This window comes from Pseudomonas sp. PLB05 (assembly GCF_021106615.1).
GTDB classification, from domain to species: domain Bacteria; phylum Pseudomonadota; class Gammaproteobacteria; order Pseudomonadales; family Pseudomonadaceae; genus Chryseomonas; species Chryseomonas benzopyrenica.
Genome location: NZ_JAJOHO010000001.1, coordinates 281,534 through 393,257, shown reverse-complemented (window position 1 = coordinate 393,257; position 111,724 = coordinate 281,534). Strand labels below are relative to the sequence as shown.

The following is a 111,724-nucleotide window of genomic DNA, read 5'->3' as shown; positions in this document are numbered from 1 at the left end:
GACCATATGCTTGCCCCAGCCGGTTTCAAGCGCCGCCTGGGCGACCAGGTACTTGGGGTCGACGCCCAGGCGCTTCGCCGCGGCTTCGGCCATGGGCATCATGGTGTCGACGAATTCCTGACGGGTACGAAAACGGGTCTTGCCGGTGGCAGCGGCGCCGTCCACGCTGGCGACGGCCTCGGTCGCGGCGGCCGGCTTGCTGCCGGATTGCGTGGCCTGTTGGCGCCAGGCGCTCTGGGCGGCGGCCACTTCCTGGAAGCTCTGCTTGAGCGCGGCGCCCTGCTCGGCCGCGCCGGAAATGTTGGCCGCGGTACGCTCGGACAGGCGCCCGGGCAGGGCCAGCCGGCGGGAGTTGAGCACGCTGGAATCGTCACGCCCGGAGACCGCGGCACCTGCCGGTTTGAGGCTGTTACTACCTGCCTCGTTGAGTTTGGCATTGCGGCCGGCAGCCAGCTGACCCTCGGTGGGCGCAGCCTGGCCGACCTGGGCAAAGGGATTTGGCCGTGCCGCCGGCTGGGCGGTCTTGCTCAGCTGACGCTCCAGGACATTGGCCAAGCCGATACCGCCGCCATCCCGGGACAGGGAGACGGCCAGCTGCTGGTCGTACATGTCCTGGTACTGCTTGGTGGTCTCGCTGGAAAAGGGGCTGTCCTTGTCCGCCAGCGCCTGGTTGGCGCTGCGCATGGACTTGAGCATCTGGTTCAGGAACAGCGACTCGAACTCGCCGGCGACCTTCTTGACGTTTTCCGCGCTGTCGCGATCCTTACCCTTCATCTGGGCCAACCGATTCAGGTCGGTGAAGGCCCCCGAATCCTTGACGTTGCCGTAGTTGCCACCCAGACGAGATTCCATCGCCCGCTCTCCTTAGATTACGATCAGATCGGCCTGCAAGGCGCCGGCCTGTTTCAACGCTTCGAGAATGGCCACCAAGTCGCTAGGCGCCGCGCCCACCTGATTCACCGCTCTCACGATTTCGTCCAACGTGGTGCCCGGACCGAACTTGAACATCGGCTTGGCCTCCTGCTTGGCCTTGACGGTCGACTGCGGGGTCACCACCGTCTGCCCACCCGACAAGGGATTGGGCTGACTCACCTGCGGATCTTCGCTGATGGTCACGGTGAGGCTGCCCTGGGTCACCGCCGCCGGCGAGACCTTGACGTTCTGGCCGATGACGATGGTCCCGGTGCGGGAGTTGACGATGACCTTGGCCACCGCCTGCCCCGGATCCACCTCCATGTTCTCCAGGATCGAGATGTAGTCGACGCGCTGGCTGGGATCCACCGGCGCCGTGACGCGAATCGATCCGGCATCGACAGCTGATGCAACACCCGCGCCAAGTGTCTCGTTGATCTTGTCGACGATGCGTTTGGCGGTGGTGAAGTCGCTGCGATTCAGGTCCAGCGTGATGCTGTTGCCCTGGTCGAAGCCACTCGGCACCGGTCGCTCGACGGTGGCGCCATTGGGAATGCGCCCGGACGACGGAACGTTGACGGTGATCTTCGAACCGTCGCGGCCTTCGGCGTCAAAACCCCCGACCACAAGGTTGCCCTGGGCGATGGCGTAGATCTGGCCGTCGATACCCTTGAGCGGCGAGAGCAGCAGGCTGCCGCCTCTCAGGCTCTTGGAGTTGCCGATGGAAGACACCGTGATATCGATGGTCTGGCCGGGCTTGGCGAAGGCCGGCAGATCGGCATGGATGGATACCGCCGCGACGTTCTTCAGCTGGGCCGTGGTGCCTGGCGGCACCTTGATACCGAACTGCGCCAGCATGTTGTTGAAGGTCTGCACGGTGAAGGGCGTCTGGGTGGTCTGGTCGCCGGTACCGGGCAGACCCACCACCAGGCCGTAGCCGATCAGCTGGTTGGTCCGCACGCCCTGGATGCTGGCGATGTCCTTCAGACGATCCGCCTGGGCCAGGGGCATGACCAGGGCCAGGGCGGCAGCGACGATGAGGCTCTTGAACATGGCGCTCATCCTCAGAAGGGCATCAAGGGGCTGCCGAAGAGCTGGCTCAGCCAGCCCGGCTGACTGGCATCGGCGAAGGCGCCAGTGCCCGAATAGGTGATACGTGCATCGGCTACGCGGGTGGAGGACACGGTGTTGTCGGTGGCGATGTCGTCGGCGCGGACCATGCCCTGGATGCGCATGAGTTCATTGCCGGTGTTGAGCGTCAGCCACTTCTCGCCACGCACTACCAGGATGCCATTGGGCAGCACTTCGGCGATGGTCACGGTCAGCGAGCCGGACAGGCTGTTGCCCTGGGCCGCCGTGGACTTGCCGGTGTTGGAGCGGTTACCGGAGAAACCGGTGTCCAGACTCAAGTCGCCATCGGCCAGCGGATTGGGAATCGAGGGCTTGGCGCCGAACAGCGAGGTCAGCCCCAGAGTCGCCTTGGTGTTCTTGGCGATGTCGGAACTGGCGTTCTTGCTGGCCTGGGTCCGCTCCTGCAGGGTGATGGTGATGATGTCGCCGATGCGGAAAGCCTTGCGGTCGGTATAGAGATTCTGCTCGAACCCCGACTGGAAGATGGCGCCGTTGTTCTGTGCGGCTGGCACCGGGGTACGCGGCAGCACCGGGGCGTAGTAGGGATCGTCCGGCTTGGCGGCCGGGGCTACGCATCCTGCGAGTACGAGCGCTCCCAGGAGCGGGGCGACGGCGAATAGAGGTTTCATGGAGCGCGTCCTCACAGGGGATTAGAGCTGCTGGGTAACGAAGCCGAGCATCTGATCGGCGGTGGAAATGACCTTGGAGTTCATCTCGTAGGCGCGCTGGGTGGTGATCATGTTCACCAGTTCCTCGACCGTGCTCACGTTAGAGTTTTCCAGGGTGCTCTGCAGCACGGTGCCGAGGCCGTTCAAGCCCGGGATACCGACCTGAGGCGCGCCGCTGGACGCGGTCTCGCTGAACAGGTTCTGGCCCACGGCCTGGAGACCGCCCGGGTTGACGAACTGGGCGATCTGCAGATTGCCGACGATCTGCGGCGCGGCCTGACCGGCGGTGGTGACGGAGACAGTGCCGTCTTCGCCGACGGTAAAGGTCTTGGTGTCGGCAGGCAGCACGATGGCAGGCTGCAGTGCGAAGCCATTGGCGGTGACCAGCTGGCCATCGGCATTGAGGTGAAAGGTACCGTCACGGGTGTAGTTGACGGTTCCGTCAGGCATGGCCACCTGGAAAAAGCCGTCACCGTTGATGGCCATGTCCAGCGGCTGGTCGGTGGTCTGCAGCGAACCCTCGGTGAAGTTCTTCTGGGTGCCGACGATGCGCACACCGGTACCCAGCTGCAGGCCGGAGGGGAGCTGATTGTCCTGGGTGGACTGGGCACCCGGCTGGCGGCGGATCTGGTACAGCAGGTCCTGGAATTCGGCGCGGTCGCGCTTGAAGCCCGTGGTGGACACGTTGGCCAGGTTGTTGGAGATGGTGGTGAGGTTCATGTCCTGGGCGGACAGACCGGTCTTGGCGACCCACAGTGACGACATCATGATGGTATTCCTCGAAGTGCCGGTTTTACGTCGGCGCTAGCCTTGATCAGGAGAATTGCAAAACCTTTGCCAGCGCCGCGTCGTTGTCTTCGGCGCTGCGCATCATCTTCACCTGCAGTTCGAACTGGCGGGACAGCGACAGGATCGAGGTCATCTCTTCCGCCGCATTGACGTTGCTCGACTCGACGAAGCCGGACACCAGGGACACGTTGGCGTCCATGGGCGGTGCTGCCTGGCCCTGCTTCATGTGCAGCAGGCCGTCGAGCCCCTTTTCCATCTGCTTGGTGTCGGGATTGACCAGCTTGATGCGGTCGACCTGAGCCAGGGCATTGGTCGCCTGGCCGGAGCCGCGCACGGTGATGCTGCCGTCCTGACCGATTTCTACCTTGGAGGCAGGCGGCACGGCGATGGGCCCGCCATTGCCGAGCACCGGCAAACCGCTGCCGGTCCGCAGCATGCCAAGGGGGTCGATCTGCAGACTGGAGGTGCGCACATAGGCCTCCTTGCCGGAGGGATCCTGGACCGCGACGAAGCCCGGCCCCTGGATGGCCACGTCCAGGTCACGGCCCGTCTCCTGCAGCGCGCCAGGGGTGAAGTCGGTCGCCGGCCGTTCGCTCATGGAGTAGACGCGCGACGGCATGGTCTCGCCGAACACCTGCATCGAGCGGGCCTGTTCGAGATCCTTGCGGAATCCCGAGGTCGAGACGTTGGCCAGGTTGTTGGCATGGGCGCGCTGGGCCATCTCGTTCTGGCTGGCGCCGGTCATGGCGACGTACAGCAGCTTGTCCATCTGATCCTCCGACGGCGGCAGACTGCCGCCAAGCTTGCGTTCGGAGGTTCTTTAGCAAGCGCCGTTCCAGAAAATGAAAACCCTTTAAAATCAGTAGCCTGAAAATAGAAAAGCCTCCCAAGGGAGGCTTTTCCTGACGCCGAAGCGGCAAGCCGCCAGAGAAACGACGTCAACGCAGGTTGATGATGGTCTGGGTGATGGCGTTCTCGGTCTCGATGGTCTTGGCGTTCGCCTGGTAGTTGCGCTGCGCCACGATCATGTCGACCAGCTCGGTGGAGATGTCCACGTTGGACGCCTCCAGCGCCCCGGACTGCAGGGCTCCCAGGGTACCGGAGCGCGGTGTGCCGACTACTGGCTGACCCGATTCCGACGACTCGGTCCAGGAGGTCTTGCCCATGGGGGTCAGGCCCTGGACGTTGGCGAAGTTCGCCAGCACGACCTGGCCCTGCACCTTGGACTGACCGTTGGTGTAGCGCGCGAAGATCTGGCCGGTATCGTCGATCTCCAGGCCGGACAACTGGCCGGTGGTGTAGCCGTCCTGGTTGACGCTGGTCACGGCAAAGGCGCTGCTGTACTGGGTCGAGCCACGCATGTCCAGGGTGATGCCAGCCGGGTTGGCCACGGCGCCGTTGGAGGCCCAGGTCGCCGGGGTACCGCCGTTGGAAATGGCCGGGACCCAGTTGTCCAGCTTGAGCACACCCTCGAAGGCATTGGTGGTGGCGTTATTGACCTGCTTGAGATCGGTCGAGGCCACATTGGCACCGTCGAGCGCACCGCTGCTGGTAAATGGCAGGGTCACGCTGTAGGGCGTGGCGACCTTGGTGGTCGGATCTTCCGCAGTCGGATCGCCGGGGTTACGCCCATCGATCAGCACGTTCATGGTCCAGGAATTGTTCGCGCCCTTGACGAAATACTGCGACAGGACGTGGGCGTTGCCCTGGCTGTCATAGATGTTCACCGAGGTCGAGGAATTGTAGCTGGTCGGATCGGACGGATTGAACGGGGTGGTGGTCGGCGTCGTCTGGGTCGAGTTCAGGTTGACCGTCTGCTTGATCGAGCTGGAAGCCTTGGGCGCCTGGCTGGCGCTCTCGATGCGCAGGTCGCTGCGCACGCCCGGCTGCAGCAGACCCTGGTCGTTGGTGGTATAGCCCTGCAGCTTGTAGCCATTGTTATCGACGATGAAGCCTTCCTTGTCCGTGCCGAAATAGCCGGCTCGGGTGTACTGGATGGCGCCGTTGTTGCTGGTGACAAAGAAGCCGTTGCCATTGATGCCCATGTCCAGGGCATTCTGGGTAGAGTCGATGGTGCCCTGGTTGAACAGCTGACCGACGTTGCCCAGCAGCACACCGCTGCCCTGGGCATTCTTGCCGGTGCCCAGTACCGAGGCGGCATAGAGGTCCTGGAACTCCGCCCGCGACTGCTTGAAGCCGACGGTACTGGCGTTGGCGATGTTGTTGCCGGTGATGTTGAGGTCACTGGATGCGGCCTTGATGCCGCTCAAACCGATATTGAAAGACATGCTGGATTCCTCTCGTGTGCCGCGCCTTACTGGCCGACCGCCTGGACTTTGGAGATGCCGATACTGCCGACGCCGGCAAGGTTGAGTGTCATTTCGCCGCCGTTCTGCCCGAGCGTCACACTGTCGACGTTGGCTGGCAGACTGGTCTTCATGGCCATGGTGGTGTCGTTCACATTTGCCTGGGCCTCGAAGCGGTAACTGCCGGGATCCAGCTTCTTGCCACTGGCATCGGTGCCGTCCCAGGTGAAGTTCACCAGGCCACTCGACTGCTGCCCCAGGTTCAGACGGTTCACCTGACTGCCCGCGTCGTTGTAGACGTTGACCCAGACGTTCGGACTGGACGCGGTCAGGTTGAGCGCGCCCTTGAAGTCCGCACTGGTATCCACCTTGACCTTGTCGGTATCGACGATCACCTTGCGGCCCACCAGGGTGGACGCCTGCAGCGCCTGGGAAGACTGACTGCCGGAGAGGATGGAGCTGACGCTGGTGTTGAGGTTGGTGATGCCCTCGACGGTACTGAACTGCGCCAGCTGGGCGATGAATTCGCCGTTGCCCTGGGGCTCGAGCGGATTCTGGTTGTTCATCTGGGCGACCATCAGTTTAAGGAACTCGTCCTTGCCGAGCTTGCCACCCGTCTTGCCATCGCTGGCGGCGGTCTCGGCGGCCGTGCCGGTCTTGTTGACGGAGTACTTGTCGAGTACCGCTTGAGCGGTGGAGTTGGTCGTGCTTATGGCCATGGCGCCGATTCCTTACTGACCGAGGGTCAGTACCTTCTGCATCATCTGTTTGGCGGTATTCATCATTTCCGCATTGGTCTGGAAGGCGCGACTGGCCGAAATCATGTCGGCCATCTCCTCCACCACGTTCACGTTGGGGTAATAGACGTAGCCTTCCTGGTCCGCCATGGGATGGTTGGGCTCGTAGCGCTTCTGCACCTTGCTCGGATCCTCGACGATGCCCTTCACCTCCACCCCGACACCGGCCTGGCCCTGGTCGTCGAACAGCGAAGCACCGCCCTGGGCGGCGTTGAATTGGGCAGCGAACACCGGATGCCGCGCCTTGTAGGTCTGGTCGACGCTGGAGGAGACGGAGTCGGCGTTGGCCATGTTGCTAGCCACGGTGTTGAGGCGCACGTTCTGGGCGCTCATGCCGCTACCGGCGATGTTGAACAGCGAACTCAGGGACATGGCTATTCTCCGCGCAGGGCCGACATCAGCCCCTTGAACTTGCTATTGAGCAGGGTGAAGCTGGCCTGAAAATTCATCGCGTTCTCGGCGTAGTTGGCCTGCTCGACCTGGGCATCCACGGTGTTCTGGTCCACCGACGGCTGGGTGGGGATGCGATATTTCAGCGCCGCATCGCCCATTCCCATGTCGAAGCCCTCGGCGGCGATATGGCGGCTGTTGGTGGTTTCCAACTGATAGTGTCCGGAAGCCCCGGACGCGCCCTTGGCCGCCTGCTCCGCCAGCACGGCGCTGAAGTCCAGATCCCGCGCCTTGTAGCCAGGGGTATCGGCATTGGCGATGTTGTTGCCCAATACCTCGGCGCGCTGGGAACGGAAGTTCAGCGCCTGCTCGTGCAACCCAAGTGCCTTTTCAAAACTGATGCTCATGTCGAGAGACCTTTGACGTGGCTTGCAGGCAATTTAGCAAGGCCCGTGCCAGTCTCCAGAATCCATAAAAATCAAAGGGTTAGAGTAGGGCGGCAGTCAGAATGACGGCGAGCGGCAAGGTTTTTCCGCCGCCCTTGCCGGCCCCCAGGACCAGGCGCGGCAGAACTTTGGCGCAAAAGAAAAGGGCAGACCTGAGTCTGCCCTTGGGGGTGTCCATCGACCGGCCTATTTGGCCTTGTAGATGATGCCCGGATTGCACTGCACCATCTGATAGAGATCCGGCAAGCCGTTGAGGGCTTCGGACGCACCCAGGAACAGATAGCCGCCCGGCTTGAGGGTGGCATGGATGCGGGTGAGGATGTCCTTCTTCACGTCAGCGGAGAAGTAGATGAGCACGTTGCGGCAGAACACCATGTCGAACTTGCCGAGGCTGGCGTAGCTGTCCAATAGATTCAGGGCGCGGAATTCGATCCGACTGCGAATGGCCGGCTTGACCGCCCAGCGATTTGGCTGCAACACGTCGAAGTAGCGCTGCAGGCGTTCCTGGGACAGACCGCGACCGATGGCCAGCGAATCGTATTCACCGGATTTCGCCGCCGTGAGAATGGCACCGGACAGATCGGTCGCCACGATCTGCATGCCGCCACGCCCCTGCCCTGCCGCACTGCGTTCGAATTCGTCCATGGTCATGGACAGCGAATAAGGCTCCTGCCCCGACGAGCAGGCCGCCGACCAGACCCGCAGGCGCTGGCCGAACGTGTTCTTGGTCAATTCCGGCAAAAGGCGGTTCTTGAGCACCTCAAAGGGATAGGTGTCGCGAAACCAGAGGGTTTCGTTGGTCGTCATCGCATCGATGACCTTTTCCCGCAAACCGCCGCGAGGCTGCATCTGGATGCGCTGCACCAACTCCGACAACGTCTTGATCCCCTCGGTCTCCATCAGCTTGTTGAGCCGACTGGAGACGAGGTACTGCTTGTTGTCACCGAGCAGGATCCCGCTGGATTTCTCGAGGAAATCACGAAAAAGCACAAAATCCGCGTTGACTGCTGACACTGCCGCTCCGCCTTCTGGATACCGGGATAGAGACGCCTTCACCTAGTGACCGTCGACCGCATTGATGCGCTCGGCTACCCGGGAGGCAAGATCATCGGGACGGAACTTGGCCAGGAAGTCGTCCGCACCGACCTTCTTGACCATCGCCTGGTTGAAGACGCCGGACAAGGAGGTATGCAGCAGTATATGCACTTTCTGCATCCGCGAATCATGACGGATTTCCGCCGTCAGGGTGTAACCATCCATTTCCGGCATCTCGATGTCGGAAATGATCATCAGCAATTCCTCTTCCGGACGCTTGCCTTCAGCCACCATCGCCTGGAGGAAATTCAAGGCCTGGCGACCGTCGTTGAGGGAGATGACCTCTACCCCGACGGTTTCTAGGCAACGAGTCACCTGCTTGCGCGCCACCGAGGAGTCGTCGACGATCAGCACGCGCTTGGTGACGGCCTTGGCCTGTACCACCTCGCTGATCACGCCGGCCGATACGGTCTCGACGGACGGTGCGACTTCGGACAGGATCTTCTCCACGTCGATGATCTCGACGAGCTGGTTGTCGACGCGGGTGACGGCGGTGAGGTAGTGATCACGCCCGGTGCCCTTGGGCGGCGGGTTGATGCCTTCCCAGTTCATGTTGACGATGCGCTCCACCGAACGCACCAGAAAGCCCTGAACCTTGGTGTTGTACTCGGTAATGATCACGAAGCAATTGTTGATGTCCGGCAACCCGCGGCGACCGGTGGCCATGGCCAGGTCGATGATGGGAAAGGTGCCGCCACGAATGCTGGCCACGCCCCGTACCACCGGACTCGATTTCGGCATCACGGTGAGCTTGGGGCACTGCAGCACCTCCTTCACCTTGAAGACGTTGATGCCGTAGAGCTGCGAGCCGTCCAGGCGGAACAGCAGCAGTTCCAGACGGTTCTGGCCCACCAGTTGGGTACGTTGGTTGACTGCGTCCAATACACCAGCCATTTGGCGACTCCTCTCGTTGCCACAGACCGGTTGAAAAACTCGGCACAGGGCTTGCTTAGATGTGACTCATGAAGATCGAAGCGACGTGTTTCCGACCTATGAAAACCTCTTGCCGCTGGGCTGCGAATCTTGTGTTGATCCTGACATGCCTGGGCGGAAAGGCCTATGCAGAAGGCGACTACACCTCATCTGACGAACTTATCGGCGCTGTCGAAAGTTTTCTTGAGGAGCGCGTGCAGGAATATTTGCTGGAGACCAGTTCCAACGCACGCCACGAAAATCAGATTAACTCGTTGGATCCCCGGTTACGCCTGGCGGCCTGCGACAAACCCCTGACGCTTTCACAGCAAGGCAACCCCACGCCGGTGGGCCGGATCAACATCAAGGTCCGCTGCGAAGGCAGCAGTCCCTGGACGGTGTTCGTGCCGGTCCAGGTCAAGCTGTATCAGCCCGTGGTGGTTACCCTGCAGCCCCTGCTGCGCGGTGCGGTGCTGGATGACCAGAACGTGGCCCTGGTGGAGCGGGACGTCGGCACCCTGACCCAGGGTTATCTGACCAGCCTGGAACAGGTGCTGGGAACCCAGCTGAAACGCCAGGTGGTCAGCGGGCAGGTCATGGCGCCTTCCTTTATCGAGCAAGCAGAACTTATTCGCAAGGGTGAACAGGTGGTCATCAATGCCCGTAGCGCCTCCTTCAGTATTCGCATGCAGGGCGAAGCCCTGAGCGCGGGCGCCAAGGACGAGGAAATCCGCGTACGCAACCTGAGTTCGAACCGGGTGGTCCGCGGTCGGGTGGTCGATCAGGGGCAGGTGGAGGTAGCGCTTTAGCGAAAGCGGCAAAAGGAGTACCTTGAACGTCCGCATCCTGAACCTCAGCGTGCCATCCTGTCGAAGGATGTGACACGGCGCACAGGTACACGGCTAAAGTTTCGGCACAGCACGCCGATAAGCCGGACATGCGAACGAGACGACACGAGGATCTCCACTCATGGCTCTAGATATCAATCGCCTGAATTCGTCCTCTACTGCAGGCATAGGCAACACCAAGGCCGCCTCTACCAAGGACGTATCCACGGCTCAGACCAGCGACGTCAAGGCCACCCAAGGCACCGCCTCTGGCGAGTCGGTGAGCTTGAGCGCTGAAGCCAAGCAACTGAGTTCCCTGACCGCAGGGCTCAAGGATCTGCCGGTGGTCGACAGCGACAAGGTCAGCCGCCTGAAACAGGCCATCGCCGATGGCTCCTACCAGGTCGACAGCCAGAAGGTAGCCGACAAACTGCTGGCGTTCGAGTCCTGACGCCCGGTTCGGCATGGCCCTTCTGACGATCACCGCTAACGTTCGAACGGAAACCGCGCCATGCCCAGTGCTACCTTGCTCGACATCACTCGCCACGACATCGACCTGAGCGAGCAACTGCTGGTCCTGATCGAGCAGGAGTTCCAAGCCTTGAGTGAGCGCCAGCTCGATCAGCTGGAAGCGCTGCTGGGCCCCAAGCAGATCCTGCTCAAGCAGCTCGACCAGCATGCCCAGCAGCGCACCGTCCTGCTCCAGGCTCAGGGTTTGCGGGCGGATCTGCCAGGCTTGCAGGCCTATGCCGCCCAACAGCCCGATGGCGAGGAACTGCTGGCTCTCTCCAGTCAGCTCGCGCAGCTCATGGAGCAATGCAAGGCCCACAACGTCCGCAATGGCCAGATCATCCAGGCCAATCGTTTCGTGGTGGGCAAGTTGCTGAATGTGCTGCAGGGTACCTCGGCGCCCACGCTGTACAACCGTCGCGGTAACCAGACCGGCGGTGGCTATCAGCGCCCGCTGAGCTCGGCGTGAGCAGTGGATTTTTCTCACAGCGCGTTTTTCGCTGTACTGCTGGCCGTTAGCCATTATCCTTGCTGACCGCCGTTTACAGGAGTTTCCAGGTGCAAGGCTCTTCCGCTAGCGACAATGCCCCCCAACCCCCCCAGGTCTATCGCTCCAAGGGCGAGATCCTGGCGTGCCTGCGGCCGGCGAAACAGCAGCACATCCCGCTGCGGATCACCTTCAATCGCCAAGGGCAGCAATTCCAAAGCTTCGTCGTCGAGATCGACGAAGCCAAGGGCCTGATCGCGCTGGACGAATTCATTCCCCGTGAGGCCGAACGCCTGCTTGAGCAGGGTCAGTCCTTTCGGGTAGACAGCTTTCACGAAGGTATCAAGGTCACCTGGCAGATCGACCGTCCGGTCGAGTTCAGCGAACTGGACGGCACGCGCTGCTACTGGATCGGCCTGCCCGCGGAGCTCACCTATCACCAGCGGCGCAATGCCTATCGGGTCAAGTTGCTGTTGACCCAGCCCGCCACCGCAGAACTGAGTCAGGGCAGCAGCCAGATCCAGTTGCGCGGCCAGTTGATCGACCTGTCAGCCACGGGCTGCAAGCTGCGTTTCCCTGGTAACGTCACTCATCTGCTGCAACCGGAGCAGCAGGTACAGGGCTTTAGCGCCGAGTTGCCCATCGGGACCATCAATACCCCGGTGACCATTCGCCACGTGGCCTGCACGGAGCGTATGGAATTCAGCGACGTCGGTGTCTGCTTCAACAGCCTGACGGGGGCTGCGCAGCGTCAGATCGAGCGTTTCATCTATCAGTTGCAGCGAGAAAATCGCCGTTTCGAGTGACCGACCGGACGCCCACGACTACTGGGCGCCCTCCTCCACCTCTCAAGTCGCCTTGGGCTCAGCTGGGTTCTGCGGGAACTCGATCTCCTCCTGCAGAGGTGCCCCCTCATCGGCAGGTTCTTCCTCCACCACCGGCTCGCTGTGCATCTGCTCCTGCACCACCTGGCTGTCGACGCGGGGATCCAGGGCCGCCGCCAGCGGTGAACTGGTCGATCCTTCGGGCATCTGCACATGGCTCAGCGGCGCTTCGTCGACCAGGTGCTTGCCAGTGACCGCATCCGGACGGATGCGCCAGATCAGGATGGCACCGCAGAGCACGACGAAGGCATAGAGCATGTTGGGCCCGACCAGATTCATCAGAGCCCCCACCACCAGCGGACCGATACAGGCACCGATGCCAAAGGTCACCAGCAGCATGGCACTCAGGGATACCCGCCGCTCCCCCTCGATATGGTCGTTGGACAGCGCCACCGCCAGCGGATAGAGCACGAACTGCAGCAGGCTGGCGATAAGACCGAGGGGTAGCAGTACCACCGGCGGCACATGGGGCAGCACGGCCAGCGGCAGCGCAGCCAGGGTCAGAGCGATGGCCACCACCCGGATCAGCCAGCTGCGATCATGGCGGTCCGAGAGCCAGCCGATCGGCCACTGGGCGATCAGGCCGGCAAAGATGCAACAGGCCATGAACAGACCGATGCGCTCGGTGGGCAGGCCCTGGGCGCTGGCATAGAGCGGCGCCAGACCATAGAAGGAGCCGATCACCAGTCCCGCTACCAGGGTGGTGGTCAGCGACTGCGGAATCCGCTGGATGAAAAACGTGGGTTCCAGCGGCGCAGGCTTGAGCGGCGCCGGGTGGATCTTGCCGGTGACCGCTACCGGCACCAGGCACAGGGCGTAGCAGATGGCGACCAGCATCAGCTTGTCGACGCCCAGATCGGGCGAGACCACCAAGACCACCTGCCCCAACGCCAAGCCAAGGTAGGAGGCGGTCATGTAGCCGGAAAAGACCTTACCACGCTCGCCAGGACCGGCCTGCTCGTTGAGCCAGCTCTCCAGCACCATGTACTGGCACATCATGCCCATGCCGATCAGCACCCTGAGCGCCAGCCACACCGGCAGCCAAGGCAGCAGGCCGATGCCCAGCACCGCGGCGCCGACGACGCCGGCACAAGTCACATAGGCACGGATGTGGCCAACCTTGGCGATCAATCGATGCCCGAGCTTGCCGCCTATCACCAGTCCCGCGTAATAGGCGGCGGTCAGGGCACCTACCCAGAGGCCCTGCACCTGATCGGCGGCCAGTCGCAGCCCCAGATAGGTACTCAGCAGACCGGTCCCGATCAACATCAACAGCGTCGCGAAATAGAGTCCGCGAAACGCCGACAGCACACGCACCATTGCCTACTCCATCGTCTCTTGCACACCCGGCAAGCGCGACGGAATCAGCTTCGTCGTTGCGCCGCCAGCTGAGCGTCCTCGCCCAGGCGTGGGTTGTAGTGGCCTGCACAGGCCTTCATCAGTACCTGCAGCACCGACAGATTACCTCTGACGCTGCTGATCTTGGTGGGTACCTCGCCCTTCGGATAGCGCCGCACGGTGGGGAGTTCCACGCAGCGATAGCCCAATTTCGGTACCCGATAGGAAAGATAGGCCAACAACTCGTAGGTGGTGAACTCGTCGCGGAACGGCGCCACCCGCGAATCCAGCAGCATGGCCCGGCTGTAGGCGCGGAAACCCTGGGTGGTGTCGGTCCAGTGGAAACCCGAGGCCAGGCTCAGCATGGGCGCATGGATGAAGCGAATAGCGAAGTCGCGGGACTTGGGCGTGTTCTCCGCCACACCGCCGGCCAGAAAGCGCGAGGCCTGGACGAAATCGTAGCCCTGCTCGATGGCGTCGATGAAGCGCGGGATGGCGTCCGGATCGTCCTTGTCGTTGCCATCGATGGTCACGATGCCGGTATAACCCTCGTCGAGCACGAAGGCATAGGCGCAGCGCAACTGGGAGCTGAGCTTGCCCGGTGCGGTCTTGACCAGCAGCCCACGGACGCCCAGTTCCTGCAGCCGCTGCGGCTCCAGCGAGCCATCGGTGCTGCCACCGTCGACGATGATCACATCGGCGATGTCGGCGATCTTGACCGCCGCCATGCGCCGCAGGAGGTTGAGGATACGCTCGCCCTCGTTGATGACCGGAATCACCACGCAGTGCGGACGGCTGCGACCGTTCCAGAAGGTCGTCGAATAGCTGGGCACCTGCCAGAGGGCGCGCTCGGTGGCGGGAATTGCAGTAGTCATAGGTCCTCCAGGTTCAACCGACACGGGCCGTGATGAGGGCGACGCCGGCGATGATCAGGACGATGCCTGCCGCCGTGGTCCAGGGAAAGGCTTCGCGAAAGATCACCACCGACAACAGGGCGACGCTGGCGATGGCGCCGGCCGTCAGCACCGGATGCGCCACGTTCAGCGGCAGCTTGGCGAGGGCGGCGGCGTACAGCAGGAAGGCCAGGCCATACATGAACAGTCCCAGCCAGAACGGCCAATTGGCCAGGGCGCCCATGGGATCGCTCAGACTCGGGAAGCGCCGCGGCGGTAGCATGGCCAGCTTCACCAGTACGCTCGCCGAGGCGTTGGAGGCGATGCCCAGGATCAGGATCAGCCACTTCATGCCGCGGCCTCCGGCAGCTCACGATAGGCCTTGATCGCGACCTGGACGCCACGCTCCAGCGCGGCCAGGTTGGAGCCCTGCTTGGCCGGCAGCATCTCGATGCTGACCACCTGCTCCGGCAGCCGCCGGGTCAGGGCGAAGGCGATGCCCTCGTGGTTGGTACCACCCTCCCCCAGGGTCACCAGATCCGGCTCGCTGGCATGGACATGGCCGATCAGCTCGGCATGTTCTTCGAGCACCCGTGCGGCATCTTCCTCGTTGATGGTCAGGGCACCGGTGTCGAGTTGCATGCGGATCGCCGGATGCCCCACGGCGCGCACCACAGCGGCGGTGGAATCGCTGTCGATCATGAAGTTGGCGCCATAGCGAGGCGGATTCGGCTCCAGGCAAATCTGCACCTGGTGCGCCGCGGCCAAATCCCCCAGGCGGCGGAAGAAGTCGCGTGCCTGCACCAGGGCTTCTTCGTCGCTCAGCCCGGAGCGATCGCGATTGCGCGGCGAGCCAAACACTAGGCGCGTCGCCCCCAGGCCCTCGGCCACCCGGCAGACGCCTTCCAGCTGCGCCAGCAGCGCGCGCTGGATGTCGTCGGCGCCGAAGACATTGAGTCCCGTGGTACCGAACAGCAGCGCCTGCATGCCGGTGATCTCGATACCCCGGGCCTGCCACTGCTGCCGCACTGCCTGGATCTCCTGGGCGGTGGCCGTCTTGGGATCGGCGAAATACTTGCCGGGGGCGATGTCGATGGCATCCACTCGATGCTGTTGCAGGATCTCGGCGACCATGGCGTCGTCGGCCACGTCCCAGGCGATATTGGAAATGGCGATGCGCATCACTGACCCTCCGCCTTGATGACCGGGGGTTCCGACTGGGCATAGGCGCGGACCGCGAGCAGGGTGTCGCGCGCGCTGTACTGGTAGCCGTCACGGCCGCCAAAGACCTCGGCATGCACGCTGCGGAAATCGTAGCGCGCAGGCGTACCGTCCAGGGTGTTGCCGAATTCGCGTCCAAAGCCCTGACGGGCGATGTCCGCCACGCTGATTGGCGCGGCAGTCAGGTGCACCAGCTCCAGCCCGGCCGCCTGGGCGGTCTGGATGTCATAGCCCAGGTTGACCATCGGATAGAACTGGAAGACGCCGCGGCTTTCCACCGCGTGCAGGTTGTTGTCGTTGAGCAGGTCGTAGATCACGTTCTTGCGCAGCCCCGGCCCGACCAGGCCCGGCAGGCGAACGATCAGCGCCTTGGCGAAATGCTCACGGACGAACTGTTCCAGTCGATAGCGATTGGCGCCATAGGCGTGCAGCCCCTCTTCGTCCACCGCGGTGGTTTCATCCACGCCGAGTGGCTGCTTGAAGACATCCACGGTGCTGATCAGCACGAAGGAATCGCACTGGATCCGCGACAGATGACCGATCAGGCCATCGATCTTCTGGCGATCGGCCTCAGGATCGCGGTTGGCGATCCATTTCTGCGCGGGGGCACCGGCGCAGATGACCTGGCCATAGGGCTGGTCGCCGATCTGGTCGATATTGGTGGAGCGAAACAGCGCGCCGAAGGCCTTCTGCTTGAGCAGCGTCGACCCTACGAAGCCGCTGTACCCTATCAATGCGTCGGTCTTCATGTTGCTCACCCCTTGGTCTTGAATCTCAGGCAATAGTCCGCTTGGCACTCCTCGACGGGATATCGCGCGTCCAGGTAGGCCTTGAGTCGTGGAAACTTGTCGTGCATGGAAATGTTGTTCAGGTTGAACGACCAGAAGGTCGTCGAATACACCACCGCCGGCGGATCGGCGTGCTGCAGATCGCTGAGCAGGTCCGCCTCGTAGGGCGGCGTGGCATAGACTGGATAGATGTACTTGGTGCAGGCCGGCAGATCGGTCACCCCGTTGATGACCCCGTTGTTGGCCAGGTCGAACACGCACTGGGCGCCACTTTCCTGCAGACGGCGCGAGGCCCATTGCACCCCGGGTGTGGCCAGCGCCGCGTCATCCGGCAAGGCGGTCAGCGCTGGCACCCAGGCGAGCCCCTGGGCCCACACCCGCTCCACCGGCGACTTGTACAGATTGAAGGCAGCGAGCAGCACCAGCAGCGCCGCCAATGCCGGCACCAGCAGCCGCCGGCTGAAGGCCAGCAGGGCACCCGCCAGCAACACCGCGAAGAACGGTGAGGGATTAAGCCCGACCAGCCCGAGCAGCACGGCAGCCACAATTGCGACTGCTGCCGCCCGTGGATGGGCCGAGAGATCCCAGCCACCATTGCGCGCGAGGCGCTGCCGGCGGGCGGCATAGAACAGGCTCAGCAAGGGCACCCAGAAACCCATCTGGATATGCTGGAAGTCCGCGCGGTTGACCCCAATCTTGAAGAAGATCGCGAGCAGCACCGCCAGGGCGCCAATCAGCGGCAGGTCCTCGCTCCAACGCCACGGCCAGGGCAGGCAGCGGATCAGGGCGAAACCCGCCAGGGCCGTGGGTACTACCAGGAGCAAGCTCAGCGCCAGAGGACGGGCGCTCAGGCCATAGCCCCACTGGGAAGAGGTTTCCAACAGGAAGGTCAGGTTCTTGACGTAGTCGGTCAGCGCGAAGAAATCGGTACCAAAGCCAAGCCAGGCAATGGTCGCCGCGAAACTCAGGATCGATAGCAGATGCCGCCGTTGCAGCAACAAGGCGAGTACTACCGCCGAGCCGATGGCCAGCACCCCGGCGATGCCGCGGTCATAGGACCAGAATAGATTGAAGCCCGCCGCCAGCCCCAGCAACACCTCGCACACCAGGCGTCGCGGCGTGGTCTCCACCTTGCGATGCAGGCAGAACAGGAACAGCGACAACAGCAGGAAGAGATCGCGATAGCCCACCACCTGGGTCGCCAGGGCACCCACGGCGACCAGTAGGATCAGGCGCGCGCGGCCCTTGGGCACGGGGCACAGCAATACCGCCGTGCCCCACAGCAACAAGGCCGCGCCGGTGTTGCACAGGCCATAGAGGATCTGGGTCACCAAGAAGGTGTGCTGGGCGCCGAACCAGGTCTGCGCCAGCCATACCGGGATGAAATCCAGCCCGCCGTGGATGGTGAAGGCATGGGCGCCCGGCTGACTGTGCAGCAGCGTCGGCAGCGTGGCGAAGTATTCCCCCTGGTGGAAGGGGTCGAGAATGACGCCCTGGCCGAATAGAAAGAAGTTGATGATGGAAAAGGCCAGAACGCTGATGAAACCGGCGATGCCGGACACCCCCCTGGGTGTCGCTTCAGTGGAAGGGTTCGGCATCGAGGCGCTCCAAGGCATCGAAAATGTTGTCGATCTTGCCGCCCAGCATCGAATAGCAGCCGGGTAACTGGGGGTGTTGTTCGAAAAGGATGGGACGGCCGTCGTCCCCTTCGTTCTTCATCAGGATGGTTTTCACCTCGAACAGCGAATCCCGGTATTCCACCCGCGCCGCCGCCGACATGTAGCGGGCCACGTCCCGCACCATCCAGTCCGCCCGCGAGGCGCGATCATAGTCATCCAGCAGCGTATAGGGATCGGTGCCATTGGCGTCTTCCCAGTTGAGGTGCGGGGTGTAGCGCACATGGGACAGGGTGTGCAGACCGCGCGCCGGGAAGGGCATCATGGAAAAGAACGGACCATCCATGACCGTCACGCCGAGGTTGCGCAGCTCCGGAGGCATCTCCACCAGGGCCATCTCGGTGATCTCGTGACGCAGACGCGTGGTGGTACCGGGGAAATCACCGCCGTACTGGTTGAGACCGCTGTAGGTGCAGTTGAAGAGATAGCGGCAGTGCATCTCCTCCTGCCCGCCCGCTTCGTCCACCACCTCGACGCCCAGACCACCGGTTTCACCACGGATCGCCGTTACCCGACTCTTGAAGCGCAACTCCACGCCGACGGCATCGAGTTCACGACCGACTTCAGCGGCGAGCACCGCGGAATTGAAGGCATATTCCTCGGTGAGATACACCGACTCGATCAATCGGTCGTCGAACAGTCGACTTAATTCCTCGGGTGCGGGCTGCAAGGAAGCCTCGATACCCTGGCAGAAACGCTCGAACTGTTTGGCCGTCACCTTGGAGTTGTTGCGGGCGATGGCATACAACTTGGTGAAGTCCCGCACCACCACATCGGGATAGTCGCGCAGGAAGCGCGGCAAGTTGACCCGACTGCGAAAGGCCGTGACGAAACTGCGGGGATAGTGATAGCCGTTATGAACCCGTGCCTGATTATGATAAGAGGCGCGCTTCAACAGCCCCTCTTCCCTTTCGATCAGCGTGACTTTCGCAAAGCCTCTCACTCGCATGAGATACAGGGCCGTCATGGCCCCGTAGAATCCGCCACCTATGACGATCGCATCTCTCATGATCGTCAGGCCATGCCGGATTGAGTAGCCGGCCTTGCGGCATTACCGCCCTGCACCACTTCGACATTGAGCTTGTCGCGCCGCGTCATGACCGCACTGGTGAACTCCTGGGCGACATGATAGAGCGGCCCTTCGTTGACTCTGTGGGTCAACTGCAGGACATATTCCCCAAGCACCAGCAGAACCAGCGAAATGAGAAAGAACATGCCGGACTGCTGTAATGAAATCGTCACCCAACCGGGTGCCACGTCATCCTTGAACACACCGATGGCGATGACGTAGATGGAATAGAGCAGATTGGACAGGGCCCCCACGATGGACAGGAGACTGACCATGCGCATGGGCTTGCGGGTGGAGGACACCAGCAGTCGAGCACCCCGATCGAAACTGCCGGACAGCCGCTTGGGCTTGGTGCTGCGCGGCGGCATGCTGTATTCGAGGTTGATGCGCGAGAACCCTGCGGTGGCGGGTAGATGCCGGTAGGTCAGCGCCGGCGCGGGATGGCGCAGGATGTAGTTGATGACCTTCTTGCTGAGCATTCGGAACTGGGGCGCGTCCTTGGCCAGATCCACCCCGTTGAATCTCTTGTAGAGACTGTTGAAGCCATTGGAGCAAAGGCTGTAAGACAGAGTCTGCCGAACTTTCTGCTGATTGTTGGCAAAGACCACGTCTACCCCACCGGCTGCCTGTTGCAACATATCGGGCAGGAAGGCGATGTCATCGGTTTCCGGATCTATGACGACTGCGAAGTCGCCCAAGGCGTTTTCCAATCCCACCCAGGCGGCAGTATCCGAATCCACTTCTTTGGTCAGGGCATATACCTGCAGATTGGGCAGGCCATTGATACTGGTGAGTTGCTTTAATCGAGCTACGCTGTCATCAGAGGAGGCGTTGTCGACGATGATAAGTTCGTAGTCACTTACCAAGGGACCGATGACAGTTGCGGCGCGCTCAAGCACGTTTTGCAACTCGGTTGCCTGATTACGAACGACGAAGACGACTGAAAGTAGGACGGGATAAAAGGCCATGACGCGAACCTCCAGAGGCGCTCCAGATTCATGCAATGCAGACGGTTAGCCAATGGAGAGTACAGATAAATTCGGCAGGTTTTCGTCCGCTGCTCTATGCTGTGATCACAACCACAAATCGCTGCTGGAAGAGCCTGGAAGTCGGACAAAGTCGCTGTTTTTGCCCTATCCTCCAAACTGCTGTAACGGTTCGGCAAGGGCACTTGAAGGCGTCGGACTGCAAGGAGAGGTACTGGAAAGGAATCTGGTGTCCCAGAGTGGGGTCGAACCACCAACCTTCCCCTTAGGAGGGGGATGCTCTATCCAATTGAGCTACTGGGACAGGAAGGGCACTCATGGTAACGAGCAGCGGAAGGTTTGTCATGTTTCGGTTCGGCAGCGCCGCAGTACGCGAGGACTGCCAAAGACAGGAAGTTCTTCGGCAGCTTTGCAATTTGCTGCGTACGTCGGTAAATTGACGTCAATAAAAAAGATACCTAGGGACAGGTGGTTACAGAGTCCAAGGTGCCATGAGTGCTAGCGGAACGAGACGAGGGCTTACGCCTTCACTGATTTTTGACTCCAGATGAAGTACCTCAATGACCCAGGCCATTAGATCCTACTCAAGCCGTACTGCTGACAAATTCGTCGTGCGTCTGCCCGAGGGCATGCGAGAGCGCATCGCGGATGTGGCCCGCAACCACCATCGCAGCATGAACTCGGAAATCATCGCGCGTCTCGAGCAGAGCTTGCAGCAAGAGGGCGCCCTAGGCGACGAACCCGGGCTTCGCCTGGACAGTCCGGAGATCACCGCTAGCGAGCGGGAGCTGCTGCAGCGCTTTCGACAACTGTCGGGTCGCCAGCAGAATGCCCTGATCTCGCTGATCGCCCACGACATCGACGCCGCATCCTGACAGCGCCCGGGCTGCCCTAACCCTGGGTAGCCCGTTGCACCCTACCCTGCCTACATCAGGAACAGGGTGGCGAGCCCCAAGAAGATGAAGAAGCCGCCGCTGTCGGTCACCGCGGTAATCAGCACGCTCGACCCCATGGCCGGGTCACGACCGAAGCGCTGCAGGGTCATGGGAATCAGCACCCCCATGAAGGCCGCCAGCAGCAGATTGAGGGTCATGGCGCCCATCATCACCAGGCCCAGTGACCAGCTGCTGTACAGATAGAAGGCAACCAGCCCTATCACCCCACCCCAGATGACGCCGTTGCACAGGGCGACGCCCATTTCCTTGCGCAGCAGCCGCGTGGTGCTGGTGACGCTGATCTGCCCTAGCGCCATGGCGCGGACGATCATGGTGATGGCCTGGTTGCCCGAGTTGCCGCCGATACCGGCCACGATGGGCATGAGCGCGGCAAGGGCTACCAGCTTCTCGATCGACCCCTCGAAGAGCCCGATGACGCGCGAAGCGATAAAGGCGGTGATGAGGTTGGTGGCCAGCCAGGTCCAGCGATTGCCCACAGACTTCCACACCGAGGCGAAGACGTCTTCGTCTTCGCGCAGACCGGCCATGTTGAGGACTTCGCTTTCGCTTTCCTCGCGGATCAGGTCGACCATCTCGTCGATGGTGAGACGACCGATCAGCTTGCCGTTCTTGTCCACTACCGGGGCCGAGACCAGGTCATAACGTTCGAAGGCCTGGGCCGCGTCATAGGCGTCGCCATCCGGATGGAAGGCCACCGCCTCCTTGGCCATGACCTCGACCACCAGCTTGTCCGGATCGTTGACCAGCAATCGCTTGATCGGCAGCACACCCTTGAGGATGCTGTCGTTATCGACGACGAACAGCTTGTCGGTGTGGTCGGGCAGCTCCTTGAGGCGGCGCAGGTAGCGCAGCACTACTTCCAGAGCGACGTCGTCGCGGATGGTGACCATCTCGAAGTCCATCAGGGCACCGACCTGATCCTCTTCGTAGGACAGCGCGGAGCGCACCCGCTCGCGCTGCTGGGCGTCCAGGGCGTCCATGAGCTCATGGACGACATCGCGCGGCAGGTCCGCGGCCAGATCGGCGAGTTCGTCGGCGTCGAGCTGGCCGGCCACCGCGAGGATTTCCTGATCGTCCATGTCGGCGATCAACGTCTCGCGGACGGCGTCCGAGACTTCCAGTAGGATCTCGCCATCACGCTCGGTCTTGACCAGCCCCCAGACGGTCAGACGATCTTCTTGCGGCAGGGCTTCGAGAATGAAGGCGACGTCGGCCGGGTGCAGCTCGTCCAGGCGGGCACGCAGCTCTTCGAGGCCTTCTTCGGGAATATCGGCGGGGGCTACGGGGGCGCGATCCTGGTCTTCACGCGCCTCGACAGCGAGGTCGTAGCGCTCCAGCAACTCGACGACCTGGGCGAGCCGCTCTTGCAGCGTCTCGTGGGGCTTTCTGATGTCTGCTTCTTTCACTACGGTCATAGCGCACTCCGGCCCGCCGGCGGAGCGCACCGACGAACCCTATCTCAACAACGGGACGAAAAAGGCGATTGAGTGTTGACTGGGTAAGTCCATAAGGGGGGATGACCACTGCCCCGGCGGGGCTGACGGCGGGGATGATACACCGGACCGGTTGCCGGTGCGAAGGCAAAAGGGTTTCAAAACAGCTATTTGCAAGGGCTTTGACAGGGTATCGAGACGGCGATTTTGGTTCTCGTGCAGCGACCTTTACTTCGCTAAGCTGGAGGCCTACGTCAAGGAGGACGTCCCATGAAGAAGCTGCTCGTGCTCGGCCTGTTACTGGGCTGCGACCCGGCCCACTCGGCCACGGTCTATCGCTGCGAAGATGCCAGCGGCCACCTCACCTTTTCCGCCAGCGGCTGCGCTTCGGACAGCGACAGCAGCCTGCAACGTGCGGACAACCCCCGTCCCGGTGGCGCCAGGCCCACCCTGATGGCGAAACCCAAGGCCGCACCCCGCAAGGAGGTCTCGCGTGCGCCAACGGTGGTAGCCGCCAAGACGGATGGGTGCGGTGACCGGCTCAGCGCCAGCGAGAGGCGGCAGGCGATCATCCGCGGACAGGTCAGGGTCGGCATGAGCCGAGCGGACGTGGAGAACGCCCTGGGACAACCGCGACGGATTTCCCAGCTGGATACCCTGACCCGCTATCACTACGACGGGCGCCAGCGCAAGGAGCGCTCGCGCCTGGTGACCTTTGACGAGCACGGTTGCGTGCGCCGACGCTGACGCACGTAGATCCTAATTAGAGCCTGTTCAAAGTCTCGCGAGCTAGAGACAAACAAGGCCTAGGCGGCCCCGCGAAAATAGCTGAGGAAGCGCAGTTTACACGTAGTAAATGAGCATTCCGACCGGGCTGGCGCTCCAGGCCATTTTCAACGCCGTCTGGCCGACGCGCAGCAGACTTTGGACAGGTTCTCAGAGCACGGCGCGGGGATAGGAGCCGAGTACCTTGAGCGCCACGGCGCCGGTGGACAGGCGTTCCAGCACGTCGCGGATCAGCGGATCGGCCTGGTGGCCGAGGAAATCGATGAAGAAGACGTAGGTCCACTTGCCGCTGCGCGATGGCCGCGTCTCGATCCGGCTGAGGTCGATATTGTTGGTATGGAACGGCAGCAACAGCTCGTGCAGGGCACCCGGCTTGTTCTGCATGGAGACGATGATGGAGGTTTTGTCATCGCCACTGGGCGGCACGTCCTGGTTGCCGATGATGAGGAAGCGCGTGGAGTTGTCCGGGCGATCCTCGATCTTCTGCTGCACCGGGGTCAGGCCATAGAGCGAGGCCGCCATGTCGCCGGCGATGGCCGCGCTGTTCCACTCCCCCTTCACCCGCCGCGCCGCCTCGGCGTTGCTGGCCACCGCCACCCGCTCGACGCTCGGGTAGTAGGAGTCCAGCCACTTGCGGCACTGGGCCAGCGACTGGGCATGGGAATAGATGCGGGTGATGCTGTCGGCCTTGGTGTTCTCACCGATCAACAGGTGGTGGTGGATGCGCAGCTCCACCTCGCCGCAGATCGACAGGTTGTGCTCGAGGAAGCTGTCCAGGGTGTGATTGACCGCCCCTTCGGTGGAGTTCTCCACGGGCACCACGCCGAAGTTGGAGGCGCCGGCAGCGACCTCGCGAAAGACCTCGTCGATGGCCGCCATGGGCCGGGTCACCACGGCCTTGCCGAAGTGCTTGAGCGCCGCGGCCTGGGAGAAGGTGCCTTCCGGGCCGAGGTAGGCCACGTGCAGCGGCTCTTCCAGGGCCAGGCAGCAGGACATGATCTCGCGGAACAGCCGCGCCATGTCTTCGTCGCGGACCGGACCGCCGTTGCGCTCCATCACCCGCTTGAGCACCTGGGCCTCGCGCTCGGGTCGGTAGAACACGGGCTTTTCGCCCTCCGCCAGCGTCCCCATCTTGACCCGTGCCACGTCCTGGGCGCAGCGGGCACGTTCGCTGATCAGCTCCTGGATGCGTTCGTCCAGACTGTCGATCCGCAGGCGCAGGGCCTTGAGCTCGTGTTCCGACATGATCAGCCGTGCTCCTTCTCGAATTCGGCCAGATAGGTCACCAGCGCCTGGACGGCTTCCAGGGTGACGGCGTTGTAGATGGAGGCGCGCATGCCACCCACCGAGCGGTGCCCCTGCAGATACAGCAGGCCACGTTCCTCGGCGCCTGCCAGGAAGGCCTTATCCAGGCGCTCGTCGGCCAGGCGGAAGGGCACGTTCATCCAGGAACGGTCATTCTTGGCGATGGGGTTGCTGTAGAAGTCGCTGGCGTCGATGAAGCCGTACAGCAGCTCCTTCTTCTGGCGATTCAGGCGCTCCATGGCGGGCAGGCCGCCCTGCTCCTTGAGCCACTTGAACACCAGCCCCGACAGGTACCAGGAGAAGGTGGCCGGGGTGTTGTACATGGAACCGTTGTCGGCCTCGACCTTGTAGTCCAGCAGCGTCGGGCAGCCGGCGCGGGCGCGACCCAGCAGGTCTTCGCGGACGATCACCACCACCAAACCACTCGGCCCAATGTTCTTCTGGGCGCCGGCGTAGATCAGCCCGAAGCGTGAGACGTCCAGCGGCCGCGAGAGGATGTCGGAAGAGGCATCCGCCACCAGGGGCACGTCGCCCACGTCCGGAATCCAGTCGAATTCCAGGCCGCCGATGGTTTCGTTGGGGGTGTAGTGGACGTAGGCGGCGTCCTTGGACAGCTGCCATTCGCTCTGCGCCGGAATGGCGAAGTAGTCGTAGCCCTTGGCGCTGGCAGCGACGTTGACGGTGCCATAGTGCTGCGCCTGCTCGATGGCCTTGCGCGACCAGATGCCGGTGTCGATGTAGTCGGCGGTGCCGCCCTCGGGCAGCAGGTTCATCGCCAGCTGGGCGAACTGCAGGCTGGCGCCACCCTGCAGGAACAGCACCCTGTAGTTGCTGGGAATGGCCAGCAACTCGCGCAGATCGGCCTCGGCCTGGCTCGAAATGGCGGTGAAGTCTTCACCGCGGTGGCTCATCTCCATTACCGACAGGCCACGGCCCTGCCAATCCAGCAGATCGGCCTGGGCCTGGCGCAGCACAGCTTCGGGCAGGGCCGCCGGGCCGGCGCAGAAGTTGTAGGCACGCTTGCTCATCGCTCGTCATCCTCGTTCGGAAGGTCGTCGCTCGGCACGTCGCTGGCACCGGGCAGCACATCGTCCTGATCCGGCTCGTGGCTGTCGACCGGCAACTCCTTGTCGAGCAGTTCGTCGTCCAGTTCGGCTTCGTGGTCCAGCAGCTCTTCGTCCACCGAAGGCTCCTGCACCCGCTCCAGGCCCACCAGTTTCTCGCCCTTGCCGAGCTTGATCAGGGTCACGCCCTGGGTGTTACGGCCGGTACGGGAGATGCCCTCGACCGGGGTACGCACCAGGGTGCCCTGGTCGGAGATCAGCATGATCTCTTCGCCGTCCAGTACCTGGATGGCGCCGATCAGGGGACCGTTGCGTTCGTTGATGACCATGGCGATCACGCCCTGGCCACCGCGACCACGCTGCGGGTATTCGGCCATGGCGGTGCGCTTGCCGAAGCCATTGAGGCTGGCGGTCAGGATCTCGGCGCCCGGCTCGGGGATCAGCATGGAAATCAACCGCTGGTTCTCGGCCAGACGCATGCCGCGCACGCCGCGGGCGGTACGGCCCATGGTGCGCACATGGCGCTCCTTGAAGCGGATGACCTTGCCACCGTCGGAGAACAGCATGACTTCGCGGGCACCGTCGGTGATGGCGGCGGCGATCAGGCTGTCGCCCTCCTCCAGCTTCAGGGCAATCAGACCATTGCTGCGCGGACGGCTGAACTGCACCAGCGGGGTCTTCTTCACGGTGCCGTTGCGAGTGGCCATGAAGATGTAGGCACCGGTGGGCTCGTCCTGCTCGGCGTCGAGGACTTCGCCCTCTTCGCCTTCGACCTCGACGTCGTCTTCCACCAGCACGGCGTCTTCGATGTCCAGGTTGTCGTCCTGCTCGCCCAGATCCTCTTCACCGATGGGCGCCTGCTGGCGCACGGCTTCCAGATCGACCGGCAGCATGGCAGTGATGCGCTCGCCTTCGGCCAGCGGCAGCAGGTTGACCAGCGGCCGGCCACGGGCGGCGCGGGAGGCCTCGGGGATCTCGTAGGTACGCTTCCAGTAGACCTTGCCCAGGCTGGAGAACAGCAGCAGGGTGGTGTGGCTGTTGGCGACCAGCAGGTGCTCGATGTAGTCCTCTTCCTTGACCGCCGAGGCCGAGCGGCCGCGACCGCCCCGGCGCTGGGCCTGGTAGGCGTGCAGCGGCTGGGACTTGGCATAGCCGCCGTGGGAGATGGTGACGACGCGGTCTTCCTCGGTGATGAGGTCGGCGATGGTCAGGTCCACCTGGGAGGCGATGATCTCGGTGCGACGCTTGTCGCCGAACTCGGCCTTGACCTTTTCCAGCTCCTCGCGGATGACTTCCATCAGCCGCTCGGGGTTGGTCAGGATGCGGATCAGTTCGCCGATCTGCAGCAGGATCTCCTGGTACTCGGCGATGAGCTTCTCGTGCTCCAGGCCGGTCAGGCGGTGCAGACGCAGATCCAGAATGGCCTGGGCCTGTTCCGGCGAAAGGTGGTACTTGCCCTCGTGCAGACCATACTGCTCGGGCAGTTCGTCCGGACGGCAGGAATCGGCGCCGGCGCGCTCGACCATCTCGCGTACCGCGCTGGATTCCCAGGGCGTAGCGATCAGGCGTTCCTTGGCTTCGGCCGGGGTCGGCGAGCTCTTGATCAGCTCGATGACCGGATCGATGTTGGACAGGGCGACCGCCTGGCCTTCGAGGATGTGGCCACGCTCGCGCGCCTTGCGCAGTTCGTAGACGGTCCGCCGGGTGACGACTTCGCGACGGTGGCGAATGAAGGCTTCCAGCAGTTCCTTGAGGTTCAGGGTGCGCGGCTGGCCGTCGAGCAGGGCCACCACGTTGATGCCGAACACCGTCTGCAGCTGGGTCTGGGCGTAGAGGTTGTTGAGCACCACCTCGGGGGTTTCGCCACGGCGCAGCTCGATGACCACGCGCATGCCATCCTTGTCGGACTCGTCGCGCAGCTCGGTGATGCCTTCGATCTTCTTCTCTTTCACCAGCTCGGCGATCTTCTCGATCAGCCGTGCCTTGTTGAGCTGGTAGGGCAGCTCGGTGATGACGATCTGCTGGCGATTGGCGCTCTTGTCGATGTCCTCGACTTCGGCGCGAGCCCGTACGTAGATGCGGCCACGGCCGGTGCGATAGGCCTCGATGATGCCGGCGCGACCGTTGATGATGCCCGCGGTCGGGAAGTCCGGACCGGGGATGTACTGCATCAGGTCGTCGACGGTCAGCTCGCTGTTTTCGATCAGCGCCAGGCAGCCATCGATCACTTCGCCGAGGTTGTGCGGCGGAATGTTGGTGGCCATGCCGACCGCGATGCCGCTGGAACCGTTGACCAGCAGGTTGGGGATGCGCGTGGGCATCACCGCCGGGATCTGCTCGGTGCCGTCGTAGTTGGGCACCCAGTCGACGGTTTCCTTGTCCAGGTCGGCCAAGAGTTCGTGGGCGAGCTTGGACATCCGCACTTCGGTGTAACGCATGGCCGCGGCGTTGTCGCCGTCCACCGAACCGAAGTTGCCCTGGCCGTCCACCAGCATGTAGCGCAGCGAGAAGGGCTGGGCCATCCGCACGATGGTGTCGTAGACGGCGGTGTCGCCGTGGGGGTGGTACTTACCGATGACGTCACCCACCACACGGGCGGATTTCTTGTACGGCTTGTTCCAGTCGTTGCCCAGCTCGCTCATGGCGTAGAGCACGCGCCGGTGCACCGGCTTGAGGCCGTCACGCACATCCGGCAAGGCCCGGCCGACGATGACGCTCATCGCGTAGTCGAGATACGACTGCCGCAACTCGTCTTCGATATTGACCGGGAGGATTTCTTTGGCCAGTTCACCCATGAGAAGCCTGGTTCCTTCTGATCTGAAAAGCGCTAGGGCTCGTCCGCACGTCGGCCGAGCCTGATATAGGAGAGGCGAAAGCCCGTCTGGCGGCGCCCGTCACCGGCGGCGCAAAAGGCGCTCCGACCGGTTTTCAGCACTGCATCACCGCCTGCCGAGGGCTTTCGAACAAAGCCTGTGCAAAGAGCGAAATTCTAACACATTCAGGGAGGTATCCGCCCCTGGCGATCACCTCAATGCAGGCGTCGGCGATTCATCAACTCGGCCATCTTCTTGGCGTCCGGACGCTCCACCACGCCGCGCTCGGTGACGATGGCGTCGATGAGATCGGCCGGGGTGACGTCGAACACCGGATTGAACGCGTCCACATCCGCGGCGATGCGCTGGCCACCGGCCTCGAGCAATTCGTGACCGGCGCGTTCCTCGATGGGGATGTCGTCACCGGACGCCAGATTCATGTCGATGGTCGAACTGGGCGCCACCACCATGAAGCGCACCCCGTGGTGCATGGCGATGACCGCCAGGTTGTAGGTGCCGATCTTGTTGGCCACGTCGCCATTGGCGGTGATGCGATCGGCGCCGACGATCACCCAGGCGACGTTGCGCGTCTTCATCAGGTGCGCCGCCGCGGCATCGGCGTTGAGGCTGACCGGAATGCCCTCCCCGGCCAGCTCCCAGGCGGTCAGGCGCGAGCCCTGCAGCCAGGGGCGGGTCTCGTCGGCGTGGACGCATTCCACCAGGCCGTCCAGGTGCGCCGCGCGCAACACGCCCAGGGCGGTGCCGAAGCCGCCGGTGGCCAGGGCGCCGGTATTGCAGTGGGTGAGGAAGGTCTGCTTGCTGGCGTCGTGCTTGCGGATCAGTTCGACGCCCAGCTGGGCCATGGTCAGGTTGGCTTCGCGATCGCTCAGGTGGATGGCCACCGCCTCGGCTTCCAGCGCTGCCAAGGCGCCTTCCCCGGCCGCGCGCGTCAGGCGCTCGCGCATCCGGTTGAGCGCCCAGAACAGGTTGACCGCGGTGGGCCGCGACGCCGCCAGCAGCTCGATGTCGGCGCTGACGGTCTCCTCCCAGTTCTCACCCGCCGCGGCGCGCTGACGGGCGCCCAGCACCACGCCGTAGGCGGCGCTGATGCCGATGGCGGGCGCGCCACGCACCAGCATGTCGCGGATGGCCTGGGCCACCTCGGCGGCGCTGTGACAGGCGACCCAGTGTTCGCGCAGCGGCAACAGGCGCTGGTCGAGCAGGTGCAGGGCACCGTCCCGCCAGTCGATCGCCTTGATCTTTTCCGCCGCCAGCAGACGCTCTCGCATGATCTCTCCTCGACCTGAATCTGTAGCCCGCCAGTATACCGGCATCGGCGCGCGGATTTAGCGGTAGCGCCACAAGGACCGCTATACTGCCGGCTCGCCCCTCTTGGAATCGTCGCCGATGCCCACCCCCGCGCCCCTGGACCTCTTGTTGCTCCCCAGCTGGATCGTGCCGGTGGAGCCGGCCGGGGTGGTCCTGCGCGATTACGCCCTGGGGGTACGCGATGGCTGCATCGCCCTGCTCGCCCCGCGCGCCGAGGCTCTGCGCCAGCCGACGAAGGAGACCCTGGAGCTGCCGGGCAAGGTGCTGATCCCCGGGCTGATCAATGCCCACGGCCACGCCGCCATGACGCTGTTTCGCGGCATGGCCGACGACCTGCCGCTGCAGACCTGGCTGCAGGATCACATCTGGCCGGCCGAAGGCCGCTGGGTCGACGAGGATTTCGTCCGCGACGGCACCACCCTGGCCATCGCCGAGCAGATCCGGGGCGGCATCACCTGCTTCTCGGACATGTACTTCTATCCCCAGGTGGCCTGCGAGGCGATCCATCGCACCGGCGTGCGCGCCCAGGTCTGCCTGCCGATCCTCGACTTCCCGATTCCCGGCGCCCGCACGGCGGACGACATGATCCGTCGTGGCCTGGAGCTGTTCGACGACATGAAGCTGCACGAGCGCATCAGCGTCGCCTTCGGCCCCCATGCGCCCTATACCGTGGCCGACGCCAAGCTCGAAGAGATCCTGGTGCTGGCCGAGCAGTTGCAGGCACCGATCCAGATGCACGTGCACGAGACCGCCTTCGAGGTGGAGCAGGCGCTGGAGCAGACCGGCGAGCGGCCGCTCAGCCGGCTGCGGCGCCTGGGTCTGCTCGGTCCGCGTTTCCAGGCCGTGCACATGACCCAGGTGGACGACGAGGACCTGGAAAACCTGGTCGAAACCAACAGCCACGTCATCCACAGCCCCGAGTCCAACCTCAAGCTGGCCAGCGGCTTCTGCCCGGTGGAGCGCCTGTGGCAGGCCGGCGTCAACGTGGCCATCGGCACCGATGGCGCGGCCAGCAACAACGATCTCGACCTGCTCGGCGAAACCCGCACCGCCGCCCTGCTGGCCAAGGCCGTCGCCGGCTCGGCCACTGCCCTGGATGCCCATCGCGCGCTGCGCATGGCGACCCTGAACGGTGCCCGCGCCCTGGGCCTGGAGCGCTGCCTGGGTTCGCTGGAAATGGGCAAGGCCGCCGACCTGACCGCCGTCGACCTCGGGGGTCTCGCCCAGCAGCCGCTCTACGACCCCGTTTCGCAACTCATCTATGCCACCGGCCGGGACCGCGTCAGCGACGTCTGGGTCGGCGGCGTGCCGCTGCTACGCCAGAGCGAACTCGTGCGCCTGGACGAGGCCGAACTCATAGCCAATGCGCAGCAGTGGGCCACCCGTATCCAGCAGGGCGCCTGACGCGCCCCGCTCCCTTGCCTCTGGAGAACCCCATGTCCAACGTCGATAACGCCGAGATCGCCAAGTTCGAGGCCCTCGCCTACCGCTGGTGGGATCGCGAGAGCGAATTCAAGCCGCTGCACGACATCAATCCGCTGCGCGTCAACTGGATCGACCAGCACGCCGGCCTGGCCGGCAAGAAGGTGCTGGACGTCGGCTGCGGTGGCGGCATCCTCAGTGAGGCCATGGCCCAACGTGGTGCCCAGGTGACCGGCATCGACATGGCCGAGGCGCCCCTGGCCGTCGCCCGCTTGCACCAGCTGGAGTCCGGCGTGCCGGTGGAATACATCCAGGAGACCACCGAGGACCACGCGCGCAAGCATGCGGGCACCTATGACATCGTGACCTGCCTGGAGATGCTCGAACACGTGCCGGATCCCTCCTCGGTGATCAAGGCCTGCCACGACCTGGTCAAGCCGGGCGGCCAGGTGTTCTTCTCCACCATCAACCGCAATCCCAAGGCCTATCTGTTCGCCATCGTCGGCGCGGAATACGTGCTGCGCCTGCTGCCCCGCGGCACCCACGATTTCCGCAAGTTCATCCGCCCTTCGGAACTGGGTGCCTGGGCCCGTGCCGCCGGCCTCAACCTGCGCGACGTCATCGGCCTCACCTACAACCCGCTGACCAAGAGATACAAGCTGGAAGGCGACGTGACGGTGAACTACATGGTGCGCACCCAGCGCGAGGACTAGGCCATGCGTCTGCAAGCGGTCCTCTTCGACATGGATGGCACCCTGCTGGACACGGCGCCGGACTTCATCGCCATCATCCAGGGCATGCGCCAGGACAGGGGCCTTGCGCTCGCCGATGAAGCCCGCCTGCGCGGCGTCATCTCCGGTGGCGCCAAGGCCATGATCCTGGCCGGCTTCGAGGTCGACCCGCTGGGCACCGAACTCGAGCCCCTGCGCCTGGAGTTTCTCGAACGCTACCAGACGCACTGCGCGGTCCATACCCGGCTGTTCGAGGGCATGGACGAGATCCTGCGCGATCTCGACGCCGCCCGGCTGCGCTGGGGCGTGGTGACCAACAAGCCGGTGCGCTTCGCCGAGCCGATCATGCAGCGCCTGGGCCTGGCCGAACGCTCGGCCTGCCTGGTCTGTCCGGATCACGTCACGCACAGCAAGCCAGACCCGGAGATGGTGGTGCTGGCCTGTCGGCAACTGGATGTCGATCCCCAGACCGCCCTGTTCATCGGCGACGACCTGCGCGACATCGAGTCGGGCCGCGCCGCTGGCAGCAAGACGGTGGCGGCACGCTACGGCTACATCCATCCGGACGACCACCCCGAGCACTGGGGTGCCGACGCCATCATCGACCACCCGCTGGAATTGCGCGCCCTGCTCGACCGCGCGCTGTGCGGCTGCTAGAGGTTCAGATGTTCGACTACCAGGCTCCCGCCGAGCTATTGAAAGACCGCGTCATCCTCGTCACCGGCGCCAACCGCGGCATCGGCGCCGCCCTGGCCAAGGGCTGTGCGGCCTTGGGTGCCAAGGTCATCCTCCAGGGTCGCGATGCCGCGGCGCTGGATGCGGTGTGCCAGGATATCCAGGCCGGCGGTGGCCAGGTCGAGGCCTTGGTACTGGATCTGGAACAGGCTGACGCGGCGGCCTATGCCGCCGTAGCGGAGCGCCTGCAGCGAAGTCATGGCCGCCTGGACTGCCTGGTTCACAACGCCGGCCTGCTGGGACCGCGGGTGCCGTTGGAAGAAACCTCCGCCGCGGCCCTGGCGCAGGTGCTGCAGGTGAACGTCCAGGCGGGCTTCGCCCTGACCCAGGCGTTGTTGCCGCTGCTCAGGGCCGCCGACATGGCCTCGGTGATCTTCACCTCCAGCAGCGTCGGTCGCAAGGGACGGGCCGGCTGGGGCGCCTATTCGGTGTCTAAGTTCGCCACCGAAGGCCTGATGCAGGTGTGGGCCGAGGAGCTTGGAGAAGCCGGCATCCGGGTCAACAGCGTCAACCCGGGCGGCACCCGCACCGCCATGCGTGCGGCGGCCTATCCCGAGGAAGATCCTGCCCGGGTGCCCGCGCCGGAGGCCATCCTGCCGGTCTATCTCTACTTGCTCGGCCCCGACAGTCGAGGCACCACCGGGCAGGCGCTCAACGCCCAGTAGCGGGTTCGCTCAGACGTGGAAGCGCTGCACCAGTCGCGAGAGCTCGTCGCCCAGCTCGGCCAGCTCCCGACTGGCTGACGCCGTCGCCGCCATCGCCTGGCTGGACTGATCGGCGCCGTCGCGAATCCGGGTGACATTGACCGCCACCTCTTCGGCCACGCCCCGCTGCTGCACGGCCGCCGCGGCGATCTGCTGATTCTTCTGCTGGATGCTGGCCACCGCCGTGGCGATACCGGCGAAGGCCCGCCGGGTATCGCCGGCACTGCCCAGGGTCCCGGCCAGCAGGGTTTCGCTCTGCTGCATCCGCGCGACCGCTTCGCCACTGCCCTTCTGCAACGCCACGATGAGCTGCTCGATCTCGACACTCGACTGCTGGGTACGGCGCGCCAGGGCGCGGACTTCGTCGGCGACCACAGCAAACCCTCGCCCCTGCTCACCGGCGCGGGCCGCTTCGATGGCCGCGTTGAGCGCCAGCAGGTTGGTCTGCTCGGCCACTGCCTTGATCACGTCCAGCACACTGCTGATCGCCTGGCTGTCGTGGGACACGCCTTCGAGTCGCTCGGCAGCTGCCCGGACGTCTACCCCCAGGGTCTCGATACCGGCCAGACTGCGGCCGATCACCGCCTGGCCGTCGCTGACCTGGCGCTCGGCTTGGTCGCCGGCACCGGCGGCGGCCTCGGCGTCCGCGGCGACGCCCTGGGCGGTGGCGGCCAATTCAGCCATGGCCGCCGCCACCTGATCGGTTTCCTCGCGCTGGCGGGTCACGCCCAGTTGCGCCTCCCGGGCCTGCTCGGCCAGGGCCGCGGCGGACTGGCCGAGCCGGCCGATGCCATTCTGCAGTTGCAGAACCATGCCACGCAGCGCCGCCACCATGCTGGCGCTAGAACGTTGCAGCTGGCCGATCTCGTCACCGCGATCCACGGTCAACTCGACATCCAGCTGGCCCTGGGCGATGCGTTCGGCGGCAGCGATCACCTTGCGCAGCGGGCGGACAATGGCCAGGGTGATGATCAGCGCGGCCAGGGCACCGACGATCAGCGCCAGCAGGGCGACGCCGCCGATGGTCAGCAGGCGCTTGGTCATCATCGCCTGCAACTCGGCTTCCTGTTGCCCATAAAGGGCATCGACCCGCTCCACGGCGGCCTCGGCCAGGCTGGTCATCCGCGCACCGGCGGTCTGCTCCTGGGCCAGGGCGGCGGCATAGTCGCCCAGGCGGCGGATGAATTCCTTGATATTGGTGGAGACGTCCTGGATGACCGAGGAATAGGCCGGATCGCTCAGCTGCGGCTCCACCTTGGCCAGTAGCTCGAGGGCGGCACTAGCCGAGGGCAAGGGCTGGTCGTCCACCGTGTTCTTGCCTGCCCGTGCCTGAGCTTCGTCAAGGCTCTTGAGCATCAGGCGATAGAGTTCGCCGACCTGCTGCGACAGGGTCAGGAGTTCGGCGCCCTGCTTGCCAGCGGAATCCTTGAGCGCATAGGCACCGTCATCCAGCAGACCGGACTGGAGGATATCCAGGCTGTTGGCCGCGCCTTCCACCAGGAAGGCCGCCCCTTCCATGGCCAGACGGCGCGAGGTATTGAGGCGCTCGAAGTCGGCGAAGGCGGCACCATAGGCCTTGGTGGCCTCGCGGGCGGCATCGATATCGGCAGCGTTGGCATTGCCCATCTCCGCCTGCAACTGCCCCAACCGCTCGAGCACCACCGGCAAGGCCTGCCGCAGGTGCTCGGCCTGGGCGGCCTCGCCACTCAGGCGAAAGCCCTGCTCCAGGGCGCGCACCTGCATCACCTGCCGGTTGACCGCCGCCATGTCGCGCAGGGAACCGAAGCGATGCTCGACATCCTTGAGCGCAAGGCCGCCCTGGAGGGCCACCACCAGTGTCAGCAGCAGCACCAGAGCAAAGCCCACCGCCAGCTTGGTCGCGGTTCGCCAATTGGCCAGGCGATAGCGGGCAATCCCTTTCATACGGCACCCCAACGGAATGAGTTCTACCGACGCTGTCGTCCGCAGAAGCCGATTCTTGAGGGGCTGGGGGCTAACGAGCCGCTATCCGTCGCACTCGGTTATGCCGACGTCGCTTTGGATGGCGGCCGTTTGCCAGCCGCACGAACGATCAACGACCGGCGCGAGACTCGCGAATATAGAAGCGCGCCTTTTCCGCATTCTTCACGCAACCGGTGTAGGCCTCGACCTGCTGCTGGGTCTTGGCGGTGGACAGCAGCGCCAGCGCCTTGGAATAGCTCACGGTGCCGGAAAAGCCTTCGGCCTTGGCCAGGTCGAGTTCCTGCCAGGCGGAACGGGTCTGGCTGGCGCAGCTGTCGCGATTGACCACCTTGCCCGAGCACCCCGCGAGTACCACGGCGGCCAGGGTGGCAGCCAGGACGGGAACCAGTTTCGCTTTCATCTCTCTTTCTCCTTGCGACCGGCCGGAACGGCCGGATAACCGCAGCGTAGACCGCTAACCGTGGCCGCTGTTCAGCCCCGATTGCGCAGAAACTCGACCACCGCGGCCTGGTCGCCGCTGAAGATCACCCGCGACGCCTTGCTCTCGCGCTGATAGGCGTACATGGGATCGTAGTATTCGGCCAGCAGCCCCTCGATCCAGCCGCGATGCGCGGCAACGTCGCCCGAGCGCTCCTGCTCGGCCAGGGCGTCTTCGAGAATGGCCGACAGGCGCTGGAAGCGTTCGCCACCCAGGCGCTTGGCGATGCCGGAGAGACTCTTGCGCAGCTGCTCGGCGAACAGCGCGAAGCCCTGCTCCGGCCCGTGCAGGGCAAGGAACTCCGCCGCCAGGTCGATGACGTAGTCGCGCAGAATGCGCTCGATGCGGTTTTCCCGGCTGTCTTCCAGCCAGACCAGCGGGTACTGCTGCATGCCCTGGTGCAATTCCAACGGCAAGGAGCAGCGACCGACCAGCCGTGACTCGTCTTCGAGCACGAACTGCCCCTGCCCCGCCTGGCGGCGGCGCAACAGATCGACGGCCAGGCGATTCTCGAAATCGATCTGGCCCGGCTGCGGCGTGGCGCGCTTGCCGAAACTGGAACCGCGGTGGTTGGCATGGCCTTCGAGGTCGACGGCGTTGTCGAGTTGAGCCACCACCTCGGTCTTGCCGGTACCGGTCATGCCGCCCACCACTACGAAGCGGCACTCGGCGAGCGCCTGCTGCAGCGTGTCGATAAGAAAGTTGCGCATGGCCTTGTAGCCACCCACCACCCGCGGATAGGCGATGCTGGCCTCGCTGCGCAGCCATTCCTGGCTGATCTGCGAGCGCAAGCCGCCGCGGAAGCAATAGAGATAGCCCTCCGGATGGGCCCGGGCGAAATCGGCCCAGGCCTGGATGCGCGCCTCCTTGACCGCACCAGACACCAGTTGATGACCCAGTTGCAACGCCGCCTGCTGGCCCTGCTGCTTATAGCGGGTGCCCACGCGCTGGCGCTCCAGGTCGTTCATCAATGGCAGGTTGGTCGCCTGGGGAAAGGCCCCCTTGCCGAACTCCACCGGGGCGCGGACATCGATCAGGGGTACATCGCTCAGGAACAGCGCTCGCAGGTCGCGGGCATCCTCACGCTGGTTCATCAAGCCACCTCGACCGCATGGGCGCGCCGAGCCACCAGTTGCCCTATGGGTTGCAGGGCCAGACCCAGCTCCGCGGCCACGCCAAGGAATTCCGCCTCGCCCTCGGGGGCCACGGCCACCAACAGGCCGCCACTGGTCTGGGGATCGCACAGCAGCTGGCGGCGGGCCTCGTCCAGCGGGGCGATGCGGCTGCCGTAGCTGTCGAAGTTGCGCTCGGTGCCGCCGGGCACGCTGCCCTGCTGCAGATAGAAATCCACCCCGTCGAGACGGGGAATGGCGGCGAAGTTGAGTTCGGCTGTCAGGCCACTGCCGTCGGCCATCTCCACCAGGTGGCCGAGCAGCCCGAAGCCAGTGACGTCGGTCATCGCCGTCACCCCGGCCAGGCGGCCGAAACGACTGCCGGGACGATTGAGCTGGCACATGGTGTCACGCGCCAGATGGCGATCCTCCGGCCGCAACAGGGCGCGCTTCTCGGCGGTGGTGAGGATGCCGATGCCCAGCGGCTTGGTCAGATAGAGACGACTGCCCAAGGTCGCGGTGTCGTTACGCTTGAGGTGGCGCTTCTCCACGATCCCGGTCACGGCCAGGCCGAAGATCGGCTCGGGCGCGTCGATGGAATGGCCGCCGGCCAGGGGAATGCCGGCCTCGTCGCAGACCCGCCGACCACCGGCGATGACCTCGCGCGCCACTTCCGGCGGCAGCACATTGACCGGCCAACCGAGGATGGCGATGGCCAGCAAGGGGTCACCACCCATGGCATAGATGTCGCTGATGGCATTGGTGGCGGCGATGCGACCGAAATCGAAGGGGTCATCGACGATGGGCATGAAGAAGTCGGTGGTGGAGACCACCCCGCGCTCGTCATCCAGGCCATAGACCGCCGCATCGTCGCGCGATGCATTGCCCACCCACAGCCGCGGATCCAGATGCTGGGCGCCGCTGCCGGCCAGGATGGTCTCCAGGGTCTTGGGGGCGATCTTGCAACCACAACCGGCACCGTGGCTGTATTGGGTGAGGCGAATGGGATCGGTCATCGTTACTCCGGTTCAGCGGTGGCGCTGGTTCGACAGCCAGCGCGAAGGGGCGTAATAGTAGCAAATGCCTGTCAGGCGGCGGGGACCGACCGCGCCTAACAGATCGCCAGCCAAAGCAAAAGGACTGTTTTCTGGCGGTAATCCACAGTTGCTGTGGATAACCTCGTGGAAAACCTCCGGCCGACCCCGGACAAGTGAGCGGCGGTGCGGCGATGGACGAACTGGCGATTTTTTAGCCGGTCCGCCAACTATTTTTTCCCGCTGAAGGGTAGCGAACGGAAGCGCCGTGCGTTATGGCCAGGGTGCGCTAGCATTGGCGGTTTCCCCGGTCATAGCAGTGCTCATGTCTTCTTCAGCGACGTCCCACCTCACGCCCTGGCAACGCAGCCTGCTGCTCGCCAGCCTCATGCTCATCGCCCTCAACCTGCGCCCGGCCCTCTCCAGCCTGGCGCCCCTGCTGCGGCAGATCGAAGCCAGCACGGGCCTTTCCAGCAGCGCCATCGGCCTGCTCACCACCCTGCCGGTACTCTGCCTGGGGCTATTCGCGCCCCTGGCCCCGCGCCTGGCGCGCCGCTGGGGCAGCGAGCGCACGCTGGGCGCCATTCTGGCGCTGCTCGCCGGCGGCATCGTCCTGCGCAGTCTGCTACCACCCCTGGGGCTGTTTCTTGGCAGCCTGATCGCCGGCGCCTGCATCGGCATCCTCGGCGTGCTGCTGCCGGCCCTGGTCAAGCGCGACTTTCCCGCCCAGGCCGGCCAGCTGATGGGGCTCTACACCATGATGCTGTGCATTGGCGCCGCCGTGGCCGCAGGCGCCACCGCGCCCCTCGCCGCGGCCTTCGACGGCCGCTGGCAACCTGCTCTCGCCACCTGGGCCCTGGTCGCCGTGGTGGCCCTGCTGGTCTGGCTGCCGCAATTGCGCCAGCCGCCCACCATCGCACCGCGCCGGGGTGCCGGCGGTTCGCTGTGGCGCAACCGACTGGCCTGGCAGATCACCCTGTACATGGGCTTGCAGTCGTCGCTGGCCTATATCGTCTTTGGCTGGCTGCCGACCCTGCTGATGGATCGCGGCCTGGGCATGGTGCAGGCAGGTCTGATGCTGTCGGGTTCGGTGATGACCCAGCTGGTCAGCGCCCTCACCGCCCCCTGGCTGGCGACCCGCGGCAGAGACCAGCGCCTGGCCATCGTGGTGGCCATGAGCCTGACCCTCGCCGGCTTGCTGGGCTGCCTCTATGCGCCGCTGGGTAGTCTCTGGCTGTGGGCCGTCGTGCTCGGCCTGGGCCAGGGCGGCACCTTCAGCCTGGCGCTCGCCCTGCTGGTGCTGCGCTCGCGGGATGCGGAAACCGCCGGGCGGCTGTCGGGCATGGCCCAGGGCGCGGGCTACAGCCTGGCTTCGCTCGGCCCGCTGCTGGTGGGCATCATCCATGACGCCACCCACGACTGGGCGCCCATGGGCGTGCTCTTCACCCTGATCGCCGTGCTGGCCACGCTCTTTGGTCTGGGCGCGGGGCGGACCCGCTACGTCAACGACGTCTAGCGGCGATAGAGCCCGGCAGCGCGGCTGGCCTCGGTCTGCAGTCGCGGCGCACGGATACCGGCGTCGCGCAGGGCGCTCTGCCAGGCCATGGCCTGGCCGCCACCCAGGGTCACGGCGACATCGCCATTGAGCGCCAGGGCCGCCGCCAGGCGGGCGATCCAGGGTTGCTCCGGCGTCCGCTCCAGGGCGGGCAGCAGCAGCTGACCGTCGCGTTGCAATTCCTTGAGCAGGGTGGCAGCGCTCGGCAACAACTCGGGCAGGGGTTGGCCGGCCTGCAGCCGCTCGGCATGCAGGTAGCCGCGGCGGTTGCCCCGGGTGATGCCATAGAGCATCAGCACCGTCTGTGACTCCGCCAGCTGCAATACCAGCAGACCCTGCTGGTCGTCGGGCCCGAACAGCATGGCCTCGCCCAGCAGGCTGTTGGCGATGACGCTGCTGGCGCCGCAGTCACGCCCCTCGCACCAGTAGAGCAGCGTCGCGCCCTGCTGCTGCAGGCGCTGGCGTTCGCTGTCCAGCCGTGCCAGTGGCGGATGCCCAGGGGCCAGCTCGAAGGTCTGGGTCTGGAGTTCGCCTTCCACCTGCAAGGAATCCTCCAGGCGCAGGCGACCGCCGATGCGACTGGCCGGCCCCAGCGGATAGAGGCGTTCGGCGGTTGCCGGTCCGGTTTCGCGAACGAGCTGGGCATGATCCATGGGCGCGATTTCGGGCAGTACGGCTGCCTGCACACTACAGGTGGAAAACAGCAGGCCGATCAGCAGGGATCGGCGGACGAAAGTGGTGCTGAGGCAGAACGGACGGCTAGGCATGCCGCATTATTCGTCGCGCCCGGTGCTGGCGGCAAAGAAGGCATTGAAACAATCTGCGACGGCCTGGGCGCCCGCGGCATCGTCCAGGTGCAGATGGTGCCCGCCCGGCAGCTCATGGAGGCTGAAGTGTGGCTGCTGCCGTGCCAGGCGCATGGCCTCGGCATGGGGCGCCACGAGGCCGTCTGCGGCCACCACCAGCGCCGTCGGGCAGCGCACGGCGCCCAGGCAGGCCGCCGCCTGCTCCGGCGTGAAACGCATCCGACTGGGCAGCCGCAGGCGCGGATCGGAGCGCCAGGTATAGCCACCCGGCACCGCCATCAAGCCGCGCTCGGCGAGCAACTCGGCGGCTTCGCGACTGACCGTCAGCGCCCCCTTCAGTCGCGCCGCCACGGCGTCTTCCACCGTGGCATAGACCGGCTTGCGTCGATTGGGCAATTCCAGCTCGGCGAGCAGCGCCTTGCCGAGTTTCTCCGACGTCTCCTCCGCCGGCGTGGTGTAGGGCAGCAGGCCATCGATCAACGCCAGGCGCTCGATCTGCTCCGGCAGGGCCGCGGCGGCGATGACGCCGACGATGGCGCCCATGGAGTGCCCGAGCAGGCCGAAGCGGTCCCAGCCCAGATGCCGCGCGGCAGCGAGCACATCCAGTCCATAGTCCTGGATGGCATATCCGACGCCAGCGGGACGATGCGCCGACAGCCCGTGCCCGGGCAGGTCCAGCGCGACGATGCGCAGACCGTGCAGCCGTGGAGCGAGCTGGGCGAAAGTCATGGCATTGTCCAGCCAGCCATGCAGCGCCAGCACCGGATAGCCGTCTTCCGGGCCGAACACCCGGGCGCTCAGCTCGATATGAGGCAGCTCCAGGCGCAGCTCCTGCACCTGGGCCGTCATGTGCTTGCCTCCCCTGCCAGCCAGACGCTGGCCATGTCTAGGAGGCGTCCCGTTGCAGCGGGACCACCGCCACGGTCAGCCGCGATACGCAGGTCAGGCGGCCTTCCTCATCGCTCAGGCGGATGTCCCAGACATGGCTGCTGCGCCCCAGGTGCAGGGGCCGCGCGACCGCCGTTACCCGCCCGGAACGCACGCCGCGCACGTGGTTGGCGTTGATTTCCTGACCCACGCAATAGAAGCGCGAACGATCCACGCAGAGCATGCTGGCGATCGAGCCCACGGTTTCCGCCAGGGCCACCGAGGCGCCGCCATGCAGCAACCCCATGGGCTGGTGAGTACGCCGGTCGACCACCATGCTGGCGGTCAGGCTGCTGTCGTCCCAGGCTTCGATGCGCATGTCCAGGTGTTCGGCGAGGGTGTTTTCGAGCGCACGCCCGAGGTCCTCAGGATCCGGAAGGGTCTGCCAGATGCTCATGTACTTTCCTTGCAAGGGCGTCAGCCGTGGAAGTGACTGACCAGCTCGAAACCGCCGGCCAGGGACAGCGGCGCCTCCAGGCACAGCAGGGACGCGGTGCCCATGGCTACCGGTGCCTGCCAATGACCGTGCAGCAACCAGCCGGCCAGTTCAGCGACGAAGGGATTGTGGGTCACCAGCAGCAGCTCCTCCACGCCCAGGCGCTCCAGCTCGTCCAGGGCGCGTTCCGGCTCGCCGTCGGGCGTGGCCCAGGAGGCACTGCGCACCTCGCCTGGCCAGCCCAGTTGCTGCTGAACCAGGGCCGCCGTCTGCTGCGCCCGTACGTAGGGACTGGCGAGGACGAGCTGCAGTTGGGCACCCTGTAGTTGCAGGGCGCTACGCAACACCTCGGCGCGACCGGCCATGGTCAGCTCGCGCAGCTCGTCGCTGGACGCCCGCGCCTCGGCTTCGCCATGCCGCAGCAGCCAGAGCTTCATGGCGCGGTGGCGGAGCGATCGTCGGCGGGCTCGGTGGCCGGCCAGTCGGCGAAGGGCCAGGGCTTCACTTCGCTGGCGAAGGTGCCGAAGCGGACGATCTGCGCCAGATAGGCGCCTAGGGCTGCGCCAAAGGCGATCAGCCCGGGGTTGGCCTCGCCCTTGATCAGGCGCACCACCAGTTGCACCAATACCACCACCGCCAGCACGTACTGCGCACCCAGCCAGACGAACAGGAACAGCAGCATCCAGATCAGGCGCAGGCCTAGCAGCTCGCGGGAATGCTCGGGTTGGGACATGGGAATTCCTCTTTTCAGACAGTGTAGCGGCTCAGAGCCTGTTCAGGATCTCGGCGGCGTCCGCCACATCGACATCGGTCTTGGGCTCACCGCCCATCAGGGCCTCGATCACCTGCCCCAAACTGCGACCCTCGAACAGGATCGCATAGAGGCCGTTGACCAGGGGCATGTAGACGCCCAGCTCATCCGCTTTTTCCTTGAGCACGCGCAGGGTGTTGACGCCCTCGGCGGTCTCGCCGATCTGCGCCACCGCCTCGTCCAGGGTCAGTCCCCGTCCGAGGGCGTGACCCACCCGGTAGTTGCGGCTCTTCTCCGACGAGCAGGTCACGATCAGGTCCCCGACCCCGGCCAGGCCCAGGTAGGTGATGGGATTGGCACCGCGCTGCACGGCGAAGCGGGTCATCTCGGCCAGGGCCCGGGTGATCAGCATGCTGCGGGTGTTCTCGCCCATCGCCAGGGCCGCGGCCATGCCGGCGATGATGGCGTAGACGTTCTTCAGGGCGCCGGCCAGTTCGACGCCGAGGCGATCGGCGCTGGCATAGACGCGGAAGGTACGGCCGTGCAGTGCCGCCTGGACCTGCCGGCACACGGCTTCGTCCTCGCTGGCCACCACGGTAGCGGTGAGCTGATGCTCGGCGATCTCGCGGGCCAGATTGGGGCCGGAGATGATGCCGATACGCGCGCGCGGCACGATTTCCGCGAGGATCTCGCTCATCAGCATGAAGGAATGCGCCTCGATACCCTTGGTGGTGCTGACGAGGAAACGTCCCTCCAGTTGCTGGGCGATGGGCGCCAGCGCCTGGCGCAGCGCGCTCGACGGCAACGCTACCAGGATCAGCTCGCAGCCCTGGATGGCGCCCGGCAGATCACTGGTGGCCTCGACCGCGGCGTGCACCTTGATGCCCTTCAGGTAGCGGGGGTTCTCGCGCTCGCGGCGGATGGTCTCGGCCTGTTGCGGATCGCGCATCCACAGACGCACCGGCAGCCCGTTCTCGGCGACCAGATTGGCCAAGGCGGTACCGAAACTGCCGCCACCCAGGACGGCGATGGGGGATTGGACTGTCATCGAAACTCTCGTCATCACCGCGGTCGCGCGGCCTCGTCGCCCAGTATACGGTAGCCGCACGAACGCCTCAGGGCCTGTTCACGATCTGCATCGTTTCGGCCGAACGGTGTTGAAAACGGCTGCGCGATGCACATTTAGCACCGGTAAACAGCACTTTCTCGGCCCTGCTCGCTTCGCTGACCCAAGGGCCACAAGATCCTGAACGGCCTCCCAGGATGGAGAATTGACTGCGGAAAGTGCACAATGGTCCGTTAACGAGCGGGGCGCTGGCCTGTGACTTTCCCGATGCCCCGGCAGTCTACTGCTACACGAAGCCATACCCAGAGCGACCTTCGGAGTCGCCAGAGCCTGGACCTAGGCCAGCTACAGGAGCTTGCATGACCAAACAACACGCCTTTACCTACGAAGACTTGCTGCGCTGCAGCCGTGGCGAGCTCTTCGGTCCGGGCAATGCCCAATTGCCCGCACCGAACATGCTGATGATCGATCGGATCACGCATATCAGTGAGGTAGGCGGGAAATACGGCAAGGGCGAACTGGTGGCGGAACTCGATATCCGTCCCGACCTCTGGTTCTTCGGTTGCCATTTCGAAGGTGATCCGGTGATGCCGGGCTGTCTGGGCCTGGATGCCATGTGGCAGCTGGTCGGTTTCTACCTTGGCTGGCAGGGCAATCCGGGTCGTGGTCGCGCCCTGGGCTCTGGCGAAGTGAAGTTCTTCGGCCAGGTACTGCCGACCGCCAAGAAGGTCACCTACAATATCCATATCAAACGCACCATCAACAGGTCGCTGATTCTGGCCATCGCCGATGGCACAGTTAGCGTGGACGGTCGCGAGATCTACTCCGCCGAAGGTCTGCGCGTCGGCCTGTTCACTTCCACCGATAGCTTCTAAGGGCTTTTCGCATGCGTCGCGTCGTCATTACCGGTCTGGGTATCGTTTCGTGCCTGGGCAATGATAAAGACACCGTTTCCGCCAACCTGCGCGCAGGCCGTGCCGGCATCCGTCACAATCCGGAATATGCCGAAATGGGTCTGCGCAGCCAGGTTTCCGGTTCCATCGACCTGAACCTCGAAGAACTGATCGACCGCAAGGTCAAGCGCTTCGTCGGCGATGCCGCCGCCTACGCCTATCTGGCGATGGAGCAGGCGATCAAGGACTCCGGTCTGGCCGAAGACCAGGTCTCCAACCCTCGCACCGGCCTGATCGCCGGCTCGGGTGGCGCTTCCACCTTCAACCAGATGGAAGCCCTGGACATCCTGCGCGAGAAGGGCGTCAAGCGCGTCGGTCCCTACCGCGTGACCCGGACCATGAGCAGCACGGTCTCCGCCTGCCTGGCCACCCCCTTCAAGATCAAGGGCCTGAATTACTCCGTAGCCTCGGCCTGCGCCACCAGCGCCCACTGCATCGGCCTGGCCATGGAGCAGATCCAGCTCGGCAAGCAGGACGTGGTCTTCGCCGGCGGCGGCGAGGAAGAGCACTGGACCCAGAGCATGCTGTTCGATGCCATGGGCGCGCTCTCCAGCGACTACAACGAGACGCCGGAAAAGGCTTCCCGTGCCTACGATAGCAAGCGTGACGGTTTCGTCATCGCTGGCGGCGGCGGCATGGTGGTGGTCGAGGAACTCGAACACGCCCTGGCCCGTGGCGCCAAGATCTATGCCGAGATCGTCGGCTACGGCGCGACCTCCGACGGCTACGACATGGTCGCCCCGAGCGGCGAAGGCGCCATCCGCTGCATGCAGCAGGCGCTGTCCACCGTCGACGGCGAGATCGACTACCTGAACACCCACGGCACCTCCACCCCGGTGGGCGACGTGGCCGAGATCAAGGGCGTACGCGCCGTGTTCGGTGATAAGGCGCCGGCCATCAGCTCCACCAAGAGCCTGTCCGGCCACTCCCTGGGCGCCGCCGGCGTCCATGAGGCCATCTACTGCATGCTGATGATGGAAGGCAACTTCATTGCCGGCTCGGCCAACATCGACGAACTGGATCCGGAAGTCGCTGACCTGCCGATCCTGCGCGAGACCAAGGAAGACGCCAAGCTGGACCTCGTCATGAGCAACAGCTTCGGCTTCGGCGGCACCAACGCCACCCTGGTACTCAAGCGCTGGCAGGGCTGATAGCCCTCGCTTGTGTGACCCAAACGGCGCCTCTGGCGCCGTTTTTCATTTCTGCGCCGTGCCCCGTTGAACCGGTCACCGGCCCCGCGGTCGAAGGCGCCGGCACTTCGCCTGCGAACCTCCAGGAAGAATGGATTCAGCAGCGCGAATAGCTTAATCTCGCGCCGCTTCGCTGTGTCTGCGCAGCCGCCCTAGACAGCGCTGTCCGAGAATCGCGGGCAGAAACAAGAAACTGTTGTACCCATGGAGCCCCAATGCACAATCAAAACCAGAGCTACCGCGGACCCTTGATCGTCCTCACCATGCTGTTCTTCATGTGGGGCCTGATCACCTCGCTGAACGACATCCTCATCCCCCACCTCAAGGCGGTCTTCACCCTCAGCTACCTGCAGGCCTCGCTGATCCAGTTCTGCTTCTTCACCGCCTACTTCATCGTCTCCTTCCCGGCGGGTCGCCTGGTGGAAAGTCTGGGCTACAAGAAGGGCATCATCGTCGGCCTGCTCACTGCCGGCGTTGGTTGCGTGCTCTTCTACCCGGCGGCCGGAGCCCACTCCTACGGCTTCTTCCTGACCGCCCTGTTCGTACTGGCGGCCGGCATCACCGTGTTGCAGGTGGCGGCGAATCCCTATGTCACCATCCTCGGCAAGCCGGAAACCGCGGCCTCGCGCCTCAACCTGACCCAGGCTTTCAACTCCCTGGGCACCACCGTCGGCCCACTGGTGGGCGCGGTGACCATCCTGGCGCTGGTCGGTGAAGACTCCGCCGCCCATTCGGTGCAGCTGCCCTACCTGATCCTGGCCGGCATGCTGGTCGCCCTGGCGGTGATCATCGGCCTCTTCCGCCTGCCGCAGATCAAGGACACCGAACAGGACAACGCCACCGACGAGAACGCCCTGGCCGCCAACAGCGTCTGGGCCTATCGCCATCTGCTGCTCGGCGTGGTAGGCATCTTCATGTACGTGGGTGCCGAAGTGTCCATCGGCAGCTACCTGGTGAGCCTGATGGAAAGCCCGGACGTGGCCGGCCTGAACGCCGCTACCGCCGCCAAGTACCTGTCGCTGTACTGGGGCGGCGCCATGGTCGGTCGCTTCATCGGCGGCGTGATCATGACCAAGGTGCGGCCGAACCTGGTGCTGAGCTTCAATGCCATCGCCATCGGTGTGCTGCTGGCCGTAGCCGTGCTGCAAGGCGGCAAGGTCGCCATGTGGGCCCTGCTAGCTATCGGCTTCTTCAACTCCATCATGTTCCCGACCATCTTCTCCCTGGCGCTCAAGGGCCTGGGCAAGTTCACCTCCAAGGGTTCGGGTCTGCTGTGCATGGGTATCGTCGGCGGCGCCCTGGTGCCGGCCATCCAGGGCTACTTCGCCGATACCATCGGCCTGCTGCCTTCCTTCCTGATCCCGTTGGTCTGCTACCTCTACATCCTGTTCTACGGCGTGATGGGCTATCGCCCGACCCTGCGTCGCTGATGCACCCCCGAAGCGCTGGCGGTCTGCCAGCGCTTCACCCCTCCTCCTGCTATTACCCGTCCCCTTCCCCCTCTGCTTCGGCAACCTGCCTGCGACCACGCAGCCTGGTCACCTTCCCTGCGCCTGCTCGTCCTCCGGCAAGACGACGCTCGCAAGGCCCGCGTACAGCGCCCCCCCTGCTTTCCACTGCATCCTGGCTGCCACCCAAGAGCGTGATGGAGCCCGTGATGGAGCCGCAGCCCGGGCACCCTGGCTGGCGGTTGAGGCAACCCCAGCCAATTGATCGCTCGGCGTTTCCGCCAGGGCACAGCGCCTGCGCCCTCCCTCAGCAAATCCAAGGCAAAAGAAAACGCCCGCATCTTTCGATACGGGCGTTTCGCGAGTGCCGGCGGGACCGCTCCAGGAGCGGTCCTCGCGCTAGGCTCAGGCAGTCTGGCGAGCTTCCTCGACTTCGACGGCGTTCGGGCCGCGAGCGAGTTCGGTCTTCAGGGTCTGCTCGTCCAGCTGGCCGCACCACTTGGCGACCACGATGGAGGCCACGCCGTTGCCGACCAGGTTGGTCAGGGCGCGGGCTTCGGACATGAAGCGGTCGATACCCAGGATCAGCGCCAGGCCGGCGACCGGTACGTGACCGACGGCGGACAGGGTGGCGGCCAGCACGATGAAGCCGCTACCGGTGACGCCTGCGGCGCCCTTGGAGGAGATCAGCAGCACCAGCAGCAGGGTGATCTGGTGGGTGATGTCCATCTGGGTGTTGGTGGCCTGGGCGATGAACACCGCAGCCATGGTCAGGTAGATGGAGGTACCGTCGAGGTTGAAGGAGTAGCCGGTGGGGATCACCAGGCCAACCACCGACTTCTCGGCGCCCAGCTTCTGCATCTTGGTCAGCATGCGCGGCAGGGCGGACTCGGAGGACGAGGTACCCAGCACGATCAGCAGTTCTTCACGGATGTACTTGATGAACTTGAGGATGCTGAAGCCGTGCATGCGTGCGACGGCGCCCAGTACCACCAGTACGAACAGCAGGCAGGTGATATAGAAGCAGGCCATCAGGTAGCCCAGCTGCACCAGGGTGCCGACGCCGTATTTGCCGATGGTGAACGCCATGGCACCGAAGGCGCCGATGGGGGCGAGCTTCATGATGACGTTGATGATGTTGAAGAAGACGTGGGAGATGCGGTCGATGAAGTTGAACACCAGTTGACCGGTCTCGCCCAGGCGATGCAGGGCGTAGCCGAACAGCACGGCGAAGAACAGGACCTGCAGGATCTCACCGGTGGCGAAGGCGTTGACGACCGTCGACGGGATGATGTTCATCAGGAAGTCGATGGTGCTCTGCTTCTCACCAGCTGCCGCGTAGGCCGCGATGCCCTTGGTGTCCAGGGTGCTGACGTCGACGTTCATGCCGGCGCCCGGCTGGACGACGTTGACCACGATCAGGCCGATCAGCAGTGCGATGGTGGAGAAGATCTCGAAGTACAGCAGCGCCATGCCGCCGGTCTTGCCCACGGCCTTCATGTTCTGCATGCCGGCGATGCCGGTCACCACGGTGCAGAAGATGATGGGCGCGATGACCATCTTGATCAGCTTGATGAAACCGTCGCCCAGCGGCTTCATGGCCGCGCCGGTCTGGGGATAGAAGTGGCCGAGCAGGATACCCAGGACGATCGCCACGATTACCTGGAAGTACAGGCTCTTGTAGATCGGCTGCTTGACGGGTCGCTTGGGCGCGGGAGCTGTAGTAGTTGTTGTGTCGACGGTTGCTGTCATGGCTCTTTCCCTTGTGGCCACTGCCTGACGTCCTGTCTGAGTGGGCACCTGACTGATGTTGGCTCTCTCATCCTGAGAGCTTTTTGTTGTGGATCTGGCGGCCGCGCGACGGTGACGCCAGTATCTGGCTAAACCTAAGCAATCGTCGTTCCACTTTTGGCTGCGCAATCAAAAGGCCAGCTTTCATGCACCTTTCAGCCAAAAGTCTAGTAGCCCGCGGCGGGCGGAACCTCGCCACCCGACGAAAAGGGGCGGAAATCCCCCACCGTCCGAGGCGGTTTTCCGCCAGCCAGAGCCGGTAGTCGGCTATCCTTTGCGCGCCCTTCCCTCGGAGCCTGTCGTGATCCGTAGCTACCCTCCACGAGTAGTCGGCTGAGATGCCTGCCTTGCCCCCCGCCGACCTGCCCGGCTGCTGCACAGCGCCCGAGCCGCTACCGCTCCTGGCGGCGGAACTTGCCTCCCTGAGCCTGCTGCACTGCCGTTTCGATCCCGCCCAGGTGAGCTTCGAGCGCGACGCCCTGCGCCTGGGCGCCCTGCCTCCGGACAACATCCGCCGCGCCGTGGCCAAGCGCCAGGCCGAGTACCTGGCCGGTCGTCTCTGCGCTCGCGAGGCGCTGCGCCAGCTGAGCGGTACTGCTGCGGTGCCCGGTCATCGCACCACGGACCGCGGACCCGCCTGGCCGACCGGCTGGGTCGGCGCCATCACCCATAGCCATGGCTGGGCAGCCGCGGTGGTGGGCAGCGCCCGGGACTACCAGGGTCTCGGTCTGGATGTGGAGACTCTGCTCGAACCGGCCAAGGCCCTACGTCTGGCCGACCAGATCCTCACTCCGGCCGAACAGGAAAGCGTGCAGGCGTTGGACGAAGATCGGCAGGCCTTTGCCATCACCCTGGCATTTTCCGCCAAGGAAAGTCTGTTCAAGGCGCTGCACCCCCAGGTCGAGCAGATGTTCTTCTTCCAGGATGCCGAGATCCTTGGCACCGATCCCGGCGGTACCTTCGACATCCGCCTGCTGCTCGATCTCTCGCCGCGCTGGTCCGCCGGGACATCCTTGCGCGGTCACTTCCGCCTGGACGAGCAACAGCGGTTGCTGACGCTGGTCGCGCCTCGGCACTGAGGGAAGCCTATATAGAGGAAGGGTTCTCTGGTCGATGAGAGCCGCGGAGGTTAGCCGGGGCAGAACGTCGCAGCGGCCATCGAACGTTTTCTTATGGTGGAGAAAATGCTCATAGCGAACCGGTATATCCCTTGACGCTTTTGTCATGCCGGTTCCGCCACGTTGTACGTTATTTGACCACCTCGCTCTGATCCCAGCCTTCACGCGCACTGGCCGGGTACCACCCCCAGGATACCCCCCAGTCCCGAACAGCTTATCCACGTCTTATCCACAGCTGAAAACGTGACAAACGCGACATCTAGTGGCCTTTGCACCCCCGCACCACCATATATAGCAGTTCGTCGGTATAGCCTGGGACGGCGAAACACCCCTCTGTCAAGACTGTCTTCCCTAGCGAGGAGGGCTTATCCTGTCGCCCGAATCATGAATTTCCAGGGTCCCTGACCCCGAACGCCGGCTCCCTCGGGAATCGGTGCCGATACGGCTTTTCGTTGGAATCTTCATTGCTAATGGCGCGACAGGCAGTCGTCGCGCAGGCCCAGGGCCAACACTCTTCCGGATCGCCGGCTCGCCGACGATCCCCTCTTTCCGATCAAGGGAGTTCCGCATGCACACCGACCTGACCCGCGAGCAAGCCCAGCAGGGCCGCCCGGCGCAAGATGACAGCCAGGACCTGGGCGCCACCGCCCCCGGTCAACTGCGCGTCATCAAGCGCAACGGTACCGTCGTCCCCTATACCGACGACAAGATCACCGTGGCCATCAGCAAGGCTTTCCTCGCCGTGGAAGGCGGTACCGCTGCAGCCTCCTCGCGCATCCACACCACCGTCAAGCAGCTCACCGACCAGGTCAGCAGCACCTTCAAGCGCCGTATGCCCTCCGGTGGCACCATCCACATCGAAGAGATCCAGGACCAGGTCGAACTGGCTCTGATGCGCGCCGGCGAGCAGAAGGTCGCCCGCAGCTATGTGATCTACCGTGAGGCCCGCAGCCAGGAGCGCAAGCAGGGCGCCGCCAGCGACATCGCCGAGCCGCACCCGAGCATCCGCGTGACCAAGGCCGACGGCACCACCCAGCCGCTCGACATGGGCCGCCTGAACACCATCATCAGCGAAGCCTGCGAAGGCCTCGAAGAGGTGAACGGCGAGCTGATCCAGAAGGAAACCCTGAAGAACCTGTACGACGGCGTGGCCGAGAAGGACGTCAACACCGCCCTGGTGATGACCTCCCGTACCCTGGTCGAGCGTGAGCCGAACTATTCCTACGTCACCGCCCGCCTGCTGCTGGACAGCCTGCGCGCCGAAGGCCTGAGCTTCCTCAGCGTCGCCGAGTCCGCCACCCACCACGAGATGGCCGACCTCTACGCCAAGGCCCTGCCCGCCTACGTCGCCAAGGGCGTGGAGCTGGAGCTGCTGGACCCGAAACTGGCCAGCTTCGATCTGGAACGCCTGGGCGCCGCCATCGATCACGAGCGCGACCAGCAGTTCACCTACCTGGGTCTGCAGACCCTGTACGACCGCTACTTCCTGCACAGCCACGGCACCCGCTTCGAGCTGCCGCAGCTGTTCTTCATGCGCGTGGCCATGGGCCTGGCGCACATGGAGAAGGATAAGGAAGCCCGCGCCATCGAGTTCTACAACCTGCTGGCCAGCTTCGACTACATGGCGTCCACCCCGACCCTGTTCAACGCCGGCACCCTGCGTCCGCAGCTGTCCAGCTGCTACCTGACCACCGTACCCGACGACCTGTCCGGCATCTATGGCGCCATCCACGATAACGCCATGCTGTCGAAGTTCGCCGGTGGCCTGGGTAACGACTGGACCCCGGTACGCGCCCTGGGCTCCTACATCAAGGGCACCAACGGCAAGAGCCAGGGCGTCGTGCCCTTCCTCAAGGTGGTCAACGACACCGCCGTGGCGGTCAACCAGGGCGGCAAGCGCAAGGGCGCGGTCTGCGCCTACCTGGAAACCTGGCACCTGGACATCGAGGAATTCCTCGAACTGCGCAAGAACACCGGTGACGACCGTCGTCGTACCCACGACATGAACACCGCCAACTGGATCCCCGACCTGTTCATGAAGCGCGTCTTCGAGGACGGCAACTGGACCCTGTTCTCCCCCGCCGACGTGCCTGATCTGCACGACCTCTACGGCAAGGCCTTCGAAGAGCGCTACGAGTACTACGAAGCCCTGACCGAGTACGGCAAGCTCAAGCTGCACAAGACCATCAAGGCCAAGGACCTCTGGCGCAAGATGCTGTCCATGCTGTTCGAGACCGGCCACCCGTGGCTGACCTTCAAGGACCCGTGCAACCTGCGCAGCCCGCAGCAGCACGTAGGTGTGGTGCACAGCTCCAACCTCTGCACCGAGATCACCCTGAACACCAACAAGGACGAGATCGCCGTGTGCAACCTGGGTTCGGTGAACCTGGTGAACCACATCGTCGACGGCAAGCTGGACGTGGCCAAGGTCGCCCGTACCGTCAAGACCGCCGTGCGCATGCTCGACAACGTCATCGACATCAACTACTACTCGGTGCCCCAGGCAGAGAACTCCAACCTCAAGCACCGTCCGGTCGGCATGGGCATCATGGGCTTCCAGGATGCGCTGTACCTGCAGCACATCGCCTACGGCTCCGATGCCGCCGTGCAGTTCGCCGACACTTCCATGGAAGTGATCAGCTACTACGCCATCCAGGCCTCCTGTGACCTGGCCGAAGAGCGTGGCAGCTACTCCAGCTTCCAAGGTTCGCTGTGGTCCCAGGGTATCCTGCCGATCGACTCCGAGAAGCGCCTGATCGAAGAGCGCGGCGCCAAGTACATCGAGGTCGACCTGTCCGAGACCCTGGACTGGACCCCGCTGCGCGAGCGTGCCAAGAAAGGCATCCGCAACTCCAACATCATGGCCATCGCACCGACCGCGACCATCGCCAACATCACCGGCGTGTCCCAATCGATCGAGCCGACTTACCAGAACCTCTATGTGAAGTCGAACCTCTCGGGCGAATTCACCGTCATCAACCCCTACCTGGTACGCGACCTCAAGGCCCGCGGCCTGTGGGATTCGGTGATGGTCAACGACCTCAAGTACTACGACGGCTCCGTGCAGCAGATCGAGCGCATCCCGCAGGATCTGAAGGACCTGTACGCCACCGCCTTCGAAGTGGAGACCAAGTGGATCGTCGAGGCCGCCAGCCGTCGCCAGAAGTGGATCGACCAGGCGCAGTCGCTGAACCTGTACATCGCCGGCGCCTCGGGCAAGAAGCTCGACGTGACCTACCGCATGGCCTGGTTCCGCGGTCTGAAGACCACCTACTACCTCCGTGCCCTGGCTGCCACCAGCACCGAGAAGTCCACCATCAACACCGGCAAGCTGAACGCCGTGAGCGCCGATCCCATCACCGGGGTCCAGGCCAGCGCGGCCCCCGCCCCGGCCCAGAAAGCCGAAGCTGCTCCCGCCCCCGCACCGGCTCCGGTGCCCAAGGCCTGCAGCCTCGACGATCCCGAGTGCGAAGCCTGCCAGTAACACCCCAAGCCCTCTCCCAGTAGAGGGCTGCTCTTTATCCCCTCTCCCCCTGGGAGAGGGCTAGGGTGAGGGCCGAATCCCCCACCCGCGCACCGCTCTTATCCCCTCTCCCTCCGGGAGAGGGCTAGGGTGAGGGCCCGCCGCCCCGCCCCCACCGCACAGCCACCCAGGAGACACCCCATGCTGAACTGGGAAGAATTCGACAAAGACGACGACGCCACCCCCGCCAAGCCCGCGCAGGCCGCTGGCCAGCAGGCGCCCGCCCAGACCGAGCGCCTGGACTCCGAGGGCGACGCCCTGGTCCATGACGCCCGCGCCCTGTCCGCCGACGACTCCGACGCCGTGGCCCGCGCCAAGGCCGCGCTGAACGAGCTGGACATCCAGGAAGGCCTGGACGACCTGGAAGGTTCCTCCGCCCGCGTGCACGTCGGCGACAAGCAGATGATCAACGCCCGCGCCGACCTCAACCAGCTCGTACCCTTCAAGTACGACTGGGCCTGGCAGAAGTATCTGGATGGTTGCGCCAACCACTGGATGCCCCAGGAAGTGAACATGAACGCCGACATCGCGACCTGGAAGAGCGCGGACGGCCTCACCGAGGACGAGCGCCGCATCGTCAAGCGCAACCTCGGCTTCTTCTCCACCGCCGACTCCCTGGTCGCCAACAACCTGGTCTTGGCCGTCTACCGCCTGATCACCAATCCCGAGTGCCGCCAGTACATCCTGCGCCAGGCCTTCGAAGAGGCGATCCACACCCACGCCTACCAGTACTGCATCGAGTCGCTGGGCATGGATGAAGGCGAGATCTTCAACATGTACCACGAGATCCCAAGCGTCGCGAAAAAGGCGAGCTGGGGCCTGAAGTACACCCGCTCCATCTCCGACCCCGAGTTCAAGACCGGCACCCCGGAGACCGATCGCCAGTTCCTCAAGAACCTGATCGCCTACTATTGCGTGCTGGAAGGCATCTTCTTCTACTGCGGCTTCACCCAGATCCTCTCCATGGGTCGCCGCAACAAGATGACCGGCACCGCCGAGCAGTTCCAGTACATCCTGCGTGACGAGTCCATGCACCTGAACTTCGGCATCGACATGATCAACCAGATCAAGATCGAGAACCCGAGCCTTTGGGATGCCCAGATGAAGGACGAAGCCACCCAGATGATCCTCCAGGGCACCCAGCTCGAAATCGAATACGCCCGCGACACCATGCCCCGCGGCGTACTGGGCATGAACGCGGCGATGATGGAGGACTACCTCAAGTTCATCGCCAACCGCCGCCTGACCCAGATCGGCCTCAAGGAAGAATACCCGGGCGCCACCAACCCCTTCCCTTGGATGAGCGAGATCATGGACCTCAAGAAGGAGAAGAACTTCTTCGAGACGCGTGTGATCGAGTATCAGACCGGTGGGGCGTTGAGCTGGGATTGATATATTCGGACAGGTAATTAGTGAACCCCTCTCTATCTACAAGAAGTAATAAATGACCGTCTCTAGAAGCGAAATCAGTGAAGTATTCACTCCAAGACGAGAAAACGTGAATAAACAAATGTATATAGACCGAGGGGTCCATGAAACAAACCTGTACAGATCGATAAAAGGAAGCATGCATTCCTTTTTGTTCGGGGAAAGTGGGTCAGGGAAATCGTGGCTTTACAAAAAGGTATTTTCTGAAAAAGGAATAAATTATTTAATTGTAAACTGTGCAAATGCATCAAGAAAAAGCTCTATAACAGACGAGATTTACGCCAAATGCTTCAAAGCTGGAACGGCTACAAAGAAAAGTTTTAAAGAGACAAAAAAAGCCGGAGCCAGCATGTGCTTTTCCGCTGAGCTAGCACACGAAGGTCAGTACGAAATACACTCTGAAGACAAGCTCCTACAGAGCTATCGCCATTTATACGAAAAACACAGCGGCCAACAAACGATAATAGCTTTGGACAATATCGAAACGATATTTGGAAATCAAAGCCTCATGGATGAGTTATCAGACATCCTGATCTTACTCGACGATAGCGATTATGCTGAATATCGAGTCAAATACCTTCTCGTTGGCGTACCCAACGATGTACTTCAATACTTCTCTACCACTAAGACTGTTTCTTCGGTTGGGAATAGAATAAATGAAATACCAAAAATAAATGGACTCGATTCGCAACAAGTACTGGACTTTGTAAAAAGGGGATTTATAAACCAGCTGAAAATATCGATTTCCCAGACAGAACTCAAAAGAATCAGCAGGCACATATACACAAACACCCTCGGAATACCTCAAAGAATACACGAGTACTGCGAATGCCTAGCCTATTGCATAGAAGACAACAACTGGAATTACAACCCCACCCTATTGGATGAAACCGATAAAAACTGGGTACTATCCGGATTAAGGGAATCATACATAGCGATTGAAAGCCACCTCAACTCCGATGAAACTAGTGACGGTCGCAGAAATCAAGTAATATTTGCACTAGCACGCATATCCACCCATCAAATAGATACGCAAAAAATCGGCGTTGTGATTGCACAAGATTTTCCGGAAAATGCTCCTGAAAGCAATTCCGGTATTGGTCAAGTACTAGCAAGCCTATCAAAAGGCGAAATGCCCATACTTAAAAAAATAAACAAATCTTCATTTTATACTTTTGCCGACCCTAGACATTTGATGTGTATCCGAGTCATGCTTTTTAAAGACACCGAAACCAATAGAGTCAAGAAAAAAACTTTTAAGATAAATTGATCCCCACTGTACTTCTAATAGAAAATCAGCAGCGTATAGGGTGGACAACGCTAAACTTGCCCCCTGAAAGCTTCAATCTCTAGTTTATTCCCTCCCTAAGTATGAGCCTTAGCTCTTGCTTGGAAGAGGCTGTACCTTTTTCCATCCCAAGAAGGCTTGATACCTATTGCGCAGCACCACTGTACTCAAGGACGAAACATGCCCCGCTGGACTGACCAACCCGCCACCGACACGGATGCCGTCTTCGATTTCATCCTCGAGTTTTCCGGCACCGCTCTGCGACGGCATGCCTCGCTGCTAGCCAAGGTGCTGCCGCCGACCCTGGGCTTCGGGATGTTCCTGGCCTATTTCGCCCGTAACCATTTCTATCCTAGCTTCGATCTCTTCCAGTTTTCGTCGCTGCTGCTGGCGGCCGCCTGCATGGGCTTTCTGACCATAGGCGCCTTCGTTGCAGCGCTATTCCTACCAGGAGCTTGGGTCTATTACGGCTTCATCAATACGCCGGCGATCAAGGAAGACATCATCTACGCCCTGCCCTATCGCGGTGAAGGTCGCTTTCGCAAACTCATGCTATTGATGGCACTTGTATTCTTCGTGCCTTATCTACTAATAGGGCTGAGCGATGCAGTTATTCTGTTCTTCATTGATCCAGAGCTATTCCTAGGCGTTTCGCTGCTGGCTCCCGTACTTATCACGCTACTGGCAGGTGTCGTCGTTCAGTGGCTGTTCGCGCTGCCTTCTTTCAGCTTCTTGAAGTTCGTCTGGCAAGCGTATGTCCCGGTAATGGTCGTCGGCTACTTCATCGTCTGGATGCTAGGCAAGGCCTATCCACTAGTAAACGAGTGGCCTCTCCTCACCAAATGGGCGACGCTTTGCGTCGCGCCCCTCGCCATTGCCTTCGTTGTGACGATGACATCCATGATCTTCATCGCCGGCTGGAAGGCGGCGATGATGTTCTCCCTGTTCTTCGCCCTCTTTCTGGCCGGCTATAGCGGTGTCCTCACCACCCTGCCCGAGACCATGGTCAGGACGCTGGGCCTGGGTAATTACCAGGCCAAGGCCATCGTGCTCGACACCTCCTATTGCGCCAAGGAGCAGGCCAGGGTGCTGCCCACCGATGACCAGTGCGTGCTCAAGGAGGTACAGGTGGTCTGGTCGCTGGGCGAGGCATTCGTGCTGCGCCTGGCGGATGGCAGCACGGCGCGGTTGCCGGCCACGGCGATTCGGGCGCTGGTGAAACCCCAGTAACTGGCGTGCCGCCTAGGCCAGCCAAAGGTCAGGTTTGAATTACGGTTATCTGCCCGTCATCATGGCGCGCAATCCTCTGCCTCAAGCCCGCGCCTGCCGTGTCGATAAGACTGCGGTGCGGCTCCGCTTTGGCGGGTGCTCGCCCCCGGCAGGGAGCACCCTTCTCGTATCCAGACAGGTCCGGTTCGCCCATGGCACTCGATGCCCCCACCATGCTGACCCTCACCATCGCCCTGGCGGCTGCCGCGGCGGGCTATCTGGCCATCGAGTGGCGGTCGGTGCGCGAGTCGGCGCTGCTGTACTGGAGTACGGGTTTCGCCCTCATCTGCGTGGGTAGCACCCTGGCACTGTTGCGCAGTCGGGGACTGCTGCTGGTGGGCATCTGGTTCGCCAATGGGCTGCTGATCTTCGTGCATGGGCTCTTCCTGATCGGCGTGGCACGCTTCACGGCGCGCCGTCTGAGTCTGGGCTGGTGGGCCTTCGCGGCGATCTGGCTAGGGATGTTGCTGCTGCCCAATGAGCCCTGGTGGTCCAAGGTGCTGCTGGTGGTGCAGTCGCTCATGATCGGCATCCTGGCGATACGGGCGAGTTTGCTGCTGCGGCGGCGCAATGCCGGAGAACGGCAGCTGCGCGTGGTGCTGCTGATTCATGGCCTCTTCTATCTGGCCAAGATGATCCCACCGCTCACCCCCGGCACCCTGATCGACCTGGCGGTCTATCGCGGCGTCATCATCCAGGTCTCGCTGGTGGAGGGGGTGATGGCGGTGATGCTGATCGCCCTGTCGATGACCGGCACGGTGCGCTATCGCCGCGAGCAGCATATCGAGCGCCTGGCGGGCAGCGATCCGCTTACCGGCCTGCATAACCGCCGGGCGCTGGAAGCCGAGGCGCCGCGACTGTTTGGCCAGGCGACACCGGCCCGACCCGGCGCCCTGCTGCTGATCGACCTGGACAATTTCAAGCTGGTGAACGACCTCCATGGCCACGCGGCCGGCGACGGCCTGCTGATCGCCCTGAGCGACCTGCTGCGCACCTCCTTGCCCCGCCAGGCGCTGGCCGCCCGGCTGGGGGGTGATGAATTCGTGGTGCTATTGGGTGAGGCGGCCGATGCGGACGTTGTGCGCCTGGCGGACACCCTGCGCCTGCGCTTCAACCAGTTGGCGGCGCAGCGCCTGCGGACGCCCGAGCCCGTCACCCTGAGCATCGGCGCCGTACTGTTCGATCAACCGCCGGAAAGCCTGGCGGCCCTGCTGGAGCGCGGGGACGGTGCCCTCTACGAGGCCAAGCGCGGCGGGCGGGATGGCTTGCGGATGAGCCTGGGATGAGGCCGCGCTAATGGCTTAGGCTTTGGCGATTGCCTGACAGGAGCCACCATGCCCATCGCCCTCGAATCCCCCGACCAACCCGAGGTGATCGCCCTGATCGCCGAACTGGATGCCTACCAGGACGACCTCTATCCGCCCGAGAGTCGTCATGCCCTGGATCTGACGTCGCTCATGCAGCCGAACGTGCTGTTCCTGGTCGCCCGGGATGACAGCGGCAGTGCCCTGGGCTGTGGCGCCATGGTGTTGCGGGACGGCTATGGCGAGATCAAGCGGATGTATGTGAGCCCCAGGGCTCGCGGGCTGGGGCTGGGTGGTCGCCTGCTGGCGGAGCTGGAGCGCGAAGCGGCAGGCCGCGGGTGTGAGTTGGCGCGACTGGAAACGGGACCCTATCAGCCGGAGGCCTTGCGGCTCTATGAGTCAGCGAGTTACCGGCGGCGTGTTCCTTTTGGAGCGTATCGGGAGGATCCGTTGAGTGTGTTTCTTGAAAAGCAATTACTAGGTCTAGCTCTGCAAAATAATGCGTAATGAAGGCACCTATTTTCGATGGAAAAAAGCGATCCGTTTCATTATCAAAATCATCACTAAAGTTCAAGGCTTCTTTCAAGATATCAAAGAACCGGGCTCGTCTATGCAAAAAACCCCGCAGACAGACCTATCGCTAGTTTCTAGCCTAGTTGGCGATAGGCCACATATGCAGAATGGGTCGCTTTTAAATGATTAGGACCGCCGGCCAACCACTTGGCACATTGCCAGTAAATTTAAAGCACCGACAGGGGTAAGGCATTATCTTGTTGCAATTTCCTAGATAAAAACTGTAAAAGGAGCATGACCTGGCCAACAACCTTAAAGGTAGCACGCTTTATGGAAATCTCAGACGCGATAGATTTTATCAAAAGCAATACTACCTTAATACTTGCAATCGGAAACCTAATCGCACTAAGCGCAGCTTTTGTTTGGATCTGGACAAGAACAGGCACTGGCTATCTACTCAAAGACTACATATGGAAATTTGCAGGAGGAGCGCCTGAATTCACAACGGAAGAATTTAATATTTTAAAAAGGAGAGAAAGAGAAACTGAAAAATTTAAGTACGAGACCGGACTGAAAATTGGAAACCTTGAAGAAAGCATAAACTTTGCAAAATGGATAAATCATAACAAAATAACTCTAAGAGAGATAAAGCTAGCTTTTACTTATTTAAATCTAAAAGAAAACAACAATATTCACATTAAAAACTTAAACTACAAAATCAGGAAATGGCTGTGTGTGACATTCATAGTAACAGGCTACTTCGCCATTATTCTCTTAGCAATGATAGCAGCGAGTTCCTATGTGATGGCTCACTTTCCTGATTCTCCAAGCTTTTTTGCTTCCAAAAAAGAATTTAAAATTTCAATATTTGACCAATCCGGCATAACTGCGGAAAAATGTAAGGACGAAACCGTCGTAACCAATTACAGCAACAAAAAAGAATTCCCTACAGCTCAAGCAAACTCGATATGCAAAAGCTTGTTCGATCAAGATGGGCAAGAATGGGTAGACAAAAATATAAAAACTCAAAGAATACTCTCGTCCACGCTCATTGCTTGGATATTCATTTACTGTCTAGTATCGGCAAGGCTTATAGCGAAGATTTCAGCAGCACAGAAAATTCTCCGTCGTGTTAGGGAAAATACTCTCGAATTGGAATTGCCATTCAGATCAAATTACAGATAAGCCGCTATAGTTTAGATCGCAGCAGGGACGCCAGGAGGCTTTTCCATGCTACGGGGCGAACTCCGCTAACAAAAATTCCACGAAGCTCCTCACCGTCACCGAGCGCCATCTCGTCTGGGGATAGAGCGCGGTCAGGGGGCGGGTGAGTTCCTGGCCCTGGAAGAGGCGGACCAGATTGCCGGTGGCGACGTCGTCCTGCAGCAGGAAGGCCGGCTGGAGGATGACGCCGAGGCCCTGCAGGGCGGCGAGGCGCAGGGCGGGGCCGTTGGCGAGGTGCAGGCGACCGGGTGGCAGCGGGCCGAAGGGGGTGCCGGTCTGGGCGCGCCATTGGCTCAGGGCGCGAGGGTCCATGCCGAGGCAGTCGTGGGCTTCCAGATCGGCCAGTCGCCCGGGCGTGCCGCGCTGGGCGAGATAGCCGGGCGCGGCGCAGCACCACATCACATAGGGCGCCAGGGGTCGCGCCACCAGGGAGGAATCGGCCAGTTCGCCGATGCGGATGGCGATGTCGATGCCCTCCTCCACCAGATCCTGGACCCGATCGCTCAGCACCAGATCGAGGGTGACCTGGGGATGCCGCGTCAAATAGTCCCCCAGCCGTGGCGTAAGGCCGTAGGTGCCGAAGGACACCGGCGCCGAGACGCGCAGGATGCCGGCGGGCGCTAGGCGCTGGGTTTCGGCCTGGCGGTCGGTGTCGGCGACCAGGGCGAGGATCTCGCGGCAGCGGGCGTAATAGCCCTCGCCGAAGGCGGTCAGGCGCTGGCGCCGGGTGGTGCGTACCAGCAATTGCAGGCCCAGGCGCTTCTCCAGACCGCGCAAGTGATTGCCGGCCATGGTCGGCGAGATGCCTTGGGCCTGGGCCGCAGCGGCCAGGCTGCCGCGCTCTACCACGGCGACGAACACCTGCATGCTGTCGAGCAGATCCATTCAACACTCCTGTTAAGGAATCCTTACACCTAGGTGGCGTTTATCTCATTTGGGTGATGGGTGAGGCTAGTGGCGTGGATGAGGTCGCGAAGTGTTGGGCTTCGCTGCGCTCAGCCCAACCTACGAAAATCCTTACCCCTGGAGAATCGATCATGGATCTGCAACTGCACGACCGTACTGCCTTGGTTACTGGTGCCAGCATGGGCATAGGCACGGGCATCGCCCGCGTCCTGGCGGCCGAAGGCGTTCGGCTGGCGATCACCGCGCGGCGGCGGGACGCCCTGGAGGCCCTGGCCGAGGAGATCGTGGCGGCGGGTCATGCCCGGCCGCTGGTGATCGCGGCGGATATCACCGATGCCGAAGACGTCCAGCGCCTGGCGCGGGAAGCGGAGCAGGGATTGGGCCGGGTGGACATCCTGGTCAACAACGCCGGCGGCACAAGACCGCTTTCGGTGACGGCGGACGATGCGGCCTGGGACGAAGCCTGGAATCTCAACTTCACCGCGACCCGCCGCCTGACCCAGGCGCTGCTGGGCGGAATGCGCGAAAGGCGCTGGGGACGCATCGTCAATTTCAGCGGCAGCATGGAGCCGCGGGACCTGAACGGCGCCGGGGCGGCCAAGGCGGCGATCCAGTTCTGGTCCAAGGGGCTGGCGAGCCAGCTAGCGGCAGAGGGCATCACGGTCAACACCATCGCGCCGGGGCGGATCAATTCCGAGCAGATCCTGCAGCGGCTGCACCCGACGCCCGAGGCGCGCCAGGCCTTTATCGCTCGCCACATTCCCATCGGTTACTTCGGCGAGCCGGAAGACGTGGGTCATGTAGTGGCCTTTCTTGCCTCACCGCTGGCGCGCTACCTCACCGGTGATGTCATCGCGGTGGATGGCGGGATGCACGCCCATGCCCACTAGCGTTTGACGCAGACGAACAGCGCATTGCCCGCCTCGCCGGCCCAGGGTTCGATGCGCTGGTAGTCGTGCTCCAGCATCTGCACCTCGAACTGCGGCTCCAGCAGGGCCAGCAGTTCGGGGAAGTCCACCGCCACCATGGGGTGTTCGTCCTGCCAGGTCTGCTGCTGGCCGGCGTGGCGGCGTTCGATGCGCAGGCGGAGCTGCTGGTGTTCGCCCTCGCCCGGGTAGTGCCAGGCGGAGGCGAAGTTGAAGTGGCCATCGGCCCGCGCGACGCTGTGGCCGACGCTGGAGGCATTGTCGATACGGCGCTTGTCGACGGCGTTGAAGCAAAACAGGCCGCCGGCGGTCAGGGCCGCCTGGACCTGCGTCAGGCACGCCTGGAGGCGTGCAAGGCTACCGCTGTAGTGCAGGGAGTAGAGAAAGCAGGTGATCAGATCGACCGGCTGGTCCAGTTCGAAGGCGCACATGTCCTGGCAGGAGAAGTCCGCCTCCGGGCAACGTAGCGCGGCCTGGGCCAGCATCGGCGGATTGAGGTCCAGCCCGCTGCTCTGGAAGCCGGCATCGAGAAAATGCCGCACATGGGGCCCGGTGCCGCAGGCGAGATCCAGGTGACGAGTGCCGCCGTTGCCGAACAGGCGCTGCAGGCGCAGCACCGCCTGGCTCTGGGCCCGGTAGTCAATGTCGGCGCAGAGCAGGTCGTAGTAGGCCGACAGGTCGGTGTAGAGGGCGGTGGAGGACATCGCAGGGGCTCGGGGCTGGAGACGCGGGCGCGCATCTTAGTCGGTTTCTGCAACCTTCGACGCCTTATACTGGCGGTTTTCCCGAGAGTCCCCTGACGTGAGCAACAAGAGATACGCCTGCATCGGCCTGAGCAACCCCAAGTCGCCGTCCAACGTCGGGTCCATCATGAGGGCGGCGGGTTGCTACGGGGTGGCCTCGGTGTTCTATACCGGCACCCGCTACGACCGCGCCAAGGACTTCGTCACCGACACCAAGAAGGTTCACCAGGACATTCCGCTGATCAACATCGACGACCTGCGCCGCATCCTGCCGCTGGGGTGCGTACCGGTGGCGGTGGAGCTGGTGGACGGCGCCCGGCCGCTGCCCGAATACACCCATCCCGATCGCGCGCTCTATCTGTTCGGCTCGGAGGACGGTTCGCTGAGCCAGGAGCTGCGCGACTGGTGCGAAGACGTGGTGTACATCCCCACCCAGGGCTGCATGAATCTGGCGGCCACGGTCAATGTGGTGCTCTATGATCGGCTGGCCAAAGGGAATAACACCCGCTCTGGTCCATTGTTTTAGAGATCTTAGTGTAATCGGCAGGATAATCCATGAGTAACACAGATGTAATCTCTGAAATATCGCGGATAATTGATTTATTTCAGAAAGCCTATCCTTTGCTTGTAGCATTAGCAGTTATTGCACTCCATATATGGAGCTGGCAAAGATCCGGCTCGGCATTTTTTATATTCAACAAACTGATATTTTTGATTGGCGGCGGCGCCAAAATGTCCAATAACCTATACAACGACGCTTGGGAGAGCGTTAAATATTTCCACCTTTTCAGAATGAAAACGGGGATCAAATTTAAAAATAATCAACAAATAGAGAATGCTCTTCTAAAAATCAAAGAAAAGTCAATTGGACTTGAAGAGTTAATGAAAATAAAAAAATACTACATACCTGAAAACTGTGAAATCAAAGATCCTGATTTGAAAAAAATAAAAAAGGGAAATATTCTTTTGGGTTTCGCAACCGCTGTATTTGCGGTGATAAGCCTAACTTTTCTGCTCCCAGACTATGCCTTGTTGTCGGTAAGAAAAACTGGAACTCTATTCTGGGCAACTAAAGAAAAAGCCTACCATTGGAATCTAAGCTGGAGCATTCATGAAAATGAATGCTCCGCAGGGACGACAAAGCTAGCAGAGGTCGATCAAAAAGTAATATGCGAACTTATTAGTGACAAAGAAAACAAATTTTTAGAAAAAACCGTATTTGAACAACGCTGCTTTGGTTCCATCCTTGCATTTGTCTGCGCTCTCTGGATCCTATCAATGATATTGGAGTGGAGTAAGGCTTCTCTTGCTTTTGATCTTCGTCAAAAACTCAATAGAGAAACGCCAGAGCAATTAGACCTATTTAATATTTAATCACCTCTATACTCGTGCTTGCCCTCAAAACCCATCAACTTAGGCCACTAAATTTAGTTGAAATAAATGCAATGCTGCCATTAACCAAACCCCTGGGTCGGCCGGCGCAAGACCGGATCGAAGGGGTTGATGCGCGCGGCGATCACCCCGGCTTCGCGGCGGAGCAGTTCGATCACCGTGGGCAGGCGCTGGGGGTTGAGGCGTTCGCTCAGGGTGCCCACGCTCAGGGCCGCCACCGCCCGGCCGTTGCGGTCGAGGATGGGGACGGCGAGGCCCGCCATGCCGGCCAGCACCCCCGTGTTGCGCGCGGCGTAGCCCTGCTGGCGGACGTTGTCGATCTCGGCGCGCAGCAGCACCTCATCGTAATGATGGGCGTCGCGCAGCCGCGGCAGGTTGTAGCGGATCACCTCTTCGCGTTCTTCCTCGGGTAGGAAGGCCAGGATCGCCAGGGCGCCCTGGCCGCCGCCCAGGGGCACGCGACCGCCGATGTCGCCGGTGAAGGTGCGGATCGGATAGGGCCCCTCGCTGCGATCCAGGCACATGGCGTCGAAGCCGCTGCGCGCCAGCAGGAACAGTGAGTCGCCCAGGGACGCCGACAGCCGCAGCAGACTCGGCCGCGCCAGGTCGCGCAGGTTGCCGACCTGGCCAGCGCTAGCCGCCAGGGCGAAGAAGTCCAGGCTCAGCCGGTATCTCTTGCTGCGGGCGCACTGCTCGACCATGCCCTCCTCCACCAGGCCGCGCAGCAGTCGGTGGGTGGTGGGTTGCGACAGGCCCACGTGCTCGGCCAGACGGGTGACCTTCTCGCCTTCGGGATCGCCGTCACCGAGAGCGCGCACCACGGCGAACACCCGGCTGATGGCGCCAACGCCTACCTCGCCTGTCGCAGCCTTTCTTTCACTGGAATCTTCCATCTGCAGCGCTCCGAAATATTCCACTGAGTGAATAAATCTGAAAAAAGAGTTCATTCAGTGAAAAACCTGCTTGTCCGGCATCCTAGGTCGCCCTTACCTTCAGGTCCATAGGGCGATACTCACAATCACCGGACGCCGCCAGTCGAGCGAGCGCCAACGTCCCAGATCCAGGCTGTCTTTCGCCCTGCCAAAACCTTGCCCACCTCTCCCGTGGGCGCGACCGGAGGAGCATTGCGGCCATGGCTTTCCTGACTCTCGACAATCTCAGCAAGCGCTACGGCGACAGCTACGCGGTGGCCGGTTCGACCCTGGCCATCGAGCACGGCGAATTCGTCTCCCTGCTCGGCCCCTCCGGCTGCGGCAAGACCACCACCCTGCAGATGATCGCCGGCTTCGTCGACGTCAGCAGCGGGCGCATCCTCCTGGATGGCCAGGACATCACCCAGGCCAAGCCGGCCAGTCGCGGCCTCGGGGTGGTATTCCAGAGCTATGCGCTGTTTCCGCACATGACGGTGCGCGACAACGTCGCCTTCGGCCTGCGCATGCGCAAGGTGGCGGGTAACGAGCTCACGCGGCGGGTCGAGGAGGCCCTGGACCTGGTGCATCTGGGTCAGCATGCCGAGCGCTATCCCCGCGAACTTTCCGGTGGCCAGCGCCAGCGGGTGGCCCTGGCCCGAGCGCTGGTGATAGCACCACCGGTGCTCTTGCTGGACGAGCCGCTGTCCAACCTGGACGCCCATCTGCGCGAGGAAATGCAGTTCGAGATCCGCCGCATCCAGCGCGAGGTGGGCATCACCACCCTGATGGTGACCCACGACCAGTCCGAGGCGCTGTCCATCAGCGACCGGGTGGTGGTGATGGAGGCCGGGCGCATCACCCAGGTGGATGCGCCCTATCGCCTCTACGAACATCCGCGCAACAGATTCATCTCCGATTTCGTCGGCAAGGCCAACCTGCTGCCCGGCAGCCTGGATGCCCAGGGTCGGCCGCAGATCGCCGCCGGCGGCGCCCTGGCGATCTCGCTGCGGCCGGAAAAGATCGAGTTGCGCCCCGCTGGTGAGGGACGTCTGCAAGGGCGGGTGCTGACCCGTTTCTTCCTCGGCAGCCAGTGGCTGTATCGGCTGGAGACGGCGCTGGGCGAGGTGTCGGTGCTGCGCAGCAACGATGGGCTGCCGCCGCTGGACGAGGGCCAGCGCGTCGGGCTGCACTGGGACGACAGTCTGCTGCGCCGACTGGAAGCCGCGGAGGCCGCCGCATGAGCACCCTGCTGCGCGGCACCGGTCGCGCCTATCTGCTCAGCGCCCCAGCCCTGGTGCTGTTCGCCGGACTGCTGCTGGCGCCCCTGGCGCTGACCCTGGCGCTGTCCTTCAACGTCTTCGACTACGAGACCGGGATCAAGGAAGGCAGCTACACCCTGGCCCACTACCTGAGCCTGCTGGGCGATCCCTACTTCTACGAGATCTTCCTGCGCACCTTCTGGATCAGCGCCCTGGTCACCCTGCTCTGCGTGCTGATCGGGGTACCCGAGGCCATCGTCCTCAGTCGCATGGGCGCGCCCTGGCGCTCGATCTTCCTGATCCTGGTGCTGACGCCGCTGTTGATCTCGGTGGTGGTGCGCGCCTTTGGCTGGAGTCTGCTGCTGGGCGCCGACGGCCTGGTCAACCAGGCCATCGTGGCCCTGGGCGGGCGGCCGCTGAAGCTGCTCTACACCCCCTTCGCGGTAATCGTCGGCCTGGTCCACGTGATGCTGCCGTTCATGATCATCCCGGTGTGGACCTCGCTGCAGAAACTCGATCCCGCCGCCGAACAGGCCGCGCTGTCGCTGGGCGCCAGTCACCTGACGGTGCTGCGCCGCATCGTGCTGCCCCAGGTGATGCCCGGGGTACTGTCGGGAACGCTGATCGTCTTCGGCCTGGCCGCCAGTTCCTTCGCCATCCCCGGTCTGTTGGGCGGACGCCGGCTGAAGATGGTCGCCACCCTGATCTACGACCAGTACCTGGCCGAGCTGAACTGGCCGATGGGCGCCACCCTGGCGGTGGCCCTGCTGCTGCTCAACCTGCTGGTGATGCTGGGCTGGAATCGCCTGGTGGAACGCCGCTACAAACGTGCCCTGGGAGTCTGACCGCATGACCCGCAACGGCCCGCTCGGGCTCGCCTTCCATACCCTGGTGATGGTCTTCATGCTGGCGCCCCTGGTGGTGGTCTGCCTGGTGGCCTTCACCCCGGAGAACACCCTCAGCCTGCCCACCGCCGGCTTCTCGCTGCGCTGGTTCGCCGCCGTGTTCGAGCGGGCGGACTTCCTCACCGCCTTCTACAACAGCCTGCAGCTGGCGGCGCTGTCGGCCACCCTGGCGACGCTGATCGCGGTGCCGGCCGGGCTGGCCATCACGCGCTATCGCTTTCCTGGCCAGGGCTTTCTCAACGGCCTGTTCCTCTCGCCGATCATCATCCCGCACCTGGTGCTGGGCGTGGCCATGCTGCGGCTGTTCGCCCTGCTTGGGGTGAATGGCAGCTTCAGCTGGCTGGTGCTGGCCCACGTGGTGGTGATCACCCCCTATGTGCTGCGCCTGGTGATCGCCGCCGCCATCGGCATCGACCGCAGCGCCGAGCAGGCAGCCGAGAGCCTGGGCGCCAGTCGCACCACGCTGTTCTGCCGCATCACTCTGCCGATGATCCTGCCCGGCGTCGCCGGCGGCTGGCTGCTGGCCTTCATCAACAGCTTCGACGAGGTCACCCTGTCGATCTTCGTCACCTCGCCGGCGACCCAGACCTTGCCGGTGCGGATGTACGTCTACGCCACCGAATCCATCGATCCGATGATGGCGGCGGTGTCGGCCCTGGTGATCGCCCTGACCGCGGCCACCATGATCCTGCTCGACCGTATCTACGGCCTGGATCGCGTGCTGGTGGGCAAACAATGAACAGCCGAGACCCCTCCATGGCACTGCTCAAGCGGGTGGCCGAACGCGACCGCCCGACCCTGGCCTTCACCCTCGACGGCCAGCCGGCCGAGGGCCTGGAGGGCGATACCCTGCTGACCGCCATCCTCACCCAGAGCGACCACCTGCGCGGCAGCGACTTCGGCGGCGAACCCCGCGCCGGTTTCTGCCTGATGGGCGCCTGCCAGGACTGCTGGGTGCGCCTGGCCGATGACCGCCGGGTGCGCGCCTGCGCCACCTTTCTCGAAGCGGGCCAGCAGGTCAGCCGCGATCCTGGGCGGCCGCTGTGAGCGCCGTGGTGGTGGTGGGCGCCGGGCCGGCGGGCATCCGTGCGGCCCAGACACTGGCCGCCCATGGCCTTGAGCCGGTGCTGCTGGACGAAAGCGCCCGCGGCGGTGGCCAGATCTATCGCCAGCAACCGGGCAATTTCCGGCGCCCGCTCAAGGCGCTCTATGGCTTCGAAGCCGGCAAGGCCCAGGCGCTGCACGGTGCTTTGACCGAGATGCAGAAGGCGCTGGACTATCGGCCCGACACCCTGGTGTGGAATGCCGAGCAAAGCGCTCTGGATACCCTGAGCCAGGGCCGCTACGTTGATCGCCTGGCCTTCGACCAGGTGATCGTCGCCACCGGTGCCACCGACCGCATCCTGCCGGTGCCGGGTTGGACCCTGCCGGGCGTCTACAGCCTGGGCGCATCCCAGGTGGCGCTCAAGTTCCAGGGCTGCGCCATCGGCAGCCGACTGGTGCTGGCCGGTACCGGCCCGTTGCTCTATCTGGTCGCCTATCAATACGCCAAGGCCGGGGCCAAGCCGCTGGCGGTGCTGGACAGCGCGCCGTTCCGCGACCAGGCCGCGGCTACCCCGGCGCTGCTCGGTCAACCGGCCACCTTCGCCAAGGGCCTCTACTACCGCAGCTGGCTGGCGCTGCACGGCGTGCCCGTGCACCAGGGCGCTGAACTCCTTGCCGTCGAAGGCGAACGCCGTGTGGAGGCCGTTCGCTGGCGCGCTGCCGATGGCGAAGCGCATCGGCTGGAATGTGATGCTCTCGGCTTCGGCCAGACACTGCGCAGCGAGACCCAGCTGGCCGATCTGTTGGGCTGCGAGTTCGCCTGGAATCCGCTCAATCGCGCCTGGCTGCCGGTGCGGGACAACGGCGGACGCAGCAGCCAGGCGGGTGTCTACCTGGCCGGCGATGGCGCCGGTATCCAGGGCGCCGATGCCGCCGAGCTGGCGGGCGAGCTGGCGGCCCTGAGTCTGCTGGACGATCGTGGCGTGCCGCTGGACAGGGCGCGTATCCAGGCCCTGCAAGCACGCCTGACCCGCTTCGAGGTCTTTCGCCAGGGTCTGGAGCGGGCCTTCCCCTTCCCCGCGGACTGGGCGGCCAAGGCGCCGGACGAACTCATGGTCTGTCGCTGCGAACAGGTCAGCGCCGGCGAGATCCGTGCTGCGGTGGATCAGGGGCACTGGGAGATCAACCGGGTCAAGGCCACCTGCCGGGTCGGCATGGGCCGCTGTCAGGGCCGTCTCTGCGGCGCGGCGGCGGCCGAGTTGATCGCCTGCGCCAGTGGTCGCCCGCTGGACCAGATCGGCCGGCTGCGTGCCCAGGCGCCGATCAAGCCGCTGCCCTTTGGCGTGGAGCTGGCGCCATGAGCCGGCTGGACGTGGATGTGCTGATCATCGGCGGCGGTATCGTCGGCAGCAGCGCGGCGCTGTTCCTGGCCAAGGGCGGCCAGCGCGTCGCCCTGCTGGAGCGCACCTTCTGCGGCGCCCAGGCCAGTGGCGTCAACTACGGCGGGGTGCGCCGCCAGGGCCGGCCGCTGGTGCAGTTACCGCTGTCCAGCCGTGCCCATCAGATCTGGGGCGGTCTGCAGGACCTGCTGGGTACCGATGGCGAATACCTCAGATCCGGCCATCTCAAGCTGGCCCGTAGCGAGACCGACTTCGCCTCCCTGCAGGCCTATGCCCAGGCCAGCCAGGGCTTCGACCTCGATCTGCAACTGCTCGACCGCGGTGAATTGCGCCGGCGCTTTCCCTGGGTCGGCGACATCGCCGTGGGCGCCTCCTTCTGCCCGGAGGACGGCCACGCCAATCCACGCCTGGTCTCCCCGGCCTTCGCCCAGGCGGCTGCCCGGGCGGGCGCCCGAATCCTCGAACGGACCGCCGTGACCGTCGTCGAGCACGACGGCCAGCGCTTCCAGCTCCGTACCGATAGTGGCCTGACCTTGAGCGCGCCCTGGCTGCTGAATTGCGCGGGCGCCTGGGCCGCGGAGCTGGCCGCCCGCTTCGGCGAGCCGGTGCCCCTCACCGCGGCCCATCCGGCCATGCTGGTGACCGAACCGCTGCCGCCCTTCATGACCGCCAGCACCGGCGTGGAAGGCGGTGGCATCTATGCCCGCCAGGTGGCGCGGGGCAATTGCGTGCTGGGCGGTGGGCGCGGTTTCGCCCTCGACGCCGATCGCGCCCGCCCGGGCCAGCTGGCCATCCTCGACATCCTTAGAAACGCCGCCGAACTCTATCCGGCGCTCACCGGGGCCCAGGCGATCCGCACCTGGAGTGGCGTCGAGGGCTATCTGCCGGATCACCAGCCGGTGCTCGGCCCCAGTCTCACCACCCCCGGCCTGCTGCACGGCTTCGGCTTTGCCGGTGCGGGCTTCCAGATCGGGCCGGCGGCTGGCGAAGCCCTGGCCGAGTGCATCCTGCAGGGCGCGCCCCGGCACAGCCTGCAGGCCTTTTCCATCGCCCGTTTCCCTTCCCAGCCCAGGAGTTCCCAATCATGCGCCTGACCCCTGCCCTGCTCGTGGCCCTCGCCGGCCTGCCCCTGGCCGCCGCGGCCGAACCGACGCTCTATCTCGGCATGAACGGCGGCACCATGGAGCGCCTCTATGCCGACAGCGTGCTGCCCGCCTTCGAGAAGGCGCACAACGTCAAGGTGGTGATCGTGCCCGGCACCTCGGCGGACATCCTCGCCAAGGTCCAGGCCAGTCCGCAGAAGCCGCCGATCCATGTGATGTTTCTCGACGACGGCATCATGTACCGCGCCATCGGCATGAATCTGTGCAGTCCGCTCAAGCCCAGCGCGAGCCTGGCGCAGATCCCCGACAAGGCCAAGATCAAGGACCAGGCGGCTGCCGTCAGCCTGGGCGTGACAGGGCTTGCCTACAACAGCCGGCTGTTCAAGGAAAAAGGCTGGGCGGCGCCGACCTCCTGGGCAGACCTCGCCGATCCCAAGTACAAGGGCAAGGTGGTGTTCCAGTCGCTGTCCTCGTCCACCTTCGGCCTGCACGGCTTCCTGATGTTCAACCGTCTCAAGGGTGGCACCGAGCAGGACGTCGACCCCGGCTTCAAGGCCTGGCCCACCACCGTCGGCCCCAATGTGCTGGAGTACATCCCCAGCTCGGCCAAGCTTTCGGAGATGGTGCAGACCGACGAGGCGGCACTGTTCCCGCTGACGCCCACCCAGGTCACCGCGCTCAAGCTCAAGGGCATCCCGGTGGAATACGCACCGCCCAAGGAAGGCGCCGTGGTGCTCAACGTCGCCGAATGCGTGACCGCCAACAACGACCAGCCGGAGCTGGCTCAGCAACTGGCTGAGTATCTGCTGACCCCCGAGGCCCAGGCCCCGGCGCTGGAACTGGGCGACCAGATCCCGTCCAACCCCAATACCCCCACCACCGACAAGACCCGCGGCCAGGTGGAGGCCATGCAGAACTACCTGAAGACCGCCGTGACCATCGACTGGGACGAGGTCAACAAGGTAAGGCCGCAGTGGAACGCCCGCTGGAATCGGCAGGTGGAGCGCTAGTCGGCCGAATAGCGCAAATACGCTGGTCGGTGTCGACCCTGGACAACCCCGGTTCGGGGCGACCCCTCACCCTTGGCGGCTTCCATCACCAGGAGAGCCGCCATGGCCAACCCGCCCATCACCGTTCTGCGCGACACCCAACCCCTGCCCGTGGTCGATGCCTGCAAGTGGGAGCGCATCGAGGGTGAGCCCCATACCGTCAACCTCAATGCCTACACCTCCGATGACGGCAGCAAGATCATGGGCACCTGGATCTGCACCCCCGGCAAGTGGCGCGTCGACTACGTGAAGTGGGAGTACTGCCACTTCCAGGAGGGCTACTGCATCATCACCCCCGATGGCCAGGAACCCATCCACCTCAAGGCCGGCGACATCTTCGTCGTCGAACCCGGCATGAAGGGCACCTGGGAAGTGGTCGAGACGGTGCGCAAGTATTTCGTCTTCGCCTGACGTGCGAGCGGCCCCTGCCGGCGCTGCCCGGCGGGCTGCTCAGGGCGTGGCATCACTGGCATAGCAGGCCCAGGCCGGTCGCGTGGCCAGGCGCGCGAGATAGGCCTCGATGGCTGGTGCCGCGATCCGCTTCATGGGGGTGCTGCGCCAGCGGTGCAGCGACAGCCCCAGGGCGATGTCGGCCAGGCTGAAGCGCTCGCCGACCACATAGGGGCCGTGCTGCGCCAGGTGCGCCTCCAGAATGGCGATACGCCCGTTCCAGGTGGCGATGCCCTGCGCCAGGCGCTGCGGATCGGGCTGCGGTGGCTGCTGCTTCACCAGGGCCAGATAGGCGTAGCTCCAGGCCGGATTGAGTTCGCTGGCCTGCCAGTCCAGCCACTGATCGACCCGTGCCCGTGCCCGCGGTGCGGCGGGATACAACGCCTCGCCGCCCCGGGCGTTGGCCAGGTAGCGCAGGATGCTGTTGGATTCCCAGAGCACGAAGTCGCCGTCCAGCAAGACCGGGATCTGGCCATTGGGATTCCACTGCAGGTAGTCGGCGGACTGCGCCGAGCGAAAACCGGCGCCCCAGTCTTCACGCTCATAGCCCAGGCCCAGTTCGTCGAGGCACCAGAGCACCTTGCGCACGTTGATCGAAGAGACGCGGCCAAGGACCTTCAGCATGCGCAGGCGACCTCCAGGGGTTCATGGTCGAGATAGGGCTCGATGTTGCCGAGCGCACGCGCCACATAGTTCTCCTTCTCACCCACCGGGGCTACATAGTGCAGCGCCTCGGCAGCTGCCTCGCGGCCCAGCAGCCGGGCGATGACCCAGGCCGCCAGGTAGCTGGAGGCCAGGCAGCCACCGGCGGTGGCCAGATTGCCGCGGGCGAAGAAGGGCTGTGCCAGTACCTCGATGCCGGCCTCCTGTACCCAGGGCTTGGTGGTGAGATCGGTGCAGCCGGGTACGCCGTCGAGCAGGCCGAGACGCGCCAGCAACAGGGTGCCGGAGCACTGGGCGCCGATCAGCTGGCGCGCGGGATCGAGCACGGCAAGCTGCTCCAGCAGGACAGCATCCCGGGCGAGTTCACGCGTCCGGCTGCCGCTGCCCACCAGTACGGCGGTGCAGTCGGCCAGTTCGTCGAAGCCGGCCTGCCGCTCCAGACGGACGCCATTCATGGAGGTCACCCAGGGCGTGGGCGCCAGCAGCGACACCCGCCAGTCCGGACGCTTGATGCGATTGAGGATGCCCAGGGCGATCAGGGAGTCCAGTTCATTGAAGCCGTCGAAGGTCAGGATGGCGAGCTGCATGGGGCTACCAGGTGCGCGGGGGGAGCCGAGAGTCTCGGTCTCATCCAGGCGAGTTGGCCAGATACAGTGCTGCGCCAGGCCAGCCATACAGTCAGGCCATTCGCCGGAAACCCTTCTAAACCGCGCCATAGCACCGCCGAGCCACTGGAAGAGATAGCACTTAGCCATTACAGTGGCGCACCCCTTGGCCGAAACGCCTGCCGATTTGCCATCGCCCATCGGCCTTACCCCGTTCCGAGATGTCGATGGACGACGATATTCGTTATGAACAGCATGTCCGGCGAGTGCTGCGCACCCCCCTGCAGGTATTGCAGCCTCTGATGCTGGCGCTGTGGCCGCTGAGTCTGTGGAGCAATCCGCTGATCGGCAGCCCCTACAAGCCGCGCTACTTCGCCGTGATGCTGCTGTTGCTGGCGATCAGCGCCCTGCTCAGCGTTGCACGCAGCGCGCGCATGATGAGTCTTACCTTTACCGGCAACATCTGGGCGCTCGCCCTCGCCTTTCGCATCCAGATCCAGGATGGCGGCGCCGTGGGCCACTACTGGAATCTGCCCATCGCCGTGATCATCGTCCTGGGCACCTGCGGCATGACCTATCGTCTCTCCCACTACCTGATCACCCTCGCCGGCGCCGCCTTCATCCTGTTCATCGGTCAGACCCAGCTGGTTCCCACCGCCATGCCAATACACCTGGTCTGGTTGCTGGCCAGTGCCACCCTGGCCATCGGCATCGCCTACAACCACGCCAACAGCCAATGGATGCGACGGACCTTCATTCTCAAGGAGCGCTATCGGATCCTGGCGGAAACCGACGAACTGACCGGGATCGCCAATCGCCGCAAGCTCCTGCAGCAGCTGGACGAGGCTCGCGGCGAGAGCGGGCAGACGCCTGCGCATTTCGTCATGCTCGATATCGACAACTTCAAGGAGATCAACGACCGACACGGTCATCAGGTCGGCGATCAGGTACTGGTCGCCACGGCGCGGGAAATCGATCAGCTCGATCCGAGGCTGCAGGTCGGTCGCCTAGGTGGCGAGGAATTCGGCCTGCTGATCCGCGGCCTGGACGATGCGCGGGTGAGCCACCTGCTGGAAGTCCTGCGTAACCGCCTAGCCGCCGCCCCCCTGGGCATCAGCTTCAGTGCCGGGGCGCTTCGGCTCGACCCGGAAGTTTCTCTCAACGAGCTGCTGCGGCGGGCGGACGAAGGTCTCTATCAGGCCAAACGCCAGGGCAAAGACCAGATGGTCTGGTCACACTGAGTGGCGTTAATCCAGCTTTTCCACCTTTACCGCAGTGGTGCCGTCGTCGACCATGTCCACCCGCCGCGCAGCGGCCCGTGAGAGGTCGATGATGCGACCCCGGATATAGGGTCCGCGGTCATTGATGCGTACCACCACGGCACGATCGTTTTCCAGGTTGGTCACCTTGACCCGGGTGCCGAGCGGCAGGGTCTTGTGGGCGGCGACCAGCTCGTTGTTGTTGAAGGTCTCGCCACTAGCGGTTTCCCTGCCGTGGAACTTGCGCGCATAGAAGGACGCCTTGCCGCGCTGTTCGAAGCTGGCGTCCTTCTTGATCGGCGCCGCGACGGTCTTGGCGTCCTTTTCCTGGCAGGCGCTGCAGGCGAGCAACAAGAGCAATACAAGAAATCTGGGACGGCTGAACACGTTTCACCTTCCTCTTCTTCTTCGTTTTGGGGAAAGCAACGCACTGGGAATGGGTTCAGCTATCTGAGAACCAAACAGCCATCCAAGGGTTCGCCACCGATGGCCATAGGCCGCCATATCTGTGACGAACCCCTCAAGACCGCCCTAGGGCGCCGGCAGCACATACCTGAGGATGGCGACGAAGTGCAGGGCGCTGCCGGCCATGACGAAGCCGTGCCAGATGCCATGCCAATGACGAAAGCGGTCGTCGAAGACGAAGAACAGGATGCCGACGGTGTAGAGCACCCCACCGGCCACCAGCCAGGCGAAGCCTTCACCGCCCAGGCGATCCAGCAGCGGCCCCACCGCCACCAGCACGATCCAGCCCATGACGGCGTAGATCACCAGCGACAGGATGCGCGCTTCCGAACGCGGCTTGAGTTCCTGCGCCATGCCGATCAGCGCCAGGCCCCAGACGATACCGAACAGCGTCCAGCCCCAGGGCCCGCGCAGGGTCACCAGGCAGAACGGCGTGTAGCTGCCGGCGATCAGCAGATAGATCGACAGATGATCGAGCTTTTGCAGCAGGCGTTTCGCGCGTCCCTTCACGCTGTGGTAGAGGGTCGAGACGCTGTAGAGGATCACCAGCGCCACCCCATAGATGGCCACGCTGACAATGCGCCAGGGATCCCCCTGCAGGCTGGCCAGCACCACCAGGGTGACGGCACCGGCCAAGGCCAGCAGGGCTCCGATCAGATGGGTCCAGGCATTGAGACGTTCACCGTGATACATGCGTCCTCCGGTATGGGTCGCAAACGGGCTCAGGGTCTCGCCGAGCCCTCGCGACGGGCAGTGAGGCGCTCGTAGCGGTCGAGCAGCGGCTGGATGGAAATCCCATGTACCGCAATGCTCAGGGCCACCACCGACAGGGTCAGGTCGACGATGGTCCCGGCCCAGTCGGCCGTGACGTTATGCGTGAGCGCGTAGCACAGATAATACAGGCTACCGATACCGCGGATGCCGAACCAGCCGATCAGCGCCCCCTGCTGGCGATCGATGCGGGTGAAGGGCAGCATGGTCGCCACCCCCAGCGGGCGGATGATCACGAACAGCATGGCGCCCAGGAGCAGCGCGCGGCTGTCCCAGTGGGTGATGAGCACCACGCCGAGCAGGGTCACCAGGAGCACCTCGAAGGAGCGCTCCACCAGGCTGCCAAAGGCGAGCATGTCGCCCATCATCACGCCGGCCGCCATCTTGGGCTCTTCGAGATCGTCCGCCTTGGCCACCGTGGCGTGCTCCGGCGCGCCGGTGAGATGCCCGATCACCGGCTGCGCCAGGTGCTCGGAAGGCGTCTCCGCATTCCCCGAGGTCTGTACCTCGGCCTGGCGCAGGCCCAGCCCAGCGGCGAACACTGCGAGAAAACCGTAGCCGCCGATCTCGTCGGCCAGCACATAGGACAGGGCGATCAGCGCCAGGGCGAGGAAGTCGTTGGGCGAAATGGTGCTGTCACCGTGCCGGGTACGCAGGTAGATCATCAACCGGCCCACGCCCTTGCCCATGGTGTAGCCCAGCAACAGGCCCGCCGGTACCGCCCAGAGCACGCTTTTCATGAACCACTCCAGGGTCCAGCCCCACTGGGGCTCGCCATGTTGCAACAGCAGCAGACCGAGCAGCACGAAGGGAAAGGCCGTGCCGTCGTTGAGGCCGGCCTCACCGGAAAGACCGAAGCGCACCCGGTCGAAATCCTGGGCATGGTTGACCTGCACCAGCCCGGCCAGCACCGGATCGGTGGGCGCGAGGATGGCACCGATCAGCAGGGCCACGCCCCAGGGCAGGCCGAGCAGATAGTGAGCGACCAGGCAGACCCCGGCGATGCTGAGAATCATCACCGGCCCGGCCAGTAGATAGGCGCCGTGCCAGGAGGAACGATGGAAGGACAGCCGCAGCTTGAGGCCGCTGACGAACAGCGAAAAGAGCACCGCCACCTCGGTCAGGTGGCCGATCCAGGTCGCCGACTGCTGGAAGTGGACCTCGGCCAGTCCCAGGCCGATGGGACTGATGAGCATGCCAAAGGCCAGACAGACCACCGAGGTAGTGACCGGTAGCCAGCGCAAATAGGCGGAGGTCAGGGCGAGGATCATCAACAACGATCCCAATACCCCGACCCAGACGAGAAAAGTCATGTGGGTGCCGTGATCCAGAACAGGAGAGGAAGAGTAGGTGACGGACGCCACCCTCCTGATGGAGACTGCACCAAGGCCTTGGCGGTGCCCCCTATCTGCCGAATGGCGCACCACGCGGTGACCCCGTGGCTCCGGCCAGGGTCCCATGTCCTAATAGTCCCCCTGGAAAGCCTCTTCTCGCATGAGCGATCACCGCCTCCGCAAGCAACGCCGCCTCGAACGCCTGCAACGCTTCCTCGACTGGGCCGGCCGCACCCATCCCGACTTCGTCGCCAGGCAACAGCATCAGGAACTCTGGTTCAAACCCTACTCGGGCTATCCCCTGCCGCACCTGGGCCGTATCGCCAAGGCCTTCTGGCTGGGTCTCGACGAGGCCGCGGCGGTGGCCGCCGGCAGTGCGCCCGATCCCGACCGTCTGCTGGGCCAGGCGCTGCTCAGTGCCAGCAAGACCTTTGCCCATCCGGTGGACGTCTTCGGCAGCGAAAAGCTCTTTACCGGCGGCGCGGCGAGCGAGCTGCTCGAACCCCACTGGGCACTGAACCTGGCCGACAGTGACTCCGCCGACACCTTTGCCGCGGCGGTCGGCCAGCGCCTGGGCGATGCCGTGCGCGAGCGCCTCGGCGTCCTGGCCGCGCCCTTCGCCGAGATGGCCGAGGAGGATCGTCAGCGCGTGCTGGAGCGGGTACCCCAGGCGCTGATCCGCCTGGACGACTTCCTGCCGCGCGCGGTGGAGGTGCTCAACGAGACACGCCACGAATTGAGATTCAACGTGGTGCTGACCCACGAGGACATCCGCCTGGAGATCCCCCGACGGCTGTCGGCCAACCAGGGGCGTCTGCTTGGCGACGCCGATGTGGCCGCGCTCAAGGCCGCCGCGGAGGGGGAATTGCGCGAGCGTTTCGCCGTGTTGATGGGCGAAGCCGACATCCTGGACTTCGATCTGCACCAGCTCGGCACACCGCGCCTGCAGGAGCTGATGCGCCTGGAGAGCGACAAGCTGCGTCGCGCCCTGCGCCACGCCGTGGCCCAGCAGCGCGAGAAGATGGCCTTCGCCGTGCTGCTGGAAAACAATCCGCGCTTCGGCCAGTACCACCAGAACTATCCGGCCCGGCGCCTGACCCGCACCTGGACCGCGCTGCTCGGCCCCACCAACAGCGGCAAGACCCACAGGTCCATCGAAGCCATGGCGGCGGTGACCCACGCCATCTACCTGTCACCGTTGCGGCTGATGGCGCTGGAGAACCAGGAGCGCCTGGAATCCCTCGGCGTGCCCTGCTCCCTGGTCACCGGCGAGGAAGAGATCATCCGCCCGGGCGCCACCCACTTCTGCTGCACCGTCGAGGAATTTGCCCGCTTCCGCCGCCAGCAATGGGAAGTGGTGGTGGTCGACGAGGTGCAGATGCTCGCCGATCCGCAACGTGGCTGGGCCTGGGTCGACGCCCTGGTCAGCGCCCACACCAAGCGCCTGCTGATGACCGGTCCGGCGCTGATCGAACCCTCGCTGCGCACCCTCTGCGAGCTGTGCGAGGACCGCCTGGAGATCAAGCCAACCAAGCGCCTGTCGCCGGTCACGGTGGCGCGCCACGCCACCACCCTGGAACGCCTGGAACCCGGGTCGCTGCTGGTGGCCTTCAGCCGGCGGCTGGTGCTGGAACTCAAGGGCCTGCTGGAGATGGCCGGCCGCCGGGTCTCGGTGGTCTATGGCGCCCTCTCGCCGGAGGTACGGCGGGAGCAGGCGCGGCGCTTCCGTGACGGCGAGACCGAGATCATGGTGGCTACCGATGCGGTGGGCATGGGCCTCAACCTGCCGGCCCATACCCTGTGCTTCTACACCGACGAGAAGTTCGACGGGGTGCAGAATCGCCCGCTACGGGTGCAGGAGGTCAAGCAGATCGGCGGCCGCGCCGGGCGCTTCGGCCATCATGCCGAAGGCGAGATCACCGCGCTAGAACCCCATGTGCTGCGCAACATCAAGCGGCTGTTCCACAGCCCGGACGATCCGGTAGACCTGCACCAATTCCAGGTGCGGCCGAGCCTGGAGCACCTGCGCGCCCTGTCCGACTTCATGGAAGAGCCCAGCCTGCTGCGCACCTGGCTGACCTTCAACCGCAACATCAACTATGGCGATGCCTTCGTCTCGGTGCTGCCCGAGGAACTGGCCGAGTGGATCAAGCTGATCGACCTGCCCGGCATCGATTTCCAGCTGCGCTGGATCTTCGCCTGCACGCCGATCCGCGGCGGCCTGGAAGGCCCGGCCAGCGGCCAGGCCCAGCGCTGGCTGCGCATGGTGGCCCGGGGCGAGCCGGTGGACCTGCCGCGCATCCCCCTGGGAACCGATCTTGCCGGCCTGGAAAGCGCTCTGCACGTGGTGGAAACCTATCTGCACCTGGCGCGCAGCCTGCCCGAACTGTTTCCCGCCCTGGAACGCGGCCAGGAGCATCGCGACCTGCTCAACGACGCCATCACCCGCGAGCTGTCCCGTCGCCGTCGGCCGCGGGGCCAGGAGAAGGGTCAGGGCAAGGGCGGCCGGCGCCAGGGGCGTGGGGAGCGCCGGGGTGGGCGCTTCGGGCGTTAGTTTCGTAGGTTGGCGCTGAGCGCAGCGAAGCCCAACGTGGACACCCCTACCCGCGATCACCTCTCCCCCTTTCCCGCCGGGAGAGGGGGCGGTTGGCCGCGGAGGGCGGATAACGGCGCGGCCTTCCACCGTCTTGCGTTGGGCTTGTCAGTAGAAAACGCTACGCGATTTTCACGCTACCGGCCGGCCGCTCTTACCGAGACGTCGCCACCGGCAGCCGCGCCTTGAAGCTCCAGGTGAAGAAGAATTCCGCCACCTGCTCGCCACTCTCGTCGGTGCCGATGCTGCGCAGTTGTAGCACCTGGGGCTCGCCCGTCTCCCGGGCCTGCCGCAGCGCCGCAGCGATGGCCTCGCCCTGGTCGCAGCGAAAGACGAGGGTGCCCACGGCCTTCTTGGTGAAGCGGGCGCTCATGGCCACCACCAGCATGGCGTAGCGACTGCCGGAACGGCGGATGTGCCGGTCGGCGAGGATGCCGGTGGAGAACTCCGCCGCCATGCCCTCCACCGCCCAGAACATGCTCTTGAAGGGATTCTGGTTCAGCCAGCCATGGGTGACCTGAATCTGGCAGCCGGCATCGTCCAGCTGGCGCAGGCGCAGGCCGGCGATCTTGGCGATGGGCACCTTTGTCCAGACGAAGAGATTGAACAGCAGTCGATTCATGGCGAGCGCATCCGGCAGCCTGGCCAAGGCGCCAGGAGCCCGCAGCTTAGCGCTTCGTCCCGGGCCGCTCCACGACTGGCGGGCGCGGCCCGGTAGACAGTTCGCGACCCCTGGGTCGCGTAGCCGGGGCGTCTCGTCGAGGAGGCGCCCGCAAGCCTTACAGCGGATTGGCGTTGAGTTGCTCGGCGTAGCGGCGGGTCATGAACACCGCGAACAGCAGGCCGGCCACCGCCAGGCTACCGCCGACCAGGCCGACGTAGGGCATGCCGACATGGGTCCCCACCACGCTGCCCAGCAGGGCGCCGCCGCCGATGCCGACGTTGTAGATGCCGGAGAACAGCGCCATGGCGACGTCCGTGGCGTCCTTGGCCAGGGCCAGCACCTTGGCTTGCAGCGCCAGGCCGAAACTCATGATGGCGATGCCCCAGACCACGCTCAGGCCCTCCAGCATGAAGCTCTTCCAGGCGAAGGGCAGCAGCAACAGCAGCGACAGGGCGATGCCGGCGATGGCCGCGACCAGAAAGCCATTGGGAAATCTCAGGCTGTAGCGGCTGAACAGCAGCGAACCTATGACCCCGGAACCGCCGAACAGCAGCAGCAAGGCGGTGATCTGCATGCCGCCCATGCCCGCCACTTCCACGGCGAAGGGCTCGATATAGCTGTAGCCGGTGAAATGGGCGGTCACCACCAGGGTGGTGAGCAGGTAGATGCACAGCAGCGCGGGGCGCTTGAACAGTACCGGCAGGCTGGCCAGGGAACCGGAATTCTCGCTGGGCAGCAGCGGCAGGTTCCGCGCCAGCCAGAGCACCGTGCCCACCGCCAGCGCCGCGATGGCGACGAAGGTGTAGCGCCAGCCCAGCAATTCGCCCAGCACCCGGCCCAACGGGATGCCCAGCACCATGGCCAGGCAGGTACCGGTAGCCAGGAGGCCGAGCGCCTGGGTCTGCTTGCCGGCCGGGGCGATGCGCACCGCCAGCGAGGCGGTGATCGACCAGAACACCGCATGGGAGAAGGCGATGCCGATGCGACTGGCCACCAGCACCTCGAAGCTCCAGGCCACCCCGGAGAGGCCGTGGCAGGCGACGAACACCGCGAAGACGAACATCAGTAGCCGCCGCCGCTCGATGGAGCGCGTGGCGAGCATCATCGGCAGCGACATCAGGGCGACCACCCAGGCGTAGATGGTCAGCATCAGCCCGACCTGCGAGGGACGCATGTCGAAGCTGCGACCGATGTCGCTGAGCAGCGCCACCGGCACGAATTCCGTGGTGTTGAAGATGAAGGCGGCCAGGGCCAGGGCGATGACACCGGACCAGCTGGGCTTCCGGGCTTCGGCGGTAGCATCCATGGGGGGTCTTCTACTCCAGAGCGAAGGGGTGGATAGCGACTTCCGGTCAGAAAGCCGACGACGAAAACCCACGAGCAAAGGCTTGGCCCGCCTGCGACGCCAGGTCGCGAGCGAGAAGTCTGCTGTAGGTAGGGATTGGAATTGGATGTAGTAAAAATTCTACGCTGCTGCGTCGGACCATCACAACCTCTCGCAGTTGCGCCCAGTGATGGCGATCGCCTGGTCGAAGCGGCCAACTGCCTGATCGGCGTGGCTTTTTCGCCCAGGGTTCAGCGCGCCGACCGCCTGACGCTGCGACAAAACATCGCGAAACCTTTTACCCGGCGCCGGCTCCCAGCGAAACGCGCCGGATGATTTGACCTTACCCCAGGGGCAAGCTCTAGCCTCGTCGTCATCAGCCCAGTCAGGAGTCCGAACATGCGTATCGTCCTTTCCTCCACCCTGCTCGCCCTCACCCTGCTGGCGGGCGGCGTCGCCCAGGCCGCCGAAACCCAGCACCAGAACCACCAGGACATGCAGAAGAGCATGGAGGCCATGCACCAGGGCATGGAAGAAGGCCTCAAGGCCAAGGATCCGGATCTGGCTTTCGCCAAGGGCATGCTGGCCCACCACGAGGGCGCCGTCGACATGGCCCGCTACCAGCTCCAGCACGGCAAGGACCCGGAGATGCGCACGCTGGCCGAGGACATCATCCAGGCCCAGCAGAAGGAGATCGATCAGCTCAATCGCTGGATCAAGGCCCACGCCAAGTGATGGTGCGCCGCGCCCGGGACTGGCACAGTGAAAGGCCAGTCCGGTCGCGGAGACCGCCATGCTGATCGATCATCTGGATCATCTGGTCCTGACCACCACGGACCTCGCCGCCTGCGAGGATTTCTACACCCGGGTGCTGGGCATGCGCCTGGAGGTATTCGGTGCGGGGCGCAAGGCGCTGCGCTATGGCAATCAGAAGATCAACCTGCACGAGCGGGGGCACGAATTCGAACCCAAGGCCCACTTGCCGGTGCCGGGCGCCCTCGACCTCTGCTTTATCGCCCGTGAGCCGCTGGACCTGGTGATCGCCCATCTCCAGCGCGAAGGCTGGCCGATCCTGGAAGGCCCAGTGGCACGCACCGGCGCCACCGGACCGATCCGCTCGGTCTATGTCCGCGATCCCGATCTCAACCTCATCGAGATCGCCGAGTACCCGACCTAGCGCGGCCGGCCGAACACCTGGGTCCAGTAGAGACTGTGGGTGCTGCGCGGATTCAGGGCGTAGGCCGCCCCCATCTCGGTGAACTCCGGACTCATCAGGTTGGCGCAATGCCCCGGGCTGGCCAACCAGCCCTGCATGGCCTGGGTGACCGAACCGGCCCCGGCGGCGATGTTCTCACCGATCCGAGTCCAGCCGTAGCCCTGCTTGGCCACCCGCTCGGCCACGGTGCCGCCGCCGGGCGCCGTGTGAGAGAAGTAGTCGCGGCCGGCCATGTCCTGGCTGTGGGCCAGGGCGGCACTGGCCAGGGCCGGATTCCAGCGCAGCGGCGTGGTGGCGGCGAAGCGCCGGGTGCCGCAGGTGCGGGCCTGGGCACGGGCGCGATTGACCTCGGCCAGGACGGCCTTGCCGGCCGTCTGCCAGTCACCCAGTCCCGCGCTCACCACCGGGCGCGCCAGCACCAGCTGCCAGCGCGGTCCCTGCTGACTCACTCCGATCTGGGCATAGTCGTTGCTGGCCAGCGGCCGGCAATACTGCTGGCGCAGCCCGGCCATGGCCGCCTGGGCGGTGGGTGCGCCCGCCAGCATGATCACCTGCACCGCCGACGCCTGGTAGCCTGCGGCGCGCAGATCGCTCTGCAGGCGATCCCGGCCGGTCAGCCGGACGGCGGCCAGGCGACTGTCGGCGGCAAGGGGCGCGGCGGCGCGCACGCCGGGGCAGCCCTGGGGTGCGGCGCGATAGGCGTTGATCAGACTGACCAGCCGTGCCTCCTCGGGCGTCGCCGCCAGGGCGACATCGGCCAGCAGGCCTGTGGTCAGCAGCAGGGAAAAGGCAAGAAGACGAGGCATGCGCAGGCCGATCCGGAAAACAGGGAAGCGCTATTTACCCGCCCTGCATCAGGGGCGCAACCCAAACGGCTCGCCAGCCGAGGAACGGATGGCAGTTTGCTTGCAGGGGTGATTGGAGTAGGCTCGCCCGCTCATTCAACAGGAGTCTCTCCCATGGCCAAAGCCTCTGCCCGCCACATCCTGGTTTCCAGCGAAGACAAGTGCAACGAACTCAAAGCCGCCATCGAAGGGGGCGCGGACTTCGCCCGGGTGGCCAAGGACAACTCCAGCTGCCCCTCCAGCCGTCAGGGCGGCGACCTGGGCACCTTCCGCCCGGGCCAGATGGTCAAGGAATTCGACACCGTGGTGTTCAGCGCCCCGCTGCACCAGGTCCAGGGTCCGGTAAAGACCCAGTTTGGCTATCACCTGGTGGAAGTCACCAGCCGCGAGGATTGATCGCGCCGGTGCTCCCGCTCGCGGCGGGGGCACCTCCCTTCCCTGCGCCCAACCGGCTATCCTGCAGATTTCCTGCCTCCCGAGGATAGCGCCATGTCCCTTCCCCTCGAACGTCACGGCCAATGCCTGTGCGGCGCCGTCCAGCTGGATTGCCGTCTCGACAACGCCCACGTATCCGCCTGCCATTGCCGGACCTGTCGTCGCTGGAGCGGTGGCCCGCTACTGGCGGTGGAATGCACCCAGCCTCCCGTGATCGGCGGTAGCGACGCCCTGATGGTGCATGCCTCGTCCGACTGGGCGGAGCGTGGCTTCTGTGGCCACTGTGGCACCCATCTGTTCTATCGCCTCAAGGCCGAGCCGCACTACGCCATTCCGGTAGGCCTGCTCGAGGGCGAGGACTGGGTGCTGGACAGCGAGATCTTCATCGAGGAACAGCCAGCCTGGTACTGCTTCGGGCACTCGCGTCGTCGGCTGACCGGCGCCGAGGCCTTCGCCGAGCACGGCGAACAGGATTAGTCCAGCCGCGCTCCGTTCTCCGCGTCCGTCATGACCGCCGATCGCCTGGGTCAGACTGTCCTCAAGGCGGCCGCCGCGATCCTTATCGCGCCAAGGCTCGTGCCAGAGCCTCGGCCTCCTTTCGCCCCTTGATGCAGTTGCCCGCTTGCCTGCGGCCTGGGCGCACACCCCTATCAAGCCGCCGCCAACGGCGCCGATGCCTGGGTGAGCTCCCTTTCCCAGCCTGCCCACAAGAGGAACAATCATGGGGTTTCTGCAACGCTTCGGCGCGCGCGCCCGCCTGGGCGGTAGTGGCGTGTTCAGCCTGACCTGCTCCGCCCGCGAACTAGGCGACCGCCTTGGCGGCGTCGCCCTCCAGCCCACCTTCATCACCGGCTTCGTCTCGCCGCACCTGGACCTGGACGTCATCGCCCGGCAACTGGTGGCCCGCTTTCCCGAAGCCTCCATCAGCCTGTGTACCACCTCCGGCGAACTCTGCGGCAGCGAACAGCGCCTGTACTGCGCCGCCGATGGCGCCTGGGACCGGCTGGTGCTGCAATTCTTCGACGCCTCGGTGATCGCCTCGGCCGAGGTCGTGCACGTGCCGCTCGACAGCGAGGACATCCGCCGTGGCGGACCGCGGCGCAGCATGAAGGAACGCCTGGCCCGCCTGACCGAGTCGCTCAAGCGCCTGCAGGTGCGCACGCCCATCGATCACCGCGATACCCTGGCCTTCGTGCTGTTCGATGGCCTGTCCGCCTCGGAATCCTTTTTCATGGAGGCGCTGTACGAATCCGGTCGCTTCCCCTGCCTGTTCGTCGGCGGCTCCGCCGGCGGCAAGGGCGATTTTCGCCAGACGCTGCTGCACGATGGCCGCAAGGCCTATGAAAACCATGCCCAGCTGGTTTTTCTGAAGATGGCCAAGAACACCCGCTTCGGGGTGTTCAAGAGCCAGAATTTCAGCGCCACGCCGCTCAGCCTCAATGTCCTCACCGCCTCCCTGGAAGAACGCTACATCAGCCAGGTGGTCGACAGTCGCGGCCAGATCAAGAGTATGGTGGCCGCCCTCTGCGAGGCCCTGAGTTGCCGCGCGGACCAGCTGGAACAGCGCCTGGCGGACTACTCCTTCGCCATCCGCGTCGGCGAGGAGCTGTTCGTTCGCTCCATCGCCCGCATCGACTACGAGCGCGAGCGTATCCACCTGTTCTGCGACGTGGCGCCCGGTGAGGAGCTGGTGATGGTCAAGCGCACCTCCCTGGTGGACACCACCCGCCAGGACTTCGCCCGCTTCCTGCAGGGCAAGAGCGGCACCCCGCTGGTGGGGGTGCTCAACGACTGCATCCTGCGCCGCGCCAACAACGGCGCCGAGCTGCCGCGCATGGGCGAGGTGTTCGGCCAGACGCCGGTGGTGGGCTTTTCCACCTTTGGCGAGATCCTCGGCCTGAACCTCAACCAGACCCTCACCGCGGTGTTCTTTTTCCGCACCCCCGAAGGTGCGCCCTTCCGCGACGACTACGTCGATAACTTCGCCGCCCACTACGGCGAATTCAAGGCCTTCTTCCTACGGCGACAGATCAAGAAGCTCGCTGGCCTGAGCCAGGTGGTGGTCAATCAGATCGATGAATTCAAGCGGCAGAACTTCACCGGCATCGTGGATGCCCAGGGCCTCGACGACTCCATCCAGGCGGTGTTCGGCGGCCTCGCCGATCTGGGCCAGGTCCTGCGCCAGGCGCACCAGAGTCGCCAGGAGATCGGTGAGCAGCTGCGGCACTACTCCGGCGAACTGCACAGCAGCATGGACGACCTGGCCGGCAACATCCTGCAGCAGGGCGAAGTCACCCGCCAGGCCGACGGCACCGTGCAGAACCTCACCGACCAGGCCGAGGAGGTGGTGCGCAGCGCCAACGAGCTGAGCCAGTCGAGCCTGCGCATCCAGTCCATCGTCCAGGTGATCCAGCAGATCGCCGGCCAGACCAACCTGCTGGCGCTCAACGCGGCCATCGAGGCGGCGCGCGCCGGCGAAAGCGGCCGCGGCTTCGCGGTGGTGGCCGACGAGGTACGCAACCTCGCGGCCATCACCCACAAGAACGCCGCCGAGATCGGGGCCGACATCGACCAGCTGTCCCGCGCCATCAGCGAGGTCGGTGCCCATATCGCCGGCCAGGCCAAGGACGTGGGGTCGCTGCAGGAGCTGCTCGCCGCCCTGCGCGAGTCCGGTCGCCTCACCGCCCAGACCTCCCACCGCACCAAGGACATCGCCGACACCCTGACCGGCCTCACTGCTGCCACGTCGTCCTAGGCCGCAAGGGACTTACCGTTCGTCGGCACTGACCGGCAAGTCCCACCGCCCTCCTCGCCTCTGCCCCCCACCGGGGGCAGAGACCAGAGCTCCGCGGAGCACCTCCCGAGTGACCGCAGGGTCACGGCCAGTGCCGTGGCTTGCGGCCTTGTTTTGCCGAAACCTGCGACCCATGAGTCAGCAATAGACGCCCCAAACCCGCTCCCGGCCGCTTCTACGACTTTTGTAGTGACTATACGAAAGCACTACAAAACACGGTTGACGAGGCACTGATCTCCTGCAAATCTCTAGTTGCACCGGACGCGAACCCCCTATCCATGCGGGTCGCGCCTGGGCTCCGGGTGACCCTCGGGCCGTCTTGCGTAGTGATGCTCAAGAGGCACTACAAGAGAAGACGACTGAAATGCCGCGCTGCTCGAGGCAGCGTCGCCAGAGGTGACGTCCGGATCCATGCAGGTACGTACGGCGACATGACTCGACAGCTGGGCTGACCTTTCGCCTTCGCGACCGGCATCCGGGTGGCAACCGCCACCCCGCTGCCGGACGTTGGGAAAAGACTGGTACCCAAGCCAACCTCATCGAGAAGGATCGACTCATGTCCGCTTACGAGAACGACGTTCAGGCCATCGCCGCCCTCAAGACCACTGCCGGCAATCACTGGAGCGCCATCAACCCGGAATACGCCGCGCGGATGCGTCTGCAGAATCGCTTCAAGACCGGTCTCGACATCGCCCGCCACTGCGCGGCCATCATGCGCCGGGACATGGCCGCCTACGACGCCGACAGCAGCGCCTACACCCAGTCGCTGGGCTGCTGGCACGGCTTCATCGGGCAGCAGAAGCTGATCGCCATCAAGAAACACCTGGGCAGCACGAAAGGTCGTTACCTCTACCTCTCCGGCTGGATGATCGCCGCGCTGCGCTCGGAATTCGGCCCGTTGCCCGATCAGTCCATGCACGAGAAGACCAGCGTGCCGGCGCTGATCGAAGAGCTCTACACCTTCCTGCGCCAGGCCGACGCCCGCGAGCTGGCCATGCTGTTCCGCGAGCTGGATGCCGCCCGCGCCGCCGACGAGAACGCCAAGGCCGCCGCCATCCAGGCCAAGATCGACAACTACGAGACCCACGTGGTGCCGATCATCGCCGACATCGACGCCGGTTTCGGCAACGCCGAGGCCACCTACCTGCTGGCCAAGAAGATGATCGAAGCCGGAGCCTGCTGCATCCAGCTGGAAAACCAGGTTTCCGACGAGAAACAGTGCGGCCATCAGGACGGCAAGGTCACGGTGCCCCACGAGGACTTCCTGGCCAAGATCAACGCGGTGCGCTACGCCTTCCTCGAACTGGGCGTGGACGAGGGCGTCATCGTCGCCCGCACCGACTCCCTGGGCGCCGGCCTGACCAAGCAGATCGCCGTGAGCAAGCAGCCGGGCGACCTGGGCGACCAGTACAACAGCTTCCTCGACTGCGACGAGGTGGACGCCAGCCAACTGGGCAACGGCGACGTCCTCATCAGCCGCGACGGCAAGCTGCTCAAGCCCAAGCGCCTGGCCAGCGGCCTGTTCCAGTTCCGTGCCGGCAGCGGCGTGGACCGGGTGGTGCTGGACTGCATCACCTCGCTGCAGAACGGTGCCGACCTGCTGTGGATCGAGACCGAGAAGCCCCACGTCGGCCAGATCAAGGCCATGGTCGATCGCATCCGCGAGGTAGTGCCCAACGCCAAGCTGGTCTACAACAACAGCCCGTCGTTCAACTGGACGCTGAGCTTCCGCCAGCAGGTGTTCGACGCGCTGCAGGACGAGGGCAAGGACGTGTCCGCCTACGACCGCGCCAAGCTGATGAGCGTGGACTACGACGACACCGAGCTGGGTCGCCTGGCCGATGCCCGCATCCAGAGCTTCCAGCGCGACGCCGCGCGGGAAGCGGGCATCTTCCACCACCTGATCACCCTGCCCACCTACCACACCGCGGCCCTGTCCACCGACAACCTGGCCAAGGGCTACTTCGCCGAGGAGGGCATGCTGGCCTACGTCAAGGGCGTGCAGCGCCAGGAGATCCGCCAGGGCATCGCCTGCGTCAAGCACCAGAACATGGCCGGCTCGGACATGGGCGACGATCACAAGGAATACTTTGCCGGCGAGGCTGCCCTCAAGGCGGCGGGCAAGGACAACACCATGAACCAGTTCCATTGATCACGGCCACTGCGGAGGACACGCTCATGAACCTGAACGACAACCCCAGCCTGGACGATCTCAAGCAACTCTTCGCCGGGCTCAAGGACAAGAACCACAACCATATCCTCTGGGTCTGCGAGAGCGGCGCGGTGCATGTCGACCGCCTGCCCGGCGGCGAGACGCCCGAGCAGTTCGAGCAGCGCCATCCCAGCCTGCGCATCCGCTTCAAGACCTACAACAGAGGCGGCGGCTACGTCGGCAAATCGGCGGCAGCGGACGAGCACTTCATCAGGAGCGTCCACGCTGCCCTGCAAGAGCACTGGCGCCTGGCCGGTCGGCAGCAACGGCCGGCCTATGTAGATCGCTACTGCTAGCCATGAAAAAGGGCGCGCCGGGTGATTGACCACCCGCCGCGCCCTGCCCCACCTCTTCTCTTTATAGAACGAACAGATCGACGAAGCGATGCACCGGAGTGGCTTCCAGTCCCGCCTGGTCCTTGCACAGCTCGAAGATCTGGGCGCAGCGACCCGCCGGGAAGCGCGTCGCCAGGTTGTTCTGGAATTTGCGCTCCAGCAGCGGAATGCCTTCTTCGCGGCGACGGCGATGGCCTACCGGGTACTCGATGGCGATCTTCTCGGTGCTGCTGCCATCGGTGAAGAACACCTGCAGGGCGTTGGCGATGGAACGCTTGTCGGCTTCCAGGTATTCACGGCTGTAGCGCTCGTCCTCGACGATCTCCATCTTCTCGCGCAACTGGTCGATCCGTGGATGGGCCTGGTGGAAGGCGTCCTCATAGTGTTCGGCGACCAGGTCGCCGAACAGCAGCGGTACGGCGATCATGTACTGCAGGCAGTGGTCACGGTCGGCGGCGTTGGCCATGGGGCCCTGCTTGGAGATGATGCGGATGGCCGATTCGTGGGTGGTCACCACGATCTTCTCGATCTGGTCCACCCGGTCGCAGACCTGGGGATGCAGGATCACCGCAGCCTCGGCGGCGGTCTGGGCATGGAATTCCGCCGGGAAGCTGATCTTGAACAGCACGTGCTCCATCACGTAGCTACCGAAGGCCTGGGGGAAGCTGAATTGGCGCTGGTCGGCGGGCTTGGTGGCCAGATCCTTGTTGGTGTGGCTGAACAGCACGTCGTAGAAGCCCCACTGGGGCGCGCTGAGTACGCCAGGGATGCCCATCTCGCCACGCAGGGCGATGTCGGCCAGGCGCACACCGCGGCTGGAGGCGTCGCCGGCGGCCCAGGACTTGCGGCTGCCGGCGTTGGGCGCATGGCGGTAGGTACGTAGCGCCTGACCATCGACGAAGGCATGGGACAGGGCTGACAGCAGTTGCTCCCGGTTGGCCCCCATCAGCTTGGCGCTGACCGCGGTGGACGCCAGCTTGACCAAGAAGACATGGTCCAGGCCGACGCGGTTGAAGGAGTTCTCCAGGGCGAACACCCCCTGGATCTCGTGGGCCATGATCATGGCCTCCAGCACCTGGCGCATGGTCAGGGGCGCTTCGCCCCGGGCTACGCGGCGCTGGGAGAGGTGGTCGGCCACCGCCAGGATGGCGCCGAGGTTGTCGGAAGGGTGGCCCCATTCGGCCGCCAGCCAGGTGTCGTTGTAGTCCAGCCAGCGAATGATGCAGCCGATATCCCAGGCCGCCTTGACCGGATCCAGGCGATAGCTGGTGCCCGGCACCCGCGCGCCCTGGGGCACCACGGTGCCCTCGACCTGGGGGCCGAGCAGCTTGGTGCACTCGGGGAAGCGTAGGGACAGCAGGCCACAGCCGAGGGTGTCCATCAGGCAGTTGCGGGCGGTGTCCAGGGCCTCGCGGGAGGTGACCTGGTAGGTCAGCACGTAGTTGGCCAGGTCCTGGATGACCTGGTCGTAGTCGGGCCGGTTGTTGAGATCGACGTTGGCGCTCATGGGGTTTTGATTCCTTACATCGTGGTCATGGCGGTCCGCCGATGCGGCCGCTCCTACAAGTTTGGTCATGGATCGCTCCCGTAGGAGCGGCCCATGGCCGCGATCAGAGATGTTCAGCGATTGGCGATGGGCGTGAAGGCCCGCTGCTCGACACCGATGTAGTCCGCGCTGGGGCGGATGATGCGGTTGTCGGCGCGCTGCTCGAAGACATGGGCACACCAGCCGGCCGTGCGCGAGCAGACGAAGATCGGGGTGAACAGCGGCGTCGGGATGCCGAGGAAGTGATAGGCCGAGGCGTGATAGAAGTCGGCGTTGGGAAACAACCCCTTTTCTTCCTTCATGGTGCGGTCGATGGCTTCCGAGACCGGGAACAGCACCCTGTCGCCCACCTCCGCCGCCAGTTGCCGGGCGTAGTCCTTGATCACCTCGTTGCGCGGATCGCTGTCGCGGTAGATGGCGTGACCGAAGCCCATCACCTTTTCCTTGCGTTCGAGCATCTGCTTGAGGCCGGTGACCGCCTCCTCGGGCGAGGCGAAGCGCTCGATCAGGGCCATGGCCGCCTCGTTGGCCCCACCGTGCAGCGGCCCGCGTAGGGAGCCGATGGCACCGGTGACGCAGGAATAGAGATCCGACAGCGTCGAGGCGCAGACCCGGGCGGTAAAGGTGGAAGCGTTGAATTCGTGCTCGGCATAGAGGATCAGCGAGACGTTCATTACCCGGGCATGCAGGTCGCTGGGTGCCTTGCCGTGCAACAGAGTGAGGAAGTGGCTGGCGATGTCCGGGGCGTCACTGCTGCAGTCGATACGGGTGCCGCGCTGGCTGAAGTGATGCCAGTAGAGCAGTATCGCCGGAAAGGCGCCGAGCAGGCGGTCGGCGACCTGTTGCTGGTCGGCGAAGCTGTGCTCCGGCTCCAGGGTACCCAGCAGCGAGGCACCGGTGCGCATCACATCCATGGGGTGAGCACTGGCGGGAATGCGCTCCAGGCCTTCCTTGAGCGGCTGCGGCAGATCGCGCAACGCCGCCAGGCGCTGGCGATAGGCGTCCAGTTGCGCCTGGGTGGGCAGCTCGCCATAGAGCAACAGGTGGGCGACTTCCTCGAAGTCGGCTCCTGCCGCCAGTTCACGGATGTCATAGCCCCGGTAGGTGAGGCCGGCGCCGGTCTTGCCGACGGTGCATAGCGCGGTGCGGCCGGCGACCTGGCCACGCAGGCCGGCGCCGCCGAGGGTTTTGCTGTCTGCCATCGTCTCGCTCCTCTTGGAGTTGTTGTGCGAAAAAGCGGGCGTTCAGGGTGGAGCGTCAGGATTTGCCTTGCTGGAACAGGCGATCCAACTGGTCCTCATATCGGTGATAGTCGATGCGGTCGTAGAGTTCGGCGCGGGTCTGCATGGTGTCGACCACCGCCTGCTGGCTGCCGTCGCGGCGGATCGCGGTGTAGACGTTTTCGGCGGCGCGATTGGCGGCACGGAAGGCCGACAGCGGATAGAGCACCAGGCTGACGTCGGCGCCGGCCAGCTCCTCGGTGGTGAACAGCGGCGTGGCGCCGAATTCGGTGATGTTGGCGAGGATCGGCACCCCCACCGCCTGGGCGAACTGGCGGTACATGGGCAACTCGGTGATGGCCTCGGGAAAGATCATGTCGGCGCCGGCCTCGACGCAGGCGCAGGCGCGATCAATGGCGGCCTGCAGGCCTTCCACGGCCAGGGCATCGGTGCGTGCCATGATGACGAAGTCCGGGTCGGTGCGGGCATCCACCGCCGCCTTGATGCGATCGACCATCTCCTGCTGGCTGACGATTTCCTTGCCGGGTCGATGACCGCAGCGCTTGGCGCCCACCTGATCCTCTATGTGCATGGCCGCCGCGCCGGCCTTGATCAGGGCGCGGGTAGTGCGGGCGACGTTGAAGGCCGAGGCACCAAAGCCGGTATCGACGTCCACCAGCAGCGGCAGGTCGCAGACATCGGTGATGCGACGCACGTCGATCAGCACATCTTCCAGGCCGCTGATGCCCAGGTCCGGCAACCCCAGGGAGCCGGCCGCGACCCCGCCGCCGGAGAGGTAGACGGCCTGGAAGCCGGCACGCTTGGCCAGCAGCGCATGATTGGCGTTGAGCGTGCCGACCACCTGCAGCGGGCGTTCGGCGGCGACGGCGGCGCGGAATTTCTGGCCGGGACTGACGGCAGGCATGGCGTTACCTCGACTGATCGGTGACTAGGGGATGGTGCTGCAGGTTGCGCTTGGAGGCGGCGATGTGGCGGCGCATCAGCAATTCGGCCAGTTCGCCATCGCCCTCGGCCAGGGCATCGAGGATGCGATGGTGCTCGGCGAACGCCTGGCGCGGCCGATTAGGGGTGGCGGAGACCTTGAGCCGGTACATGCGCACCAGGTGATAGAGCTCGCCGCAGAGCAGCCGCACCAGCATGCCGTTGCCGCTGGCCTGGATGATGCGGTAGTGGAAGTCGTGGTCGCCTTCCTGCAGGTAGTAACCGGTGCCGGCCTGGAACGCCGGATCGCGCTCGTGGGTATCCAGCAGCTGGCGCAGTTCGTCGATGCCCTGGGGCGTGAGGCGTTCGGCCGCCAGGCGGCAGGCCATGCCTTCGAGGGATTCGCGGATCTCGTAGAGCTCGACCAGCTCAGCCAGACTCAGGGCGGCGACCCGCGCGCCGGCATGGGGCACCCGCACCACCAGGCGCTGGCCTTCCAGCCGGTGGATGGCCTCGCGCAGCGGCCCGCGGCTGATGCCGTAGGTGCGCGCCAACTCGGGCTCGGAAATCTTGCTGCCCGGCGCCACGTCGCCGCGGACGATGGCCTCGCGGATCCGGCGGAAGACCTGCTCGGAGAGGGTCCCACTGTCGGTCTCGGGCGCTTCGACCTGGAGGGGGCTATCGATCATTGTCGACACCTTTTGTGTTTATGGGTCAGATAACTACGCCTGAACGCTATTACAGTCAATCTTTGTCGACAATTCAGCTGTGACAGCCTGTATCTCGCTCTCGCCCCAGGCGGTTCGCTACACTAGCGCGCCGCCCACCCCAGCCGACCTCGCCATGCCCCTCTGCCAGTTGCATCCCCTGCCCTACCATGCCGATCCCACGGTGCGTTTCGTCTTGCTGCAGAGCGAACCCGGCGCGGTGCTGCTGGACTCCGGGCGGCCGGTGGCCGAGCGCGGTCGCTACGACCTGATGGCAGCCTGGCCGCGCGAAGTGCTGCAACCCGACTCTGGCGAGTCGGGGCGCGCCTTTTTCGCCCGGACACGCACCGCCCTGGCCAGCCTGGGCCACGCGGGCCTGCCGGAGGGCGTGGACCTGCCCTTCGCCGGTGGTCTGCTGGGCTATCTCGGCTACGACTTCGGCCGCCGCCTGGAGCGCCTACCGGACGGCGCCCGGGCCGATCTGCAACTGCCCGATGCCCACCTGGGGCTCTACACCTGGGCGCTGATCTCCGATCACCAGGCACGGACCAGCCAACTGGTCTGCCATCCGGCGCTGGAGGCAGGGGAACGTGAGCGACTGATCGCCCTGTTCGAAGCAGCGAAAACGCCCGAGATCGAGGCCTTCAGCCTCACCGCTCCCTTCGCCGCCGACCTAGACCGCGATACCTATCGTCAGCGCATCGAGGCCATCCAGGCCTATATCGCCGCTGGCGACTGCTACCAGGTCAACTTCGCCCAGCGCTTTCGTGCGCCCTTCCAGGGTTCGCCCTGGCGCGCCTACCGGGCCCTGCGTGCGGCCTGCCCGACGCCCTTCTCCGGCTATCTGGCGCTGGAGCGCGGCGCCCTGCTCAGCCATTCGCCGGAGCGCTTCCTGCGGGTGAGTCGCAGTCAGGTGGAAACCCGCCCGATCAAGGGCACCCGGCCACGCCGTACCGATCCCACCGCCGATGCCGCCGAATCCCGCGCCCTGCTGGCCAGCCCCAAGGACCGCGCCGAGAATCTGATGATCGTCGACCTGCTGCGCAACGACCTGGGGCGCAGTTGCCGGATCGGCTCGGTACGGGTGCCCGAGCTGTTCGCCCTGGAGAGCTATCCCAACGTCCATCACCTGGTCAGCGCCGTCACCGGTGAACTGGCCGCTGGGCTGGACGCCCTCGACCTCTTGGCTGGCAGTTTCCCTGGTGGCTCCATCACCGGCGCGCCGAAGATCCGCGCCATGCAAATCATCGACGAGCTGGAGGAGACCCGCCGCGGCCCCTACTGCGGTTCGCTGCTCTATCTGGACGTGCGCGGCGAAAGCGACAGCTCCATCCTGATCCGCAGCCTGCTAGCCGAAGACGGGGTGCTCAGCTGCTGGGGCGGCGGCGGCATCGTCATGGACTCCCACTGGGCAGACGAATACGCCGAATCCCTGGCTAAGGTGCGGGTGCTGCTGGAGACGCTGGAAGCCCACAGCTGATCCGGCTTTGCTACCATGGCGTCATCTCTTCCCCGGCTGGAGCCCGCCATGTCCCTCGATCTCGCCCGCCTCAACGCCGACCTCGGCCGCGATCCCGAAAAGCTCGTCGCCTGGGCCCTGGGCCTGGGTAAGAGCGCCATCGTCACCACCAACTTCCGCCCCTTCGAGGCGGTGATCCTGCATATGGTCAGCCAGGTCAAGCCGGACATCCCGGTGGTCTGGATGGACAGCGGCTACAACACCCCCGCCACCTACCGTTGCGCCGACGAGATCGTGCGCAAGCTGAACCTCAACCTGGTGACCTACCTGCCCAAGCGCTCCCGCGCCCACCGCGAGGCCATCGACGGCCCGGTGCCAGGGCTGGACGATCCGCGCCACGCCGCCTTCACCGAAGAGGTCAAGCTGGAGCCCTTCGCCCGCGCCCTGCGCGAGACGGCGCCCGAGGTCTGGTTCACCGCCCTGCGCGCCACCGACACCGCGGTGCGTGCCCAGATGGATCCGGTCAGCGTCAACCCGGACGGCCTGATCAAGGTGGCGCCGCTGCTGCACTGGACCTCCAAGGACCTCTACCAGTACCTAACCGCCCACGACCTGCCCAACGAATTCGATTACTTCGACCCCACCAAGGGTGACGAAAACCGCGAGTGCGGCCTGCACCTCGCCCACTGAGTCAATGCCTCCCGCGTGCCCGCTCCCGGGCGCGCCCTGCTCCTGCTGAAACCTCGCCCATGACCGCTTCCCGCCCTATCCACTCCCGCAAGGGCGTCTTTGCCGTGGTGCTCGGCAACGCCGTGGAGTTCTTCGACTTCGGCGTCTACGCCACCTTCGCCGTGCTGATCGGCCAGGTGTTCTTTCCTTCTGACAATCCCTTCGCCAGCCTGATGGCCAGCGTCATCACCTTTGGCGTCGGCTTCGTCGTCCGGCCACTGGGCGCCATCCTCATCGGCGCCTGGGCCGACCGCGTCGGGCGCAAACCGGCGATGCTGCTGACCATGGTGCTCATGGCCCTGGGCACCGGTGGCATCGCCGTGCTGCCCGGCTACGAGCAGATCGGCATCGCCGCGCCCATCCTGCTGGTGCTGACGCGGCTGTTGCAGGGCCTGGCCTGGGGTGGCGAGGCCGGCCCGGCCACCACCTACATCCTGGAAGCGGCGCCGCTGCACAAGAGAGGCACCTACGCCTGCTGGCAGGTAGTGGCCCAGGGGCTGGCCGCCGTGGCAGCAGGGCTGATCGGCTACGGCCTGACCCTCTGGCTGACGCCGGAGCAACTGCTGGCCTGGGGCTGGCGCCTGCCCTTCCTGCTGGGCCTGGCGATCCTGCCCATCGGCCTCTATATCCGTCGCGGCCTGGTGGATACCCACGTCGGCGAAGCCCGGGGCACCGGCGCGGTGCTCGGCGAGGTACTGGCCACCCAGCGGCGACCGCTGCTGCTGGGCCTGCTGATCCTCTCCGGCAGCACCATCACCCAGTACTTCCTCAACTACATGACCACCTTCGCCCTGGTGGAACTGAAGCTGCCGGCCGGGATCGCCATGCTCGCCACCCTGGTGATGGGCGCGGCCATGGCGGTGTGCTCGATCCTGGGCGGCGTGCTCAGCGATCGCTATGGCCGGCGCATCGTGCTGATCCTGCCGCGATTACTGCTGCTGGTGCTGCTCTATCCGGCCCTGGAACTCATCACCCAGGCGCCTGGCTCCGGTACCTTCCTGCTGACCCTGGCGGTGCTCTCCGGCCTGCACGGCATGAGCGGCGCGGCGCTGATCGTGCTGCTCGTGGAAAGCTTTCCCCAGCGGGTGCGGGCCACCGGTTTCTCCCTGGTGTACGCGGTAGGCGTGGCGGCCTTCGGCGGTACGGCCCAGATCGTGGTGACCTGGTTGATCGGCGCCACGGGGGATCGCATGGCGCCAGCCGGCTACCTGCTGGTGGCCAATCTGGTCTGTCTCGGCGCCGCCTGGTTCGCCGCCGAGACCTGCCCGGGGCGTCAGCCGGCGGAACGCTCCGCGGCATAACCCTCTTCCCGACGGTTCTTGCGCTCCAGACGGGTATAGACGATGCCGGTCAGCAGCAGGCCGAATACCAGAACCGCGGCCAGCAGATAGAGCCCCGAAGCCAGGGTACCGGTCGCGGCCTTGAGCGCGCCAATGCCATAGGGGCCGAGATAGCCGCCAAGGTTGCCCACCGAATTGATCAGGGCGATACCGGCGGCGGCACTGGTCCCGGCGAAGAAGCGACCCGGCAGGGTCCAGAACAGCGCGGTGAGGGAAAACAGACAGAAGGCCACCACCGACAGCGCCGCCAGCTGCAACACGGCGGTACCGAACCAGGCACTGCCGGCCATGGCCAGAGCGCCCACGGCATAGAGCACCGCCAGGTGCCCATAGCGATCGCCCAGACGATCGGAACTACGCGGCACGATGAGCAGGCCGAGGATGCCGAAGGCATAGGGGATGGCGGAGATGAAGCCGGTGGTGAGATCGCTGCCACCGAACTGGTGGATCAGCGTCGGCAGCCACAATCCGAGACCGTAGATGCTTAGGGTCACCGGCAGGTAATACAGGGCCAGCAGCAGTACCCGACGATCCTTGAGCGCATGCAGCGGATTGCCATGGCGGGTCTGGTCGAAGAGGTGCAGGTCCTTTTCCAGCTCCGTGGCCAGCCAGCGCTTTTCTTCGGCGTCCAGCCAGGTGACCTGCTGCGGGCCGTCCGGCAGCCGGGTCAGGGTCGGCCAGGCCAGCAGCACCGCCGGGGCGCCGATGCAGAGGAACAGCCACTGCCAACCGTGCAGACCAAGGGCGCCATCCAGCTGCAACAGCATGCCCGACAGCGGTCCCGTCACCAGCATCGCGATGGGCTGGGAGAGGATGAACAGCCCCATGATCTTGCCGCGATGGCGCACCGGGAACCACTGGGTGAGGTAGTAGAGCACCCCGGGAAAGAAGCCGGCCTCGGCGACCCCGAGCAAGAAGCGCATGACATAGAAGCTGTTGGGCCCCTGCACGAAGGCCATGCCCATGGTGATGGCACCCCAGGTGATCAGGATGCGGGCGAACCAACGACGCGCACCGAAGCGTTCCAGCAGGAGGTTGCTGGGCACCTCGAAGAGGAAATAACCGATGAAGAACAGGCCGGCACCGAAGCCATAGGCGGCATCGCCGATGCCGACGTCGGCGCCCATGTGCAGCTTGGCGAAGCCCACGGCAGAGCGGTCGATGTAGGCGACCAGATAGAGCAATACGAGAAAGGGGATCAGCTTACGCGTGATCCGGCGGATGAGGACGGATTCGGGGTGCATGGCGTTCTCCGACTTGTTGTTGTTGTGCGGTTGAAGCGCAGATTGCTCAAAATTCTAACGTACTATCATTGAATCGTTAAATACCCAGATTAGGCCATTAATCGACTCTTAAGGTAATTTTGATAATACTAAAATATTGTTACGAAGTAGGAAATCTTACCTCTTGATTTCCGCTGATCCCCATTACAGAGCCGCTTGGCCCGCGATAACATCGGTTATCGCGCTGATGGTGTTATAGTGATGGCACGACGACTTCGGATGCCTTTCGATGAATTACAAGACACCGCTGCCGCGCAAAAGCAGACACGCTCGCATCGTCCACGAACTCGGTACTCAGATCGTGTCTGGCCAGTTTTTGCCAGAACAACGCCTGCCTCCCGAGTCGCAACTGTGCGAAGACTACGAGGTGAGCCGGCCCGTCCTGCGGGAAGCCACCAGAGTGCTGGTCGCCAAGGGCTTGGTCAGATCCAAGCCCAAGGTCGGAACCGTTGTGAAGCCACGCAACGAGTGGCATCTGCTCGACCCCGACGTCCTGCATTGGCTGTTGCAGAGTGATTCCCGGCACTCCTTTTTTGAAACCCTGGTCAAGGTGCGTAACATCATCGAGCCGGAGGTCGCTGCCATGGCGGCGGCCAATGCCCAGCCCGAAGACCTGACGGCGATAGAAGAAGCCTATGAGCGCATGGAGCAGGCCGAGGATCTGACCGCCATGGCCGAGCCGGACATGGCCTTTCATCTGTCCATCGCCAATGCCACGCACAACGAGTTGCTCATTCACCTCTACAGCATCATGCTGATCCCGGTACGGGATTACCTGGAACGCTCTGCGGCGCTGTTCAAGGATGAAAGCCTCGGTCTGCTGGTACCGCGACACAAGGCCATCCTGACCGCCATTCAGCATCGCGATCCGATCTGCGCCCGCCATGCCGCCATCGCGCAGCTGGCCGGGGTCGATGACCTGGTCACCGAGACCTTCCGGACGGATCCCTTGTCTGCCAAGGAAGTTTCGTATGATCATTAAGGGCAATAACCCACTCGCGGTATGCCCTCATGTCCAGCAGCTACCACGCTTCCACCGTCGAACAGCTCGGCCAGCGTCTGGCGGCCGGGCAATTCCCACCCGGTAGCTCGCTCAAGGTAGAGGCGGACCTCTGCCAGGAACTCGGCGTCAGCCGTACCATCCTGCGCGAGGCGATCAAGACCCTGGCGGCCAAAGGCATGCTGGAAGTCGGCCCCAAGGTCGGTACCCGGGTCCTGCCGCTCAGCCGCTGGAACCTGTTCGACACCCAGGTGGTGGGCTGGTTGGCCACGGGCGGCCTGCCCGCGCATTTCGTCAAGGACCTGCTGGACCTGCGCCACGCCATCGAGCCGGCCGCGGTGCGCTGGGCCTGCGAAAGAGCCACCCCCGAGCAGGTCCAGGCGATCCAGGTCGCCTACCAACATCTGGAAGCCTCCCTCGACGGCGGCGACTACAACACCGCCGACCAGCGCTTCCACGAATGCGTCCTGGCAGCCAGCCACAATCAGTTCATCGAGCAGATGGTGCCCGCCCTAGGCGCGCTGCTGGCAGCCTCCTTCACCCTGTCGTCGGCCGACCCTGACGAGCTGCGACGTACCCTCCCCCTGCACAAGACCCTTGCCGATGGCATCGCCTCCCGCGATGCCGCGCGCGCCGTCTGGGCCTGCATGATGCTGATCGATAGCGCAGCGGTGACCCTGGCCCGCTATACCGACTGACGTCCCGGTCGGCAACCTCGGCGTCTCTCCAGGTTCCTATGCTTGGATTTTCCGTCCTGCCACAACAAGAGAGGTGAACGATGGATTGGCAGCCGCTGCTTCCCCAGCGCTTCAAACTGGCCGAGGGTCCCTTCTGGGACCAGGAGACCCAGGCGCTCTACTGGGCGGACATCGCCGGCTTCAAGGCCTGCCGCCTGCGCGGCGAGCACTACCAGGAATGGCAATTGGATAGGCCCTGCTCCGCCTTCGTGCCTACAACCCGTGGCGACGCCCTGGTGACCTTGCCGGATGGCGTCTTCCGCCTGGATCTCGATTCCCCGCCAGAGCGTCCCGCCCTGGAGCTGTTCTGCGTCGCCGATCCCGATCCAGGCAATCGCGGCAATGAAGCGCGCTGCGATGCCCAGGGCCGGCTCTGGCTCGGCACCATGCAGAACAATCTCGATGCCCAGGGTGGCGATGTGGCCATCGATCGCCATTCGGGCGGGCTGTTCCGCATCGACCCTGATGGCAGCGTCAGTCGTCACGCCAGCGATCTCGGCATCGCCAATACCCTGGTGTGGAGCGCAGCCGACAACCACGTCATCAGTGCCGACACCCTGAAGGACACCCTCTATCGCTATCCACTGGATGCCAGCGGCAACCTGGGCGAACCCACCGTTTGGGCCGGTCCCCACGAGCGCGGCTCGCCGGATGGCTCGGCCATCGACAGCGAAGGCTGTGTGTGGAACGCGCGCTGGGACGGCAACTGCCTGCTGCGTTTCTCGCCCGAGGGCGAATTGCTGGAGATCGTCGAGCTGCCGGTCCAGCGCCCCACCAGTTGCGTCTTCGGCGGACCGGATCTGCGCACCCTCTACGTCACCAGTGCCGCCGCCGATGGCGCCCTCGACGGCGCCCTGCTCACGGCGACCGCGCCGGTAGCCGGCATGCCCTGCCACCGTTTCGCCGGCTGATTCATCCTACCGACCCTGGCGCCCTCTGCGGCGCCTTTCAGCGCCAGACCCTATGTAACAGCCTGGTGACAGAGGTGACGAAAAATCCTGTCACCTTTTCCTTGCGCCCGCATTCATCCAATCATACTATCAATAAAGAGCGGCGTCGTCTGACCTCCACGACGGCAGCCCGCCGCCTTGCATTGCCTGGCCACACCAATAAAAACAAGGAGTTCCAGCTATGTTCCGTGTTCCGGGAGTTCGTTCTCTGCTGCGTGCCGCCCTCGCCGCTGGCGCTGTCAGTCTGTCCCTTTCCGCCTTCGCCGCCGATCCGGTCAAGATCGGCTTCCTGGTCAAGCAGCCCGAAGAACCCTGGTTCCAGACCGAATGGGCCTTCGCCGAAAAAGCCGCCAAGGACAAGGGCTTCACCCTGCTCAAGATCGCCGTGCCGGATGGCGAGAAGACCCTCGCCGCCATTGACAGCCTGGCTGCCAACGGCGCCAAGGGCTTCGTGATCTGCCCGCCCGACGTCTCCCTCGGCCCGGCCATCGTGGCCAAAGCCAAGCTCAACGACCTCAAGGTGATGGCGGTGGACGACCGCTTCGTCGACGCCAAGGGCAAGTTCATGGAAGACGTGCCCTACCTGGGCATGGCCGCCTTCGAGGTCGGTCAGCAGCAGGGCGCGGCCATGGCCGCCGAAGCCGAGAAGCGTGGCTGGAAGTGGGATGACACCTATGCGGTGATCAACACCTACAATGAGCTGGATACCGGCAAGAAGCGCACCGACGGTTCGGTGGAAGCCCTGAAGAAGGCCGGCCTGCCCGCCGACCACATCATCTTCGCCCCGCAGAAGACCCTCGACGTGCCTGGCAGCATGGACTCCACCACCTCGGCCCTGGTCAAGCTGCCCTCGGGCGCCAAGCACCTGATCATCGGCGGTATGAACGACAACACCGTGCTGGGCGGCGTCCGTGCCACTGAAAGCGCCGGCTTCAAGGCCGAGCAGGTGATCGGCATCGGCATCAACGGCACCGACGCCATCGGCGAACTGAAGAAACCCAACAGCGGCTTCTTCGGCTCCATGCTGCCCAGCCCCCACGAAGAGGGCTACCAGACCGCCAGCATGATGTACGAGTGGGTCACCACCGGTAAGGAACCGCCCAAGTACACCGCGATGGACAAGGTCACCCTCATCACCCGCGCCAATTTCCAGCAAGAGCTGGAAAAGATCGGCCTCTGGAAGTGATGACCCCGGCGGCGCCGGTCCTGGCGCCGCCCCCTTTCATATTGGAGCCTTTATTACGATTTAGCGAGCTAGCGACAAACAAGGCGAAAAGGCTTTAGGAAGCGCAGTTTACGATTGGTAAATGAGCATTCCGACGGGGCTGGCCCTCCAGAGGCTTTTCAACACAGTTTGGCCGACGCGCAGCAGATCGTAAAAAGGTTGTGACAGGAGTGCCTCATGGCAGCCTTGGAACACACCACCGCCCAAAGCGCCGACAGCCTCGGCTTCGTCGGCATCGGCAAGACCTTTCCCGGCGTCAAGGCGCTCGCCGACATCTCCTTCAACGTGCGTCCCGGCTCGGTGCACGCCCTCATGGGCGAGAACGGCGCCGGCAAGTCGACCCTGCTGAAGATCCTCAGCGGCTACCACGCCCCCACCACCGGCCACCTCAACATCGACGGCCAGGAACTGGTGTTCAAGAGCACCGCCGAAGCCATCCGCGCCGGCGTCGCGGTGATCCAGCAGGAGCTGCAGCTGGTGCCGGAGATGACCGTCGCCGAGAACCTCTTTCTCGGTCACCTGCCGGCGCGTTACGGCATCGTCAATCGCGGCCACCTGCGCCGCCAGGCCCTGGACCTGCTCAAGGGTCTGGCCGAAGAGATCGACCCCAATACCAAGGTCGGGCGCCTGTCGCTCGGTCAGCGTCAGCTGGTGGAGATCGCCAAGGCGCTCTCCCGCGGCGCCCGCGTCATCGCCTTCGACGAACCCACCAGCTCGCTGTCCGCCCGCGAGACCGATCGGCTGATGACCATCATCGCCCGGCTGCGCGACGAAGGCCGGGTGGTGCTCTATGTCTCCCACCGCATGGAAGAGGTCTTCCGTATCTGCGACGCGGTGACGGTGTTCAAGGACGGTCGCCATGTACGCACCATCGAGCGCCTGGCCGACATCACCCCCGACCAGCTGATCACCCTGATGGTCGGCCGGGATCTCGCCGACATCTACGACTACCGCCCGCGCGAGATCGGCGGCGGCTGCCTCAAGGTCGAGGGCCTGCTCGGCCAGGGCCTGCAGCAGCCGGTGGGCTTCGAGGTCTGCCAGGGCGAGATCCTCGGCCTGTTCGGCCTGGTCGGCGCCGGCCGCACCGAGCTGCTGCGCCTGCTGGCGGGCCTGGAAAAGCACAAGGCCGGCAGCCTGAGCCTCAAGGGCGCCCCGGTCAGCCTCAGGTCGCCGCGTGACGCCATCGCCGCCGGCATCCTGCTGTGCCCGGAAGATCGCAAGAAGGAAGGCATCGTGCCCCTGGCCAGCGTGGCCGAGAACATCAACATCAGCGCCCGCGCCCACCATGCCAGCCTCGGCTGCCTGATCCAGGGTCGCTGGGAAAAGGCCAACGCCGAAAAGCAGATTCGCGCCCTCAACGTGAAGACCCCGCACGCCGGGCAAAAGATCAAGAATCTCTCCGGCGGCAACCAGCAGAAGGCCATTCTCGGACGCTGGCTTTCGATGCCCATGCAGGTGCTCCTGCTCGACGAACCCACCCGTGGCATCGACGTGGGTGCCAAGTCGGAGATTTACGCCATCATCCATGACCTCGCCGCCCGCGGCATCGCCGTGGTGGTGGTCTCCAGCGACCTGATGGAAGTCATGGGCGTGGCCGATCGCATCCTGGTGATGAGCGAAGGCGCCATCACCGGCGAGGTGGCGCGCGCCGAGTTCAACGACGAGCGGCTGCTGCAGCTCGCCCTGCCCCGTACCCGCGCCTGAGGGCGCGCCTTGCTGGTCGAGATAACAATAAAGAGGTCCTATCCATGTCCGCCCAACCCCACAGCCTGACCCCGCCGCGCCGCGGCTTCGACATGCGTCGCTTCCTCGACGACTGGGCCATGATGCTGGCCGCGCTGGTCATCTTCGCCCTTTGCGCGCTGTTCGTGCAGAACTTCCTCTCGCCGCTGAACATGCGCGGTCTGGGCCTGGCGATCTCCACCGTGGGCATCGCCGCCTGCACCATGCTGTTCTGCCTGGCCTCCGGCCACTTCGACCTCTCGGTGGGCTCGGTCATCGCCTGTGCCGGCGTGGTCGCGGCGGTGGTGATGCGCGACTTCGACAGCGTCTTTCTCGGCGTCGCCGCCGCCCTGGCCATGGGCCTGGTGGTGGGCCTGATCAACGGGCTGGTGATCGCCAAGCTCAAGATCAACGCCTTGATCACGACCTTGGCGACCATGCAGATCGTGCGCGGCCTGGGCTACATCTTCTCCGACGGCAAGGCCGTGGGCGTCTCCCAGGAGCAATTCTTCGTGTTCGGCAACGGCCAGCTGTTCGGCTTGCCGGTGCCCATCGTCATCACCCTGCTGTGCATCCTGTTCTTTGGCTGGCTGCTCAACTACACCACCTTCGGCCGCAACACCATGGCCATCGGTGGCAACGAGGAGGCCGCGCTGCTGGCCGGCGTCCATGTCGACCGCACCAAGATCATCATCTTCGCCATGCATGGAGTGATCGGCGCCCTGGCCGGCGTGGTCCTGGCCTCGCGCATGACCTCCGGCCAGCCGATGATCGGCCAGGGCTTCGAACTCACGGTGATCTCCGCCTGCGTGCTGGGCGGGGTCTCCCTGGCCGGCGGCATCGGCATGATCCGCCACGTGATCGCCGGCGTGCTGATCCTGGCGATCATCGAGAACGCCATGAACCTGAAGAACATCGACACCTTCTACCAGTACGTCATCCGCGGAACCATCCTGCTGCTGGCGGTGGTCATCGACCGCTTCAAGCAGCGCTAAACCCAGACTCTGCCCTCCCCCGCGGCGCCACGGGCGCCGTGCCGGGGACCGCTTTGCCCGTGAAATGCCCGAGGACAAGACAATGACCACGCCCAAACGCCCGCTCCGCTCCGCCCAGTGGTTCGGCAGCAACGACAAGAACGGCTTCATGTACCGCAGCTGGATGAAGAATCAGGGCATCCCGGACCATGAATTCCAGGGCAAGCCCGTCATCGGCATCTGCAACACCTGGTCCGAGCTGACCCCCTGCAACGCCCACTTCCGCAAGATCGCCGAACACGTCAAGCGCGGTATCTACGAAGCCGGCGGCTTCCCGGTGGAATTCCCGGTGTTCTCCAATGGCGAGTCCAACCTCAGACCCACCGCCATGCTGACCCGCAACCTGGCCAGCATGGACGTGGAAGAAGCCATCCGCGGCAATCCGGTGGACGCCGTGGTGCTGCTCACCGGCTGCGACAAGACCACGCCAGCGCTGCTGATGGGCGCCGCCAGCTGTGACGTGCCGGCCATCGTCGTCACCGGTGGCCCCATGCTCAACGGCAAGCACCACGGCCGCGACATCGGCGCCGGCACCATCGTCTGGCAGATGCACGAGGCCTACAAGGCAGGTGCCATCGACCTCAACGAATTCCTCTCCGCCGAAGCCGGGATGTCACGCTCGGCCGGCACCTGCAACACCATGGGCACCGCCTCCACCATGGCCTGCATGGCCGAAGCCCTGGGTACCTCGCTGCCGCACAACGCCGCCATCCCGGCGGTGGATTCGCGTCGCTACGTACTGGCGCACCTGTCCGGCATGCGCATCGTCGAGATGGTGGAAGAAGACCTGCGGCTGTCGAAGATCCTCACCAAGGAAGCCTTCGAGAACGCCATCCGCGTCAATGCCGCCATCGGCGGTTCCACCAACGCGGTGATCCACCTCAAGGCCATCGCCGGCCGCATCGGCGTGGACCTGGAGCTGGACGACTGGACCCGCGTCGGCCGCGGCACCCCCACCATCGTCGACCTGCAGCCCTCCGGCCGCTTCCTGATGGAGGAGTTCTACTATGCCGGCGGTCTGCCGGCGGTGATCCGCCGCATGGGCGAAGCCAGCCTGCTGCCCCACCCCGAAGCCCTGACCGCCAACGGCAAGAGCCTCTGGGCCAACTGCGCCGAGGCGCCCATCTATGGCGACGACGAGGTCATCCGCGCCCTGGACAACCCCCTGCGCGCCGATGGCGGCATCTGCGTGCTGCGCGGCAACCTGGCACCCAAAGGCGCGGTGCTCAAGCCATCGGCCGCGACCCCCGCACTGATGCAGCACCGTGGTCGCGCCGTGGTGTTCGAGAACCTGGAAGACTACAAGGCGCGCATCGTCGACCCGGACCTGGACATCGACGAGACCTGCGTGATGGTGCTGAAGAATTGCGGACCCAAGGGGTACCCGGGCATGGCCGAGGTGGGCAACATGGGCCTGCCGGCCAAGCTCCTGGCCAAGGGCATCACCGACATGGTGCGCATCTCCGACGCCCGCATGAGCGGCACCGCCTACGGCACCGTGGTCCTGCACGTGGCGCCCGAGGCCTCGGCCGGCGGTCCGCTGGCGGTGGTGCGCGAAGGCGACATGATCGAGCTGGACTGCGCTTCCGGCCGCCTGCACCTGGATATCCCCGACGAAGAACTGGCCGCGCGCCTGGCCGACTGGCAACCGCCGGCCGACCAGCTGCTGGCCGGCGGTTATCGCCGCCTCTACGTCAACCATGTGCTGCAGGCCGACGAAGGCTGCGACTTCGACTTCCTGGTCGGTTGCCGCGGCGCCGAGGTGCCCCGTCACTCCCATTGATCGGCCTCTACCGTTGGGCTTCGCTACGCTCAACCCAACCTACGGGGTCTCGTAGGTTGGGTTGAGCAACGCGAAGCCCAACAAACCACAACACCCGCTGTTCCCTGTACAACAACAAACCGAAAAGGTGGTCGAGATGAAACGCACGTTAGCCCTCACCGGACTTGGACTGTCACTCATGATCAGCACCCTTACCGCCCAGGCGGCCGGCCTCACCAGCCAGCAGTCGAGCTTCGGCAAGCTGCCCGATGGCACCCCCATCGAGAAGTTCGTCCTGACCAACAGCCACGGCATGCAGGCCACCGTCATCACCTACGGCGGCGTGCTGCAGGCGCTCAAGGTGCCCGACCGCAAGGGCCATGGCGAAGACGTGGTCCTGGGCTTCGATGACGTCCAGGGTTATCTCGACAACCCCACCGTATTCTTTGGCGCCACCATCGGCCGCTTCGGCAACCGCATCGCCGAGGGCCGTTTCAGTCTCGACGGCAAGAGCTACCAGATCCCCCAGAACGACAAGACCAACGCCCTGCACGGCGGCCCCCAGGGGTTCAATACCAAGGTGTGGAAGGCCGAGCCGGCCAAGGGCGACGGCTGGGTCGGCGTGACCCTGAGCTATGTCTCCCCCGATGGCGAGATGGGCTTTCCCGGTACCCTCACCACCCAGGTAACCTATCAGCTGGACGAGCACAACCAGCTGACCCTCAAGTACCGCGCCACCACCGACAAGCCGACGGTGCTCAACCTGACCAATCACAGCTACTTCAACCTGGCGGGCGCTGGCAGTGGCACCGTGCTCAAGCAGGTGGCGATGCTCAATGCCGACACCTACACCCCGGTGACCGCCAAGCTGATCCCCACCGGCGAATTGCCGCCCGTGGCCGGCACGCCCATGGACTTCCGCAAGCCGACCGCCATCGGCAAGCACATCGCCGACGACAACCAGCAACTGAAGTACGCCGAACCCAAGCAGGGTGGCTATGACTTCAACTGGGTGCTCAACACCGCTGGCGATCTGCAGAAAGCCGCCGCCGTGGTGACCGACCCGGGCTCCGGCCGCACCCTGACCCTCTATACCACCGAACCGGGCGTACAGTTCTATACCGGCAACTTCCTGGAAGGGAACATCAAGGGCAAGGCCGGCAAGACCTACGGCCACTGGGGTGCCTTCACCCTGGAAACCCAGCACTACCCGGATGCCCCCAACCAGCCCAACTTCCCTACCACCCGCCTGGATCCCGGCCAGACCTACACCCAGACGACCATCTTCAAGTTCGCCAGCAAGTAAGGCTGCTCCTGATGCAAGAAAGGCCGCTCTCAGGAGCGGCCTTTTCTGTTGGGCTCGTGCCGGGCGCTTCCCTCACCCCAACTCTCTCCCAGAGGGAGAGAGGGTTGCTCCGACGCGGCCCGTAGCCTGGTGCCTGGTAGCGTGGAAAGCAGCGAGCCTTTTCCACCACCCAATAAAAAACCCGGCGTCTCGCGACACCGGGTCTTCTCTCACTCAAGACAGCGCGATCAGATCGCGGCCTTGGTGTTCTCGCCGTTCACCAGGCGCTGGATACCCAGCGGGTTGGCGTTCTGCAGGGCTTCCGGCAGGAAGGCATCCGGGTAGTTCTGGTAGCACACCGGGCGCAGGAAGCGATCGATGGCTAGAGTGCCGACCGAAGTGCCACGGGCATCGGAGGTCGCCGGATAGGGACCGCCATGGACCATGGCATCGCAGACTTCCACGCCGGTGGGATAGCCGTTGAGCAGCAGGCGACCGGCCTTCTGCTCCAGCAGGCCGATAATGGCCTCGAAGCGCTGCAGATCGCCCGGCTCGGCCAGCAGGGTTGCGGTCAGCTGACCATGCAGGCCTTGCAGCGCCTGGTGCAGCTGGGCTTCATCAGCCACCTCGACCACCACCGTGGTGGGGCCGAAGACTTCTTCCTGCAGCAGCTCGTCGCTTTCCAGCAGCAGGCTCACGTCAGCCTTGAACAGCTGCGGACGCGCCTGGTTGCCTTCCTGGTTGGCACCGGCCAGGTGTTGTACACCCGAATGAGCCAGCAGCGCCGCGACGCCCTTCTCGTAGCTCTTCAGGGTGCCCGGATTGAGCATGGTCTGGGGTGCCTGCTCGTTCATGGCACCGGCCAGGCGTTCCAGGAAGCTGCTGAATTCCGGCGAACGCACGCCGATGACCAGGCCCGGATTGGTGCAGAACTGGCCACAGCCCAGCACCACGGAGGCCGCGAGTTCACCGCTGATGGCGTCGCCACGGGCCTTGAGCGCCTCGGGCAGCACGACCACCGGGTTGATGCTGGACATCTCGGCGAAGACCGGGATGGGTTGCGGACGAGCCGCGGCCATGTCGCACAGGGCACGACCACCACGCAGGGAGCCAGTGAAGCCCACCGCCTGGATGGCCGGGTGCTTGACCAGCTGCTCGCCCACGCCACCGCCGTAGATCATGTTGAACACGCCCTTGGGCATGCCGGTCTTCTCGGCGGCGCGGATCACCGCGTCGGCCACGTATTCGGCGGTGACCATATGGCCACTGTGGGCCTTGAACACCACCGGACAACCGGCGGCCAGGGCCGCAGCGGTATCGCCACCGGCGGTGGAAAACGCCAGCGGGAAGTTGCTGGCGCCGAACACGGCCACCGGACCCAGGCCGATGCGGTACTGACGCAGGTCAGGACGCGGCAGCGGCTTGCGGTCGGGCAGCGCGGTGTCGATACGGGCACCGTGGAAGTCACCGCGGCGCAGCACCTTGGCGAACAGGCGCATCTGGCCGCTGGTACGGCCACGCTCGCCCTGGATACGGCCAGCCGGCAGCGCGGTTTCCTGGCAAACCAGCTGGACGAAATCATCGCCCAGGGCATCCAGTTCGTCGGCGATGGCGTCGAGGAAGCTCGCGCGCTTCTCGGCGCTCAGCTTGCGGTACAGGGGCGCGGCCTGCTCGGCGGCACGGGCGGCGGCATCGACTTCGGCCGCGGACGCCTGGAAGAATTCGTAGGGCAGCTTTTCGCCGGTCGTGGCGTCGATGCTATAGACCCGCACCTCGCCCTCGCCGCTGCGAGCGCCACCGATGTAGTTCTTGCCTTGGATCTGCATTGTTCTCGACTCCTTATACCTAGGGGTTCAGGGAAGACCACCCGCCTCGGGGCGGTCTTCGAAAGGGTGGCACGCTCAGCGTCTGAGCGGCCGGACCAGCCTGTGCGATACCCACTCTAGCATTCGCATAGTCAGCAGTCATCATACAACTATCAGAGTTGGCGGACCTGCCCTGGCTGGAAGGCTACCGTGCCGGCCTTGACGCCATTGCTCAGCGGCTCGCCGAATTCCGGCACCGCGATCTCGAATCTGTCGCCCGGCTCGACGCGCACACCGTCGGCGAAGGACAGGGTCGCCGTGCCGAAGAAATGCACATGGACATCGCCCGGCCGTAGGAACTGCGCATACTTGAAGTGGTGATATTCCAGGTTCTCCAGGCTGTGGCACATGTTGTCCTCGCCGGAGAGAAACTCCTTCTCCCAGACCACCCGCTCGCCGCGACGGATACGGCTGGTGCCCACCAGATGGCGCGGCAGTTCACCAGTACGCAGCGCCGGACCAAAACTGCAATAGCGTAGTTTGGAATGGGCCAGATAGAGATAGTTCTTGCGCTCCAGCACGTGGTCGGAGAATTCGTTGCCCACCGCATAACCCAGGCGATAGGGGGTGCCGTCGTCGCCGATCACATAGAGACCGGTCAACTCGGGCTCTTCCCCCGCGTCCTCGGCGAACTCCGGCAGGGGGATGTCGGCACCTGGGCGCACCAGGATGCCGCCGTCGCCCTTGTAGAACCATTCCGGCTGGGCACCGGCGATGCCGGTCGCGGGCCGACCGC

At 64.4% G+C, this 111,724-nt stretch carries 106 protein-coding genes, 1 tRNA gene and 2 pseudogenes (2 of these 109 cut by a window edge); 54 read left to right on the top strand and 55 right to left on the bottom strand.

Annotated features, from left to right (window positions below):
• The 11 genes from flgJ to LRS53_RS01805 all read right to left on the bottom strand — a co-directional run.
• Positions 1–852, bottom strand: the 5' portion of a protein-coding gene (gene flgJ / locus LRS53_RS01855) for a flagellar assembly peptidoglycan hydrolase FlgJ (protein ID WP_064308363.1). The gene continues 366 nt to the left of window position 1, outside the view; 852 of the gene's 1,218 nt are visible here — the first part of the coding sequence; it begins with the start codon at positions 850–852; its stop codon lies off the left edge, out of view.
• A 12-nt stretch (positions 853–864) separates the two neighbouring features.
• Entirely contained in the window at positions 865–1,965 is a 1,101-nt protein-coding gene (locus LRS53_RS01850; protein WP_093254755.1) for a flagellar basal body P-ring protein FlgI, read from the bottom strand.
• A gap of 11 nt (positions 1,966–1,976) precedes the next feature.
• The gene (gene flgH, locus LRS53_RS01845; protein ID WP_231354747.1) at positions 1,977–2,672 is read right to left on the bottom strand and encodes a flagellar basal body L-ring protein FlgH; all 696 of its coding nucleotides are present in this window, start codon (positions 2,670–2,672) and stop codon (positions 1,977–1,979) included.
• Between the two features lie 21 nt (positions 2,673–2,693).
• Positions 2,694–3,479 carry a flagellar basal-body rod protein FlgG gene (gene flgG / locus LRS53_RS01840; RefSeq protein WP_231354746.1) on the bottom strand — a complete coding sequence of 262 codons (786 nt, stop codon included), beginning with the start codon at positions 3,477–3,479 and terminating at the stop codon, positions 2,694–2,696.
• Between the two features lie 46 nt (positions 3,480–3,525).
• Entirely contained in the window at positions 3,526–4,269 is a 744-nt protein-coding gene (locus tag LRS53_RS01835) for a flagellar basal body rod protein FlgF (protein WP_093254750.1), read from the bottom strand.
• 169 nt (positions 4,270–4,438) lie between these two features.
• Positions 4,439–5,788 carry a flagellar hook protein FlgE gene (flgE, locus tag LRS53_RS01830; RefSeq protein WP_231354745.1) on the bottom strand — a complete coding sequence of 450 codons (1,350 nt, stop codon included), beginning with the start codon at positions 5,786–5,788 and terminating at the stop codon, positions 4,439–4,441.
• A 26-nt stretch (positions 5,789–5,814) separates the two neighbouring features.
• Positions 5,815–6,525, bottom strand: a complete 711-nt coding sequence (locus tag LRS53_RS01825) for a flagellar hook assembly protein FlgD (RefSeq protein ID WP_231354744.1) — start codon at positions 6,523–6,525, stop codon at positions 5,815–5,817.
• A gap of 12 nt (positions 6,526–6,537) precedes the next feature.
• A complete protein-coding gene (gene flgC / locus LRS53_RS01820; RefSeq protein ID WP_231354743.1) occupies positions 6,538–6,975 on the bottom strand; it encodes a flagellar basal body rod protein FlgC in 438 nt (145 codons plus the stop codon).
• Between the two features lie 2 nt (positions 6,976–6,977).
• Entirely contained in the window at positions 6,978–7,400 is a 423-nt protein-coding gene (flgB, locus tag LRS53_RS01815) for a flagellar basal body rod protein FlgB (protein WP_231354742.1), read from the bottom strand.
• A gap of 225 nt (positions 7,401–7,625) precedes the next feature.
• Positions 7,626–8,453 carry a protein-glutamate O-methyltransferase CheR gene (gene cheR / locus LRS53_RS01810; RefSeq protein WP_026083954.1) on the bottom strand — a complete coding sequence of 276 codons (828 nt, stop codon included), beginning with the start codon at positions 8,451–8,453 and terminating at the stop codon, positions 7,626–7,628.
• A 42-nt stretch (positions 8,454–8,495) separates the two neighbouring features.
• Positions 8,496–9,428 carry a chemotaxis protein CheV gene (locus tag LRS53_RS01805; protein WP_231354741.1) on the bottom strand — a complete coding sequence of 311 codons (933 nt, stop codon included), beginning with the start codon at positions 9,426–9,428 and terminating at the stop codon, positions 8,496–8,498.
• A 98-nt stretch (positions 9,429–9,526) separates the two neighbouring features.
• Here LRS53_RS01805 and flgA point away from each other — a divergent pair, with 98 nt between their 5' ends.
• The 4 genes from flgA to LRS53_RS01785 all read left to right on the top strand — a co-directional run bounded on the left by flgA (position 9,527) and on the right by LRS53_RS01785 (position 12,076).
• Positions 9,527–10,255 carry a flagellar basal body P-ring formation chaperone FlgA gene (flgA, locus tag LRS53_RS01800; protein WP_442968478.1) on the top strand — a complete coding sequence of 243 codons (729 nt, stop codon included), beginning with the start codon at positions 9,527–9,529 and terminating at the stop codon, positions 10,253–10,255.
• A 160-nt stretch (positions 10,256–10,415) separates the two neighbouring features.
• Complete coding sequence (gene flgM / locus LRS53_RS01795) at positions 10,416–10,724, top strand: flagellar biosynthesis anti-sigma factor FlgM (RefSeq protein ID WP_231354739.1); 309 nt, start codon at positions 10,416–10,418, stop codon at positions 10,722–10,724.
• Between the two features lie 60 nt (positions 10,725–10,784).
• On the top strand, positions 10,785–11,252 hold the full coding sequence (locus LRS53_RS01790; protein WP_231354738.1) for a flagella synthesis protein FlgN: 468 nt from the start codon (positions 10,785–10,787) through the stop codon (positions 11,250–11,252).
• 89 nt (positions 11,253–11,341) lie between these two features.
• Positions 11,342–12,076 carry a flagellar brake protein gene (locus tag LRS53_RS01785; RefSeq protein WP_231354737.1) on the top strand — a complete coding sequence of 245 codons (735 nt, stop codon included), beginning with the start codon at positions 11,342–11,344 and terminating at the stop codon, positions 12,074–12,076.
• Positions 12,077–12,118: 42 nt separating this feature from the next.
• Here LRS53_RS01785 and LRS53_RS01780 read toward each other — a convergent pair whose 3' ends face one another.
• The 9 genes from LRS53_RS01780 to LRS53_RS01740 all read right to left on the bottom strand — a co-directional run bounded on the left by LRS53_RS01780 (position 12,119) and on the right by LRS53_RS01740 (position 20,429).
• Positions 12,119–13,474 (bottom strand): MFS transporter, encoded by a 1,356-nt coding sequence (locus LRS53_RS01780; RefSeq protein ID WP_231354736.1) that lies wholly within the window; start codon positions 13,472–13,474, stop codon positions 12,119–12,121.
• Positions 13,475–13,518: 44 nt separating this feature from the next.
• A complete protein-coding gene (locus tag LRS53_RS01775) occupies positions 13,519–14,367 on the bottom strand; it encodes a glycosyltransferase family 2 protein (RefSeq protein WP_231354735.1) in 849 nt (282 codons plus the stop codon).
• 13 nt (positions 14,368–14,380) lie between these two features.
• Entirely contained in the window at positions 14,381–14,737 is a 357-nt protein-coding gene (locus LRS53_RS01770; RefSeq protein ID WP_007160456.1) for an SMR family transporter, read from the bottom strand.
• Positions 14,734–15,567: a sugar phosphate isomerase/epimerase family protein gene (locus LRS53_RS01765; RefSeq protein ID WP_231354734.1), complete on the bottom strand. Its 834-nt coding sequence runs from the start codon at positions 15,565–15,567 to the stop codon at positions 14,734–14,736. Before LRS53_RS01765 ends, LRS53_RS01770 begins: the two co-directional genes overlap by 4 nt.
• The gene (locus LRS53_RS01760) at positions 15,567–16,355 is read right to left on the bottom strand and encodes a pyridine nucleotide transhydrogenase (protein ID WP_231354733.1); all 789 of its coding nucleotides are present in this window, start codon (positions 16,353–16,355) and stop codon (positions 15,567–15,569) included. The genes LRS53_RS01765 and LRS53_RS01760 overlap by 1 nt, the downstream gene beginning before the upstream one ends.
• A 5-nt stretch (positions 16,356–16,360) precedes the next feature.
• On the bottom strand, positions 16,361–17,992 hold the full coding sequence (locus tag LRS53_RS01755) for a hypothetical protein (RefSeq protein WP_231354732.1): 1,632 nt from the start codon (positions 17,990–17,992) through the stop codon (positions 16,361–16,363).
• Entirely contained in the window at positions 17,973–19,037 is a 1,065-nt protein-coding gene (locus LRS53_RS01750; RefSeq protein ID WP_231354731.1) for an FAD-dependent oxidoreductase, read from the bottom strand. The genes LRS53_RS01755 and LRS53_RS01750 overlap by 20 nt, the downstream gene beginning before the upstream one ends.
• A gap of 47 nt (positions 19,038–19,084) precedes the next feature.
• Positions 19,085–20,107, bottom strand: coding sequence for a glycosyltransferase (locus tag LRS53_RS01745; protein ID WP_231354730.1), 1,023 nt, complete (start codon positions 20,105–20,107; stop codon positions 19,085–19,087).
• 245 nt (positions 20,108–20,352) lie between these two features.
• A tRNA-Arg gene (locus LRS53_RS01740) sits at positions 20,353–20,429 on the bottom strand.
• A 256-nt stretch (positions 20,430–20,685) separates the two neighbouring features.
• Here LRS53_RS01740 and LRS53_RS01735 point away from each other — a divergent pair.
• Entirely contained in the window at positions 20,686–21,000 is a 315-nt protein-coding gene (locus LRS53_RS01735) for an Arc family DNA-binding protein (protein WP_007160462.1), read from the top strand.
• Positions 21,001–21,050: 50 nt separating this feature from the next.
• On the opposite strand, the gene mgtE is transcribed toward LRS53_RS01735, so the two are convergent.
• Positions 21,051–22,496, bottom strand: a complete 1,446-nt coding sequence (gene mgtE / locus LRS53_RS01730) for a magnesium transporter (RefSeq protein ID WP_017641994.1) — start codon at positions 22,494–22,496, stop codon at positions 21,051–21,053.
• A 288-nt stretch (positions 22,497–22,784) separates the two neighbouring features.
• Between mgtE and LRS53_RS01725 the strand changes: the two genes are divergently transcribed.
• Positions 22,785–23,261: a DUF4124 domain-containing protein gene (locus LRS53_RS01725; RefSeq protein WP_231354729.1), complete on the top strand. Its 477-nt coding sequence runs from the start codon at positions 22,785–22,787 to the stop codon at positions 23,259–23,261.
• 189 nt (positions 23,262–23,450) lie between these two features.
• On the opposite strand, the gene pheA is transcribed toward LRS53_RS01725, so the two are convergent.
• From pheA to mtnA, 4 genes are all read right to left on the bottom strand, one after another.
• Complete coding sequence (gene pheA, locus LRS53_RS01720; protein ID WP_017641992.1) at positions 23,451–24,545, bottom strand: prephenate dehydratase; 1,095 nt, start codon at positions 24,543–24,545, stop codon at positions 23,451–23,453.
• Between the two features lie 2 nt (positions 24,546–24,547).
• Positions 24,548–25,633, bottom strand: coding sequence for a 3-phosphoserine/phosphohydroxythreonine transaminase (gene serC / locus LRS53_RS01715; protein ID WP_017641991.1), 1,086 nt, complete (start codon positions 25,631–25,633; stop codon positions 24,548–24,550).
• Positions 25,630–28,464: a DNA gyrase subunit A gene (gene gyrA, locus LRS53_RS01710; protein WP_231354728.1), complete on the bottom strand. Its 2,835-nt coding sequence runs from the start codon at positions 28,462–28,464 to the stop codon at positions 25,630–25,632. The genes serC and gyrA overlap by 4 nt, the downstream gene beginning before the upstream one ends.
• Before the next feature lie 233 nt (positions 28,465–28,697).
• Entirely contained in the window at positions 28,698–29,771 is a 1,074-nt protein-coding gene (gene mtnA / locus LRS53_RS01705; protein WP_231354727.1) for an S-methyl-5-thioribose-1-phosphate isomerase, read from the bottom strand.
• A 118-nt stretch (positions 29,772–29,889) separates the two neighbouring features.
• On the opposite strand from mtnA, the gene LRS53_RS01700 reads away from it, so the two are divergent.
• From LRS53_RS01700 to LRS53_RS01685, 4 genes are read left to right on the top strand one after another with little or no spacing between them, the layout of a single operon-like run.
• Positions 29,890–31,215 (top strand): TRZ/ATZ family hydrolase, encoded by a 1,326-nt coding sequence (locus LRS53_RS01700; protein WP_231354726.1) that lies wholly within the window; start codon positions 29,890–29,892, stop codon positions 31,213–31,215.
• Between the two features lie 32 nt (positions 31,216–31,247).
• Entirely contained in the window at positions 31,248–31,946 is a 699-nt protein-coding gene (gene ubiG, locus LRS53_RS01695; RefSeq protein WP_059315629.1) for a bifunctional 2-polyprenyl-6-hydroxyphenol methylase/3-demethylubiquinol 3-O-methyltransferase UbiG, read from the top strand.
• A 3-nt stretch (positions 31,947–31,949) separates the two neighbouring features.
• Complete coding sequence (mupP, locus tag LRS53_RS01690; protein ID WP_184286353.1) at positions 31,950–32,621, top strand: N-acetylmuramic acid 6-phosphate phosphatase MupP; 672 nt, start codon at positions 31,950–31,952, stop codon at positions 32,619–32,621.
• 8 nt (positions 32,622–32,629) lie between these two features.
• Positions 32,630–33,364 (top strand): YciK family oxidoreductase, encoded by a 735-nt coding sequence (locus LRS53_RS01685; RefSeq protein ID WP_231354725.1) that lies wholly within the window; start codon positions 32,630–32,632, stop codon positions 33,362–33,364.
• Between the two features lie 9 nt (positions 33,365–33,373).
• On the opposite strand, the gene LRS53_RS23755 is transcribed toward LRS53_RS01685, so the two are convergent.
• The 5 genes and pseudogenes from LRS53_RS23755 to selD form a co-directional block, all read right to left on the bottom strand.
• Positions 33,374–34,216, bottom strand: coding sequence for a methyl-accepting chemotaxis protein (locus LRS53_RS23755; RefSeq protein WP_442968477.1), 843 nt, complete (start codon positions 34,214–34,216; stop codon positions 33,374–33,376).
• Positions 34,217–34,258: 42 nt separating this feature from the next.
• Positions 34,259–34,447 (bottom strand): annotated as a pseudogene (locus tag LRS53_RS23750) (HAMP domain-containing protein); the annotation flags it as partial.
• A gap of 1,027 nt (positions 34,448–35,474) precedes the next feature.
• Positions 35,475–35,765 carry a hypothetical protein gene (locus LRS53_RS01675; protein WP_231354723.1) on the bottom strand — a complete coding sequence of 97 codons (291 nt, stop codon included), beginning with the start codon at positions 35,763–35,765 and terminating at the stop codon, positions 35,475–35,477.
• 71 nt (positions 35,766–35,836) lie between these two features.
• Positions 35,837–36,937: a tRNA 2-selenouridine(34) synthase MnmH gene (gene mnmH, locus LRS53_RS01670; protein ID WP_231354722.1), complete on the bottom strand. Its 1,101-nt coding sequence runs from the start codon at positions 36,935–36,937 to the stop codon at positions 35,837–35,839.
• Positions 36,937–37,971: a selenide, water dikinase SelD gene (gene selD / locus LRS53_RS01665; protein ID WP_231354721.1), complete on the bottom strand. Its 1,035-nt coding sequence runs from the start codon at positions 37,969–37,971 to the stop codon at positions 36,937–36,939. Before selD ends, mnmH begins: the two co-directional genes overlap by 1 nt.
• 343 nt (positions 37,972–38,314) lie before the next feature.
• Here selD and LRS53_RS01660 point away from each other — a divergent pair, with 343 nt between their 5' ends.
• Entirely contained in the window at positions 38,315–39,505 is a 1,191-nt protein-coding gene (locus LRS53_RS01660; RefSeq protein ID WP_231354720.1) for a CynX/NimT family MFS transporter, read from the top strand.
• On the opposite strand, the gene LRS53_RS01655 is transcribed toward LRS53_RS01660, so the two are convergent.
• From LRS53_RS01655 to LRS53_RS01630, 6 genes are read right to left on the bottom strand one after another with little or no spacing between them, the layout of a single operon-like run.
• The gene (locus LRS53_RS01655; RefSeq protein WP_231354719.1) at positions 39,502–40,311 is read right to left on the bottom strand and encodes a DUF4892 domain-containing protein; all 810 of its coding nucleotides are present in this window, start codon (positions 40,309–40,311) and stop codon (positions 39,502–39,504) included. The two genes, LRS53_RS01660 and LRS53_RS01655, sit on opposite strands and share 4 nt — an antisense overlap.
• A 6-nt stretch (positions 40,312–40,317) precedes the next feature.
• A complete protein-coding gene (locus LRS53_RS01650) occupies positions 40,318–41,199 on the bottom strand; it encodes an alpha/beta fold hydrolase (protein ID WP_231354718.1) in 882 nt (293 codons plus the stop codon).
• 37 nt (positions 41,200–41,236) lie between these two features.
• Positions 41,237–41,674, bottom strand: coding sequence for a hotdog fold thioesterase (locus LRS53_RS01645; protein ID WP_064308386.1), 438 nt, complete (start codon positions 41,672–41,674; stop codon positions 41,237–41,239).
• Positions 41,675–41,694: 20 nt separating this feature from the next.
• Positions 41,695–42,150, bottom strand: coding sequence for a phosphohistidine phosphatase SixA (gene sixA / locus LRS53_RS01640; protein WP_231354717.1), 456 nt, complete (start codon positions 42,148–42,150; stop codon positions 41,695–41,697).
• The gene (locus LRS53_RS01635) at positions 42,147–42,446 is read right to left on the bottom strand and encodes a DUF4389 domain-containing protein (protein WP_093254715.1); all 300 of its coding nucleotides are present in this window, start codon (positions 42,444–42,446) and stop codon (positions 42,147–42,149) included. The genes sixA and LRS53_RS01635 overlap by 4 nt, the downstream gene beginning before the upstream one ends.
• A gap of 31 nt (positions 42,447–42,477) precedes the next feature.
• Positions 42,478–43,512 (bottom strand): NAD(P)H-dependent glycerol-3-phosphate dehydrogenase, encoded by a 1,035-nt coding sequence (locus LRS53_RS01630; RefSeq protein WP_064308389.1) that lies wholly within the window; start codon positions 43,510–43,512, stop codon positions 42,478–42,480.
• 377 nt (positions 43,513–43,889) lie between these two features.
• Between LRS53_RS01630 and fabA the strand changes: the two genes are divergently transcribed.
• The 3 genes from fabA to LRS53_RS01615 all read left to right on the top strand — a co-directional run bounded on the left by fabA (position 43,890) and on the right by LRS53_RS01615 (position 47,103).
• Entirely contained in the window at positions 43,890–44,405 is a 516-nt protein-coding gene (fabA, locus tag LRS53_RS01625) for a 3-hydroxyacyl-[acyl-carrier-protein] dehydratase FabA (RefSeq protein ID WP_007160484.1), read from the top strand.
• 11 nt (positions 44,406–44,416) lie between these two features.
• Complete coding sequence (gene fabB / locus LRS53_RS01620; RefSeq protein ID WP_017641974.1) at positions 44,417–45,634, top strand: beta-ketoacyl-ACP synthase I; 1,218 nt, start codon at positions 44,417–44,419, stop codon at positions 45,632–45,634.
• A 254-nt stretch (positions 45,635–45,888) separates the two neighbouring features.
• Positions 45,889–47,103, top strand: coding sequence for a sugar MFS transporter (locus LRS53_RS01615; RefSeq protein ID WP_017641973.1), 1,215 nt, complete (start codon positions 45,889–45,891; stop codon positions 47,101–47,103).
• A 423-nt stretch (positions 47,104–47,526) separates the two neighbouring features.
• Here the strand turns inward: LRS53_RS01615 and LRS53_RS01610 are convergent, their stop codons facing one another.
• The gene (locus tag LRS53_RS01610) at positions 47,527–48,873 is read right to left on the bottom strand and encodes a dicarboxylate/amino acid:cation symporter (RefSeq protein ID WP_051226179.1); all 1,347 of its coding nucleotides are present in this window, start codon (positions 48,871–48,873) and stop codon (positions 47,527–47,529) included.
• Between the two features lie 377 nt (positions 48,874–49,250).
• Here LRS53_RS01610 and LRS53_RS01605 point away from each other — a divergent pair, with 377 nt between their 5' ends.
• From LRS53_RS01605 to LRS53_RS01570, 8 genes are all read left to right on the top strand, one after another.
• A complete protein-coding gene (locus LRS53_RS01605) occupies positions 49,251–49,991 on the top strand; it encodes a 4'-phosphopantetheinyl transferase family protein (protein ID WP_231354716.1) in 741 nt (246 codons plus the stop codon).
• Between the two features lie 607 nt (positions 49,992–50,598).
• Positions 50,599–53,514, top strand: coding sequence for a ribonucleoside-diphosphate reductase subunit alpha (locus LRS53_RS01600; RefSeq protein ID WP_231354715.1), 2,916 nt, complete (start codon positions 50,599–50,601; stop codon positions 53,512–53,514).
• Between the two features lie 180 nt (positions 53,515–53,694).
• On the top strand, positions 53,695–54,945 hold the full coding sequence (locus tag LRS53_RS01595; protein WP_017641969.1) for a ribonucleotide-diphosphate reductase subunit beta: 1,251 nt from the start codon (positions 53,695–53,697) through the stop codon (positions 54,943–54,945).
• 52 nt (positions 54,946–54,997) lie between these two features.
• Positions 54,998–56,251 (top strand): AAA family ATPase, encoded by a 1,254-nt coding sequence (locus tag LRS53_RS01590; protein ID WP_231354714.1) that lies wholly within the window; start codon positions 54,998–55,000, stop codon positions 56,249–56,251.
• Positions 56,252–56,449: 198 nt separating this feature from the next.
• Positions 56,450–57,499, top strand: coding sequence for a hypothetical protein (locus LRS53_RS01585; RefSeq protein ID WP_231354713.1), 1,050 nt, complete (start codon positions 56,450–56,452; stop codon positions 57,497–57,499).
• A 191-nt stretch (positions 57,500–57,690) separates the two neighbouring features.
• Complete coding sequence (locus LRS53_RS01580; protein ID WP_231354712.1) at positions 57,691–58,824, top strand: GGDEF domain-containing protein; 1,134 nt, start codon at positions 57,691–57,693, stop codon at positions 58,822–58,824.
• 48 nt (positions 58,825–58,872) lie between these two features.
• Positions 58,873–59,349: a GNAT family N-acetyltransferase gene (locus LRS53_RS01575; protein WP_231354711.1), complete on the top strand. Its 477-nt coding sequence runs from the start codon at positions 58,873–58,875 to the stop codon at positions 59,347–59,349.
• Between the two features lie 300 nt (positions 59,350–59,649).
• On the top strand, positions 59,650–60,540 hold the full coding sequence (locus LRS53_RS01570; RefSeq protein WP_231354710.1) for a DUF6216 family protein: 891 nt from the start codon (positions 59,650–59,652) through the stop codon (positions 60,538–60,540).
• A gap of 48 nt (positions 60,541–60,588) precedes the next feature.
• On the opposite strand, the gene LRS53_RS01565 is transcribed toward LRS53_RS01570, so the two are convergent.
• Positions 60,589–61,464: a LysR family transcriptional regulator gene (locus tag LRS53_RS01565; protein ID WP_231354709.1), complete on the bottom strand. Its 876-nt coding sequence runs from the start codon at positions 61,462–61,464 to the stop codon at positions 60,589–60,591.
• A gap of 152 nt (positions 61,465–61,616) precedes the next feature.
• Here LRS53_RS01565 and LRS53_RS01560 point away from each other — a divergent pair, with 152 nt between their 5' ends.
• On the top strand, positions 61,617–62,375 hold the full coding sequence (locus tag LRS53_RS01560; RefSeq protein WP_231354708.1) for an SDR family NAD(P)-dependent oxidoreductase: 759 nt from the start codon (positions 61,617–61,619) through the stop codon (positions 62,373–62,375).
• On the opposite strand, the gene LRS53_RS01555 is transcribed toward LRS53_RS01560, so the two are convergent.
• Positions 62,372–63,115: a class I SAM-dependent DNA methyltransferase gene (locus LRS53_RS01555; protein ID WP_231354707.1), complete on the bottom strand. Its 744-nt coding sequence runs from the start codon at positions 63,113–63,115 to the stop codon at positions 62,372–62,374. The genes LRS53_RS01560 and LRS53_RS01555 overlap by 4 nt on opposite strands.
• A gap of 97 nt (positions 63,116–63,212) precedes the next feature.
• Between LRS53_RS01555 and LRS53_RS01550 the strand changes: the two genes are divergently transcribed.
• Positions 63,213–63,680 (top strand): RNA methyltransferase, encoded by a 468-nt coding sequence (locus tag LRS53_RS01550; protein WP_059226744.1) that lies wholly within the window; start codon positions 63,213–63,215, stop codon positions 63,678–63,680.
• Positions 63,681–63,709: 29 nt separating this feature from the next.
• Positions 63,710–64,528 carry a DUF6216 family protein gene (locus tag LRS53_RS01545; protein ID WP_231354706.1) on the top strand — a complete coding sequence of 273 codons (819 nt, stop codon included), beginning with the start codon at positions 63,710–63,712 and terminating at the stop codon, positions 64,526–64,528.
• A gap of 80 nt (positions 64,529–64,608) precedes the next feature.
• Here LRS53_RS01545 and LRS53_RS01540 read toward each other — a convergent pair whose 3' ends face one another.
• Entirely contained in the window at positions 64,609–65,439 is an 831-nt protein-coding gene (locus LRS53_RS01540; RefSeq protein ID WP_231354705.1) for an IclR family transcriptional regulator, read from the bottom strand.
• A gap of 239 nt (positions 65,440–65,678) precedes the next feature.
• Here LRS53_RS01540 and LRS53_RS01535 point away from each other — a divergent pair, with 239 nt between their 5' ends.
• From LRS53_RS01535 to LRS53_RS01500, 8 genes are all read left to right on the top strand, one after another.
• The gene (locus LRS53_RS01535; RefSeq protein WP_231354704.1) at positions 65,679–66,698 is read left to right on the top strand and encodes an ABC transporter ATP-binding protein; all 1,020 of its coding nucleotides are present in this window, start codon (positions 65,679–65,681) and stop codon (positions 66,696–66,698) included.
• Positions 66,695–67,561, top strand: a complete 867-nt coding sequence (locus tag LRS53_RS01530) for an ABC transporter permease (protein WP_160923395.1) — start codon at positions 66,695–66,697, stop codon at positions 67,559–67,561. Before LRS53_RS01535 ends, LRS53_RS01530 begins: the two co-directional genes overlap by 4 nt.
• Positions 67,562–67,565: 4 nt before the next feature.
• Positions 67,566–68,360 carry an ABC transporter permease gene (locus LRS53_RS01525; protein WP_027598975.1) on the top strand — a complete coding sequence of 265 codons (795 nt, stop codon included), beginning with the start codon at positions 67,566–67,568 and terminating at the stop codon, positions 68,358–68,360.
• A 17-nt stretch (positions 68,361–68,377) separates the two neighbouring features.
• Entirely contained in the window at positions 68,378–68,668 is a 291-nt protein-coding gene (locus LRS53_RS01520; RefSeq protein WP_231354703.1) for a (2Fe-2S)-binding protein, read from the top strand.
• The gene (locus LRS53_RS01515; protein WP_231354702.1) at positions 68,665–70,026 is read left to right on the top strand and encodes an FAD/NAD(P)-dependent oxidoreductase; all 1,362 of its coding nucleotides are present in this window, start codon (positions 68,665–68,667) and stop codon (positions 70,024–70,026) included. The genes LRS53_RS01520 and LRS53_RS01515 overlap by 4 nt, the downstream gene beginning before the upstream one ends.
• Positions 70,023–71,159 (top strand): NAD(P)/FAD-dependent oxidoreductase, encoded by a 1,137-nt coding sequence (locus LRS53_RS01510; protein ID WP_231354701.1) that lies wholly within the window; start codon positions 70,023–70,025, stop codon positions 71,157–71,159. The genes LRS53_RS01515 and LRS53_RS01510 overlap by 4 nt, the downstream gene beginning before the upstream one ends.
• Entirely contained in the window at positions 71,150–72,178 is a 1,029-nt protein-coding gene (locus tag LRS53_RS01505) for an ABC transporter substrate-binding protein (RefSeq protein WP_231354700.1), read from the top strand. Before LRS53_RS01510 ends, LRS53_RS01505 begins: the two co-directional genes overlap by 10 nt.
• Positions 72,179–72,280: 102 nt before the next feature.
• On the top strand, positions 72,281–72,628 hold the full coding sequence (locus LRS53_RS01500; protein ID WP_007160512.1) for a cupin domain-containing protein: 348 nt from the start codon (positions 72,281–72,283) through the stop codon (positions 72,626–72,628).
• A gap of 39 nt (positions 72,629–72,667) precedes the next feature.
• Here LRS53_RS01500 and LRS53_RS01495 read toward each other — a convergent pair whose 3' ends face one another.
• Both LRS53_RS01495 and LRS53_RS01490 read right to left on the bottom strand, forming a co-directional pair.
• Positions 72,668–73,291: a glutathione S-transferase family protein gene (locus LRS53_RS01495; protein WP_231354699.1), complete on the bottom strand. Its 624-nt coding sequence runs from the start codon at positions 73,289–73,291 to the stop codon at positions 72,668–72,670.
• Positions 73,285–73,917: a DJ-1/PfpI family protein gene (locus LRS53_RS01490; protein ID WP_231354698.1), complete on the bottom strand. Its 633-nt coding sequence runs from the start codon at positions 73,915–73,917 to the stop codon at positions 73,285–73,287. The genes LRS53_RS01495 and LRS53_RS01490 overlap by 7 nt, the downstream gene beginning before the upstream one ends.
• A gap of 245 nt (positions 73,918–74,162) precedes the next feature.
• Between LRS53_RS01490 and LRS53_RS01485 the strand changes: the two genes are divergently transcribed.
• Positions 74,163–75,176 carry a GGDEF domain-containing protein gene (locus tag LRS53_RS01485; RefSeq protein WP_231354697.1) on the top strand — a complete coding sequence of 338 codons (1,014 nt, stop codon included), beginning with the start codon at positions 74,163–74,165 and terminating at the stop codon, positions 75,174–75,176.
• A 6-nt stretch (positions 75,177–75,182) separates the two neighbouring features.
• Here LRS53_RS01485 and LRS53_RS01480 read toward each other — a convergent pair whose 3' ends face one another.
• The 3 genes from LRS53_RS01480 to LRS53_RS01470 all read right to left on the bottom strand — a co-directional run bounded on the left by LRS53_RS01480 (position 75,183) and on the right by LRS53_RS01470 (position 77,743).
• On the bottom strand, positions 75,183–75,581 hold the full coding sequence (locus LRS53_RS01480; protein ID WP_093254652.1) for a septal ring lytic transglycosylase RlpA family protein: 399 nt from the start codon (positions 75,579–75,581) through the stop codon (positions 75,183–75,185).
• A 144-nt stretch (positions 75,582–75,725) separates the two neighbouring features.
• Positions 75,726–76,352, bottom strand: a complete 627-nt coding sequence (trhA, locus tag LRS53_RS01475; RefSeq protein WP_093254650.1) for a PAQR family membrane homeostasis protein TrhA — start codon at positions 76,350–76,352, stop codon at positions 75,726–75,728.
• 29 nt (positions 76,353–76,381) lie between these two features.
• On the bottom strand, positions 76,382–77,743 hold the full coding sequence (locus tag LRS53_RS01470; RefSeq protein ID WP_231354696.1) for a cation:proton antiporter: 1,362 nt from the start codon (positions 77,741–77,743) through the stop codon (positions 76,382–76,384).
• Between the two features lie 181 nt (positions 77,744–77,924).
• On the opposite strand from LRS53_RS01470, the gene LRS53_RS01465 reads away from it, so the two are divergent.
• Positions 77,925–80,318, top strand: coding sequence for a DEAD/DEAH box helicase (locus LRS53_RS01465; protein WP_231354695.1), 2,394 nt, complete (start codon positions 77,925–77,927; stop codon positions 80,316–80,318).
• A 193-nt stretch (positions 80,319–80,511) separates the two neighbouring features.
• Here LRS53_RS01465 and LRS53_RS01460 read toward each other — a convergent pair whose 3' ends face one another.
• Together LRS53_RS01460 and LRS53_RS01455 are read right to left on the bottom strand one after the other, a co-directional pair.
• Positions 80,512–80,979 carry a DUF4442 domain-containing protein gene (locus tag LRS53_RS01460; RefSeq protein WP_231354694.1) on the bottom strand — a complete coding sequence of 156 codons (468 nt, stop codon included), beginning with the start codon at positions 80,977–80,979 and terminating at the stop codon, positions 80,512–80,514.
• A 157-nt stretch (positions 80,980–81,136) separates the two neighbouring features.
• On the bottom strand, positions 81,137–82,327 hold the full coding sequence (locus tag LRS53_RS01455) for a sugar transporter (RefSeq protein ID WP_064307474.1): 1,191 nt from the start codon (positions 82,325–82,327) through the stop codon (positions 81,137–81,139).
• A 417-nt stretch (positions 82,328–82,744) separates the two neighbouring features.
• Here LRS53_RS01455 and copM point away from each other — a divergent pair, with 417 nt between their 5' ends.
• A complete protein-coding gene (gene copM, locus LRS53_RS01450) occupies positions 82,745–83,080 on the top strand; it encodes a CopM family metallochaperone (RefSeq protein ID WP_017641945.1) in 336 nt (111 codons plus the stop codon).
• A gap of 61 nt (positions 83,081–83,141) precedes the next feature.
• Positions 83,142–83,522 (top strand): VOC family protein, encoded by a 381-nt coding sequence (locus LRS53_RS01445; RefSeq protein ID WP_184288599.1) that lies wholly within the window; start codon positions 83,142–83,144, stop codon positions 83,520–83,522.
• Here LRS53_RS01445 and LRS53_RS01440 read toward each other — a convergent pair.
• Complete coding sequence (locus LRS53_RS01440; protein ID WP_231354693.1) at positions 83,519–84,367, bottom strand: CAP domain-containing protein; 849 nt, start codon at positions 84,365–84,367, stop codon at positions 83,519–83,521. The genes LRS53_RS01445 and LRS53_RS01440 overlap by 4 nt on opposite strands.
• A gap of 153 nt (positions 84,368–84,520) precedes the next feature.
• Between LRS53_RS01440 and LRS53_RS01435 the strand changes: the two genes are divergently transcribed.
• The 6 genes and pseudogenes from LRS53_RS01435 (at position 84,521) to LRS53_RS01415 (ending at position 90,143) form a co-directional block, all read left to right on the top strand.
• Entirely contained in the window at positions 84,521–84,802 is a 282-nt protein-coding gene (locus tag LRS53_RS01435; RefSeq protein ID WP_231354692.1) for a peptidylprolyl isomerase, read from the top strand.
• Positions 84,803–84,895: 93 nt separating this feature from the next.
• Positions 84,896–85,318, top strand: a complete 423-nt coding sequence (locus LRS53_RS01430; protein WP_231354691.1) for a GFA family protein — start codon at positions 84,896–84,898, stop codon at positions 85,316–85,318.
• A 244-nt stretch (positions 85,319–85,562) separates the two neighbouring features.
• Positions 85,563–86,672, top strand: a pseudogene (locus tag LRS53_RS23745) (FIST signal transduction protein); the annotation flags it as partial.
• 3 nt (positions 86,673–86,675) lie between these two features.
• Entirely contained in the window at positions 86,676–87,596 is a 921-nt protein-coding gene (locus tag LRS53_RS23740; RefSeq protein ID WP_437181175.1) for a methyl-accepting chemotaxis protein, read from the top strand.
• Between the two features lie 595 nt (positions 87,597–88,191).
• Positions 88,192–89,787, top strand: coding sequence for an isocitrate lyase (locus tag LRS53_RS01420; protein WP_231354689.1), 1,596 nt, complete (start codon positions 88,192–88,194; stop codon positions 89,785–89,787).
• 26 nt (positions 89,788–89,813) lie between these two features.
• A complete protein-coding gene (locus LRS53_RS01415) occupies positions 89,814–90,143 on the top strand; it encodes a hypothetical protein (RefSeq protein ID WP_231354688.1) in 330 nt (109 codons plus the stop codon).
• A 61-nt stretch (positions 90,144–90,204) separates the two neighbouring features.
• Here the strand turns inward: LRS53_RS01415 and prpD are convergent, their stop codons facing one another.
• The 4 genes from prpD to LRS53_RS01395 all read right to left on the bottom strand — a co-directional run bounded on the left by prpD (position 90,205) and on the right by LRS53_RS01395 (position 94,579).
• Complete coding sequence (gene prpD / locus LRS53_RS01410; RefSeq protein ID WP_231354687.1) at positions 90,205–91,689, bottom strand: 2-methylcitrate dehydratase; 1,485 nt, start codon at positions 91,687–91,689, stop codon at positions 90,205–90,207.
• Between the two features lie 113 nt (positions 91,690–91,802).
• Entirely contained in the window at positions 91,803–92,930 is a 1,128-nt protein-coding gene (gene prpC, locus LRS53_RS01405; RefSeq protein ID WP_231354686.1) for a bifunctional 2-methylcitrate synthase/citrate synthase, read from the bottom strand.
• A 55-nt stretch (positions 92,931–92,985) separates the two neighbouring features.
• Entirely contained in the window at positions 92,986–93,873 is an 888-nt protein-coding gene (prpB, locus tag LRS53_RS01400) for a methylisocitrate lyase (RefSeq protein ID WP_064307466.1), read from the bottom strand.
• Between the two features lie 4 nt (positions 93,874–93,877).
• Entirely contained in the window at positions 93,878–94,579 is a 702-nt protein-coding gene (locus LRS53_RS01395; RefSeq protein ID WP_068383852.1) for a GntR family transcriptional regulator, read from the bottom strand.
• A gap of 154 nt (positions 94,580–94,733) precedes the next feature.
• On the opposite strand from LRS53_RS01395, the gene pabB reads away from it, so the two are divergent.
• From pabB to LRS53_RS01380, 3 genes are read left to right on the top strand one after another with little or no spacing between them, the layout of a single operon-like run.
• Positions 94,734–96,077, top strand: a complete 1,344-nt coding sequence (pabB, locus tag LRS53_RS01390; protein WP_231354685.1) for an aminodeoxychorismate synthase component I — start codon at positions 94,734–94,736, stop codon at positions 96,075–96,077.
• Between the two features lie 48 nt (positions 96,078–96,125).
• Positions 96,126–96,746, top strand: coding sequence for a phosphoadenosine phosphosulfate reductase domain-containing protein (locus LRS53_RS01385; protein WP_093254618.1), 621 nt, complete (start codon positions 96,126–96,128; stop codon positions 96,744–96,746).
• 59 nt (positions 96,747–96,805) lie between these two features.
• Positions 96,806–98,086, top strand: coding sequence for an MFS transporter (locus tag LRS53_RS01380; RefSeq protein ID WP_231354684.1), 1,281 nt, complete (start codon positions 96,806–96,808; stop codon positions 98,084–98,086).
• Here LRS53_RS01380 and LRS53_RS01375 read toward each other — a convergent pair.
• Positions 98,059–99,369: an MFS transporter gene (locus tag LRS53_RS01375; protein ID WP_231354683.1), complete on the bottom strand. Its 1,311-nt coding sequence runs from the start codon at positions 99,367–99,369 to the stop codon at positions 98,059–98,061. The two genes, LRS53_RS01380 and LRS53_RS01375, sit on opposite strands and share 28 nt — an antisense overlap.
• Before the next feature lie 268 nt (positions 99,370–99,637).
• On the opposite strand from LRS53_RS01375, the gene LRS53_RS01370 reads away from it, so the two are divergent.
• The 8 genes from LRS53_RS01370 to LRS53_RS01335 all read left to right on the top strand — a co-directional run bounded on the left by LRS53_RS01370 (position 99,638) and on the right by LRS53_RS01335 (position 109,144).
• Positions 99,638–100,390 carry a FadR/GntR family transcriptional regulator gene (locus LRS53_RS01370; protein ID WP_017641930.1) on the top strand — a complete coding sequence of 251 codons (753 nt, stop codon included), beginning with the start codon at positions 99,638–99,640 and terminating at the stop codon, positions 100,388–100,390.
• A 29-nt stretch (positions 100,391–100,419) separates the two neighbouring features.
• Positions 100,420–101,106: a FadR/GntR family transcriptional regulator gene (locus tag LRS53_RS01365; protein WP_017641929.1), complete on the top strand. Its 687-nt coding sequence runs from the start codon at positions 100,420–100,422 to the stop codon at positions 101,104–101,106.
• An 80-nt stretch (positions 101,107–101,186) separates the two neighbouring features.
• Complete coding sequence (locus LRS53_RS01360) at positions 101,187–102,056, top strand: SMP-30/gluconolactonase/LRE family protein (protein ID WP_231354682.1); 870 nt, start codon at positions 101,187–101,189, stop codon at positions 102,054–102,056.
• Positions 102,057–102,276: 220 nt separating this feature from the next.
• Positions 102,277–103,281: a substrate-binding domain-containing protein gene (locus LRS53_RS01355; protein ID WP_007160547.1), complete on the top strand. Its 1,005-nt coding sequence runs from the start codon at positions 102,277–102,279 to the stop codon at positions 103,279–103,281.
• A gap of 216 nt (positions 103,282–103,497) precedes the next feature.
• Positions 103,498–105,024 (top strand): L-arabinose ABC transporter ATP-binding protein AraG, encoded by a 1,527-nt coding sequence (gene araG, locus LRS53_RS01350; protein WP_160923378.1) that lies wholly within the window; start codon positions 103,498–103,500, stop codon positions 105,022–105,024.
• 44 nt (positions 105,025–105,068) lie between these two features.
• Positions 105,069–106,037, top strand: a complete 969-nt coding sequence (gene araH / locus LRS53_RS01345) for an L-arabinose ABC transporter permease AraH (RefSeq protein ID WP_059315695.1) — start codon at positions 105,069–105,071, stop codon at positions 106,035–106,037.
• An 82-nt stretch (positions 106,038–106,119) separates the two neighbouring features.
• Complete coding sequence (locus LRS53_RS01340) at positions 106,120–107,859, top strand: IlvD/Edd family dehydratase (protein ID WP_231354681.1); 1,740 nt, start codon at positions 106,120–106,122, stop codon at positions 107,857–107,859.
• A 136-nt stretch (positions 107,860–107,995) separates the two neighbouring features.
• Positions 107,996–109,144, top strand: a complete 1,149-nt coding sequence (locus LRS53_RS01335; RefSeq protein WP_184286214.1) for an aldose epimerase family protein — start codon at positions 107,996–107,998, stop codon at positions 109,142–109,144.
• 227 nt (positions 109,145–109,371) lie between these two features.
• On the opposite strand, the gene LRS53_RS01330 is transcribed toward LRS53_RS01335, so the two are convergent.
• Both LRS53_RS01330 and araD1 read right to left on the bottom strand, forming a co-directional pair.
• Entirely contained in the window at positions 109,372–110,949 is a 1,578-nt protein-coding gene (locus LRS53_RS01330) for an aldehyde dehydrogenase (NADP(+)) (protein ID WP_231354680.1), read from the bottom strand.
• 152 nt (positions 110,950–111,101) lie between these two features.
• Positions 111,102–111,724, bottom strand: the 3' portion of a protein-coding gene (araD1, locus tag LRS53_RS01325) for an AraD1 family protein (RefSeq protein ID WP_231354679.1). It continues 373 nt past the right edge of the window; the window shows 623 of its 996 coding nt (coding positions 374–996); its start codon lies beyond the right edge, outside the window; the stop codon is at positions 111,102–111,104.

Excerpts from the sequence above, each read along its gene's own strand:
- LRS53_RS01850 (WP_093254755.1), bottom strand. The coding sequence starts at position 1,965 with ATGTTCAAGAGCCTCATCGTCGCTGCCGCCCTGGCCCTGGTCATGCCC.
- flgH (WP_231354747.1), bottom strand. The coding sequence starts at position 2,672 with ATGAAACCTCTATTCGCCGTCGCCCCGCTCCTGGGAGCGCTCGTACTC.
- flgG (WP_231354746.1), bottom strand. The coding sequence starts at position 3,479 with ATGATGTCGTCACTGTGGGTCGCCAAGACCGGTCTGTCCGCCCAGGAC.
- LRS53_RS01835 (WP_093254750.1), bottom strand. The coding sequence starts at position 4,269 with ATGGACAAGCTGCTGTACGTCGCCATGACCGGCGCCAGCCAGAACGAG.
- flgE (WP_231354745.1), bottom strand. The coding sequence starts at position 5,788 with ATGTCTTTCAATATCGGTTTGAGCGGCATCAAGGCCGCATCCAGTGAC.
- LRS53_RS01825 (WP_231354744.1), bottom strand. The coding sequence starts at position 6,525 with ATGGCCATAAGCACGACCAACTCCACCGCTCAAGCGGTACTCGACAAG.
- flgC (WP_231354743.1), bottom strand. The coding sequence starts at position 6,975 with ATGTCCCTGAGTTCGCTGTTCAACATCGCCGGTAGCGGCATGAGCGCC.
- flgB (WP_231354742.1), bottom strand. The coding sequence starts at position 7,400 with ATGAGCATCAGTTTTGAAAAGGCACTTGGGTTGCACGAGCAGGCGCTG.
- LRS53_RS01805 (WP_231354741.1), bottom strand. The coding sequence starts at position 9,428 with ATGGCTGGTGTATTGGACGCAGTCAACCAACGTACCCAACTGGTGGGC.
- flgA (WP_442968478.1), top strand. The coding sequence starts at position 9,527 with ATGAAAACCTCTTGCCGCTGGGCTGCGAATCTTGTGTTGATCCTGACA.
- flgM (WP_231354739.1), top strand. The coding sequence starts at position 10,416 with ATGGCTCTAGATATCAATCGCCTGAATTCGTCCTCTACTGCAGGCATA.
- LRS53_RS01790 (WP_231354738.1), top strand. The coding sequence starts at position 10,785 with ATGCCCAGTGCTACCTTGCTCGACATCACTCGCCACGACATCGACCTG.
- LRS53_RS01780 (WP_231354736.1), bottom strand. The coding sequence starts at position 13,474 with ATGGTGCGTGTGCTGTCGGCGTTTCGCGGACTCTATTTCGCGACGCTG.
- LRS53_RS01775 (WP_231354735.1), bottom strand. The coding sequence starts at position 14,367 with ATGACTACTGCAATTCCCGCCACCGAGCGCGCCCTCTGGCAGGTGCCC.
- LRS53_RS01770 (WP_007160456.1), bottom strand. The coding sequence starts at position 14,737 with ATGAAGTGGCTGATCCTGATCCTGGGCATCGCCTCCAACGCCTCGGCG.
- LRS53_RS01765 (WP_231354734.1), bottom strand. The coding sequence starts at position 15,567 with ATGCGCATCGCCATTTCCAATATCGCCTGGGACGTGGCCGACGACGCC.
- LRS53_RS01760 (WP_231354733.1), bottom strand. The coding sequence starts at position 16,355 with ATGAAGACCGACGCATTGATAGGGTACAGCGGCTTCGTAGGGTCGACG.
- LRS53_RS01755 (WP_231354732.1), bottom strand. The coding sequence starts at position 17,992 with ATGCCGAACCCTTCCACTGAAGCGACACCCAGGGGGGTGTCCGGCATC.
- LRS53_RS01750 (WP_231354731.1), bottom strand. The coding sequence starts at position 19,037 with ATGACGGCCCTGTATCTCATGCGAGTGAGAGGCTTTGCGAAAGTCACG.
- LRS53_RS01745 (WP_231354730.1), bottom strand. The coding sequence starts at position 20,107 with ATGGCCTTTTATCCCGTCCTACTTTCAGTCGTCTTCGTCGTTCGTAAT.
- LRS53_RS01735 (WP_007160462.1), top strand. The coding sequence starts at position 20,686 with ATGACCCAGGCCATTAGATCCTACTCAAGCCGTACTGCTGACAAATTC.
- mgtE (WP_017641994.1), bottom strand. The coding sequence starts at position 22,496 with ATGACCGTAGTGAAAGAAGCAGACATCAGAAAGCCCCACGAGACGCTG.
- LRS53_RS01725 (WP_231354729.1), top strand. The coding sequence starts at position 22,785 with ATGAAGAAGCTGCTCGTGCTCGGCCTGTTACTGGGCTGCGACCCGGCC.
- pheA (WP_017641992.1), bottom strand. The coding sequence starts at position 24,545 with ATGTCGGAACACGAGCTCAAGGCCCTGCGCCTGCGGATCGACAGTCTG.
- serC (WP_017641991.1), bottom strand. The coding sequence starts at position 25,633 with ATGAGCAAGCGTGCCTACAACTTCTGCGCCGGCCCGGCGGCCCTGCCC.
- gyrA (WP_231354728.1), bottom strand. The coding sequence starts at position 28,464 with ATGGGTGAACTGGCCAAAGAAATCCTCCCGGTCAATATCGAAGACGAG.
- mtnA (WP_231354727.1), bottom strand. The coding sequence starts at position 29,771 with ATGCGAGAGCGTCTGCTGGCGGCGGAAAAGATCAAGGCGATCGACTGG.
- LRS53_RS01700 (WP_231354726.1), top strand. The coding sequence starts at position 29,890 with ATGCCCACCCCCGCGCCCCTGGACCTCTTGTTGCTCCCCAGCTGGATC.
- ubiG (WP_059315629.1), top strand. The coding sequence starts at position 31,248 with ATGTCCAACGTCGATAACGCCGAGATCGCCAAGTTCGAGGCCCTCGCC.
- mupP (WP_184286353.1), top strand. The coding sequence starts at position 31,950 with ATGCGTCTGCAAGCGGTCCTCTTCGACATGGATGGCACCCTGCTGGAC.
- LRS53_RS01685 (WP_231354725.1), top strand. The coding sequence starts at position 32,630 with ATGTTCGACTACCAGGCTCCCGCCGAGCTATTGAAAGACCGCGTCATC.
- LRS53_RS23755 (WP_442968477.1), bottom strand. The coding sequence starts at position 34,216 with ATGGTTCTGCAACTGCAGAATGGCATCGGCCGGCTCGGCCAGTCCGCC.
- LRS53_RS01675 (WP_231354723.1), bottom strand. The coding sequence starts at position 35,765 with ATGAAAGCGAAACTGGTTCCCGTCCTGGCTGCCACCCTGGCCGCCGTG.
- mnmH (WP_231354722.1), bottom strand. The coding sequence starts at position 36,937 with ATGAACCAGCGTGAGGATGCCCGCGACCTGCGAGCGCTGTTCCTGAGC.
- selD (WP_231354721.1), bottom strand. The coding sequence starts at position 37,971 with ATGACCGATCCCATTCGCCTCACCCAATACAGCCACGGTGCCGGTTGT.
- LRS53_RS01660 (WP_231354720.1), top strand. The coding sequence starts at position 38,315 with ATGTCTTCTTCAGCGACGTCCCACCTCACGCCCTGGCAACGCAGCCTG.
- LRS53_RS01655 (WP_231354719.1), bottom strand. The coding sequence starts at position 40,311 with ATGCCTAGCCGTCCGTTCTGCCTCAGCACCACTTTCGTCCGCCGATCC.
- LRS53_RS01650 (WP_231354718.1), bottom strand. The coding sequence starts at position 41,199 with ATGACGGCCCAGGTGCAGGAGCTGCGCCTGGAGCTGCCTCATATCGAG.
- LRS53_RS01645 (WP_064308386.1), bottom strand. The coding sequence starts at position 41,674 with ATGAGCATCTGGCAGACCCTTCCGGATCCTGAGGACCTCGGGCGTGCG.
- sixA (WP_231354717.1), bottom strand. The coding sequence starts at position 42,150 with ATGAAGCTCTGGCTGCTGCGGCATGGCGAAGCCGAGGCGCGGGCGTCC.
- LRS53_RS01635 (WP_093254715.1), bottom strand. The coding sequence starts at position 42,446 with ATGTCCCAACCCGAGCATTCCCGCGAGCTGCTAGGCCTGCGCCTGATC.
- LRS53_RS01630 (WP_064308389.1), bottom strand. The coding sequence starts at position 43,512 with ATGACAGTCCAATCCCCCATCGCCGTCCTGGGTGGCGGCAGTTTCGGT.
- fabA (WP_007160484.1), top strand. The coding sequence starts at position 43,890 with ATGACCAAACAACACGCCTTTACCTACGAAGACTTGCTGCGCTGCAGC.
- fabB (WP_017641974.1), top strand. The coding sequence starts at position 44,417 with ATGCGTCGCGTCGTCATTACCGGTCTGGGTATCGTTTCGTGCCTGGGC.
- LRS53_RS01615 (WP_017641973.1), top strand. The coding sequence starts at position 45,889 with ATGCACAATCAAAACCAGAGCTACCGCGGACCCTTGATCGTCCTCACC.
- LRS53_RS01610 (WP_051226179.1), bottom strand. The coding sequence starts at position 48,873 with ATGACAGCAACCGTCGACACAACAACTACTACAGCTCCCGCGCCCAAG.
- LRS53_RS01605 (WP_231354716.1), top strand. The coding sequence starts at position 49,251 with ATGCCTGCCTTGCCCCCCGCCGACCTGCCCGGCTGCTGCACAGCGCCC.
- LRS53_RS01600 (WP_231354715.1), top strand. The coding sequence starts at position 50,599 with ATGCACACCGACCTGACCCGCGAGCAAGCCCAGCAGGGCCGCCCGGCG.
- LRS53_RS01595 (WP_017641969.1), top strand. The coding sequence starts at position 53,695 with ATGCTGAACTGGGAAGAATTCGACAAAGACGACGACGCCACCCCCGCC.
- LRS53_RS01590 (WP_231354714.1), top strand. The coding sequence starts at position 54,998 with ATGACCGTCTCTAGAAGCGAAATCAGTGAAGTATTCACTCCAAGACGA.
- LRS53_RS01585 (WP_231354713.1), top strand. The coding sequence starts at position 56,450 with ATGCCCCGCTGGACTGACCAACCCGCCACCGACACGGATGCCGTCTTC.
- LRS53_RS01580 (WP_231354712.1), top strand. The coding sequence starts at position 57,691 with ATGGCACTCGATGCCCCCACCATGCTGACCCTCACCATCGCCCTGGCG.
- LRS53_RS01575 (WP_231354711.1), top strand. The coding sequence starts at position 58,873 with ATGCCCATCGCCCTCGAATCCCCCGACCAACCCGAGGTGATCGCCCTG.
- LRS53_RS01570 (WP_231354710.1), top strand. The coding sequence starts at position 59,650 with ATGACCTGGCCAACAACCTTAAAGGTAGCACGCTTTATGGAAATCTCA.
- LRS53_RS01565 (WP_231354709.1), bottom strand. The coding sequence starts at position 61,464 with ATGGATCTGCTCGACAGCATGCAGGTGTTCGTCGCCGTGGTAGAGCGC.
- LRS53_RS01560 (WP_231354708.1), top strand. The coding sequence starts at position 61,617 with ATGGATCTGCAACTGCACGACCGTACTGCCTTGGTTACTGGTGCCAGC.
- LRS53_RS01555 (WP_231354707.1), bottom strand. The coding sequence starts at position 63,115 with ATGTCCTCCACCGCCCTCTACACCGACCTGTCGGCCTACTACGACCTG.
- LRS53_RS01545 (WP_231354706.1), top strand. The coding sequence starts at position 63,710 with ATGAGTAACACAGATGTAATCTCTGAAATATCGCGGATAATTGATTTA.
- LRS53_RS01540 (WP_231354705.1), bottom strand. The coding sequence starts at position 65,439 with ATGGAAGATTCCAGTGAAAGAAAGGCTGCGACAGGCGAGGTAGGCGTT.
- LRS53_RS01535 (WP_231354704.1), top strand. The coding sequence starts at position 65,679 with ATGGCTTTCCTGACTCTCGACAATCTCAGCAAGCGCTACGGCGACAGC.
- LRS53_RS01530 (WP_160923395.1), top strand. The coding sequence starts at position 66,695 with ATGAGCACCCTGCTGCGCGGCACCGGTCGCGCCTATCTGCTCAGCGCC.
- LRS53_RS01525 (WP_027598975.1), top strand. The coding sequence starts at position 67,566 with ATGACCCGCAACGGCCCGCTCGGGCTCGCCTTCCATACCCTGGTGATG.
- LRS53_RS01520 (WP_231354703.1), top strand. The coding sequence starts at position 68,378 with ATGGCACTGCTCAAGCGGGTGGCCGAACGCGACCGCCCGACCCTGGCC.
- LRS53_RS01510 (WP_231354701.1), top strand. The coding sequence starts at position 70,023 with ATGAGCCGGCTGGACGTGGATGTGCTGATCATCGGCGGCGGTATCGTC.
- LRS53_RS01505 (WP_231354700.1), top strand. The coding sequence starts at position 71,150 with ATGCGCCTGACCCCTGCCCTGCTCGTGGCCCTCGCCGGCCTGCCCCTG.
- LRS53_RS01500 (WP_007160512.1), top strand. The coding sequence starts at position 72,281 with ATGGCCAACCCGCCCATCACCGTTCTGCGCGACACCCAACCCCTGCCC.
- LRS53_RS01495 (WP_231354699.1), bottom strand. The coding sequence starts at position 73,291 with ATGCTGAAGGTCCTTGGCCGCGTCTCTTCGATCAACGTGCGCAAGGTG.
- LRS53_RS01490 (WP_231354698.1), bottom strand. The coding sequence starts at position 73,917 with ATGCAGCTCGCCATCCTGACCTTCGACGGCTTCAATGAACTGGACTCC.
- LRS53_RS01485 (WP_231354697.1), top strand. The coding sequence starts at position 74,163 with ATGGACGACGATATTCGTTATGAACAGCATGTCCGGCGAGTGCTGCGC.
- trhA (WP_093254650.1), bottom strand. The coding sequence starts at position 76,352 with ATGTATCACGGTGAACGTCTCAATGCCTGGACCCATCTGATCGGAGCC.
- LRS53_RS01470 (WP_231354696.1), bottom strand. The coding sequence starts at position 77,743 with ATGACTTTTCTCGTCTGGGTCGGGGTATTGGGATCGTTGTTGATGATC.
- LRS53_RS01465 (WP_231354695.1), top strand. The coding sequence starts at position 77,925 with ATGAGCGATCACCGCCTCCGCAAGCAACGCCGCCTCGAACGCCTGCAA.
- LRS53_RS01460 (WP_231354694.1), bottom strand. The coding sequence starts at position 80,979 with ATGAATCGACTGCTGTTCAATCTCTTCGTCTGGACAAAGGTGCCCATC.
- LRS53_RS01455 (WP_064307474.1), bottom strand. The coding sequence starts at position 82,327 with ATGGATGCTACCGCCGAAGCCCGGAAGCCCAGCTGGTCCGGTGTCATC.
- copM (WP_017641945.1), top strand. The coding sequence starts at position 82,745 with ATGCGTATCGTCCTTTCCTCCACCCTGCTCGCCCTCACCCTGCTGGCG.
- LRS53_RS01440 (WP_231354693.1), bottom strand. The coding sequence starts at position 84,367 with ATGCCTCGTCTTCTTGCCTTTTCCCTGCTGCTGACCACAGGCCTGCTG.
- LRS53_RS01435 (WP_231354692.1), top strand. The coding sequence starts at position 84,521 with ATGGCCAAAGCCTCTGCCCGCCACATCCTGGTTTCCAGCGAAGACAAG.
- LRS53_RS01430 (WP_231354691.1), top strand. The coding sequence starts at position 84,896 with ATGTCCCTTCCCCTCGAACGTCACGGCCAATGCCTGTGCGGCGCCGTC.
- LRS53_RS23740 (WP_437181175.1), top strand. The coding sequence starts at position 86,676 with ATGGGCGAGGTGTTCGGCCAGACGCCGGTGGTGGGCTTTTCCACCTTT.
- LRS53_RS01420 (WP_231354689.1), top strand. The coding sequence starts at position 88,192 with ATGTCCGCTTACGAGAACGACGTTCAGGCCATCGCCGCCCTCAAGACC.
- LRS53_RS01415 (WP_231354688.1), top strand. The coding sequence starts at position 89,814 with ATGAACCTGAACGACAACCCCAGCCTGGACGATCTCAAGCAACTCTTC.
- prpD (WP_231354687.1), bottom strand. The coding sequence starts at position 91,689 with ATGAGCGCCAACGTCGATCTCAACAACCGGCCCGACTACGACCAGGTC.
- prpC (WP_231354686.1), bottom strand. The coding sequence starts at position 92,930 with ATGGCAGACAGCAAAACCCTCGGCGGCGCCGGCCTGCGTGGCCAGGTC.
- prpB (WP_064307466.1), bottom strand. The coding sequence starts at position 93,873 with ATGCCTGCCGTCAGTCCCGGCCAGAAATTCCGCGCCGCCGTCGCCGCC.
- LRS53_RS01395 (WP_068383852.1), bottom strand. The coding sequence starts at position 94,579 with ATGATCGATAGCCCCCTCCAGGTCGAAGCGCCCGAGACCGACAGTGGG.
- pabB (WP_231354685.1), top strand. The coding sequence starts at position 94,734 with ATGCCCCTCTGCCAGTTGCATCCCCTGCCCTACCATGCCGATCCCACG.
- LRS53_RS01385 (WP_093254618.1), top strand. The coding sequence starts at position 96,126 with ATGTCCCTCGATCTCGCCCGCCTCAACGCCGACCTCGGCCGCGATCCC.
- LRS53_RS01380 (WP_231354684.1), top strand. The coding sequence starts at position 96,806 with ATGACCGCTTCCCGCCCTATCCACTCCCGCAAGGGCGTCTTTGCCGTG.
- LRS53_RS01375 (WP_231354683.1), bottom strand. The coding sequence starts at position 99,369 with ATGCACCCCGAATCCGTCCTCATCCGCCGGATCACGCGTAAGCTGATC.
- LRS53_RS01370 (WP_017641930.1), top strand. The coding sequence starts at position 99,638 with ATGAATTACAAGACACCGCTGCCGCGCAAAAGCAGACACGCTCGCATC.
- LRS53_RS01365 (WP_017641929.1), top strand. The coding sequence starts at position 100,420 with ATGTCCAGCAGCTACCACGCTTCCACCGTCGAACAGCTCGGCCAGCGT.
- LRS53_RS01360 (WP_231354682.1), top strand. The coding sequence starts at position 101,187 with ATGGATTGGCAGCCGCTGCTTCCCCAGCGCTTCAAACTGGCCGAGGGT.
- LRS53_RS01355 (WP_007160547.1), top strand. The coding sequence starts at position 102,277 with ATGTTCCGTGTTCCGGGAGTTCGTTCTCTGCTGCGTGCCGCCCTCGCC.
- araG (WP_160923378.1), top strand. The coding sequence starts at position 103,498 with ATGGCAGCCTTGGAACACACCACCGCCCAAAGCGCCGACAGCCTCGGC.
- araH (WP_059315695.1), top strand. The coding sequence starts at position 105,069 with ATGTCCGCCCAACCCCACAGCCTGACCCCGCCGCGCCGCGGCTTCGAC.
- LRS53_RS01340 (WP_231354681.1), top strand. The coding sequence starts at position 106,120 with ATGACCACGCCCAAACGCCCGCTCCGCTCCGCCCAGTGGTTCGGCAGC.
- LRS53_RS01335 (WP_184286214.1), top strand. The coding sequence starts at position 107,996 with ATGAAACGCACGTTAGCCCTCACCGGACTTGGACTGTCACTCATGATC.
- LRS53_RS01330 (WP_231354680.1), bottom strand. The coding sequence starts at position 110,949 with ATGCAGATCCAAGGCAAGAACTACATCGGTGGCGCTCGCAGCGGCGAG.